The sequence below is a fragment of the Flagellimonas olearia genome, from assembly GCF_009184425.1.
GTDB lineage: Bacteria > Bacteroidota > Bacteroidia > Flavobacteriales > Flavobacteriaceae > Flagellimonas > Flagellimonas olearia.
Map to the genome: position 1 here is coordinate 1,644,741 of NZ_WELG01000002.1, position 115,343 is coordinate 1,760,083.

Sequence of the window (115,343 nt, forward strand, 5' to 3'; positions counted from 1 at the left end):
GGCATCGGTATTGTCAAGGTAGGCGCCCAAATCAATGGGTGTCGCGGTTGGGTCGTCCGAAAGGGAAAGATTGTTTCCTGTGAGGCTTAAGTCTTGTAGTTCGTTCGTATCACTCAAATCCTCATCCGCAGCAATATGGTTATTAATGGCGGTGGTGTTGGCGGTTATATTGGCGGTATTGGCAGTAATATCCGCACTCTCTTCCAGTGATGAAAGATTGGCAGAAAAACTGGTGGCGCCTTCGGTAACCGTTATTTGGTTGGTGGTGGTGTTAAAGGTTACTCCCGTAATATCATCATCCGCTAGATTGTCCACATAACTTTTTGTGGCGGCATCCTGCGGGGCTGTTGGGTTTTGTAGATTGGTAAGCCTAGCGGCATTCCCCATGCTTACATCCGCAGTAGGAGTGCCAAACCCGCTAAGGGGAATGGACAATTTGTCCAATTTAGCGTTGGTTATGGTACCGTTTTGTATTTTATCGTTGGTAATGGTCTCTACGGCAATATGGGAATTGAGAACGGAGAAATTGGTGATGTTGTCACTTCCAATCTTGTTGACCTCATAATTGTAATTGATGCCATCGGGCGTATCCTCTTGGGTAATGACCACTGTGCTGTCCCGTGACGTAACATTGTACAGGGCCAAAGTGCTTACCGTGAAAGAATTGTCCAGGGCTTCGCAGATATTGATCCATTCCGTTCCATTGTAGTAATGGAGGCAGTCTTCGTCGGTATTGTACACCAAGGCACCGGCCAAAGGGGTGATGCTGTTCATCTGGCCATTGTTGACTCTGGTGATGACCAAGGCACGGGTGCTGCTTTCCAATTCCAGTACCGAGGCGGGGTGCAAGGTTTGCGGATTGTTGCCAATTTTTACCTGACCACTAAGGGTGTTGATCATGAGTAGGCCAATGACCAAGTAGAGGATATGCGTTTTCACAGTATTCGTATTTGAGGTTTCCAAACGGAAACTACAAAACTAAACCTATGATCGGATTATGGGAACATTTCCCGTCAAAATACGAAGTTCAAGGGTGAACGGGCACCCTTTTTGTCCCAAAACCTGTGATAGAATTAACAAAAGTTTAGAACGGCTTTATTTTTTTATATCGTCTTCAAGGGTTTTCTTTAACTTGGGTTAAATATGTTTTATGAAAAATGCAATTGTCATCCTGTTCTCATTGCTCCTTTCCGGGCTGTCCATGGCGCAGGATAACCGCCAGATTTTGAGGGGAAAAGTACTTTACAGGAATACCAATGTGCCCAATGAGAATGTCATCAATTCCACCACGGGAATGGCCACCATCACCAATGAGGATGGTGAGTTTGCCATTTCGGTGCAGGCCGGGGACCAGTTGGTCTTCACGGCAATCAATTATCAGTTGGAAGTCATTACCATTACAGCTGAAATACTTCAGAACAATCGGTTGGTGGTGGAAGTGAACGAAAAAGTACGGGAGTTGGATGAGGTGGTCGTGACCCCTGAGGACCAAGAACGTTTCCTGGAAGTGAAAAATGATGACTTTAAGGAGTATAATTATGAGATAGACCGTAGTACCGAAGTAGAGAACGTTGCGGAGTCCAGAAGCGTTCGTGGTATGCGGGACGGATTGAACTTTGTGAACATCTTCAAGGCCCTGTTCAAGGCCCAACAGGCCGAAGGACAGCAAAGGGCACCGCTCAAGGTCAGTGAGGTGCTTAGGCATGTCTATGACGATGAGTTTTTTGTGGCCGACCTACGATTGCCCCAGGATAAGATAGATGACTTCTTGTTGTATTGTGATGATAAAATCCCATCGCAGACCCTGCTGCGCAAGGAAAATGAATTTCAACTTATCGATTTTTTGGTAACCCAGAGCAAGGCTTATTTGGCCACCATGGATGACGAATGAAAAGATTCCTTCTGGCACTCGGATGCCTTATGGCAATTTCGGTCCAAGCGCAAGACGGGCCTTCCAAATCCCTTTTGGGTAGGGTAACCAGCCAAGGGGGTGATGTGGCCGGGGTAGTGGTCCAGAACATCAATTCAGAACAGGCCGTGATCACCGATATGGATGGGAACTTTTCCATTACGGTGCAGCGGAACGATACCTTGGTGTTTTCCGCCGTTCAGTATCAAAGAAAGGTGCTTCCCATAACTGAAGTGCTCTACCAAACCAGTTTTGTCATGGTTCCCTTGGATGAGTTTGTGAATGAACTGAAGGAAGTAGTAGTAAGGCCGTATGACCTTTCCGGTGATCTAAATCAGGATTTGGATAAACTCACCTTGGAGAAAGACGTAAGCGCCGAAGCCTTGGGACTGCCCAATGCACACCAAAAAATACCCACCCAAAGTGAACGGAAATTACAGGAAGCATCAGCAGGGATGTATTCACTTAGTCAACCTTTAAAAGTAGGAATAAACCCGATAATTAATGCCATAACCGGTCGCACCAAGATGTTGAAGGAAAGGGTAAAGTTGGATGGGGCCTATGCGAGGACCCAAAGGGTCCAGGATTTTTATGTGGACTCGCTTTTTGTGGTCACGTTAAAGATTCCCATGGAAAAGATTGATGACTTTATGTATTTCTGTGAAGTAGATGAAGCTTTCCAAAAAACCGTAGATTCGCAGGATAAACTCAAAATCTGGGATTTTATGGTCCAAAAGAGCAGGATGTATCGGAAGAACAATGATCTAGACTAGATTTTCCCCCATCCTTTGGCATAGAAATTGACCTATACCATAACACAGATAAAGTTTTGAGTCTAATATTGCATATGATGAAAATGAGAATTACAAAAAGAGCGGTACTGCTTTTTACTGCCGTACTTCTTTTGTCCTTCACATCCGCACATAAATTTTACGTTAGCGTTACCAATGTGGTGTATTCCGAAACAGAGGATGCCCTACAGATCACCAGTCGCATTTTTATTGATGATATGGAGAAATTGTTGGAGGAGCGCTACGGCATCAAGGCCAAATTGTCCACTCCCAACGAAGCCAAGGTTTCGGATGAATACATTGAAAAATATTTTAGGGCCAAGTTTGTCCTGGAACTTGATGGAAAGCCAACTCCCTATACCTTTTTGGGCAAACGTTACGACAATGATGTGGTCATCTGCTATTTAGAGGTGGCCCAAGCCAATTTTGACGAGCTAAAAACACTTTCCGTACAAAATGAAATCCTTACCGATCTTTTCGATGAGCAACAAAATGTGGTCCATATCAAATGGAAGGGGCACAAAAAGAGTTTTGTGCTCATTAAGGAAAATAATAAAGGAATGTTAAACTTATAACGTATTGTTAAGAATTGGTTAAAATACGCTATTTTTCACCGTTTTAAAATCAAATTAAAAATGAACAAAGTCAAGTATTGTGTTGCTTCTTTCTTGTTTCTTTTTGGCGCCGTGACCCTATCGGCGCAGGAAGAAGGAGAGGTGAAGCAAGAGCGACAACCCGGTCATTATAACCAAAGTAAATTTAAACAGTTGTACGAGGAGTTTTCCACTCCAAATGGCTATAGGGCTGCATCTGGGGCACCGGGCCCAGATTATTACCAGCAGCAAGCCGACTATGTCATTGATGTGAAATTGGATGACAAAAATGCACGTATCCATGGCGAGGAGACCATTACCTATCACAACAATGCTCCCGAGGATTTGGAATTTCTATGGGTGCAGTTAGATCAAAACGTACGGGCCAAGGACTCAAAGTCTCCACTACGCAACGGTAATGGGGTAAACATCGCCTATACGGCCGGAAATTTTGCCGAAACCTATATCAATGAACCCTTTGATGGAGGTTTCAACATTGAGTATGTAAAGGACGCCAGTGGAAAACCGTTGTCCTATACCATCAATCAGACCATGATGCGGTTGAACATTCCACAACCCTTGAAAAGTGGGGAAAAAATTTCCTTCTCCATAAAATGGTGGTACAATGTGCCCGATCATACCATAAGCAGGGCACGTTCCGGTTACGAGTATTTTGAAAAGGATGGCAACCGTGCCTATGTCATAGCGCAGTTTTTTCCAAGAATGGCAGTCTACAGCGATGTGGAAGGCTGGCAGAACCATCAGTTCTGGGGAAGTGGGGAGTTTGCCTTGCCCTTTGGAAATTATGAGGTGAACATTACCGTACCCTCCGATCACGTTTTGGATGCCACGGGTGAATTGCAGAATCGCGATGAGGTGTTCTCCAAAGAAATGATGAAGCGTTATAAAGAAGCCAAAAAATCATACGATAAACCTGTGATCATTGTGAACCAGGCCGAGGCGGAAGCTGCTGAGAAAGGTTTTGCCACTGATACCAAGACCTGGAAGTTTAAGGCCACCAATGTCAGGGATTATGCTTTTGCCACATCCCGAAAATTCATTTGGGATATGCAGGCTGTAAAGATTGGCGGAAAGGACGTTATGGCCGTTTCCCTATATCCCAAGGAAGGAAACCCGCTTTGGGAAGATATGTCCACCAAAGCTGTGGTGCAGACCCTAAAGACTTATTCACAACATACGTTTGATTATCCCTATCATAAGGCCATTTCGGTACACGCCAAGAACCAAGGTATGGAGTATCCCATGATTTGTTGGAATTATGGTCGCCCCAATGAGGATGGTACCTACTCAGATAGGACCAAGTTTGGGATGATCAGTGTGATCATTCACGAAGTGGGCCATAACTTTTTCCCAATGATCGTAAATTCCGATGAACGTCAGTGGGGATGGATGGATGAAGGTCTGGATACCTTTATGCAGTATTTGGCCGAGCAGGAATTTGGAAGAAACAACCCAAGCGTCATTTCCCCTAACGAAAATTACCCATCACGAAGAGGAAATCCTGCCGATATTGTACCCTACATGAGTGGAGATCAGAGCACTATTTCCCCCATCATGTCCAATCCGGAGAACGTGTACCAATTGGGTCCCAATGCCTATGGCAAACCGGCTACGGCATTGAACATTTTAAGGGAGACCGTAATGGGCAGGGAGCTGTTCGATCATGCATTCAAGACCTATGCACAGCGTTGGATGTTCAAACATCCTACCCCAGAGGATTTCTTCCGTACCATGGAAGACGCTTCCGCAGTGGATTTGGATTGGTTCTGGAGAAGCTGGTTCTATACCACCGATTATGTTGATATAGGCGTAAAAGGTGTCAAGAAGTACTATGTGAGCAGCGAGCCTACAGCGGAAATGAAAAAGTACATGGCGGATAGGAATATTACCGAAGCCGATTTGCCGCCTTTGGTATATTTGGCCGAAGAAGATAGCGAGGACTTTATGCCCGAATTGAAAGGGAAGGCTCCCTCAGAAACTTCGCAGAACCTAAAAGAGTTTATGATGGACAACATGACCGAAGCCGATAGGGCGAAGGTCGAGGAGCCCAAATATTTCTACGAAATCACTTTTGATAAGCCGGGAGGCATACCCATGCCCTTGATCGTGGAGTATACCTATGCCGATGGTACCAAGGAAAATGTGACCTATCCCCCAGAAATTTGGAGAAAGAATGATACCGAAGTAAAAAGGGTCATTTCCTCACAAAAAGAATTGGTGGGGATCGTGGTAGATCCTAAATTGGAAACCGCGGACATTGATACCACCAATAATGCATGGCCCATGAAGGATGAAAAATCCGATTTTGACAAGTTCAAGGAGAACATCAAAGGAAAATAATACAAAACTCTTGAAAGAGCCTCGTGATTTCACGGGGCTTTTTTTATTTTCCCAACAACTTCTGATTATATTTGTTGCATGTATTTTCTATTCATTAGCGGAGGAGAGATTTTTTTCATCCTATTTATAGTGGTGATGGTCTTTGGTGCCGATAAAATCCCTGGAATAGCCAAGGGGCTTGGTAAGGGAATGCGTCAGCTGCGGGATGCTACGGACGACATTAAGCGTGAAATCCAGAAAAGTGCCGAAAGCCAAGGCATCGATACCGATTTTACCAAGGATATTAGGAATGAACTCAACGAGGTCAAGAAAAATGTGGATGAAGTAACGGGCTCCATCAAAAGGGGAACCAAGTAATCCATGTTGGAGCGGCTTCTGGAGTGGGATCGGGACACCTTTATCTATCTCAATGGGCTGGGTATTGAAAAATATGACGGCTTTTGGACCGTTGTCACCAATTTCTGGACTTGGACGCCACTCTTTATTCTCTTTATCTTTCTATTGTTCCTAAAATTTTCGAAGCGCGAAGCCTTTTATAAATTATTGACCGTTTTGGGGTTGGCGCTTTTTATCACGGCCATTACCCATTGGACCAAGATTTCCGTCGCTCGTTTGAGGCCGAACAACACTGAGGAAATCAATTTACTTATACGGATTCTAAAAAGCCCAACCGATTATAGTTTTTTCTCTGGGCATGCCTCAAGCTCATTTTCCCTGACCCTATTGGTATTTCTTTTTTTGAGGAAAAAAGTGAAATGGGCCTATTTGTTTTTTGTTTGGCCCATCCTTTTTACCATGAGCCGTATTTATGTGGGTGTGCATTATCCCATCGATATTATTGTGGGGATGTTGGTAGGATTGTTGTCAGGAGTGCTTTTTTATAGACTGTACCAAAGATTTATTTCACCCTACACAGGGTAAGTCCATCCCTGATGGGCAACAATACCGTTTCCACTCTGGGGTCGTTCTTCAGTTTTTCGTTATAGGCAAGAAGTGATGCCGTGGCCTTGTCGGATGGGTCAAGAGGTTCCACTACTTTTCCAGACCAAAGTACATTGTCCGAAAGAATGACACTGCCCGGTTTGGTTTTTTGTATAACGGCTTCAAAGTAAGCATCATACTCCACCTTAAAGGCATCTATGAAGATGAGGTCAAAAGTAAGGTCGAGTTTAGGGATGATATCGAGTGCATCACCCGTATGTTGTATGATTTGGGAAGCGTAATCACTCCTATCAAAATACCTGCGTTGCATATCGTGCAGTTCCTCATTGACTTCAATAGTGTGCAATTGACCATCTTTTTGAAGGCCCTCGGCCAAGCATAGCGCTGAATACCCCGTATAGGTTCCAATCTCCAAAATGTTTTTTGGTGCGATGATTTTGGAAAGTAAGCTCAACACCCGTCCCTGAAAATGCCCGGTGATCATGCGGGGGCGGACCACTTTCAAGTGGGTTTCCCGGGAGAGTTCCGCCAAAAGGGCCGGTTCGTCCTCGGAACTGTTGATCAGATAATTTTCAAGTGTGGAAGAAAGAAAATGCATGTTTTTATTTTTGCAAAAATAGAGAAAGAACTACATTGAAATACCAGTTTAGCAAAAGGAAACCATGTCAATGAAAAATATACAGATCAGGAATGCCCATTTGAAGGATTTGCCTTTGCTCTTGGAGTTTGAGCAGAAAATCATAAAAGCGGAACGCCCTTTTGATGTTACCCTCAAGGAAGACCCCATCAGTTATTATGACCTCAAGGCCATGATTTTGGATAAGGAAGCTTCCGTAGTGGTAGCCGAAGTGGATGAAAAGGTGGTGGCTTCGGGCTATGCCATTCCCAAAAGGGCAAGACATTATTTGGATCATGAATACTATGCCTATTTGGGTTTTATGTATACTGATGATGAGTACCGTGGTATGGGCATCAACGCTAAGATTGTGGAGAACTTAAAGTCTTGGTCCTTGGAGAAAGGATTCAAAGAAATCAGGCTAACCGTTTACAATGATAACCTGCCAGCCATTAAGGCTTATGAAAAAGTGGGTTTTAAAAAGCATATCATAGAAATGCGTTTGGAATGATCAATAAAAGTAAAATCGTATGACAAGTTGTATTTTTGAAACCGATTAAAAGCATGGTATGACCTTTAAGAACACCTTGGAATTTGCCCAACAATTGGATGCGGAGGATATGCTTTCCAACTATAGGAAAGAGTTTCATTATCCGCAGGTAAACGGGAAAGATGTCATTTATTTTACGGGAAATTCTTTGGGATTGCAGCCCAAGCGTTCACAGAAGTATGTGGATGAGGTAATGAAGGATTGGCGGGAGCTCGCCGTGGAAGGGCATTTTTATGCCGATAAACCCTGGTGGGACTATCACGAGCGGTTGGCCGAAGGCCTTTCCAAAGTAGTGGGAGCAAAGCCCGAAGAAGTTTCGGTCATGAATACCCTTACCGTGAACCTACATTTGTTGATGGTTTCCTTTTACCGGCCCACGGCAAAACGGTTCAAGATCATTTGTGAGGAAAAAGCCTTTCCGTCCGATCAGTATATGTTGCAAAGTCAGGTCCGTTTTCATGGGTTTGATCCCAATGAAGCTATCGTTGAGGTGAAAAAACGGAAGGGGGAGCATTCTTGGCGAACCGAGGATATCTTACAGACCATTGAAGAAGTGGGGGATGAACTCGCACTGGTACTGATGGGCGGGGTCAATTACTATAACGGGCAGGTATTGGACATGAAGGCCATAACACAGGCCGGAAAGTCCGCTGGTGCTTTTGTGGGATGGGACTTGGCGCACGGTGTAGGCAATGTGAAACTGGAACTGCACGATTGGGGCGCGGACTTCGCTGCTTGGTGCAGCTATAAATACATGAACAGTGGCCCAGGGAACGCTTCGGGGATTTTTGTTAACGAGCAGTATCTCGGTCAAAAGGATATTCCGCGCTTTGAAGGATGGTGGGGCACCAAAAAAGAAACCCGTTTCTTAATGGGGCCAGAGTTCGACCCGATTGCTTCTGCGGATGCATGGCAGTTGAGCAACCCGCCCATATTGTCATTGGCCCCATATTTGGCTTCCTTGGAACTTTTTGATGAGGTGGGTATGGACGCCCTGATTGAAAAGCAACAAAAAATAGTGGCCTATTTGGAGTTTGTCCTTCATGAGATTGATAAGCAGGTAGAAAGCTCTTTTGAAATCATTACCCCTAAGGATCGAGGCTGTCAGCTTTCCGTTTTTCTCCATGGCGAAGGCAGGTCTTTGTTTGATTATTTGATGAAGAATGGGGTGATCACGGATTGGCGGGAACCCAACGTGATCAGATTGGCACCTGCTCCTTTTTATTGCTCCTTTGCAGATATGTATAATTTTGGCCAGATTTTAAAGCAGGGTATCCTGCAAAAGTAGGTTGCCATATTTCCTTTTTAGATAGGTGGAAGGCGTAGTGCCCTGATACTTTTTAAACTGTCGGGAAAAATAGGAAGGGTCATTGAACCCGGATTGGTACATGACCTCGGTGATCAAAGTGTTGTTGGTATTGAAAAATTCCAAGGCTTTATTGATTCGGAACTCATTCACAAAGTCGATAAAGGTACGTTGGGTCATTTTTTTAAAGAATCTGCAGAACGAATTTGAGGTAAGGCCCAACTGGGTTGAAATTTCAACTAAGGAAATGGTGCCTGAATAGTGCTCGTTCACATATTCAAAGATTTCCTCCAATCTTTTGATGTCATCCTTTTTGAAGTTGTCCAAGGCAAAATTATCAAATAAAGGTTCATAAGAAGTCTCCCGGGACAAGTGGTTCAATATAGAGAGTAGGTTGATCAATTTGCCTTGATGGTCCAAATCCCCGAACCGTTCAAAATCGGGCCCAAGCCTATTGTGGACCTCTGGACCAAAGACCAAGCCCTGTTTCGATTTTCGAATTAGGGCATTGATTTTGCCCAACTCGGGAAAAATCTTGAGTTTCTCCTCCAGAAACTCTTTTTTGAATTGGATTACGATCTCTAGGTTGTCCACATGATCTCTATTGCCAAAATCGGCATGGGGAATGTTTCCTCCCAAAAAAACCAAAACACCGTTGGAGTAAGCTTTCTTTTGTGAACCAATGCGTAATATTCCTGAACCATTCTTTACATAAACCATTTCATATTCAGGGTGGACATGCCAACCTGCAGATGCACAATGGTTTTCATTGGCATAAGATTCAATTTTTAAGGAGGTGTCTACGGCAACATTGATGGATTCCAATATGGGCTTCATAAAGTAAAATTACCAAAAACTGTAAATATTATATTCATTTAGGAATAAATCATTTTAGTATTGGAATAATATGGGCAAGTCAAATAGAATTAGGATGCTTTAATTTGTAGGGACTATATCTTATGAAATCACTAGCGCTTATTTTTTCCAACCCTAGGTATTTTGCCCCGGCCTGGGTTTTTACCAGTCTTAATATTTGGTTTGGCACTTGGGCCATTTATATACCTACCGTAAAGGAAAAACTGGGTATAGATAAAGCTGATTTGGGTATTGCCCTTTTCTGTCTGTCCCTTGGGGTCTTCACCATTTTTCCCATGGCATCCAAGATTATTAACCGATTGGGTGTTGGAAAAGCCACTTGGGTAGGGGTACTCTGTACAAGCTGTGCGGCCATGTTGCCCTTGATGGCTCCCAGCTATCCGATTTTAATGGGAAGTCTTTTTGTTTTTGGGTCCTGCACTGGATTTACAGATATCTCCATGAACACCTTGGTGACCGAAATTGAGAAAGAGGATAAGAAAAATTTCATGTCTGCAGCCCATGGTTTCTTTAGTTTGGGTGGAATTTTGGTGGGCTTGGGGAGTTTTCTCATCCCAATTATTGGAAACCCTGTCCTTCACATGGGTCTTACGGTGACAGTGGTCTTGATAGTGAATTTGATTTTCTATAAAAACTACATCCACATTGTAGCTGCCCCAGTGGAAAAGGAGCCTTTCAGTCTAAAATTGTTCAAGCCTCTTTTGTTGTTGGGCATTATAGGCTTTGTTTCCATGGGAAGCGAAGGTGCCATCATAGATTGGAGCGGGCTTTACCTGAAAGAGGTCACATTGGCCCCAGAGATGCTAATCGGTTCAGGTTTTTTGGCCTTTTCCACGGCCATGACCCTCGGACGTTTTTTGGGAGATGGTATCAGTGCCCGGATAGGGTCGGTTAAGATTCTTGGTTTGGGTGCATTGGTGGCCATTGGTGGATATGCGCTGGTACTTTCAGGACAAACGATACCTGCCATTGTTGGTTTTGCTTTCAATGGTCTTGGGTTTTCAGTAATGGTTCCCGAACTGTTCAGGATTGGGGGCAATGTAAAAGGGGTAGATTCCGCACAAGGCGTTTCCTTTATTGCAGGGACAGGGTATTCGGGTTTCTTGGTAGGGCCTGTGATTTTAGGTTTTTTGGCAGAACAGGCCTCTTTGGTGCATAGCTTTTATGTGTTATTGGCCTGCGTGTTGCTGGTATTGGGGATTACATTCTTTCTCCATAAAACCCGAAAATAGGGAGTTCAATTACTGCACTTTCAATTGCGAGAAATAGAGATGGAAACTACCATCGGCCTTTTTGTGGCTCCTTGAAATTTGCATGCCATTGATTTCCGCATAATCTTCCCAAGTAGTAGTAAGCGAGGGCTCTTCCTGATTGGCTTTTCGATAGGTCCACTCTCGGATGATATAGTCGTCCTTGAAATAAAAATCATAAGCGTCTCCTGGGGTATATCCACCATCACTGGAGTACACAATGGTCAATTTTTGCATGTTTTCCCCACTTATGGGGGCTTTTTCGCTCATGGAATGTCCAAAAGAATAGTTGCCGGCATCCCATACAAGATTAAACGGAGCCAGTAGCCAGTATTTATCATTGATAAACCCTCCATTGGTTTTTTGGGCAATACTGTCCATGGACTTTCGATTGTAGGTCAAGGTGTCGGCCCCAGATATAGCGGTGACCTCATTCTCCTTGGTTTTCCAGACCCAACTGCGTTCAAAATGGGTACTGTCCCTATCCACATTGAACATAAAGTCAATTTGGTTCACCGATTTCCAATTGGCCAACCCATGCGCATCGGCAATCAACTCAGGAATGTTTTTTTCTGGGGTGGCTTCAACGGTGCTTGGCGTTTTGGGTTCGGTTTTGCAGCCTATGAAAATGGCCAAAACAAAAATGCTGAGTAGGGATAGGGTCTTCATGTCTGGTTTTTAATCAAATATACCATGTTTTTAACTTATCTTGCGCCCCATTTTTTGATAAGGATCGATTGGATAGGTCGACGTAAAACTAAATAACCTGGGTGTGACTTTTTTCAAAAAGCTGTTTCTAATACTTATAAGTAACCCCGACAAGGAATATTTGGAAACGGAAGACCATTATGCCCATCTATCTGATGAGGAATTAGTGAAGCGTATTGTGGCGAGCAACGACCCTTTGTTATTTGAGAGGTTGTACGATCGCTATGCAAAAATGGTATACAACAAATGCTATGGATTTGCCAACTCTGATGATGAGGCAGAAGACTTGACCCAGGATGTTTTTTTACAGCTCTTCATTAAATTGAAGATGTTTAAGGGAAAATCTAAATTTTCAACATGGTTATATTCCTTCACCTACAACTTTTGTGTCAATTACGTCAACCGGAACAAACAACGGAAGATAAGAGATCAATCCATTCCCGTGGAAGATACAGAATATAAACTTTCCGAAGAGGTCCCGGATGAAAGTCTCTATGAAATGAAGGCCGACAAGCTCAAGAAAGCCTTGGAGCTTATTGCGCCAGAGGATAAATCAATTATGCTGTTGAAATATCAGGACGGAGCATCTATCAAGGACCTTGTGGGTATTATGGAGATCGGGGAAAGTGCGGTAAAGATGCGGTTGAAGCGAGCAAAGGAAAAACTATTGGAAATCTATAACACCCTGCAATAGATGGCAAAGAAAGAAAGGAATCCGTTTAAGCAACTGGAGGCGTCCCTGAGGGAAGCCCCTCCGGGAATGAAGAAAAAGGTCATGAACGACATTGCTGCGGCGAAGTTGATCATGGACATGGCATCCCTTTTTTCCATTAATGTTGGAAGTGCTTTGCGAAAATTGTTCAGGACACTGGGAGAACACTAAGAAGAAGAATACTAAGAAGAACACTATAAAGCTATATGTATGGAAACACTAAGTAATTGGAAGAACGTTACTTTGGGCTCACTTTCTTCAATGGGGAAGAACATTGGTGCTGCCCTTCCCAAGATTGTGGGGGCCATTGCCATCCTTATTTTGGGATGGTTGATCATTAAGATTGTACTTTTTATTTTGGGCAAGATCTTAAAATTGGCCAAAATGGATGCCTTGAGTGAGCGTATCAATGAAATGGACCTTTTGGGCAATGGAAAGTTTAATATCGACATCGTCAAGATTACCCTTGGGTTTGTAAAGTGGTTGTTGCTGTTGGTCTTTTTTATTGTGGCCGCCGATATCCTGGATTGGGGAATCATCTCTACCGAAATTGGCAACTTGCTGCGTTATTTACCCAGATTGTTCACGGCTTTGGTATTGTTTACCATTGGGCTGTATTTGGGCAGCATAGTGAAAAATGCCATTAAAAATCTGTTCGAATCATTCGAGTTTGGAGGGGGTAAAATCATAAGTGGGCTTATGTTCTATGTAATTGTCATTTTCATGTCGATTACTGCTTTGAACCAAGCTGGGGTAGACACTACCATCATTACCAACAATATTACCTTGATCATGGGGTCTTTTCTATTGGCCTTTGCGCTAGGGCTTGGTCTTGGGTCTAGGGAAATTGTGGCTGATCTTTTACGGTCTTTCTACACCCGTAAAAACTATGCTGTTGGGGATAAGGTCGTTATTGGGGAGGACAGTGGCATTATTGAGGCCATTGAGAACAACAGTTTGACCTTAGTGACCAAGAAGGGAAAGTTTGTGATTCCGATTAAAGATGTGGTATCGCAAAAGGTGGAAATAAAGTCGTAAAACAGCAATTGGGACAAAGTAGTTTCATTTGAACCACAACTTCCTTGGAATTTGATTATTTTTGAAACTTTCAAGACATAAAAAATGAGTTCAAAAAAAGGAAAGGTTCAAGAATTGATTCAGGAAAAACTTCTGGAAGAGCGTAAAGTGTTTTTATGGGGCATGGTGGATGATGATTCGGCGAAACATGTCATAGACCGCTTGCTCTATCTGGATTTGCAGAACAATAAGGAAATCCAATTGATCATCAATAGCCCTGGAGGCTATGTGACCTCTGGTTTTGCCATTTACGATACCATCAAACAAATTAAAAGCCCTGTATCCACCGTATGTTCCGGTTTGGCGGCGTCCATGGGCTCCATTCTACTTTCGGTAGGAGAAAAGGGAAGAAGGTTCATTCAACCCCATGCCCGGGTAATGATCCACCAACCCAGTGGAGGTGCCAGGGGACAAGCTTCCAATATAGAGATCCAGGCCAAGGAAATTATAAAGACCAAGGAGTTGGGTGCCCAAATTTTGGCAGACAACTGTGGCCAATCATTCGAAAAAGTGATGAAAGATTTTGATCGCGATTATTGGATGGGCGCCGAAGAGTCCGTGGAGTACGGTATTGTGGATGGAATCCTAGAGTAGGACAAACATATCAAACGGAAAAAAGTCCTTCGCAACTTTTTGTGAAGGACTTTTTGCATATATATGGACGCCTAAGCGGAATATTCAATATATATACGGCAAGAGTGGTACCAAAAGTTTTTAAGGAAGTGTTAAAAATTGGTTTTGTTGTTTTAAGGTTGTCCACTGTATGGGATTATATGGTACCTCCCTTTTAAAGGAAAACGTGTTAAATTCCGTATTTTTGAAGTCTAACTACAATGGGCCCAGCGGGCATTTATGACACAGACTTCAAAAAATATAGCCATCATCGGTTCTGGATTGGTGGGTTCGCTTTTGGCTATTTACCTTCGAAAAAAAGGCCATTCCATAACAGTTTTTGATAGAAGACCGGATATTAGGACCATTGAGTTCTCAGGAAGGTCCATTAATCTGGCCATGAGTAATAGGGGCTGGCGATCCTTGCAGAAAGTGGGATTGGAAGATTCCATCAAGGAAATAGCCATTCCGTTGGACAAGCGGGCCATGCATGTGAATGATAAGCCGGTCTATTTCCAAAAGTATGGGAAAGATGGGGAGGCCATTTGGTCTATTTCCAGAGGTATCCTTAATAAACGTATGATTGATCTGGCCGAAGAGGCCGGTGCAGAGTTTCGGTTCAATGAGAAAGTATGGGATGTAAACCTCCCAGAAGCCAAGATCTATACCGGGGAATCGGAGAAGAGTGAATGGAAGGAATACCAGTACGACCTTATTTTTGGTTGTGATGGGGCCTTTTCACGGGTACGCCATAAAATGCAACGCCGCAGTAGGTTTGACTACTCCCAAGATTTTTTGGATGTGGGCTATAAGGAACTGACCATCCCGGCCAATGCGGATGGGACCCATAAACTGGATAAAAACTCCTTTCACATTTGGCCTAGGGGCAAGTTTATGCTTATAGCCATGCCCAATATTGATGGTAGTTTTACCTGTACCCTCTTTTTACCTTTCGAGGGAGAGGTGTCTTTTGAGAAGATTACGACACCGGAAGAAGCCAAGGCATTTTTCAAGGAATATTTTCCCAATGTAAAAAATGAGATTGAAAACCTGTCCCAGGACTTTTTCAAGAATCCTACCAGTGCCATGGTCACCATGAAGTGCTATCCGTGGACCTATTGGAACAAAGTGGCCTTGGTGGGGGATTCTGCCCATGCCATTGTGCCTTTTTACGGACAGGGCATGAACGCTGGTTTCGAGGATATTTATGAACTCAACGAGCTTATGGAGACCCATGGGGATGATTGGGACGTGATTTTCTCTGAATACCAAAAGACCCGGAAGCCCAACGCGGATGCCATCGCAGAGCTCAGTTACCGCAATTTTGTGGAGATGAGTAGCAAGACGGCCAATCCCAAATTTTTGTTGCAGAAAAAGATTGAAAAATGGTTTGCCTCAAAACATCCTGATAAATGGGTCCCGGTCTATAGCCGGGTAACCTTCTCGGACCGGCCTTATGCGGAGGCCTTGGCCATTGGGGATAGGCAAGAAGCCATTATGCGACAAGTAATGCAATTGCCCAGCATTGAAGAAAAATGGGACTCCAAAGAGGTGGAGGATAAAATACTGGACCTTTTGAGAGCGGTTTAGGGAATGGTATGTTGTGTTGGGAGAAGTTTAGAGCTCCAGTATGACACTAATGCCACGAATTTTTGATACCATGATGCTATGATTGTCTGGGATCATTTCGACCGAATGGGAGAAATCTATTTTTAAGAGATTTTCCAATCACTTTGCTCATTCCGAATAACACAAAAAAAGCCACCTTTTAGGTGGCTTATATTTTTATGCAGTGCAGTTGCTATAGTTTGGCAAAAAGCGCTTGCATTCTATCCTGCTCTTCTTCGGCCAACAAGGGGTCTACCAAGATTCGTCCACTGTGCTCATCGGTGATGATTTTCTTTCGGGAAGCAATCTCTACCTGCACCTGCGGTGGAATGGTAAAGAAAGACCCTCCAGAAGCACCACGTTCCACGGGAACCACGGCAAGACCGTTCTTAACGTTGTGTCGAATTCTTTTGTAGGCTTGGATCAAGCGGTCCTCGATTTTATCCTCGTATTCCTCGGATTTCTTCAATAGGGCTTTTTCCTCTTTTTCCGTTTCGGCCAAAATGGCGTCCAACTCACCTTTTTTGTGTTTTAGGTGACCTTCACGCTCGCTTAATTTTTCCTTGGTGTCGGCAACAACTTCCTTCTTCTGTTCAATTTGCGCCTTGAACTCCTTGATGTTCTTTTCGGCCAATTGGATTTCCAATTCCTGGAACTCCACTTCCTTGCTCAACGAGTTGAATTCACGGCTGTTGCGAACATTCTTCTGTTGCTCGGCATATTTTTTGATCAAGGTTTTGGCTTCCTCGATAAGGTTTTTCTTGGCAGTGATCTCAAAGTTGATGGTTTCCACATCGGTCTTGAGCTTGTCCATACGGGTTTTAAGGCCAAGGACCTCGTCTTCCAAGTCCTGTACTTCCAAAGGCAACTCGCCCCTTACATTGCGTATCTCGTCAACCCTGGAATCGATGAGCTGTAAATCATACAGTGCTCTCAACTTTTCTTCCACGGTGCTTTCTTTTTTGTTCGCCATAAATTATAAATACTTGATGGGATTCGTTATACTCTCCGATAAAGAGACTGCAAAATTAGGAATTTTTTTCGTAAGATAATCAACCAATAAATCTTTTGTAAACTGCTCAGTTTCAAAGTGCCCGATATCTGCGATGACAAGTTGCCCTTCAGCTTCATAAAATTGATGGTATTTTAGGTCCGAAGTAATAAAAACATCGGCCTTGGCCTTTTTGGCCGCACCTATGGCAAAAGCACCACTCCCGCCCAAAACGGCCACTTTTTTCACCTTCTTCCCCAGCAATTGTGAATGACGCACAACAGAGGCATTCATGGTCTTTTTCAACTGTTTTAAAAAGGCTTGCTCCTCCATTTCGGTTTTGAGCTCGCCCACCATGCCCATGCCCAAATCTTGGTTGGTGTTCTCCAAGGCCACAATTTCATAGGCCACTTCTTCATAGGGATGTGCCGCGAAAAGAGCCTTTAGAAGGTGGCTTTCCTTTTCAAAGGAATAAATTACGTTGATCTGCACCTCTTTTTCCAAATGTAGTTCCCCAACCTCTCCAACGCTGGGGTTGGCATTTTTTCCGGCTTTAAAACTGCCCATCCCTTCTGTACTGAAACTGCAATTGCTGTATTTGCCAATTTCTCCAGCTCCAGCTTTAAAAAGGGCTGATTTCACCATTTCGGCACTTTCCAATGGGGTATAAGTAGTCAATTTTCGGATGGAACCGGTTTTGGGGATAAGGATTTTAGGATTTTGAATGCCTAAAACCTCACAAATCTTGGCATTTACCCCCATAGGGCTGTTGTCCAAGGCTGTATGCATACTGTATATGGCAATGTTGTTGGTTATGGCTTTCATCACCACCCGTTCCACATAGGTGCGTCCTGTGAGCTTCTTTAATCCGCTAAAAATTATGGGGTGGAAACTAACGATGAGGTTGTGTTTTTTTTCGATGGCCTCGTCCACCACATTTTCCAAGGTGTCCAAGGTTACCAAGATCCCCTTCACGGGCATGTTGGGGTCTCCCACCAACAATCCTACATTGTCAAAACCCTCTGCATGGGGCAAAGGGGCCAGTTCCTCCAATATTTTTGTTATATCCTGTACGGTCATTTCACATTTGTTAAGTAGGCTAAAGATAAAATATTATATTTTCGTCCCATGGTGCAATTGCTGCGCAAAATAGCGTTTCCTTTTTCCTTGGTCTATGCCTTGGTGGTGCATGTTCGCAATTTTCTGTACAACATTGGGGTGTTTGTTTCCAAAACGTACAGCACTCCGACCCTTTGTGTGGGAAACTTGAGTGTGGGTGGCACCGGAAAAACCCCTATGATCGAATATCTAATCCGAATTTTGGAGGGTCATAAGGTGGCGGTGTTGAGTAGGGGGTACAAACGAACTTCCAAAGGGTTTTTGTTGGCAGATTCCAATAGTTCGGTTTTGGATCTAGGGGATGAGCCTTTCCAGATACATCAAAAATTTCCAAAGGTATCCGTTGCGGTTGATGCGGACAGAAGAAATGGTATGGCTCAGCTTGAATCCCGAGTAGAGCCCCAAGTGGTTTTGTTGGATGATGCCTTTCAGCACAGACGTGTAAAACCCAAATATTCCATTTTGCTTACGGCCCATGACAATTTGTTCGTGGACGATTGGTATTTGCCTACCGGTAATCTTAGAGATGGTAAACGGGAATACAAGCGAGCTGACATGATCATTGTCACCAAATGCCCCGAGGTGTTGTCCAAGGACGAGCGACATGCTATTTCAAAGAAATTAAGGCTGCTGCCCCATCAAAATGTGTTGTTTTCATCCTTGATGTATGATGATTACGTCAAACAAAAAAGTGGGGATAGCTTGGCCCTTGATGCTTTAAAGGGAAAGCGATTGGCATTGGTCACAGGGATAGCGTCTCCCGGACCGTTGGTGAAGTACCTCACGACTAAAGGACTACTTTTTGAACATTTTGAGTTTGGAGATCATCACCATTTTACGAATGATGAAATTAAAACGTTCAAGGATTTTGAACTGATTTTGACCACTGAAAAGGATTATGTACGACTGGAAGGGCGTGTGGAAAATTTATATTATTTGGAAGTGGCCCATAGTTTTGATTCCGAAGACAGGGCTTTGTTGGAAAAAGCGGTCAAAGGGTTGCTCTAGACCAAGCCTTCCATTTTGTTTTTGAAGATATTCTCCCCAATTTTTTGATAGAAGACCTCTGGTTTAAAAGGTTTGGTGACCACATCGTTGCAACCGGCCTGATAGAAACTGTCCAAGCTGTCGTCCAGTGAAATGGCCGTCAAGGCAATGATGGGTGTCCCTTGGTCGAACTTACGGATTTGACGGGTAGCTTCCTCTCCGCTGATTCCGGGCATATGGATATCCATTAAGATGGCATCATAGTCATTGGCCTTGGCCAGGTCAATGGCTTCGTTACCATTGTTGGCAATATCGCAGGTAATCTCTTTTTTGGTCAGCATTTTTTTGGTGATGACCTGATTGATTTTGTTGTCCTCAACGATCAGGATATGCAAACCTTTGAAATTAAACTCCTCTGGGTCAAGTTCAAAGGCAACGCTCTCCAATGCTTTCGAATCGCACTTCAGTTCCATTTCAAAGAAGAAGGAGCTTCCATGATCGATCTCACTCTCTAAATGGATGGTACTTCCAAATAGCCCAAGCAGACTTTTTACAATGGTGAGGCCAAGACCCGTGCCTCCATATTCCCTATTGATTTGGATGGAACCTTGTTCAAAACTGTCGAAAATATTTTTCTGTTGCTCCTCGGAGATTCCAATACCATTATCCCTTACCTCAAAATAGAGTCGTACTTGATCATCGTCTTTTTGCAATAGCTTGGCGATGACCTCTACCTTTCCATTTTTGGTGAACTTAAGCGCATTGCCCACCAAGTTCATAAAGACTTGGGACAGTTTTATGGGGTCTCCCAGCAGTTGTTGCGGAATGGCAGAGTCATAATCAAGGACAAGTTTGGTCTTGTTCTCATGGGCATTCTGTTGAAGGGACTCCACCACATCGGTAAGTACCTTTTGCAGTTTAAACTCAATGCTCAACGGCTCTAGTTTGTCCGCATCTATTTTGTTGATCTGGAGAATGTCATTGATGAAGTTCAATAAATACTCACCCGAAAACTTCAATGATTTTAAATGTTCTTTCTGATGGTCCGCAGGGTTTTCCTCCAACAAGAGGTGGGTTAGCCCTGTGACCGCGTACAAAGGTGTCCGCAGTTCATGGGTAACGGTTGAAAGAAAGTTGGTTTTGGCTTCCATGGCAGATACCGCTGCATCCCTGGCCAACTCCAGTTCCTTGTTCTTGGTGTAGAGAAGGTCGTTGGTCTTAAGCTTGATCTGGTTGTTCCTGAAAAGGGATACGGCAAGCAATGAGATGATGGTCAAAAAGGCCGAGGTAAGTATGGCGGTTATCTCCGAACGGTTTTTGGATTCACTGAGTTCCTCATTCTTTGCGGTAAGTTTGTTGATTTCGTTCATTTGGTGTTCAAACCTGATCTTATCAGCGGTTTTTGCATCCAATTTGACCTTTTCAATGGTAAAAACGGAATCTTTGATTTGTTCCAAGGCTTTATTGTACTTCAAAGCTTCATTGTAACGGCCTATGATTTCATAAATCGCTGAGAGTTCTTCATTGGCGGTCCGTATTTCTTTGGCGAAGCCATGTTTTTTGGCAAGTTCCAGTGCAGCTTTGGAATGGACAATGCCTTCATCCATATCGTTCAATTTAACACTGATCTTGGCCAATTGGAGATTGGCCCTGGTTGCCAAAAAGGCCCTCTCCTTATCATCGGAATTTACAATAAGGGCGTGAAGGTTCTTTATGGCGTTGTCATACTTTTCAATATTGGTAAAGATACTGGCCTCCAGAAGCAGAATATTGTTGCTTAGGTTCCTGTTGTTGCTCAGCATCCGTGATTCTTCCAATGATTTTAAGGATTGGAAGTTGTTGCCTTCATCAAATAGGAGGGCTGCATCCACATAAAGATGAAACGCCTGTCCATACGAATAGGAAATATCTTTTAAAAGGATACTGGCTCTGTCCCAATAGAAAATGGCCGTTTCCCTGTCCCCTTCTTCCAAGAACAATCGGGAATATTGATGGTAAGTATCCAACAATAATTTGGCATCTTCATTTTCCTCGGCAATTTTGGCGGCTTGATCTAGGGTTTCGAGTGCTTTATCTATTTTGTTTTCATGCCTGTAGGTCATGAATTCATCAAAAATAGTCTGTATGGTAGCGGTGGAATTGGTATCATTTTGACCAAAAGATAGTTGGGTGCATGCCAAAATGCACAGTAGAAATGGCAATTTACGGCCTATCCATTTGTGTAGTAAGCTCCTGATCAAACGTAATCTTTCTTTATAAGCAAAGCTATTAAATCAACAATTCTGGAACAATATCCAGTCTCATTGTCATACCATCCGATGATTTTCACCATTTTACCAATAACGGAAGTCATCAAAGAATCAAACGTACAAGAATGATAACTATTGTTTATATCAATGGAAACAATGGGGTCTTCGGTGTAAAAAAGGATGTTTTTAAGCTCATTTTCGGCATAACTCTTAAAGGTAGCATTAATTTCTTCAATGGAAGTCTCCTTTTTTACATTAAAGGTGATGTCGGTCAAAGAGCCATTGGGAACCGGTACCCGTATGCCACATCCGCCAATCACATCGGACAATTCCGGGAATATTTTGGTCAGTGCCTTGGCTGCTCCGGTGGTAGTGGGAATAATGGATTGTGCGGCCGCTCTGGCACGCCTCAAATCACGATGCGGGGCATCATGCAGGCTTTGGTCCGAAGTGTAGGAATGTATGGTGGTAATATATGCTTGTTCTATACCGCAAAGCTCGTTCATCACCTTGATCATGGGGGCGGCATTGTTGGTGGTACAAGATGCATTGGAAATGATATGGTCTTGGGCCTCAATATCGCCTTCATTTACCCCAAGGACCACCATTTTTATGGCATCATCTTCTGGGGGAACGGAAAGAATCACCTTTTTGGCCCCATTTTTCAGGTGAAAGGCCAATTGCTCCTCTTTTTTGAACTTTCCGGTCGCTTCTACCACAATGTCGACATTGTGGGCTGACCAATCAATATCTTGGGGATGGTTGTGGTTCAATACGGCCACTTTTTTGCCATTGACCATAAAACCATCTTTTTCTGGAGTGACATCAGCATGGAGTCTCCCATGGATGCTATCGTATTTTAAAAGATGAGCCAGGGTAGGGGCACTGGCCAGATCATTGATGGCCACCACTGAAATATGCGGATGGTCCTGTAGCAATCTAAATAAAGTTCTACCAATACGTCCGAAGCCGTTGATGCCGAGGGAAATCTGTTTCATGAAGGGCGATGTAGTAATAGGTTATGGTTAGTGAATGTGCTTATGGGCCTTGTAGGAAGACCGCACAAGAGCGCCACTTTCCACATGTCTAAAGCCCATTTCCAAGCCTATTTCCTCATATTTTTTGAATTGCTCCGGCAAAATGAACTGTTTTACGGGCAAATGTTTTTTTGAAGGTTGCAGGTATTGCCCTATGGTAACCACGTCCACATCCGCCTTTCTAAGGTCCTCCATGGTGGCAATAACTTCCTCTTCCTCTTCACCCAATCCCAGCATGATGCCGGATTTGGTTCGGTTGGCCCCATTTTTCTTCAAATACTCCAGAACTCCTAAGCTTCGTTCGTATTTGGCCTGTATCCGAACCTCACGGGTGAGTCTTTTAACGGTTTCCATGTTGTGGGAGATAACTTCGGGGGCTACCTCCAAAATCCTATCCAAATGGGTTTCAATTCCTTGAAAATCAGGAATAAGGGTCTCAAGTGTGGTCTCAGGGTTCATGCGTCGAACCGCTTTTACGGTTTCGGCCCAGATAATGGAACCCATATCCTTGAGGTCGTCCCGGTCCACAGAGGTGAGCACGGCATGTTTGATGTTCATGATCTTAATGGAACGGGCCACTTTTTCGGGTTCTGCCCAATCCACGGTTTCGGGTCTTCCGGTCTTTACGCCGCAAAATCCGCAGGAACGTGTACAAATATTCCCTAAAATCATAAAAGTAGCGGTACCCTCTCCCCAGCACTCACCCATGTTAGGGCAACTTCCCGAGGTGCAGATGGTATGGAGGTCATATTTGTCCACCAAACCCCGTAGCTGGGTATATTTTTTGCCCGTAGGGAGTTTTACCCTAAGCCATTTGGGTTTTCCTTTGGGAGGTAAAACGCTTTCTGCTACACTTGTGCTCATACCTAAAATTTGAACTACAAAGATACGAAACTGGAAAGGAAACTTTGACCGTTGGAAACGCTCACTTTTTTTTGATGATTTCGGCCAAAAGTTTTTTGGCTCGCAGGAGCTTTACCTTGATGTTATTCACCGGTTCGTTGAGTTCCTTGGCTATGGCGGCGTAACTCAACTCATTAAAGTATCTAAGATTGATCACTTTTTGATAATGCGGCTTCAGTTTTTTGATGTCCTGTAACAAGTTCGCCAAATTTTGTTCCGTGATCAGTTGGTCTTCCACGGTTGGGGAGTCGTCCAAAACCTTTTTTACCTCATCGCCTTGGGACTCCATTTCGTCCAAAAGGCTGCGTTTTCTCTTTCGGATAAGGTCTACATGCAAGTTTTTGGAAATGGTGATGAGCCATGTCTTGAATTCATAGGTCTCATCATAGGTGTTTATCTTGTCAAAAGCTCTGGAAAACGTACGAATAGTAATGTCCTCGGCGTCATTTTCATTTTTGGTGCGCAGTAATTGAAAACCGTAGACATCGTTCCAAAAGGTGTCCAAAAGTGCACTGAAAGCAATTTGGTTGCCTTCCTTTGCTTTTAGGATATTTTCTTTAATGGACTTTTCGGTCTTCTCCAAAAATGTGACTTTGTGTTGGCAGGATCAATAGATGATCATTGCGCTGGAACGGAGTCTTTTTTGCATTCTTGTTCATCGGGCATTTTTCCACAAAAACCACAGGCTTCACCTTCTTTGTTCAAAAAGGGGTTTTGACTGGCGCAGGTACCTGCGAACTTACCATCTTTTTTGCCCCATATTTTTATTGCGATTCCAGCAAATGCCAGTGCCAAAAGACCAATGGTCAATAATGCTAACTTCATGTTCCAACTTTTTTACAAAGGTACAAAATACGTATATACAAAGCTGAAATTGGGGAATACTTTAAGAAAACCGCCTAATAGTTGATATTGGCCACAATGTTTTCCACAGATGGGGAGGTATTGCCTCCTTTGGGCTCCACGGTAATGTAGCTTACAGCCTTGTCTGCGTAGGGAAGCGCCAATAACTTATCCTTCTCATCAAACTGTTTGATCACTCCCAGGTTTACCAATTCCCCGTTGACTTCGGCCCACATTTGGAAGCACTTGTTTTCCGGTAGGTTGGGCACATTGCTCACATTGATATAGGAAAGTTTTTTAACGGGGTTGATATAGGCAATGGCTTTAAGTTCCTTGCCTTCCCTTTTTCCATTAACGGCATATTTTTTAGTATCAGGGTTGTTAAGAACGATGAACTGGTTTCGCATGTCCTCCAGTTGGTTCTTCATGTTATCCTCCAGATACTTGATTTTGTTGGTGACCAAGGTATTTTCTTGCTGAAGGCTCTTGTTTTGGTTCCAAAAGAATACGGAAGAGCCCGCAAAAAGCATAATGGCAACACTGGCCGCAACAGCATACCTGTAGAATCTTCTGCGTACCATTTTTTCCTTCCTGGCACTGGTAACAATAATTTCTTTAAGCCCTTCAGGTGTTTTTCGGGCATACATTTTGGCGAAAGTCTCCAAATTGTCCTGAAGTTCGTTATAGGTTTCCCTTACTTCAGGATACATGGTGATGTACCTTTCAGCCTTTAAGGTCTCTTCTTTTGTGGTATCTCCCAAAAGATACTTTTCCAGTGTGTCGGAATCCAGAAATATTTTTACTTTTTCTTTCATGGCGTAAAATTTAGTAGGGGGAGCAGGGCCAATGCCGTACCGTAAATCTTTCCGAGTTCCCTAAGACCAATTTTTAGTCTAGACTTAATGGTTCCCAAGGGAATATCCAATTCTTCACTTGCCTCCTGTTGCGTCATTCCCTCAAAAAATAAGGCCTCTAAAACAATTCGGTATTTGGGCTCTAGCTTTTTAAGGTTATCTTGGATATCCAGATGTTCGGGGCTTATGCCACTCACTCCTAAGTTATATACGTCCGAAACGTCAATTTGGACTTCCTTGTCCGCTTTATTGTTTACACTTCTTAATTTATCAATGGCGGTGTTTCGGGTTATTCGGAACAACCAAGTAAAAAGTTTTGCTTTTGAGGCATCGTAGGAATCCGCTTTTTTCCAGATTTTAATAAAACTTTCCTGAAGAACATCCTGTGCCAATTCCTCGTCCCTTACCACCTTGTAGGCTACACCATAAAGAGTTTCCCCGTAATTTTCGTACAACAGGGATATGGCCTTATCGTCCCTTTCGGCCAAGAGTGAAACAATATGTCTTTCAATCAGTGTGCTCATCAACGATGGTTTATGGTAAAATTTTTAAGGGGCAAAAATCTAAAATAGGTTTTTCGTCGTATATACTACAGCGCTAAGTTAGAAAAAGCTTTTTTGGTTGGCGTTGAAAAGAAAATCAAAAAGGTTTCGGCCTTTACGATATACATAAATTTGGTTAGTTTGGTTTGGTATAACCCCTGTTTTTGATTTATCAATGCAGGGGTTATTTGATGATATTGACCTCTGGCTGAATCTTGATGTTGAATTTTTGGGCCACTTCTTTTTGGATCCGTTGGGACAAATTCAAAATATCGGTGCCAGTGGCATTTCCGTAGTTTACCAAAACAAGGGCTTGCTTTTCATGGACCCCGGCATCATCGAATCGTTTTCCTTTAAAGCCTGCTTGCTCAATAAGCCAACCTGCCGGAATCTTAAATTCTTCTTCACCCACCTCGTAATGCGGAGCGTCAGGATGTTTCTTGATGAACTTTTCAAAAGCCTTTTTTGATATGACCGGATTTTTAAAGAAACTCCCACTGTTTCCCAATACTGCGGGGTCTGGCAGTTTACTTTGCCTTATGGCAATGACCGCATCGGAGACATCCCTAATGGTGGGATAAACAATACCATTTTTTTTCAATTCAGCCTCAATGGCCCCATACCCTGTGTGCAGGACATGGTCTTTTTTGGTCAGTTTTAAATGTACCGAGGTAATAATGTATTGGTCCTTGGCCTCATTCTTGAAAATGGAATCCCGATACCCAAATTTGCAGGCTTCATTATCGAAACTTATCAGTTCCCCGGTTTTTATCTCCATGGCGGTACAACTCACAAAGACATCCTTGAGTTCTACACCATATGCACCAATGTTCTGTATGGGAGCGGTGCCTGTGTTGCCCGGAATCAGGGATAGGTTTTCCAGTCCACCATAGCCTTTTTCCAAGGTCCATTGCACCAATCCATGCCAGTTTTCACCGGCCATGACCTTTATTTCAACTTCATTTTGGTTTTCCTCAACAATGGTGATGCCCTTAAGGTTGATGTGTATCACAAGCGCATCGATATCCTTGGTAAGCAACATATTGCTTCCTCCGCTGATGATGAACTTTTTGGGATAGGATTTCAACTCCAATACTTTTTGGAGCTGTACCAAGCCGGTAATTTCAACAAAATAGCGGGCCTTCACATCAATACCAAAGGTATTGTAGGCCTTAAGGGATATGTTTTCCTGAATGTTCACCTAATTGTTGTACACTTTAAGGGCTTTGCCCAATATCTGGACCGCCTTTACAAGTTGGTCTTTTTCCAGCACATAGGCAATCCTTATTTGGTTTTTTCCCAATCCCGGGGTGGCATAGAATCCAGCCGCAGGGGCCACCATGACCGTATTGCCATCCATTTCAAATTTTTCTAGCAACCACTGCGCAAAATCATCGGCATCGGCAATGGGGAGTTCCACCACACAATAAAAGGCACCTTGTGGGACGGCCACTTTTACCCCTTCCAGTTTTCGAAGCTCTGAGATCAAGATATCACGTCGCGACGCGTATTCAACAATGACCTCATCAAAATAGGATTGCGGTGTCTCCAAGGCAGCTTCACTGGCTATTTGCGCAAATGTTGGTGGTGAAAGTCGGGCTTGGGCAAATTTAAGGGCGGTTTGGATCACCTCCTTGTTTTTGGATACCAAACAACCTATCCGGGCTCCACACATGCTGTAACGCTTGGAAACGGAATCGACCACAATGGCATGGTCTTCAAGACCTTCTTCCTGTAAAATGGAATGGTGTTGTCTGCCTTCATAGGCAAATTCCCGATATACCTCATCCGCTATGAGGAACAGGTTGTGTTTTTTTACCAATGCGGCCAGTTGCTGTATTTCTTCCTTACTGTACAAGTATCCCGTTGGGTTGCCAGGGTTACAGATGAGAATGGCCTTGGTTTTTTCCGAGATCAGTTTTTCAAAATCGGCAATAGGGGGGAGGGCAAAATTATTTTCCAAGGTGGAAACGATCGGTACTACTTTGACGCCCATGGCCGTTGCAAATCCGTTGTAATTGGCATAGAACGGTTCTGGGATAATGATTTCATCATTGGTGTCCATGATACTTCCCATGGCAAACGAAAGTGCTTCGGAACCTCCAGTGGTCACAATAATGTCCTTGGCGGTGACATGAATGTCTTTCTTGTCATAGTAAGCGGCAATTTTTTCCCGATAGACTTCGGAACCCTCCGTCATGCTATAGGCCAATACCTCCACGGTATGGTTGCGCACGGCATCCAGGGCCACTTTTGGAGTCTTAATGTCCGGTTGCCCAATGTTGAGGTGAATCACATGGGTTCCTCTTTTCTTGGCGGCCTCTGCATACGGGACCAATTTACGGATTGGGGAGGCGGGCATATGCCTCCCTTTTTCAGAGATACTTGGCATGTACTGATATTTTAAGCAAAAATGCTAAAACCCACACTCGTAAACAACAGATTGGACCATTATTTATGCGGTTATTGGAATGTTAAATACGACCGGTTGTCTTGGATAATTTTGTATATTCCATAAGGATAACCCTTTAGAAGTAAGGAAATTGAAAAAAGGACTATACTTTTTTGTGCTTCTTTTTGTTGTGGCGCCCCTTTTGGTTTCGGCCCAAAAGTTTAAAATGCCCAGACATAAGAAATTCCAGAAAGTTAAGTTTGAACTGATCAATAACCTTATCATAATCCCTGTGCAGATCAATGGATCCGATCTTACCTTTGTTTTGGATTCTGGGGTGAGCAAACCCATTCTTTTCAATCTTTCCGGTCAAGATTCCATTTCCATCAACAATGTTTCCGAAGTGACCATCAGGGGATTGGGAGATGGTGAACCTATGAAAGCATTGAGTTCCATGGGGAACGTGTTCAGTTTGGGGGATGCGGAGAATTATTCACAGGATCTATATGTGGTTTTGGATAAGGGAATCAATTTCTCACCTTCATTGGGTATTCCTGTGCATGGTATTTTGGGGTTTGAGCTCTTCAGGGATTTTGTTGTTGAAATCAATTATGGGGCAAAGTATATCAAGCTCCATAATCCTGAGCATTATGTACACAGGCAGGGCAAAAAAGCCCAAACCTTGCCATTATCCATTATAAAAAGAAAGGCCTACGTGGAAGGGACTGTTCTGATTAAGGATTCCGAGAACATTCCAGTAAAACTGCTTGTGGATACGGGAAGCAGCGATGCACTTTGGTTGTTCCATCAACCTGAAAAGGGCTTGGAAATCCCTGAGAAAAATTACGAGGATTATCTGGGAAGAGGGTTAAGCGGTGATATTTTTGGAAGACGAACCAAGGTAAATGGAGTAAAAATTGGGAATTTTGAACTTAAGGAAGCGAAGGCGGCTTTTCCCTATCGCGAGTTTTTTGGACTTATCGAGAATTTGGGGGATCGAAACGGCTCGGTTGGGGGTGAAATATTAAAACGCTTCAATTTTGTGTTTGATTATATGAACGGTGAGGTGACTATTAAGAAGAACGGAAACTTCCGTGAACCTTTCCAATACAATCTAGCTGGAATTGAACTTCAGCACAATGGATTGCGGTACATAGCGGAAAGCATAGCCGGTATGGATGGCGTAGTGCGGGATGAGAGCGATTCTTCCTTTGGTAATGTGCAAATCTTACTGGAAAACAAAACCCAACTAAGTCTAGTTCCTGAAATTATCGTTTCTGGTATACGGGCGGGAAGCCCTGCCGCAGAGGCTGGACTGCGTGAAGGTGATGTGATATTGGCGGTAAATGGTAGACGAATTCATCAGTATAAACTCCAAGAAGTGTTGAAAATGCTCAATGAAAAGGAGGGAAAGCGTGTTCGTGTGCTGATTGAACGTTACAATAAGGATCTGTTATTTTCTTTTGTCCTCAAAAAAGTCTTTGACGATTAAAAACAAAAAACCTCGAAAAATGACTTCTTCGAGGTTTGTAGTACTATAATTTTCTTTTTTCTATTTGGCTCCCTCAGCCTTTACCGTACCTTTTATCTTAAGAATTTTGGTAGGTGTGTCCGCATTGGAGGTTACCGTAATTGCTTTTCTAATGGGGCCAACCCTATTAGTATCATATTTTACTTGGATTTGACCGGTTTTACCGGGCAAAATGGGATCTTCAGGTTTTTTGGGAATGGTACATCCACAGCTAGATCGTACATTGCTGATTACCAATGGAACAGAACCTGTGTTGGTAAATTCAAACACACGAACCCCATCACTTCCTTTGGCAATTTCACCATAATCGATGGTCTCGCTCTTAAACTCGATTTTTGCTGTTCCTTCTTGGGCATAAATTCCTAGTGAAAGAAGACCAACAAACAACAGAAGTACAGTTTTTTTCATTTTTTTTGGTTTTGGGTGGATTTCAAATGTAACTGATTCGTCAGCTGCATCCAAAATTCTTTTGTTATGTAATAACGTTACTTATTTTTGTTTCGTATTTCAAGATTGGTCATCATTCAAGGAATAGCATAAAATTAACATGGTGCTTACCGTATATTTGAACCAATCCTTAGCCTTAATTACAAAAACTGTACCGAAAAATGGAGATTCCATCAAAATATGAGCCCAATAGGGTTGAAGCGAACTGGTATGACTACTGGATGAAACACGATTTCTTCAGTTCAAAACCAGATGAAAGAGAGCCCTACACCATAGTTATTCCCCCACCCAATGTTACTGGGGTGTTGCATATGGGGCATATGCTGAACAATACCCTGCAGGATGTTCTTATCCGAAGGGCAAGGCTTTTGGGGAAAAATGCCTGCTGGGTGCCCGGTATGGACCATGCTTCCATTGCCACGGAAGCTAAAGTTGTGGCAAAATTGAAAGAAGAAGGAATCAACAAGGCCAACCTTTCCAGGGAAGAATTCCTGAAGCATGCCTGGGATTGGACCAATGAGTATGGAGGAGTTATTCTTCAACAATTGAAGAAATTGGGCTGTTCCTGTGATTGGGACCGCACCAAGTTCACCATGGATGACGATATGTCAGCCTCCGTGATCAAAGTTTTTGTAGACCTGTACAATAAAGGTCTCATTTACAGAGGATATCGTATGGTGAATTGGGACCCGGAAGCCAAGACCACTTTATCCGATGAAGAGGTGATTTATGAAGAGCGACAGGGAAATCTATACTATTTGGTGTATGCCATTGAAGGTTCCGATGAAAAAGTAATCATTGCAACCACCCGGCCGGAGACCATTTTGGGGGATACCGCTATCTGTATCAACCCCAATGATGAAAGATACCACCATTTGAAAGGTAAAAAGGCCATTGTGCCCATCTGTAACCGGGTCATTCCCATTATTGAGGATGAATATGTGGATATTGAGTTCGGTACCGGGTGCCTAAAAGTGACCCCGGCCCACGATGAGAACGATAAAAATCTGGGGGACAAGCACAACTTGGATGTTGTTGACATCTTTAATGAAGATGCTACCTTGAATTCCTTCGGAATGCATTACGAGGGAAAAGACCGTTTTGTGGTGCGGAAAGAAATTTCCAAAGAACTGGAAGAAAAGGGCTTTTTGGTCAAGACCGAACAGCACTTGAACAAAGTAGGGACTTCGGAACGGACCAAAGCGGTAATTGAGCCCAGATTGTCCGATCAGTGGTTCCTGAAAATGGAGGAATTGGCAAAACCAGCCCTAGATGGCGTTTTGAAAACCAATGATATCAAGTTTTATCCCAAAAAATTTGAAAATACCTATCGCCATTGGATGGAAGGTATCCGCGATTGGAACATTTCCCGTCAATTGTGGTGGGGCCAACAGATACCAGCCTATTATTATGGGGATGGTCAGGATGATTTTGTGGTGGCCGAAAGCAGGGAAGAAGCCTTGAAAATGGCCAAATCCAAAAATCCAAAAATCCAGGAATCCGACTTACGCCAAGACCCCGATGTTCTGGATACCTGGTTTTCTTCTTGGTTATGGCCCATGAGTGTTTTTGGGGGTATTTTGGAACCTGACAATGAGGAGATCAACTACTATTACCCCACCAATGATTTGGTGACCGCACCTGACATTATATTCTTTTGGGTGGCCAGGATGATCATGTCCGGATACCATTACAAGGGCAAAAGGCCTTTTGAAAATGTTTATTTCACCGGACTTGTCCGAGACAAGCAGCGTAGAAAAATGTCCAAGCAATTGGGAAATTCTCCAGATGCCTTGAAACTTATTGAAGATTTTGGGGCCGATGGTGTCCGTGTGGGACTGTTGTTGAGCTCATCTGCAGGGAACGATATCATGTTTGATGAAGCCCTCTGCCAACAAGGCGCCAACTTTGCCAATAAAATCTGGAATGCGTTTCGTTTGATAAAAGGATGGGAGGTTGCAGATATAGAACAACCCGAAGCTTCAAAGATTGGAATAGCATGGTATACGTCCAAATTGAACCAGACGTTAGCGGAAATTGAAGATCATTTTTCCAAATATCGAATTTCAGATGCCTTGATGGCCATTTACAAATTGGTGTGGGACGATTTCTGTTCTTGGTTGCTCGAAATTGTTAAGCCGGCCTACCAACAACCTATTGACCAAACTACGTTTGATGCGGTTATCCATCTGTTTGAGGAGAACCTGAAACTACTGCACCCTTTTATGCCGTTCTTGACCGAGGAGGTATGGCAGCACATTGCAGAGCGAACCCCGGAGAATGCATTAATGGTGTCCAATTGGCCTGAGGTGGGTAGTACCGATACAGCATTGATTGCGGATTTTGAGTTTGCCACGGAAGTGATTTCAGGGGTGCGGACTATCCGAAAGGAAAAGAACATCCCCCAGAAGGATGCCTTGGAGTTGTTCATGCTCAATGCTGAAAAAATAAGTGATCAGATGGATGCCATCATCATGAAATTGGCGAATCTTTCAAAATTTGAAACTGTGGACTCCAGCTTGGAAGGTGCCTTGACCTTTAGGGTGAAAAGTAACGAATACTTTATCCCTATGAGTGGTGCAATTGACGTGGAGGCCGAAATAGAGAAAATCAATGAGGAGTTGAAATATACCCGAGGATTTCTACAATCGGTACAAAAGAAATTGGGGAACGAACGTTTTGTGAACAATGCCCCTGAACAGGTGGTGGCCATTGAACGTAAAAAAGCCGCCGATGCCGAGGCCAAGATCGAGACTTTGGAGAAAAGCTTGGCGAGTTTGGGAAATTCCTAAGTTTAGTAGGGACTTTTACGGTTTCCATCCCCAATTTGTCAATCGGTTGGGGATGAGTGTTTTACTTTTTCATATATTTAGTACTATGGAATCGTATGCCACTGCCTTGTTGTATGCCATACCTTTTTTTGTGGGGTTGGTACTTTTTGAAGTCCTTTATGGATATTTCGCCAAAAAGCAGATGCACAATGTCATGGACACCGTGAGCAGTCTTAGCTCCGGACTTACCAATGTGGTAAAAGATTCCCTGGGGTTGGGAGTCATTATTATCAGTTACCCGTTTTTATTGGAACATTTGGCCCTTACCGAGATCAAGACTACTTGGCTGGTTTGGGTAGTGGCTTTTGTTGTACTGGATTTTGCAGGGTATTGGAACCATAGGCTGAGCCATCATATCAACTTTTTTTGGAATCAGCATGTCATCCATCATAGCAGTGAGGAGTTCAATCTCGCCTGCGCCTTGCGGCAACCTATTTCCAATCTGTTGGGATATTACGCCCTTTTATTGATTCCTGCAGCCCTTTTGGGTGTTCCCAACGAGGTTATCGCCATTTTGGCCCCTATCCATCTGTTTGCCCAATTTTGGTACCACACCCAGTATGTGGGTAAGATGGGTTGGTTGGAGTATATTATTGTGACCCCATCGCAGCATAGGGTACACCATGCCATCAATAAGGAATATATAGACAAAAACCTTGGTCAGATTTTTTGTGTCTGGGATCGTATGTTCGGGACTTTTCAGGAAGAAATGGATGATGTGCCGCCACAATACGGGGTATTGAAACCTGCCCATACCTGGAATCCGGTCATCATCAATTTTCAGCATTTATGGCGATTGATAAAGGATGCATGGCGGACCAAGAACTATTGGGACAAGCTTAGGATTTGGTTTATGCCCACGGGGTGGCGTCCTTCAGATGTTAAGGAAAGGTATCCTGTGGAGATTATTGAGGATGTGTATAATTTTGAAAAATACAGACCAGAAGCTTCCAAGGCCTTAAAGGGGTATGCCATTTTCCAAATGGTGGCAACCACTGCCTTGATGCTTTTTATGTTCTACAACTATTCTGCAATAGGCTTTGACGGACTATTGCTATTCGGAGCTTTTGTCTTTGTGGGGGTCTATGGCTACACGACATTGATGGATCGTAAACACTACGCCATTTGGATCGAGGTGATTCGAAGTGTGTTGGGGTTGGCCCTTATTTATGGTACGCAGGATTGGTTTGGGATAAATGCCTACGCTTCTTTAGGGAGTCTTATGGTGGCGCTGTACTTTATCGTTACCATTTGTGGGGCGGTATACTTCACCTATGTTGAAAAAAGCTATTCTACTCCTTTGGTGTCCTAAAGTTTTTTTACTTCAGATTCCACTAGGGCGATATAGTTTTCCATAGCCTCTTTTACAGTGATGTTTTGTGCCTGAAAAAGGGCATTGGCCTTAAAGGCATTGATCAAAGGGGTTCTACTCCCAGGGTTATCAAAATTTTTGTTGGCTACCTTAAAGTAAGCGTACAATTTCAATAATAAGTCGGCAGGTATAGGTTCTGTGTACCCATTTACATAGGCCACTGCCTCATCAAAACGGGTATGTAGTTCCTCATCAATCATCTTGCTTGCGTATTGAGGCGATACACGTTTTGGCCCCGATTACTTTCTGTCCTAGTTTAACTGTAATGTTGCAGTCCAAAGGTAGTAGCAAGTCTACGCGGGAGCCAAACTTAATGAACCCGGCATCCTGTCCTTGGGTTACCTGCTCTCCTTCCTCAGCATAGTTTACGATACGTCTGGCCATGGCCCCGGCAATCTGTCGGTACCCTATTTCGCCCAATTTTGGGGTATGGAGTACCACGGTGGTGCGTTCGTTTTCAGTGCTGGATTTTGGGTGCCAGGCTACCAAATATTTACCGGGATGGTACTTGGAGTAGGTAATGGTACCGCTGGAAGGGTAACGGGTTACATGCACATTTACTGGTGACATGAAGATAGAGACCTGCCTCCGTTTTTCCTTAAAATATTCGGGTTCATCCACTTCCTCAATAACTACCACTTTGCCGTCCACTGGGGCTAAAATGTCATCAAAGTTTGGGGTGACCAAACGTTTTGGGTTTCTAAAAAACTGTAATATGGCAATGAGTAAGACAAGAGCTATTATCTGTATGGTTAACCGAAGCCATTCCACTCCAACATAAAACTGGGCGGTAAGAATTGCAGCGACCACGATAAAAAAAGTAACGATGATAATTTTTTGTCCCTCTTTATGAAACATAGGAAAAGATATTAAGTACTAAATATGCAAAAGGGGCTGCAAATACAAGACTGTCCAAACGATCCCAAATACCTCCGTGGCCCGGTAGAATGGCCCCGCTGTCCTTTACGCCTGCCACACGCTTGAACTTGGACTCCAAAAGGTCTCCCAGACTTCCTGCGACCACAATTACCGTGGCCAGGACCATCCACTGCACAACAGTTAGTTTAGTTTCGTAGAACGACAAAATGTAAGCTGCCGCCAGTGCAAAAATAAGACCTCCAATAGAACCTTCAATGGTTTTTTTTGGAGAAACTGAAGGAAATAGTTTGGTACGGCCCAAAGTGCGCCCTGTTAAATAGGCAAATGTGTCATTGACCCAAATCAAAATAAAGATTCCGGTAATGAGAAATTGGGCAAAATCATCTTCCTTGTAGGGTATCATGGTGAGAAAGATGCATCCACCGCCAATGTAGAGTACCGCGATGATGAACTTTTGTAATTCGGTAAATTTCCTGTCTTTTTTGGAAAAGAGGAACATGAGCAGGGCCATGTCCACCGTGATGGTCAGTAGCATTAAAATAGTGATCAAGGTACTGTCCTGGACCAAATAGATAAATGCCCACCATAATGCCAAATAGGCCACGAAAATATAATATCCCTTTAAGCGGACAATTCTCTTGAACTCGGCCAAGCAGGCCAGACCAAAAGCCATAAAGAGAAAATCAAAAGCATCAGAACTTAAAAAAACCGCCCCCAATAGAAACACCACGTAGATGATTCCCGTTATGGAACGCTTGAGGATTTCTTTCATGTAATCAGTAGTCTTCTAAAAGCAAAAGATAGACATTTTTTGAGGCACTTCCATAGGAAAGAAAATCATCTTTGTTTTCCGGGGTGGGTTGGAAGTGCTTGAGTGTGGTAATATTGTTTGGGATATTTTTGCCGTATTTTTCCTTAATAATCTTCAGTGCCTCGCTAATGGAATCCACCAATTGACTCGTAGTGCCGAAGACGATTAGATTGGAAGGGAGTTCGTCCAACTTCTTTTCCTTGATTTGGTTGGAACATACCAAGATAGATCCGTTGTGGGCCACCAAATGTTCGCAGGTAGTGAAGAAAATATCACTTTCCTGTCTGTTTTCGGTAAAGGCTATCTTTTCCGAAGAAAAGCGGGTTTCCAGCCGAGGGTCAAGACTGTAAAAAAGATGGTTTTGCCAATCGTTTTCGGAGATGATGCTCTTCAGGGCTTCGGATATTTCTGAAAAATCTTCACAGTAAATAAACTTGCCCCCATTTTTCTTGAAGTAGATGGTGAACTTTTCATCCACGGGAATTTTTAGATCGGGCATATGGTCCCCACGGGTTTCCACGGTTTCCTTTGAAACCTTTTTGCCTCCTCCAAAAAGTTTGCTAAAAACTCCCATTTATTTAGTTCGAATACATTCTACTTCAATAGTTGTCAATTGGTGTTACTTAACGGGTTCTGGTTCCAACTCCTCTTCTTCTTTTTCAAAGGGGCGTCTTCCAAAAATCTTTTCCAAATCGTCCTTAAAGATAACTTCTTTGTCCAAAAGTCTTTCTGCCAGTTCGGTAAGTTTGTCCTTGTTGTCTTGCAACAATTTAATGGCTCTTTGGTACTGCTCTTCAATCATTTTGGATATTTCCAAGTCAATTTTTTGGGCAGTTTCCTCACTGTACGGTTTGGTGAATCCATATTCGTTCTGGCCAGAGGAGTCGTAATAGGTGATATTTCCCAACTCATCATTAAGACCGTAAATGGTAACCATGGCCCTAGCTTGTTTGGTCACTTTCTCCAAATCGCTCAAAGCTCCAGTGGATATTTTGTTGAAGATAACCTTTTCAGCGGCCCTACCACCCATGGTAGCACACATTTCATCCAACATCTGCTCGGGACGCACAATGAGTCGCTCTTCTGGCAAATACCATGCGGCCCCTAAGGATTGTCCCCTTGGAACAATGGTTACTTTCACCAAAGGCGCTGCGTGTTCCAACATCCAGCTTACCGTTGCGTGGCCAGCTTCGTGGAAGGCAATGGTCTTTTTCTCTTCTGGAGTGATAATTTTGTTTTTCTTTTCCAATCCGCCCACAATTCGGTCCACGGCATCCAAGAAATCTTGTTTGGTAACCGCTTTTTTCTCTTTTCGAGCAGCGATCAGGGCAGCTTCGTTGCAGACGTTGGCAATATCGGCCCCTGAGAATCCTGGAGTTTGTTTTGCCAAGAAGTCCAAGTCCAAGGTCTCAGCCGTTTTAATGGGTCTAAGGTGTACCTCGAAGATTTCTTTACGCTCATTAAGGTCCGGAAGGTCAACATAAATCTGACGGTCAAAACGTCCGGCACGCATCAAAGCTTTGTCCAAGACATCGGCCCGGTTTGTGGCAGCCAGTACAATAACGTTGGTATTGGTGCCAAAACCATCCATTTCGGTCAAGAGCTGGTTCAGTGTATTTTCACGTTCGTCATTGGAGCCGGTGAAATTGTTCTTTCCACGCGCTCTACCAATGGCATCGATTTCATCAATAAAAATGATGGCTGGGGATTTGTCCTTCGCCTGTTTGAAGAGGTCACGGACACGTGACGCCCCAACACCCACGAACATTTCCACAAAGTCGGAACCGGATAGGGAGAAGAAGGGCACTTTGGCCTCTCCTGCAACCGCCTTGGCCAAAAGGGTCTTACCAGTCCCCGGAGGTCCTACCAAGAGAGCACCTTTCGGAATCTTGCCTCCCAGTGAGGTGTATTTGTCAGGATTTTTGAGGAATTCCACAATTTCCTGTACTTCTTCCTTGGCACCTTCCAATCCGGCCACATCCTTAAAGGAAGTTCGGGTATCTGTTTTTTCGTCGAAAAGCTTTGCTTTGGATTTCCCAATGTTGAAAATCTGTCCGCCAGCACCGCCGCTTGCACCACCTGACATCCTACGCATCAGGTAAATCCATATTCCTATGATCAATGCAAAGGGGAGTAGGGATAGCAGTAGTTCGCCCAATACGTTGGATTCCGTGTCGAACTCAACTATGGTATCGAGATTGTTTTCTTTCTTGATTTCGGTGATTTCGTTTTGGAAAATTTGCAGGTCACCGTAGTCCAATACATACTGGGGCACCAAGCCGGCCGATGGGAACAACGGTTTTTCCGCTACTCCTTTATGGACGTCTTTTTTAAGGGCTTCCTCCGTAAGGAAAACTTTTGCCTGACGGGTATTGGTAATGATGATGATCTTGGAGATATCACCGTTTCGCAAGTATTCCTGTAATTCGGACGTAGTGGTTTTTTCGGTATTGGAGAAACTGCTTCCGCCAAAAAATTGAAAGCCTATGATCAGTGCAATGACCACACCATAGATCCACCACGAACTGAAACGAGGTTTTTTAGGGGTATTTGAATTGTTTTCGTTTGCCATTTTTTTTTAAGAATTGTAGCTGCTCTCCACCATGGTGACTTTGGCATCTCCCCAAAGTCCTTCAATATCATAGAATTCCCTGATGTGTTTTTGAAATACATGCACCACAACATTCACATAGTCCATCAGTACCCATTCTGCGTTTTCAGAACCTTCAACATGCCATGGTTTGTCATGGATGGCTTTGCTAACGGTTTTTTGGATAGAGGAAACAATTGCGTTTACATGCGTGTTGGAAGTACCATTGCAGATGATGAAGTAGTCGCAGACCGTATTTTCGATTTCCCTAAGATCAAGTAGATTTATGTCAACACCTTTAACTTCTTCAATCCCGTGTAAAATCAAGGCAATCAGTTCATCTGCGCTGGTTTTCGTTTTCTGCATTCAAAAATTTTAGTTTTTACAAAGTTATATTTTTTTTGTTTTCTTAGCCTTAGATTTTAACATATCATAAAGGCGTACCACATTGGGAGAACAATCACGGATAATCAAACTTGATGCCACGGACTCCACAAATCAGTATTTAAAGGATTTGTTGCAGACCAAAAATGCTACGGATTTTACCGTGGTCGTTGCCAAAAAACAGCTTAAAGGGAGAGGGCAAATGGGGGCAACTTGGCAATCTGAAGGAGGTAAAAACCTAACATTCAGTGTTTTAAAGGGTTTTAATTCTTTTTCATCAGAACGTCAGTTTAATTTGAACATAGCAGTGTCCTTGGCCGTTTGTGATGTTCTGAACGCCATGGATCTTCCCAATGTCAGGGTGAAATGGCCCAACGACATTCTGTCAGGTTCATCAAAAATATGTGGCATTTTAATTGAAAATATTCTTAAAGGGCAGGGTATCCAACATTCCATTATCGGGATTGGTCTCAATGTAAATCAAACTTCTTTTGATAATTTGGGGAAAGTGGCATCCATGCATACCATTAGTGGACGTTTTTTTGACTTGGATGAGCTGTTGCATCTGATTTTGGAAAGCATACAAGGTCGTTTATCCGATATTGAAAACAAAACCATTGCCGAACTCCTTCCTGAGTACGAACAGCATTTATTCCGAAAAGACAAACCCTCCACGTTTAGCAATGGCCAAGGGGAGAGGTTTATGGGCTTTATCCGGGGTGTTTCGGAAACAGGAAAACTTGTCCTGGAGTTGGAGGACCATATTTTTAAAGAGTACGATCTAAAAGAAGTAACCTTGCTTTATTGACCTATTTTGTCCAAGTTGGAAGATAGGGTCTGCATGAAGTTGGTGATGGGCGATTTGATCATCATGGCCATCATGGCATTGAACTCGCCTTCAAAATTGAGGGCTACTTCACTTTCATGGTCACCCAATGCGGTAATATCACCAGTCAAGGTGAACGGTAATTTGTCGCTGGCAGCTCCCAAAACCACTTTTTCATGAGGGATTTGCTCCTTCAACCTTAGTGTGATTTCAGGCATGCCCTTAAGGGCAAACTTGAAGGTTTTCTCATCCAAGACCTCAAATTTGTCAATATTACTGGGCATCAAGGTCTCAAAATTTTTGATGTCGGAAAGAAAATCAAAAACTTCCTTGCCACTTTTGGCCACTTTCTTCTTAGGGACTTCAATGTGCATTTTCTGGCTTATTTCCATTGCTGTGGATCTATCCTCCACTGCAATAAGGTTTTTAATTGTGATTCTTTGATGTAGTGTGTTTCGGAGGCTTGTTCTATAAGGTGATCATAGTCGGACAGGGTGTGCAGTTCCACATCTTCCTTTTCAAAGTTATCCGTGGCTACGGGAAAACCATAGGTAAAAATGGCTACCATACCTTTTACATGGGCACCTTGTTCTTTCAAGGCCTTTACTGCATTGAGGCTGCTTTTTCCCGTACTGATCAAGTCTTCAATGACCACTACATTCTGACCGTGTTCCAGATATCCCTCAATTTGGTTTTGCCTTCCGTGGGATTTGGGTTCTGGTCTTACATAGATGAAAGGAAGGCCCAAGGCTTCGGCCACCAAAATGCCAATTCCAATGGCGCCTGTGGCCACACCGGCAATCACATCGGGTTTGCCATAGAGGTTTTCAACTTGTTTGGCCATCTCTTCCCGTACAAAATTCCGTATTTCAGGGTAGGAGAGCATGACCCTATTGTCGCAATAAATTGGGGATTTCCACCCAGAAGCCCATGTGAATGGATTTTCGGGTTCCAACTTAATTGCATTAATTTGTAACAGCAGCTCAGCTGTTTTTTTTGCGATTCCCTTATCTAAAACCATTGCGCAAATGTATGAAGTTTTTGTAAATGAATCTCCACTGATTTTAACAAACAAGCGTCCGGATAAATCCAATGGAAGCCTTTTTTCCATGGATGGGGATTCTATTTTGAAGGCTATAGAGAAACTGGCCAAAGGGAAGCTGGACAAAGCGTATCTCTATCATCCCGACGGGGACAAGATCTTAAAAATGTTTCGCCATAAAATCCCTGTGGTGGTGGCTGGTGGGGGATTTGTAGTTAACCCAAAAGGCAAGGTGCTCTTTATCTACAGAAATGGAAAATGGGATTTGCCCAAAGGCAAAGTGGATAAAGGGGAATCTATTGAAAATGCCGCCATTAGGGAGGTTGAGGAGGAAACAGGTGTTTCGGGATTGGCCATTGAGCGGTTTTTGCGAACCACCTACCATATTTTTAAGAGAAATGGGGAGTATCGTTTGAAGGAAACCCATTGGTTTGTAATGTCCACTTCGTTTACGGGCAAGTTGGTCGCTGAAAAATCGGAGGGCATATCCAAAGTAAAATGGAAAGGCCGAAGAAAGACCAAAAAGGCCTTGAAAAACTCCTACGCCAACATTGAAATCTTGTTTGAGGATTGGGAATGGGATTAGTCCCGGTCCAATATTTTTGAGGCTTCGCTGTTTTTTTCAATACGATATACCGGGTAGTTCAGATAGGCATCTTCCAAATATTTGGACTGTTGGAACAACCAATCCAATTGTGCATACCAATTTTCGGAAAATTCTTTATCCAATGCCTTTTTGGCCATAAAATTCTGTCGCAATACGGAGTCCCTCTCCAACATATCCTTGGCAACATCTTCAAAGACATAAGGGGAAAAACCCTCTTTTTGCTGGAGAACCGTATCAAAGAAGTTCCAATTGAAAAAAGAATCCACGCCTTGGGGTTCCAGGGTTTCCAAAATGTACCTGATTCCTGGTTGATGGGTGGGAATGACCACGTCACCCGCATTGAAATGGACTATTTTGGTACAACTGGCCACTTGGGTATTAAAATGGGGGTAATGTCCTTCGTAAGGATTTTTGCGAGTTTCATACTCCAAGATCTTATACCCGTTTACGGTAAGGGAGGTATCCTTGTCAAGTCTAAAATAATGGATGTTATTGGTTTGCAATCGGTCCATGACCTTTTGCCAGCTTTTTTTGACTACGTAGGCATCCGGTACGGCAATGGTATCTTTTGGGTAGTAGTAATTCTGATATACGGTTTCTTTGGTAAAGGGTTTGGTCCGATCGTATTTTAAACGGGGAAGTCCGGTTACCTCGCTCAAGAGACGCTCTGCTTCATACCCTTTGAATTGCAGTGTTGAAGTTTGCGTGGTATCTACCTGCCAAGAGAAATAATACTGCGAAAGTCCAAGGTTTTCCTCTTGGGTCTGTTTTCGCAGCTCCTTGATGGTGTCGTATTGCTTTTCCACCAGCTGCACCAGGCTTTCCATGAGTTGATAGGTGCCTTCCACACGTTGGTCGTAGGGTTTTAGCATATGGGTTTCCACCATAAGCCCAAGGGTGTTCCAAAGGGTGGTGTAGCCTGTGGAGTATCTGGGGTGGTCCATAAACTGGCTAAAACCCATTTCCGGCGGTACGTTGAAAACGTTCACATAAGGGGTGATGTCCCATTCCTTGTCCGCCAAGGATTTTTCCAGTCCGGGCATTAATTCTTTATGGAGGTACTGTCCTAAATGACTCCCCAATTTATTGTGCTGTGTGAACAAATGGGTCAAGGTGTATTGATAATCGGCCCCATTGCTTACGTGATTGTCCACAAAGACATCAGGTTTTACCCTATGGAATATACTGGCAAAACCTTGTGCGTTTTTGGTGTCCATTTTAATGAAGTCCCGGTTCAGGTCGTAGTTGCGGGCATTCCCCCGAAACCCGTATTCCTCGGGGCCGTTTTGGTTGGCCCTTGAGGTTGAATTTCGGTTGAGGGCACCCCCAATGTTGTAAACAGGTATGGTGACCAATACGGTGTTCTTTGGACTGGGCAACACTTTGGTGGCCAAGTCCCTGTACAATAACATGGTGGCGTCAATTCCATCGCTTTCTCCGGGATGAATACCATTATTGATAAGGATAATGGCTTTTTCCTTTCGGACATTCTCCAAGTTAAAATCCCCATCGGGGTTAAAGGTGACCATGTGCAGCGGATAACCACTATCGGTACTGCCTATCGTATGTATGTTGATCTGGGGAAAATCCCGGGCCAATCGCATATAAAATGCAATGGTTTCTTCGTAGGTGGCAGTTTCCTTGCCTTTTGAAGCTTCAAAAAAGGTTTGGTATGAAGTGGCCTCATCCTGTTTTTGGTTTTCACAGGACAGACAGGTGACAAGTAGGGCAAAAAAGACAATATACTTTTGTGCTATGCTAAATTCCTTATTGATCAACACCACTAAAAACACTGTTAGTAAACCTAAAAATACAGAATATTATGGTCACGAAGCCAAATCTATACTTTCCAGGTCCGAAATCTCTATTTTAAAAATAGGCTTGTTCTTGTAGTTGAGGCCATGTGGGCATCTATTTTTGAATTCGCTCCACTTTTGGTAATCCAAGGGATCTATGGATGAGGTGATCATGTTAATGGTAATATGCTCCTTGATATCCATTGAAATGAGCTCTTCCAAAAAATCCCACCCATCCATTATAGGCATGTTGATGTCCAGAAAAATCACTTCTGGAATGTCCTCTCCGTTTTCCAGCCGGTTTTTAAGGGCATCCACCGCTTCCTTTCCATTTTCAAATATTTGGATATCGTCACAGATACAGACGGGTTTTAGCATCTTTTTGATGCCAAAAACAGTTATGGGATCATCGTCCACAATAAACATACTGTTAACTTTCTTCATTAAAATACACATTGAATGTTGTACCCTTATCTACTTCACTTTTTGCGGTAATGCTACCACCCATGGCCTCAATTTGGTTTTTAATGATGTATAATCCAAGCCCACGGGCATCCTTGTTATTATGAAACGTTTTATATAGTCCAAATATTTTGCCACCGTACCGTTCCAGATCAATTCCAAGACCATTGTCTGAAACGCTGAACACCACATGCTTGTCGTGCTTCTTGGCATTGATGGTGATCACTGGATTTCTTTCGGAGCTCCTGTACTTGACTGCATTGGTCAGTAAATTGATGATAATGCTGTCTAAATAGGAGCAACAAGCAGAAACACAAAGGTCTTTGTCAACTTTGTTGATGATTTCTACCTGATTTTTTTCCAAGAGGGCCGACAAACTCTGCTGTACCTTGACAACGTTGTCATGTAGGTTAAGCGGACTCTTTTCAAGATTTACATTGGTATTGATGTCGATGACCTCGTTCAGGTTGTCCAAGGTTTCCAAAAGGCGATTCGAAGCTTGCGAAAGCATTTTCAGGATATGCTCCTTTTCCCTTTCATCATCCTCATTGATGAGGAACTCCAACAACATTGAGAAGTTGGCGGAATGGGACCTTAGATTATGAGAGACGATGTGCGCAAAATTGATTAGTTTTTTGTTCTGTACCGAGGTAATGTTGATAAGGTTCCTCAGTTGGTCCTCTTTTTTCTTGAGGGCCGTAATGTCCATACTGATGCCAATAAGCCCGTTGATTTTGCCTTCACCATCAAAAAGTGGGATTTTGGAAGTTAAGAAGTTGGTGTACTCCCCATCTTTTTTAATACTGATGGTTTCTTTTCCCAAAATAGGTTTTAGGGTGCGTATAACCTGAAGGTCTTCATCCCGTGATGTCTTTGCGACTTCAGGGTCATAGAGGTCAAAATCCGACTTACCGATCATTTCTTCGGGCTTTTTACCCAAATATTCGCATTCTGCCTTGTTGACCAAAATTTTCTTGGAATCCAAGTCCTTTACAAAAATGTTCAAAGGAATATTGTCAATCAAGGTGTGGAGCAATTGCTCATTTTCCCTGGTCTTTGTTTCGGCCATTACCTTATCGTGGATGTCTTGGAAGGTTCCAAACACCTTAACGATCTCGCCATCCTTTTTAATGGGTTTACCCGCAGCTTTGACCCATCGTTCTTCTCCTTTGGCTGTGATAATGGCCAATTTTTGGTTAAAAGGGGTTCCTTGGGTCATTATCTGATGGAACAACATCGAAATTTTATTTCGGGAGTAGCCCTGCTTGTAGAAGGCTATGGCTTCACTTACATCGGGTTGGTAGGATGAAGGTACCTGGTGGATTTTTTTGGTTTCTTCGCTCCAGTACAGCTGTTCGGTTTCCACATTGTATTCCCAATTCCCAACATTTAAGACCTCTGATTGAGCCTGTAACAGGTAATTCGCCCGTTCCAGTTCCAGTTCCTTTTCCACCAATCGTGTGATGTCATCGGTCTGGACTATGGTGCCCATTAAGTTTTCCGTTTCATCAAACCATGGGCAAAAGGTGCTCTCGAACCATTGCTCGGATTGATCTGTGGTTTTGTGGTGTCTTATGGTATGTGATGTACTGTCCTTTAAAGATGCTTGTAGGTCCATGTTTTCGACCATGCCCGAAAACAATTCAAAGATGTTGATGTCCATGCTGGCCTTGGCTTGGATATCAAAAATATCGAGCCATGAATCCGAGGCATCCATCAAAATACCTTTGGTGTCCGCAAAGGCGGTTGCCTTGGGCAACTGCTTTAGCAAATAATGTTGGGCAATTCGTTCAACTGCTTTCAAAGTACGGGGTCGTTAGGGGAACTTCTCGTAATTAAGAAATTTCTGACCAATTTAAAAGTATTGACATTTATCAATAATTATTTGTTGTGAAAACTTCCGAAACTGTTGTTTTCGGGAAAAAAAATAGGGTTTGAAAGTTTTTTTGTGGGAGTTGGATTAGGAAAATCCTCCTAAAACTGTAGGATTTAGTGATAAAGGATTGCTATTTTACCACCACGGTTTCGGGAACCAATCCGGTGTAGTCACCACCGTTTCTAATAACATCCCGGACTATGGATGAGCTTATGTAGGATTTTCCTGAAGAAGTCAATAAAAAGACCGTTTCTATCTCAGAAAGCTTTCTATTGGTATGGGCAATGGCCTTTTCAAATTCAAAATCTGCAGGATTGCGGAGTCCCCTCAATATAAAGTCCGCTCCAATTTTTTTGCAGAAGTCCACAGTAAGGCCCTCGTATGTGAGTACCTTGATCTTGGGCTCGTCCTTAAAGGCCTCTTTGATGAATTGGGTGCGTTCCTCCAAAGAGAACATGTACTTTTTTTCCGCATTGATCCCTATGGCAATGATCAACTCATCGAATAGGGTGATACCCCGTTTGATGATATCGTAATGTCCAAGGGTAAGTGGGTCAAAGGATCCTGGGAAAATAGCGCGCCTCATGATGGGAAAGTTTGCTTAAAAATACAGATTTTCTATCGCAATGCCTCTACAATGGCACTGTCAAATAATTGATCCAATGAAATACCGGCTGTCTTGGCCTGTTGGGGCAAGAGACTTTCTTCCGTGAGTCCGGGAGTGGTGTTTACCTCCAGAAGGTGGGGGACATCCCCGATAAAGATAAACTCGCTCCGGGTATAGCCCTTCATTCCCAAAGTTTTATAGATGAATTCGGCCAAGGCCCTGACATTGGCTTCCTGGGTTTCGGATATTCGGGCCGGGGTGATCTCTTGTGATTTTCCTTGGTATTTGGCCTCATAATCAAAAAAATCATTTTCTGAAATGATTTCCGTAATGGGGAGCACGGTAACGGCATTGTTATAGGTGATCACTCCCACAGAAACTTCGGTGCCGTCCAAAAAGGACTCAATGATTACCTCATCATCTTCCTTAAAAGCTGCGGATAACGCTTTGGTAAGCTCTTCCTTTTGGTACACTTTGGAGACTCCATAACTGCTTCCGGCCCTATTGGCCTTTACAAAACAGGGAAGTCCTACTTTTTCCACAATGGCATCTTCATCGATTTCCTGTCCGTGGTTCACGTAATATGAGGTAGCGCAATGCACGCCATAGGGTTTTAAGGTGCTCAACAGGTCCCGTTTGTTAAAGGTCAAAGCGGACTGATAGTGGTTGCATGAAGTCTGTGGAATCCCCAATAACTCAAAATAGGCTTGGAGCAGTCCATCCTCACCAGGTGTGCCATGAATCGCGTTGAAAACACAGTCGAATACGATTTTCTTCCCTTCAGGTTGAATGCTGAAATCAGCTTTGTCTACAGCAAATTCCTTGTTGGAATCATCCAGATATACCCACTTTTCCTTGGTGATCACAATCCGATAGGAATTGTATCGCTCTGTATCCAAATACTTGTGGACCACGTTACCGCTCTTAATGGAAATGGCGTGTTCACTGGAGTAACCGCCCATGATAATGGCAATGTTTTTTTTCATCAGCTTGTCGAATATCGCGATGCCAAAGTAAAGAAAAAAGCACTGGCTTTCCTATATTTGTCCACATAAGCATATCGCATGAAACATTTTTTTGGATTTTTAAAAAGCAAGACCTTTCTCATACAATTGGGCCTAGCGGTCGTGGCCACAGTGCTTTTGGTTTTTTTGGCGTTGCAATGGCTTAAAAGTACCACTAACCATGGCGAGTTTGTGGAGGTGCCCGATTTTTCCAAAATGTCGGTCATGGATATGCGAAAAGCTGTTGAAGAGGCCGGATTGCGATATCAAGTGTTGGACTCCTCCAACTACAATCCGGATTACCCAAGGTTTTCCATTCTGGATCAAGACCCTCCCGCGGGAAATAAGGTCAAATCCAACCGGAAAATATACTTCACCGTGAATCCATCAGGATATAAAAAGGTGAGTGTTCCGGATATCATCCAAGTCACCCAACGCAATGCCGCCTCCATGTTGAGGGCTGTGGGATTGGATGTGGAACGTGTTACCTATATTGACGAATTGGGCAAGGACATGGTCTACAATATGAAGTTCAAGGGGAAATACGTGAAACCCGGGGACAAGTTGCCCAAGACTTCCAAGGTTGAGCTCATCTGTGGCAATGGAACCATTCCCGGTAGTGCGCGTGTACAAGCAGATTCACAGTAGTCATGGACGATTTGGACAACCAAGAACTTTCACAGGAAGATCTCTTTGAACATCACAGGTTTGTGGCATCGAAGGGGCAGGAACCTCTTCGTGTGGACAAATTTTTAATGAATTTCATTGAAAATGCCACCCGAAACAAAATCCAACAAGCCGCCAAGCAAGGCCATATTTGGGTAAATGGCACCATTGTAAAGCAAAATTATAAGGTGAAGGCAGGGGATGAGGTCAAGGTGATGTTTGAGCACCCCCCGTATGAATTCCTATTGACCCCAGAAGATATTCCCTTGGATATTGTCTATGAAGACGACTCTCTGTTGGTGGTAAACAAACCAGCCGGCATGGTGGTACATCCCGGGCATGGCAACTATTCCGGTACCTTGATCAATGCCTTGGTCCATCACTTTGATAATTTGCCCAATAATAGTTCGGAACGTCCCGGACTGGTGCATCGTATTGACAAGGACACTTCTGGTTTATTGGTCATTGCCAAGACGGAATCGGCTATGACCCATTTGGCCCAACAGTTTTTTGAAAAGTCCAGTGAACGGGAGTATGTGGCTTTGGTATGGGGCAATGTGGAAGAGGATGAAGGCACCGTTGAAGGACATATTGGTCGCAACCCCAAAAACCGACTGCAGATGGTGGTTTTTCCGGAAGGGGATGAAGGCAAGGAGGCCGTGACCCATTACAAGGTACTGGAACGTTTGGGCTATGTTACCTTGATTTCCTGTAAATTGGAAACAGGTCGTACCCATCAGATACGGGTCCATATGAAATACATTGGCCATACACTTTTCAATGATGAGAGGTATGGGGGCGATAAGATTTTGAAAGGAACCACTTTTACCAAGTACAAACAGTTTGTGGAAAACGCCTTCAAGACCCTTCCTAGGCAGGCCCTTCATGCCAAGACCTTGGGTTTTGAGCATCCAAAGACCGGGGAGTTTATGCGTTTTGAATCCGAATTGCCCGAAGACATGGTCAATTGTATAGAGAAATGGCGCGGATATGCCAAGCACCATGAATCATAGGTTACCTCAATCTTAAGATTGATAAACCCCATGGCCGGAAGGCGAAAAAAAGGAAAATCCTCGTTATTTTTACGAAAAATTAATTTCCATGAAAATTGTTATTTCACCGGCCAAGTCGCTTGATTTTGAAACCACTTTGCCTACTTCCCAATATACCCAGCCCCAGTTTTTGGAACAATCCGAAAAGCTGAACGCTATTTTGAAAAAGAAAAAACCCAAGGCGTTATCGCAATTAATGTCCATTTCGGATAAGCTGGCCGAGTTGAACTGGGAACGCAATCAACAATTTTCACCTCCGTTCACCCCGGAGAATGCCAGACCTGCTGTATATGCCTTCAATGGCGATGTTTACCAAGGATTGGATGTTTATGCCCTTTCCGAGGACAAGCTGGATACACTGCAGGATACCTTACGGATTTTATCAGGGCTTTATGGCGTTTTAAGACCTTTGGACCTCATTCAACCTTACCGGTTGGAAATGGGAACCCAATTGAAAGTAGCTCGTAAAAAGAACCTGTACGAGTTCTGGAAAAAGGAACTTACCGATTACTTGAACAGCGAATTGGAAAATAATGAGCTGTTCATCAACCTGGCCAGTAACGAGTATTTTGGTGCGGTGGATGAAAAGAAACTCAAAGTACCGGTCATTACCCCAATCTTTAAAGATTGGAAAAACGATAAGCTAAAGGTCATTAGCTTTTTCGCAAAAAGAGCTCGGGGCTCCATGGTTCGGTATATTATCGACAGCGATGCAAAAACCTTGGAAGACCTCAAAGGTTTTGATTATGATGGCTATACGTTCAGTGCGGAGCACACCCTAAAGGAAAACGAGCCCGTATTTGTGAGATAAGGTTTGTGAGGCCTTGAAAAATTCCTTTTTTTTTGGATGGTCAATCTCCATGTGTTAAGTTTATGGAGCACATCTCCTAAATTGTGATACACCTAAATTTAATCCCAAGGTTTGGCATTTATCACGACCTTTGGGAATTCAATCAAATTAAATAGAAAAACACCGAAACTACATGCAGCAGTCCAAACGGTTAGAAGAATTTAAAAAATCGGTTACCAATAAGTTCAACATCTACAACAGCCTCTTTTTGAGCCTACCCTACAAGGATGTGGAAAATGTGGGGATGCTTATTCCGCTCCTGTTGGATCAATGCGAAAAGGGGTTGAAGGCAGGAAAGGATCCCCAAGAAATCTTGGAGGTCTTTTTTACCAATTTCGCTGGAATCAAGGATGAGCAGGAGCGATTGGATTTGATGTTCCGTATCATCCAATACGTGGAGCGACAGGTAGTATTGTACGATAGTGTTGAGGATTCTGCTTTTCCTGAGCTTCAGAAATACAGCAATTCGTTGACCATTAAGGATTATTTTGAGTTGGTCAATCGGACAAAGAATTGGGACAAGGCCTCCAAAAAACTATCCACCTTCAGTGCAAGGATCGTACTTACGGCCCACCCAACGCAGTTTTATACCCCAGCCGTTTTGGATATCATTGCGGAATTGCGGTCGCTAATAGACAACGACCGGATTTACGATATTGATGTGACCTTGCAGCAATTGGGTCTTACCTCTTTGGTGAATGCCAAGAAACCCACTCCTTTGGATGAGGCCAAAAACATCATATACATTTTACGAAATACCTATTACGATGCGGTTGGAGAGCTATACCAATATGTGAAGCGTAATATTAGGGACGCCGAATTTGAGAATTACAATATTATTAAACTGGGCTTTTGGCCCGGTGGTGACCGTGATGGAAACCCTTACGTGACCGCGGACATTACCCGCAAGGTTGCTGATGAGTTAAGGCTCACCCTAATGAAGTGTTATTACAATGAACTAAAGGATCTAAGAAAAAAGCTGACATTCAAAGGACTTCAAGAAGACATCAACCAGCTTAGTGAAAAGCTGTACAATGCCATGTTCAATGCCGATGTACACATTGGCTATGAAGAGATTATACAAAGTCTTTACAGTATCAGGGAAAAATTGGTGGCAGACTACCACGAACTGTATTTAGATCGTTTGGACCATTTGATAGATAAGGTACACATCTTCAAGACGCATTTTGCCACTTTGGACATCCGTCAGGATCATAGCAAACACAAATTGGTCATAGAAACCATCTTGAAACAGCAGGGCGCTATCAAGGACAATCTTGAAGAGCTTCGGGAAGAGGAATTGGTCCAGTGGTTGCTTCACAAAGACTTGCAGCTCAACCCCAACGATTACGATGAGGAGATAGTTAAGGATACCATTCTAAACATCCAACAGTTAAAGGATATCCAAAAGAAAAATGGTGAAGAAGGTTGCAATCGTTATATTATCAGTAACTCGGAGGATATTTTTGCCGTCTTGTTCGTGTTCGGTCTGTTCCGATGGAGCGGTTGGGATGAAAAGGACATCACTTTTGATATCATCCCCCTATTCGAGACCATGAAAGGAATGGAAGCTTCAGAAGAGGTGATGCAGACCTTGTTCCATATCCCAAAATATAGGGAGCACTTGGAGCGAAGAAATGAGACCCATACCATTATGTTGGGCTTTTCGGACGGTACCAAGGATGGAGGTTACCTTAAGGCCAATTGGTCCATACTCAAGACCAAGGAAACCTTGAGCAAGGTTTGTAAGAAGAATGGAATTAAAGCCATTTTCTTTGATGGTAGGGGAGGGCCACCAGCGCGTGGAGGAGGAAAGACCCATAGGTTCTATGCCGCCCAGACCAAGGATGTGGCCAACCATGAGATTCAACTTACCATTCAAGGGCAGACCATAACCAGTACCTATGGCACCAAAGAGCAGTTCAAACACAATTCAGAACAGTTGCTCACCGCCGGTCTCCGTAACAACCTTTTTGGAAAAGAACATACCATTACGGCGGCGCAGCGTAAATTGATAGAGGAACTTTCAGAATTGAGTTTCAGCAAATACGATGCATTGAAGCAGCATGAAAAGTTCATTCCGTATTTGGAGCACCGTAGTACTTTAAAATATTATACCAAGGCCAATATCGGTAGTAGACCGGGTAAGCGGGGCAATAAGAAACAGCTCACTTTATCCGATTTGCGTGCCATCTCTTTTGTAGGGTCTTGGAGCCAGTTGAAACAAAATGTCCCCGGATATTTTGGATTGGGAACAGCAATCCAACAATTAAAACAGGAGGGAAAACTTAACAAAATCAAGAAATTGTACAAGGAAGTGCCATTTTTTAGGGCGTTGATGCACAACAGTATGATGTCCTTGGCCAAAACCAATTTTGATTTGACCAGCTACATGAAAGAAGATCCTGAGTTTGGTGCATTTTGGGACATTCTGCACAGTGAGTTCCAGTTGTCGCAAAAAATGCTGCTTCAGATTTCAGGACAAAAGATTTTGATGGAGGACGAGGAAGTTTCCAGGGAATCCGTAAAGATCAGGGAAAAGATTGTACTGCCATTATTGGTCATCCAACAAAATGCCTTGTACCATATCACCCAAAACTCGGAATTCAAGGAGTTGTATGAAAAAATAGTGACGCGATCACTATACGGTAACATTAATGCCAGTAGGAACTCGGCCTAAGGGTTAGCCCTTTTTTGAGTTCAAAATATGGAATATTGAGTTCAAAGCCATTTCTGCATACACACCCATATGAGCCTTTCCTATTTCCGGAGGCCACCAAATTGATTGTGGGCACCTTACCACCGCCTCGATTTAGCACGGGTGAGTTAAAACCAGAGGATGTGGATTTCTGTTATGGCAGTTGCAATGGAATGTTGTGGCCCATTTTGGACCGTATTTTCAATTTGGGACTCAAGTATGAAACCACCGCAGAGGCTGTTGAACAGCGTAAAACCTTTTTGTTGGAACAGAGAATAGGGGTCTGTGATATTGTCCATAGTGCGGAACGGGAAAAAATAGATGCCTCGGATTTGGGGATGCAGAATGTGGTACTTCGCGATTTGTTAGGGTACTTGAAGGAATATCCTAATATTGATACTCTTTTGTTCACTGGTGGAAATAGCAAGAATGGCCCCGAATACTTTTTCAGGAGGCTATTGAAAGAACACAATTTGAAATTGAAAGTAATATCCAATGAGGTGCCAAGAATCCATGAATTGGAATTGGCTCTCACTCCAAGTTCATTGTCAGTTCGAGCGCAGTCGAGAACTATTAAGACGGTTTCCCTCACCGCACCTTCTGGGGCAGCCAATAGAGCTGTGGGCAGCTTACCTCTGTACCAACAACTCAAAAGCAAAAACCCGGAATTCAATACCGTTGATTTCAGGGTAATGCAGTACAGAAGTTTTTTTGAGCGCTAAATTCTCTTTTGAGCTTAAAATAAAGAGGAAAAATATCGGTTATTCCTTACAGGTCAATTGAAAAGGACCATTGGTCAATTGGGGAAGCATTTAATGAGTGTGTTTGCCTAATTTGATATGAATCAAAATATATAAAACCATGAAATTACCTACTAAGATTTTCGGACTTGTTTTTCTGATGACCTTATTTATGTCTTGTTCTACCCATAAATCGTATACCAAGAGCAGTACCGCACCCGGTCAAGTAAAAAAGCATACAGGTGCCAAAAGCGCCAAGGCATATGCTCCAGGTCAGCAAAAGAAAAAGAACAAGAAAGACCATTTTTAGAGAACGTGTACTCATCAAAAAAAAAGCCCCGAAAACCTACTTTTCAGGAATTCGGGGCTTTTTTTGGAGTTTACCTTAGTGTATTGTAGTGGTAAGTATCCCATAAAATGTTTTTATTCCATATGCCAGTTGCCCAATTTTTAAGTTCTCATTGGGACTGTGCTGGTTGTTGTCCGGGTTTACCATGGGAACAATGAAAGCGGGAATCTTCAATTCATTGATGAACGGGGCAATGGGTACAGTTCCTCCTGTGGTCCGGATTTGAATGACATCCTTTCCAAAAGTGTCCTTCAATGTATTTACTAAAAACTGGCCATAGGCGTTGTCCAAATCCGTTCGGAAGGCGTCTGTGACACTTTCTTCGGTTACCGTGACCACTTTTTCATGGGCCATTCGCTCTGCCTTGGTCGGTACATGGTCCAAAACCTGATAACCTTGTTGGGCAATATGGTCCTTCACCAATTTTTTAAGACGGTTGCCGTCACTTTCCACCACCAATCGAAGGTCAAGCTCCGCTGTGGCACTTTCCGGTACAATGGTACGGGCCTTTTCCCCGATCCAACCCGACCCCATCCCGCGGATGTTCAAAGAAGGATATTGTAGGGCTTCTTGGTAAAAGTTACCTACTTGTTCGGCAGATTTAAACTGTAGCTTATCCGAAATTTCCGCATCACTATCCGGTACACTCTTTAATATGGCCATGGTGGACTCATCTATGGAGATGCCATCATAATATCCGGGAATGGTTACTTTGCCATGGGCGTCTTTCATACTGGCGAGCAACTGGGCCAATTGAAACCCGGGATTTGGTGCATAATTTCCATAATGACCACTATGTTGCGGTTTTATTGGGCCATAAGTTGTTAGTGTAAGTGTGGTTATGCCACGACACCCGTAGACCACCGTAGGGTCTCCCGATGGGTGTACAGGGCCATCTGCAATGACCAAAAAATCGGCCTCCAAGAGTTCACGGTATTGCTTTACTGCCTTGGGCAATGGTTGACTGCTTTTTTCTTCCTCACCGTCCAAAATGACCTTAACGTTAAAAGGAATCTCAGTACCTTGTTTTTTAATCAGGTCGATAGTGTTCAACAACATCACAATCGGCGATTTGTCATCCGATGTGGAACGCCCAAAAAGTCGCCAATCATAGTTGATGTCATCATCCAATTCATCAAAAGAAACCGTTTTGAACCCATCCCCGTCGGGTGCCTTCAGCACGACTTCGTACGGATTGGGTTGGTTCCATTTGGAAGGGTCCACGGACTGCCCATCAAAATGCATATAGATGAGCATGGTGGGTTTGTTGTCCTCAACAGGCAAAGCCGCAAAGAACAAGGGCATGTTTTCCGTTTCCAGTACGGCGGTGTTGAAGCCACGCTCACTGAATTTTCGTTTGAGCCAAAGGACATTATCCTCAATATCATCGGCATTGAGGGCATCATTGGGAATGGAAATAAAGTCCCTTAGTTCCGTAATGGCTTGGGCCACTTGACTCTTTATGGCCACTTCATCTTGACCAAAGGTAGAAAGGGTACATATGGTGAAAAGGAAAAAAACAGCTTTTTTCATAGGAATTCTCGGGTTGTTTTTTGAACTCGAAAATTAACGAATTTGATTCACAAAATCACTTATATGATCCACTCCATTTTGGGTCAAATGTTTGATGAAGGCCGAACCAATGATTGCTCCTTTGGTGTTTTTGGTGGCCTGATCAAAGGTTTCCGCATTGCTGATGCCGAAGCCCACAATTTGGGGATTGTTCAGTTCCATGGCCCCAATACGGTCAAAATAGTGGGTCTGTTCGGTTCCAAAACCCGATTTGGCCCCAGTGGTACTGGCAGAACTGACCATATAAATAAATCCGTCCGAAGCCTTGTCAATGGCCCTGATCCTTTTTTCACTGGTCTGTGGGGTAATCAAAAACACATTGATCAATCCATATTTTTTAAAGATAGGTTCGTATTCCTCTTGGTAGACATCCAGTGGTAGGTCAGGTAAAATAAGCCCATCAATACCTATGTTCTGGCATTTTTGGCAAAAGTCCTCCACACCGTATTGAAAAACCGGATTGAAATAGCCCATGATGATCAAGGGGATGGAAACGGTTTCCCTGATATCCCTGAGTTGCTCAAAGAGCAATTCGGTATGCATGCCATTTTTAAGGGCAATGGTGGAACTTTCCTGAATGGTAGGTCCATCCGCCAAGGGATCGCTAAAGGGCAATCCAATTTCAATAAGGTCCACCCCGTTTTTCTCCAGATCTTGGATGATTTTTACGGTATCGTTCAACTGGGGATATCCCGCGGTAAAATAGATGGAAAGGATTTTTTTGTCCTCTTGCAGTTTTTGTTTGATTCTGTTCATGTTAAACTTTGTTTTTGTCATTCCGCACTTGATGCGGAATCCATTTTCAATCTAGCATTGGATTCCTGCTTTCGCAGAAATGACATCTATCCTTATAGGTTGAAATAATCAATGTAATTCTGGAGGTCCTTATCGCCTCGTCCAGATAGGTTTACCACCACAACATCATCTTCTTTGAACTTCCTGTCCTCAAAAATGGCGAGTGCGTGGGACGATTCAATTGCGGGAATGATGCCTTCCAATTCACAAAGTCCCAATCCTGCCTTCATGGCCTCATCATCTGTAATGGAAATAAATTCACCCCTTCCCGAAACATATAAATGGGCATGAAGAGGCCCAACACCCGGATAGTCCAGTCCAGCGGAAATGGAATACGGTTCGGTGATTTGTCCATCCGGTGTTTGCATCAGCAAGGTCTTACTGCCATGGATGATGCCCACTTTGCCAAGTGCTGAGGTAGCGGCACTCTCTCCCGAATGGATACCTTTCCCGGCGGCCTCAACGGCAATGATGCCCACCTCGGGTTCATCCAAGTAATGATAGAAAGCTCCCGCAGCATTACTTCCGCCACCTACACAGGCTACTACATAATCGGGATTTTTACGGCCTTCCTTTTCCAAAAGCTGGGATTTGATCTCTTCGGAAATTACCGATTGAAACCGGGCCACCATGTCTGGGTAGGGGTGGGGTCCCACCACCGAACCGATGATGTAATGGGTATCCACCGGATTGTTGATCCAATCCCGGATGGCCTCGTTGGTAGCATCCTTAAGGGTCCTGCTGCCTGATAGAGCGGGACGTACCTCGGCCCCCAGCATTTTCATACGGGCCACATTGGGCGCTTGTCGGGCAATATCGATTTCACCCATATATACCACACACTTGATTCCCATAAGGGCACAGACGGTGGCCGTTGCCACTCCATGCTGACCTGCACCGGTCTCGGCAATGATTCGGTTTTTGCCCAATTTTTTGGCCATCAAAATCTGACCAATGGTATTGTTTACCTTGTGTGCCCCTGTATGGCAAAGGTCTTCCCGTTTCAGGTAGATTTTGGTGTTGTATTTTTCGGAAAGGCGTTTGGCAAAATAGAGTGGGGTAGGCCGGCCCACATAATCCTTCAACAATTGATGGAATTCTTCCTGGAAGGAAGGTTCCGCCATGATTCGGAGATAGTTTTGCCGGAGTTCCTCGCAATTGGGGTAGAGCATTTCCGGGATGTAGGCACCCCCAAACTCACCGTAATAGCCCCTTTCATCAGCGTGATACGTCATTCGTTATTGGTTTTAAGTTGTAAATGGTCGTTGAGCGCTTCTTGGAACGCTTTCAATGACGGTATGTTTTTTAGTCCGGGTTGGGTCTCAAATCTACTGTTGACATCGATGGCGTAACAGTATGTTGAGGCCGGACTGTTCATGAATTCTTTCAATTTTTCAACGGATTCCAAACCAATGCCCCCACTTAAAAAGAAGGGTTGGGTAGATGGATAGTTTTCCAAGATAGACCAGTCAAAGGTGTAGCCGTTCCCACCGGGCAGTTTGCCCTTGGTGTCGAACAGGAAATAATCGCATACCCCTTCGTAATCTTTCAAAATGGAGAAATCAAAATTGTCCTTGATGGAAAAAACCTTGATGATTTCTATCCCGTCACCCCGAACTTGTTTCGGGGTCTCATCCTTATGTGATGCTGAAACCAGTTCAGCATGACGTAAAGCATCACAATAAGCAACACTTTCCTTGCCATGAAGTTGCACGGCATCCAATGAGTATTGTGTGATTTTTTCCAAAACTTCATCCACAGGTGCATCCACAAACACCCCCACTTTTTTGATGGATTTAGGCAAGTTTGGCAGTTCACCTTCAAAGGCGCGCGAGGAAGGTTCCCAAAAAATGAAGCCCAGATAATCGGGTTGCAATTGGGCTACCTCAAGAGGGTTTTGGTTCATGCCGCATACCTTTAGTTTCATAGTTTACTTTTTTTGTCATTCCGATATGAGCGAAGTGATTGAGGAATCTCAAATCAGATTTCTCACTTTGATTTGGACTGCGCTCAATCTGACAGTTCGAAATGACCTTATCTATTTAATTCATTTATAAATCCCTTTGCACTCTTTCCGGGATCATCCGTTTTCATAAAATTCTCCCCGATCAAAAAACCTTGGTAGCCATAGGTTCGCAGGTCCTTTATGGCTTCCACCGAACTTATGCCACTCTCCGAAACCTTTACAAAATCATCCGGGATTTGTTTCGAAAGGGATTTGCTGGTCTCCAAGCTTACTTCAAAGGTCTTTAGGTTCCGATTGTTTACTCCAAGCATATCCAAGCTGGGCATGATGGATTTTTGCAGTTCTTCTTCATTGTGTACTTCCAAGAGTATATCCAAGCCCAAACTTTTTGCCATTTCCGAAAAGGTTTTGATCTCTTCCCGGTCCAAAATGGCCGCAATCAATAAAATTACATCAGCACCATAGGCTTTGGCCTCCAAAATCTGGTATTCGTCAATAATGAACTCTTTGCGAAGTAGGGGCATGTTCACAGAAGCACGGGCCAAGATCAAATCGTCCAAGGAGCCTCCAAAATATTTGCCATCGGTCAAGACCGACATGCCGCATACACCTGCCGTTTCATACCCCATGGCCACATCCTGTACATTTAAACCTTGGTTGATGACCGATTTGGATGGGGAACGTCGTTTGTGTTCCGCAATGATGCCCGTGCTGCTGTTTCGCAAGGCAGCGGCCAAGGAGACGGGATTACGCTCCATCAGTACGGATTGTTCCAATTGTGAAGGGGTGATCAACGATTTTTTCAAATCGACCTCCTTGCGTTTATCGGCTACTATTTTGTCCAGTATATTCATTTCTTGTGTCATTCCGCACTTGATGCGGAATCTATTATTTTTTTATGGTTGGATTCCTGCTTCCGCAGGAATGGCAAGATTGAAAACTTTAATCTCTACTCAATTCCTGCAATTTTTTCAAAGCTTCCAATCCCTTACCACCCAACAGAGCTTCCTTGGCTTTTTCAAAGCCAGCTTTTGGGGTGATGCTTTCCACTGTGGCGATGGCCACTCCGGCATTGGCGCAGACTACATTATTCTGTGCTTCGGTGCCCTTACCATTCAATACATTCAAAAATATCTGTGCCGATGCCGCGATGTCCTCACCTCCGGTGATTTCTGATTGTGAAATTTTTTGCACTCCAAAGTCATTTGGACTGAGCATGGCCTCTGTATTGTTGGAAATGGTTTTGGTGTCTCCCGTCAAGGAAATCTCATCATACCCGTCCAAGGCATGGAGTACCGTGAATTTTTTATCGGTGTTCTGATAAAGGTAACCGTACATCCGTGCCAGTTCCAAATTGAACACACCCACCATTTGATTTTTTGGAAAAGCGGGATTCACCATGGGCCCCAACATATTGAAAAAGGTCTTTACGGCCAGTTCCCTTCGGATGGGGGCCACATTTTTCATCGCAGGGTGGAACAAGGGGGCATGTAGCACACAAATGCCAGCCTCTTCAATGGATTTCTTCAGGAAATCGGCCTCATTACTGAATTTGATGCCCAGGAATTCCATCACATTACTGCTCCCACATTTTGAGGAAACCCCATAGTTACCATGTTTGGTCACTTTTACTCCTGCTCCGGCTGTTACAAACGAAGCCAGTGTGGAGATGTTGAAGGTGTCCTTGCCATCACCACCCGTACCGCAAAGGTCGATGGGATCGTAATCGGATAGATCCACGGCGAGGCAAAGTTCCAAGAGGGCATCCCGGAAACCTTCCAGCTCTTCAATGGTGATGCTTCGCATCATATATACGGTAAGGAATGCCGCAATTTGAGAGGTGTTGTAATCGCCTTTGGCAATGTTCACCAAAATCTGTTTGGCCTCTTCCTTAGGCAGTATCTCGTGATTGATAAGTTTATTTAATGTCTCTTTCATCTTCTTTGCTTGTTATTCCTGCGAAGGCAGGAATCTGTTTTTTGAATTCATTTGGATTCCCACTTTCCTTCGACTGCGCTCAGGATGACAGTGGGAATGACATGAAATTCTAACTATTGAGCCAATTTTTTAGCATTTGTTTTCCTTCTGGGGTGAGTACGGACTCTGGGTGAAACTGAACGGCGGTCACATCGTATTTTTTATGGCGAAGCGACATGATCTGTCCGTTTTCATCCACCGATGTGGCTTCCAGTTCCTCCGGTAGATTGGAGTCCACCACCCAAGAATGGTATCTTCCCACTTGGAGTTCTTTGGGCAATCCTTTATAAATTGGGTCGTCTTGGGTCACCGTAATGGTGGTGGCCACTCCGTGGTACACCTGATCGAGGTTGATCAAGCTCCCTCCAAACACCTCACCTATGGCCTGTTGCCCCAGACACACCCCAAATATTCGTTTGGTGGGGGCGTAGGTCTTTATAATTTCCTTGAGCAGCCCGGCTTCATCTGGAATCCCGGGTCCAGGAGACAATACTATAAGGTCAAAGGGTTCCACTTCATCCAAAGTAAGCTGGTCGTTTCGTTTTACAGTAACCTCACAATCCAAATCTTCCAGATAATGCACCAAGTTATAGGTGAAGCTATCGTAGTTGTCTATCATTAAAATCTTTCTTCCCATGATCAGATGGTTTCTGCAATTTCAAGGGCTTTGTTCAATGCGCCCAATTTGTTATAGGTCTCTTGTAATTCGTCGTCAGGGTTGGAAGCAGCTACCAATCCTGCCCCAGCTTGGTAGTGCAGTTCATGGTTTTTGCTCAAAAAGGTGCGGATCATAATGGCATGGTTAAAATTGCCCTTGAAATCCATAAAGCCAATGGCTCCACCATAATAGGCCCGACTTGTTTTTTCATACTTTTCAATGAGTTGCATGGCCATATGCTTGGGTGCACCGCTCAAGGTTCCCGCAGGGAAGGTATCGGCCACCACTTTCATGGTGGTGATGTCCTGTTTTTTTTCCGCAGTGACCTTGGATACCAAATGGATCACATGCGAGAAATACTGTACCTCCCGATAGGTGTCCACATTTACGGTATTTCCATTGCGGCTAAGGTCGTTCCGGGCCAAGTCCACCAGCATCACGTGTTCACTGTTCTCCTTATCGTCCTGGGCCAATTGTTTGGCCAGTTCGGCATCTTTTTCATCGTTTCCGGTACGTTTGTAGGTGCCGGCAATGGGGTGGATTTCAGCTTTGCCATCCTTTACGATCAATTGTGCTTCGGGCGAGCTGCCAAATATCTTAAAATTGCCATAATCAAAATAGAAGAGGTAAGGGGAGGGGTTAATGGAGCGCAGTGCCCGGTATACATTGAATTCATCCCCTTTGAATTTTTGGGTGAACCTTCGGGACAATACCAATTGAAACACATCGCCCCGCTGACAATGCTTTTTGGCCAGTTCCACATGGGCTTTGTATTCCTCGTCCTTTAGGTTGGATTTGGGTTCGCCTTCCTTGGTGAAATTGTAGGAGGCGAAGTTCCGAACATTGAAAAGTTGTTCAATCTCATCCACATTGCTTTGGGTATTGTAGCAATGGGCAAAAAGATAGGCTTCGTTCTTAAAATGGTTTATCGCAATGATATTCTGATATACGGCGTAGTAAATATCCGGAATGCTGACAGAATCCTCCTTTTTCGAGATCTCCACATCCTCAAAATAGCGGACCGCATCATAGGCCATATAGCCAAAAAGACCATTGTATATAAACTTGAACCCATTTTGGGTCACCGAAAACTGCTGCCCGAAGTTGTGTATCACCTCAGTGACATCGGTTTCTGATGTGATAGGGGTCACTTCTTTTGAACCATCGGGAAACCGTTGGGTTATGGTTTCGTTTTCCACTTTAATGTAGGCAATGGGATTGCAGCAGATATACGAAAAACTGTTGTCGTTGGCATGGTAATCGCTACTTTCCAAAAGGATACTGTTGGGGAACTTGTCCCGAATCTTCAGGTAGACACTCACCGGGGTAATGGTGTCTGCCAGGATTTTTTTGTAATGGGTTTGAAGTTTATACATCTTAAACTGTTATAAATTAAAAAAGGCCTGTCGTGATGACAAGCCTCTTGTATGATTATAATGGGGACTTAGCTCACGACTTTCGAAGTAAGTTGATCCACCACCAAGTATTTGCGATTCTGTTATTCATTGCTTCAAATATAGAAAGGAAATTTTAACCAGCAAACAAAGATTTGTTTTAAAATTGGAAATCCCGTCCAAGATAATCTCAAACGGGATTTCCACACACTAAACAGGAGCTGATTACATCTGTAGATCAACTACCAAATCAAATTCGTCATAGATCAATTTGTCTTTGGCGGTGCCAATGATTCCCGATCCGTATTTTACATCGTATTTGGTCCTGTCAATTTTTAAAGTGGCAGTGGCCTTATCTCCGTAAATGGATACATCAAAGGTTACGGGCTTGGTAATGCCCTTAATGGTTAGATCACCGGTAACTTCATAGCTATTTTTTCCCGAGGATTTTACTTTGGTGAACACCAATTTTGATGTAGGGTTGCTGTCAGTGGCAAAGAAATCTGCAGAGCTCAAGTGCCCGTCCAGTTTGTTTTTGTAATCGCCTTCCAGGTCAGTTGTGTTGATGGAGGTCATGTCTACCACAAACTCACCACCAACCAATTTTTCGCCGTTGAATTCCAAGGCACCGGATTGCAATTTTACGGTCCCGGTATGGGAACCGGCAACTTTATAGGCTTTCCAGGTTACACTGCTTTCTTCGGCCTTAACGGTTTTGGTTTCCTTTTCAATGGGGTTTGCCATTGTGGAAGCACCGATGAATGTGGTCAATACCAAGCTTAAAACTGTCTTTTTCATGATTGTGTTTAAATTTTTGTTTTTAACTGTTACGATTATATATGGGTGAATAATTCCTCTTTTGATTTTCTGACCTTTGGCAGGTTTTGGGTTTGATCTTCTTCCGATCGGTAGCCAACGGCCAATACCACAGCTGCGTTGAGGTCTTTTTCGGTAAGCCCCAAGATTTTGTTGTATTCCTCTGCTTGGAAACCTTCCATGGGGCAAGTGTCTATTTTTAGTTCCGCTGCAGCCTGTAGAGCATTGCCCAAGGCAATGTATACCTGTTTTCCGGCCCAGCTGGCCTTCACATCCGTGGGTAGACCCACTAAGTTGGATTTCATCATCTCGGCATAACCATTTAGACCATCCAAGGGAATGTTCCTTGTATCGCTTAGGTTGGTGATGAAATCATCGACCAGTTCCTCGCCAAAATCCGTTGCATGTGCAAAAACGATAAGGTGTGATGCATCCGTGATCTGGGATTGGTTCCAAGAAACAGGTTTCAGTCTCTCCCGAACCTCAGGGTCGGAAATCACGAATACATGATAGGGTTGCAGTCCGTAGGAGGAAGCGCTCAAACGGGTGGCTTCCAATAGACTATTGAGGTCTTGATGCGATATTTTTTTGGTGGCATCAAATTTTTTGGTGGCGTAACGCCAGGTCCTATGTTCTAAAATGTTGCTCATCTGTATTTAAAATTTATCCAAAAGGAGGTTTAATTGTTCCAGTTCTTGTTTGGTAAAATGTTGAACGATATCATGCTCGGCTTCGGCCACTACTTTATCCATTTTGGAAAGTACTTCCGAACCACTTTTGGTGATCAGGATTTCAACCTTACGCCGATTGGATGGGCATACGCTGCGATCTACGTAGCCTTTGGCCAGTAACTTATCTACCAAACGGGTGGTATTGCTCATCTTGGTCACCATGCGCTCATTTAAGGTGGATAGGTTGGCGGGCTGCCCTTTCTGTCCCCTTAAAATCCGTAGGACGTTAAATTGTTGGAGCGAAACCTCAAAAGGTTTCAGGGCATTTCCCACCTGTTCATAGATTTTGTTGTGAATCAAGGTGATATGAATCAAGGTCCGTGTCTCCAGCGGCATCTTCTGCGAAGTCTTTATGATTTCCTCAACATTCATGTATAAACAATATTTGTATATACAAATGTATGTTGAATTTTTGTTTCTACCTTTGGTATGACCGATAAATTTTTGTTAAAACAAAATGAGGGACAGTGTCAACATGTAATTTTATAGGCTTAAAATGCAGGTAATGAGTAGCTTAAAGTTTTTAGGGGTGATGCTTTCGGGATTGATGATAGGATGTGGACATAAGACCGGAAATAACACGGAAGATAATGCTTTGGAAGCCCAAAAGCAGGAGCAAACAAAAGTAGTGCAGGAAGAACCCGTAAAATTTCCCGTTTACAACTTCAAGGATTTTGAGCCTCTTTTGCATCAAAGTGATGATAAAACCTATGTGGTGAATTTTTGGGCCACGTGGTGCAAACCCTGTATTGCCGAGATGCCTTATTTTGAGCGCATACATGCTGAGCAAAAGGATAACAATGTAGAAGTGTTGCTCGTGAGCTTGGATATGCCCGGGATGTGGAAATCCCGATTGGAACCTTTTGTGGAAGAAAAGGGAATGAAATCTAAAGTGGTCATTTTGGATGATCCCAAGCAAAATGAATGGATTCCCAAAGTCTCGGAAGATTGGGGTGGGGGAATACCCGCTACCTTAATATATAATAAGGACAAACGAACCTTTTACGAAAAGGGTTTCACCTACAAGGAATTGAATGAAGCTTTGGCCACATTTTTAAATTAAGTATCATAAAAGCTGATCAACTTTCAGAAGTGTAGGAAGAAGTCAGTCAAAAAAATATACGCATCTAATCCAGGGTAACGCTCTGGATTTTTATTTTTGCAGTATCTAAACCTATAGTAAAGATGGATTTATCACAAGAAGAGTGGACAGAGCAATTGGAGAATGATGACAACGCCGTTATTTTGGATGTCAGAACCCCTGAAGAAATTGAGGAAGGGTATATTCCAGATGCCCTTAAAATAGATATTTATTTGGGCCAGGAATTTATTGATGAACTGGAAAAATTGGACAAGTCCAAAAACTACTACGTGTACTGCAGATCGGGCAACCGAAGCGGGCAGGCGTGTGCCATCATGAACAGCATTGGCTTTGGGAACACCTATAACCTTGAGGGAGGTTTTATGAACTGGGAAGGCGAGATCGCCGAGTAGAACCCTATGCAGCTACAGGAGGTCATAGAGGAACTGGAGAGAAACCGCAAGGTTTTTAGGGAAACTATGGCCCATTTGCCCCAGCCACTTATCCATTGGAAACAAAAAACCGCGGATTGGTCCTTGTTGGAAATCATCTGCCATTTGGTGGATGAGGAAAAAGAAGATTTTAGGGCTCGCGTGGATCATACCCTACAGCACCCAGATGATCCCCTCGCCTCAATTGACCCCGTAGGATGGGTAACCAAGCGGGATTATGGTGGGCAGGACTTCCAGAATAAAGTGGAACAATTTGACAAGGAGCGGCAAATATCCATCGCATGGTTAAAGACCGCTACCGACCTCAATTGGGAGAATTCCCTGTACCATCCTGAGTTGGGGACCATGTCTGCCCGTTCCTTTTTATATAATTGGTTGGCGCACGATTACCATCATATTCGTCAAATCAATCGTATCAAGTATCAATTTTTAAAGCAAAATTCAGGGGATTCCTTGACGTATGCTGGAAATTGGTAGGCATTTTCCTATATTGCTCCCATGAAGGAAGACTTGCTCCATTTTATATGGGGGCAAAAAAAGCTTCATGGAAGACAACTTACCTCAACTGCCAACGAAGCCATACACATTAAGGCCCCTGGAGTCCCAAATCAGTATGCAGGTCCGGATTTTTTCAATGCCAGCGTGGAAATCGGTTCGCAAGCCTGGGTGGGCAATGTGGAAATCCATCTGAAATCATCGGATTGGTATGCCCATCATCATGAGATTGATCCCAACTACGATAATGTTATCCTACATGTGGTTTGGGAAGATGATATTTCGGTATTTCGAAAGGATGGTTCACAGATATGCACCTTGGAACTCAAGAAGTATGTATCCGAAGCACTTTTAAGCGGGTATCAAAACCTAATGGAAAATGCAAGACCCAAATTCATCAATTGTGAAAAGGATTTGGGGGGAATCGATGCCTTTTTGGTGCAGAATTGGCTTCACCGGCTTTACATTGAACGGTTGGAGCAGAAATCCAATTTCATTTTTAAACTCTTGGAAGAATCCAACAATGATTGGGAAGGCGCATTGTTTACCCTATTGGCCAAAAACTTTGGCACCAAAGTCAACGGGGAGTATTTTTTTCAACAGGCCCAAAAATTGGATTTCTCCATGGTTAGGAAGACCAGTGATGAGGTGGAACAATTGGAAAGTTTGCTATTGGGGCACTTTGGACTTTTGGAAGGAATTGATTGTATGGACCAATACTATATTCGACTTAAAAGGGAATATCAGTATCTGGCCAGAAAATTTGAGTTGTCCCCGGTATTGTCCCGACCGGAATTCTATGGCCTTCGACCGCCTAATTTTCCAACGATACGGGTGTCGCAATTGGCTCATTTGTACGCAAAACAATCCAATGTGTTTGCCCATCTCATGGAATTGGAACAACTGGAAGACTTTTACCAAGCCTTTGATATAGGGGTCGGATCCTATTGGAAAAACCATTTCACCTTTGGAAAACTATCCAAGGAAAGTCCCAAGAAGCTCACCAAAAGTTTTATTGATCTGCTTATCCTCAATACCGTTGTTCCTTTAAAGTTTTGTTATGCAAAGCATCTTGGAAAAGATATCAATGAAGATCTTATTGCCCTGGTCCTGCAGATGCCTACAGAAAAGAATGCCATCATGGATGGGTTTGGCAACTTGGGGTACCCAGCCAAAAATGCATTGGAAAGTCAGGCCAAAATTCAGCTTTACACCCGGTACTGTTCCAAAAATAAATGCCTTCAATGCGCTTTGGGCGTACATTTATTGAATAGAAATACATAATTTTAGCCATGGCTTTATTTTACGACACGCTATACTATTTCCAAAAAAGAGGTTTTGAGGTCTGCAGACGTATTGCCGAACGTTTGGGCATACGTGCCCGGGTGGTGCGTACCACTTTTATCTACCTAACCTTTGTTACCTTGGGATTCGGATTTGCCCTCTACCTGTTCATAGCATTTTGGCTAAAGATCAAGGATTTGGTCTACACCAAGAGAACCTCAGTTTTTGATCTGTAACCTATGATACGACTTCTGCGTTCCAAAATAGTATTGGCCCTGTCCTTAATGGTGCTGGTGCTGTTGTTTGGAATGATTGGGTATAGGTTTTTGTCGGATTATACCTGGGTAGAGGCGCTGTACATGACCATAATCACGGTCACTACGGTAGGTTTCTCCGAAGTAAGGCCCTTGGATGCCGAGGCAAAGATTTTTACCGTATTTTTAATTGTGACCAGTGTCTTCATTTTTGCTTTTGCCATATCGGTGGTCACGGAATATATTTTGGGAAAAAGCTCTTTGGAGCTGTTAAAAAAGAAGAAAGTGAAAAAACAAATAGACAGTCTTTCCAATCATGTGGTGGTCTGCGGTTTTGGTAGAAATGGCATGCAGGCTGCCGAAAAGTTGATGGCCTATAGTAAGCCCTTTGTGGTTATAGAACGGGACAAGGAGATCATAGACAAGTATGAAGACGAGATTTTATTTGTGGAAGGGGATGCCAATGAAGATGAGACCTTATTGCAAGCAGGTATAGAAAAGGCGCAATATTTGATCACCGCCGTACCGGATGATGCGGCCAATTTGTTCATTGTGTTGTCGGCCCGCCAATTAAATCGATCCCTGTTCATTATAAGCAGGGCTTCGCAAGTGACCTCCTTGAAAAAATTGCAGTTTGCAGGGGCGGATAAGGTAATAATGCCCGATAAGATAGGAGGGGACCATATGGCATCGCTGGTGGTCATGCCCGATTTGATCACCTTTATGGATAAGCTTTCCGTGGAAGGGGAACATACCACCAATCTGGAAGAGGTGGAAATAGAGGAGTTTACCAACCAAATGGACTGTAATTCCATCCGGGATTTGGACCTGAGGCGAAAAACAGGTTGCACCATTATAGGGTATATAGATCCCCAAGGAGAGTACATCATCAACCCTGAAGCCGATCTGGTGCTTCAGCCCAAAAGCAAGGTAATTGTGTTGGGTAGGCCGGAGCAAATACGAAAACTCAACCAAATGTTTCAGATAGGATAGTTAAAAGATCATTAAATTTTTCTGCGTAAAAATTTTTTAGGATATTGCCCACTTTACATCAAATCAAATAATCAAAAACTCATTTATGAAGTATAAACTTCTTAGTATTTGCTCAATTTTTCTACCATTTATGGCCATGGCCCAAGAAGCAGGGGAAATGGGAATAGACGAAAAAATTGATAAAGTTTTTGGAGACCTCACAGGTTGGTTCGTTAACTTCATTTTTTACCAAATACCTTTTTCTGAAAATATTAAGATCTATTGGGTCTTGTTCCCTTTGATCCTGGGAGCCGGTTTCTTTACCTTTTATTTCAGGTTCATCAACTTCACGGGAGTCTGGACTGCCATTAAAGTGGTGATGGGCAAGTATGAGGATATAGAAAAGTACGGTGCCAAGGAATTGTATGGTGAAGAAGGAATCGCTGCCGGGGTTGACATGAACAAGGTGGAAAGCTTGGACAAGCACTTGGCAGACAATAAGGATGAAATTGTAGTGGATGGGGATATTATAGATACCATTAGGGATGAGAGTTCCAATGGGGAAGTATCCCATTTCCAAGCACTGACGGCGGCCTTGTCCGCAACCGTGGGACTAGGGAACATTGCCGGTGTTGCGGTAGCGGTATCCATAGGTGGGGCCGGAGCAACATTTTGGATGATCGTTGCTGGAGTTTTGGGGATGGCCTCAAAATTTGTGGAATGTACACTTGGGGTAAAGTATAGGGATGTTGGGCCGGATGGTACCATTTTCGGTGGTCCCATGTACTACCTGAACAAAGGTTTGAAGAACAAGACCCTCGGAAAAATATTGGCAGGTGCCTTTGCGGTGATGTGTATCGGAGGCTCTTTTGGTGGAGGAAACATGTTCCAGGTAAATCAAGCCGTTCAACTTTTTGAAAATATGACGGGAGGAACAGAATCCTTCCTATATGGTTACCGTTGGGCCTTTGGTGTTATAATGGCCATTTTGGTGGGTATTGTAATTATAGGAGGTATAAAATCGATCGCAAAGGTTACCGATAAGATCGTACCTTTTATGGTGATCATCTACGTGGGTGCTTCCTTATTTGTATTGGTGGCCAAGTTTGACATGATCGGTTGGGCCTTCAATGAGATTATCCAAGGCGCTTTTGCCCCCGAAGGAATTGTGGGTGGAGCCGTAGGGGTCATGATCCAAGGTTTCCGTAGGGCGGCATTCTCCAATGAGGCCGGTGTAGGTTCGGCATCCATTGCGCATTCCGCGGTGAGGACCAAATATCCAGCTTCCGAGGGGTTGGTGGCCTTGTTAGAGCCTTTTATTGATACCGTATTGGTATGTACCATGACCGCTTTGGTCTTGATCATTACTGGAAACGTAGACCCAGGCAATGCAGGTTTGAATGATGCCGATGCCATCTTGTTGACTTCAGGTGCATTTGAGTCTGTGATAAGCTGGTTCCCATATCTGTTGACCGTTGCGGTTATCTTGTTTGCCTTTAGTACCCAAATTTCTTGGTCTTACTATGGATATCAAGCATGGGCCTATCTTTTTGGCCGTACCAAACGAACAGAGTATACCTATAAAATTATCTTTTGTTTGTTCGTAATTGTTGGTGCGTCCGCAAGTTTAGGGTCTGTTATCGGTTTCTCCGATGCGATGATCTTTGGAATGATGGTGCCCAATATGGTAGGGATTGTTATCCTAGCGCCTAAAGTCAAGGCAGAACTCAAGAAATATATGGATGCCATTAGATTAAAGGCAAAGGCCATAACGGAAGACTAATCCAATTTGGAATGATAAAAGGATCCCACTTCAGGTTCAACAAGCAAGAACGAAGTGGGATCTTTTTTTTATTGCTGATCATCTTCATTTTTCAAGGGATATATTTTTACGTAAAAGCGAAACCTTTTGACGGAAATCCACAAGTAAAGGTCGATGCGATAATGCAGGCCCATTTGGATAGTTTAAAGGGACTGGCCCAGATGGATGCCGGAAAAATTTTCCCATTCAATCCCAATTACATTACAGATCATAAAGGGTATGCCTTGGGGATGTCACTGGAGGAGTTGGATCGGCTTTTTGACTACAGGGATGAAAATAAATATATAAACTCGGCCGAAGAGTTCCAAAAGGTAACCCAGGTTTCAGATTCCCTTCTGAACCAAATAGCACCCTACTTTAAGTTTCCGGCTTGGGCCAAGACAGTGTCTGTCATCCAAAAGAAATCGAATCAGAACAGCAGTGAAATCTATAAGGTTGGGGATTTGAATCAGGCCACCGCCGAAGAATTGATGCGCGTCAATGGGGTAGGTCCTACCTTGTCCAAAAGAATCGTAAAGTTCAGAGATCGTTTGGGGGGCTTCGTGGTGAACGAGCAACTGTATGATGTTTATGGTCTGGAACCGGAGGTGGTCCAAAGAACATTGAAGCTTTTTCAAGTACTTCAACCACCTACCATCAAAAAAATCAATATCAACCAAGCTACAGCGGAAGAACTATCGCAATTGGTATATATCAATCAAGATATGGCCCTTGAAATTGTACTGCATCGAAAAAGGAACGGACCGTTTTCTTCCTTGGACGAGTTAGTTGGCGTTGGGGAGTTTCCAACCGATAGGATTGAGAGAATTAAGCTATATTTGACCCTATAAAATTGCACGAATGGTTACGGATACCCTATATACAATGAACTTTGATTATTCAGAGACCCAAAAGATGGTCGCCCAGTCTGCCCGGGAATTTGCCCAGCAGCATATACTTCCCCATGTTATGGAATGGGATGAGGCCCAAACTTTCCCTGTTGAGGTTTTTAAGAAAGCTGGTGAAATGGGATTTATGGGCATATTGGTGCCCGAGGAGCTTGGAGGTTCTGGATTGGGGTATCATGAGTACATTGCCATTTTGGAAGAGATTTCCAAAGTGGATCCCGCAATAGGTTTATCCGTAGCGGCCCATAACTCCCTTTGTACCAATCATATTTTGAGTTTTGGGAGTGAAGAACAAAAACAACGTTGGATTCCCAAGTTGGCCACCGCCGAATGGTTGGGTGCCTGGGGACTTACAGAGCACAATACCGGCTCCGATGCGGGGGGGATGAACACTACCGCTGTGCGGGATGGGGATTCTTGGGTCTTAAACGGAGCGAAAAACTTTATCACCCATGGAAAAAGCGGGGATATCGCTGTGGTCATTGTCCGGACGGGTGAGAAAGGTGATAGTCATGGTATGACTGCTTTTGTGGTCGAAAAAGGAACACCTGGATTTACCAGTGGAAAAAAGGAAGATAAATTGGGCATGCGGGCCAGTGAGACCGCCGAATTGATTTTTTCGGACTGTAGGATTCCGGATGACAATCGCTTGGGAGAAGTGGGAGAAGGATTTATCCAATCCATGAAAGTATTGGATGGAGGCCGAATCTCCATTGGCGCCCTGTCTTTGGGTGTGGCCAAGGGAGCTTATGAGGCAGCCTTGAAATATTCCAAGGAACGGATACAGTTTGGAAAACCCATTAGCGAGTTCCAGGGCATATCGTTCAAGTTGGCCGATATGGCCACGGAGATTGAGGCTTCAGAACTATTGCTGCACAAAGCCGCTTTCTTGAAAAATGAAGGTCGTCCTATGACCAAACTTGGGGCCATGTGTAAAATGTATGCATCGGAAGTGTGTGTAAAAGTCGCCAACGAAGCGGTCCAAATCCATGGGGGGTATGGATATACCAAAGATTTCCCTGTTGAGAAATTTTATCGGGATTCCAAGCTTTGTACCATTGGGGAAGGTACCACTGAAATCCAAAAAGTGGTGATTTCCAGAAATATTCTCAAGTAATTTGTTTGGTAAATAGGATTTAGGTGTATATTTGCACTCCAAAATTCTAAAAGAAAGGAGGTTGTAGCCCATGTTAATTATACCAGTAAAAGAAGGAGAAAACATCGATAGAGCTTTAAAGCGTTTCAAGCGTAAGTTTGATAAGACCGGGACCATGCGTCAGTTGAGAAGCAGACAGCAGTTCACAAAACCTTCCGTACAGCGTAGAGCTGAGATCCAGAAAGCACAGTACATTCAAGGCTTGAGGGACCAAGAGGAAGTATAGGCTCTTGAATAGAACATATACAGCATCCCGTTTCATTTTTGAAACGGGATTTTTTGTTTTTATATGGGTCGGGAAATGGATTTGGCTACCTTTGGGATATGTCCGTTTCCGCATTCATATCCTACCTTCGGTTGGAAAAAAACTATTCTGAACATACGGTAAAGGCCTATGAGCGGGATATTGTATTATTCTCCAAGTTTTGCAAGGAAAACTATCAAATGGAATCCGTTGCTTCCATGGATTATCCCATCATCCGAAATTGGATCGTGTCCCTTTCCAATACAGGGCTGTCCAACCGAACCATCAACAGAAAAATATCTTCACTGCGGGCCTACTACAAATTCTTGCTGAAAGTAGGGGAAATAGAAAGTAGCCCATTGGCAAAGCATAGGGCGCTCAAAACGGAAAAGAAGGTGGAAGTTCCCTTTTCGGAGCCCGAAATGGAAAGAATCCTGTCCGAAATACCTTTTGAGGACAGTTTTGAGGGTTCTCGGGACAAACTCATCATAGAGTTGTTGTACACCACGGGAATGCGAAGAGCGGAGCTGGTGCATCTTAAATTGTCCGATATTGACCATTTCAAAGGAACCTTGAGGGTTTTGGGAAAGAGGAACAAAGAGCGTATTCTTCCTCTTTTGCCTGCAACTGAGGTGATGGTTCGCGAGTATATAGAGCATCGTTCCAGATTGGATAAGGTCGTGGACGAAGCATTTGTTTTTTTGACCAAGGGTGGCCTTAAAATTTATGAAACACTTGTTTATCGTATCATAAATAAGTATTTTAGTTTAGTGTCCCCCAAGGTAAAAAAGAGCCCACATATTTTGAGGCATACCTTCGCAACACACTTGCTGAACAGGGGGGCAGACTTGAATTCGGTCAAGGAATTGTTGGGTCATTCAAGTTTGGCATCCACTCAAGTGTATACGCACAACAGCATTGCCGAACTTAAGAAGGTTCACCAGAAGGCCCACCCTAGAAACAAGAAATAGAATTCTTGTATTGTTTAACTTCACTGTCGCTTGACAGTATTAAAACTACATCTTATGAAAGTAAACGCACAATCGGTAAATTTTGTAGCGGATGGTAAGCTTTTGGACTTTATCCAAAAACGGATGGACAAATTGGAATTGTTCTATGACAAGGTCATTGATTCGGATGTTTTCTTAAAAGTTGAAAACACTAGTGCCAAAGAGAATAAGATAGTGGAAATCATGGTATCTGTCCCTGGGGATAAGATGATGGTTAAAAAGCAATGTAAGTCCTTTGAGGAGGCGGTCGATTCGGCCTGTGGTTCCTTGGAAAGACAGCTGGTAAGACGAAAGGAAAAATTAAGGGCGAAAGTTTGATCAAAATTTTTTCAATTTTATTTTGAATAAAAAAATAAATCTCTACATTTGCAGTCCGTTAGAAATAGCGGACTTTTTTATGTTCAAAAAAGCGGTAAAAATGCCGATATAGCTCAGCTGGCTAGAGCAGCTGATTTGTAATCAGCAGGTCGTGGGTTCGAGTCCCTCTATCGGCTCGTAAGATACTGAAAAATAAGGCGGGGGGATACTCAAGCGGCCAACGAGGACAGACTGTAAATCTGTTGGTTTTCACCTTCGCAGGTTCGAATCCTGCTCCCCCCACAATGTTGTTTGCGAACAACAGGACGTGGAAAGTTTTTTGAAATGTTGATATTGTTTGGGTGTAAGTCCCAAAAAAAATGCGGGAGTAGCTCAGTTGGTAGAGCGTCAGCCTTCCAAGCTGAATGTCGCCGGTTCGAACCCGGTCTCCCGCTCTAAACCGATTTTGGAACAATAGGTTTCAAAATGGTGTAGGTTGAAGTTTAACATGCTGGACTTGCAACTTTAAACGCTAAACCTGAAAACGCAATAGGCCGGTGTAGCTCAGGGGTAGAGCGTTTCCTTGGTAAGGAAGAGGTCAGGGGTTCAAATCCCCTCATTGGCTCAAAACGATTTGTACACTAATATAAACTAAGATTAAAATCATTTAAAATGGCAAAGGAAACTTTTGATCGTTCCAAACCCCACTTAAATATTGGTACCATTGGTCACGTGGATCACGGTAAAACTACCTTGACTGCTGCCATCACTACCGTATTGGCTAACGCGGGATTGTCAGAGCTTAGAAGCTTTGATTCTATTGATAACGCTCCCGAGGAAAAAGAGAGAGGTATTACTATCAACACTTCTCACGTAGAATATCAAACTGAAAACCGTCACTACGCGCACGTTGACTGTCCTGGTCACGCGGATTACGTAAAGAACATGGTTACCGGTGCTGCCCAGATGGACGGTGCTATTTTGGTTGTTGCCGCTACTGATGGTCCTATGCCACAGACTCGTGAGCACATCCTTTTGGGTCGTCAGGTAGGTATTCCTCGTATCGTTGTTTTCTTGAACAAAGTTGACATGGTTGATGATGAGGAGCTTTTGGAGCTTGTTGAGATGGAAGTAAGAGAATTGCTTTCTTTCTACGAGTATGATGGTGACAATGGTCCCGTTATCGCTGGTTCTGCACTTGGTGCATTGAACGGTGAGCAAAAATGGGTTGACACTGTTATGGAGTTGATGAAGGCTGTTGATGAGTGGATCGAGCTTCCTGAAAGAGATGTTGACAAGCCTTTCTTGATGCCTATCGAAGATGTATTTACCATTACTGGTCGTGGTACCGTTGCAACTGGTCGTATCGAAACAGGTGTGGCCAACACTGGTGATGCTGTTGATATCATTGGTATGGGTGCTGAGAAATTGTCTTCCACTATCACTGGTGTTGAGATGTTCCGTAAGATTTTGGATAGAGGTGAAGCTGGTGATAACGTAGGTCTTCTTTTGAGAGGTATCGAGAAATCCGATATCAAAAGAGGTATGGTAATCTGTAAGCCAGGTTCTGTTAAGCCACACGCTAAATTCAAAGCTGAGGTTTATATCCTTAAAAAAGAAGAAGGTGGTCGTCACACTCCATTCCACAACAACTACCGTCCTCAGTTCTACGTTCGTACAACTGACGTGACAGGTAACATCAACCTTCCTGATGGAGTTGAAATGGTAATGCCTGGTGATAACTTGACAATCACTGTTGATTTGATTCAGCCAATCGCCTTGAACGTAGGTCTACGTTTCGCTATCCGTGAAGGTGGTAGAACAGTAGGTGCTGGTCAGGTTACTGAAATTTTAGATTAAACATTTCATAATAAAATTGCACTAAAGGGTGTCCCGGGTTCCTGGGATACCTTTCAGTGTAATTATAAACGGGTGTAGCTCAGTTGGTAGAGCACTGGTCTCCAAAACCAGGTGTCGGGAGTTCGAGTCTCTCCTCCCGTGCAAGAAAATACACGTAATACTATGTTGACTTACATTAAGGAATCCTTTGAGGAATTAAAAAATAATGTTACCTGGTTGGACAGGGACAAAGCTTCCAATTTAATGGTTGTAGTAGCTGTTTTTTCAATCCTGTTTGCTTTGGCGACATGGGGTGTGGATTCGCTTTTCAGTAAGTTGGTTGGATTGTATTTTGAACAAATAATAGGTTAGGTCGGTATGTCTGAGGTTCTGGAGAAAAAATGGTACGTAGTACGAGCTGTCAGTGGTCAAGAGAATAAAATCAAAGGCTACATTGAAAGTGAGGTAGAGCGCGCCGGTTTCGGAGATTATCTCGAGGAGGTCCTTGTGCCTACCGAGAAGGTCGTACAGATCAGAAACGGAAAGAAGATCAACAAAGAAAGGGTTTACTTTCCTGGATATATCATGATCAAAGCCAATCTAGGAGGGGAAATGGTTCATATTATCCGTTCCATTACCAATGTGATTGGTTTCTTGGGTGAAGTTAAGGGAGGTGATCCCGTGCCTTTGCGCAAGTCTGAGGTAAACCGTATGCTAGGAAAAGTGGATGAGCTTGCTGTCAATACAGACAATGTGGCCATTCCATTTGTGTTGGGTGAAACGGTTAAGGTAATTGACGGACCTTTCAATGGATTCAATGGAACCGTTGAAAAAGTCAATGAAGAAAAGCGTAAGCTTGAGGTTATGGTGAAAATTTTCGGAAGAAAGACACCTTTGGAGCTCAGCTATATGCAAGTTGAAAAGGTTTAGAATCAAGACGGGGAGAAGCAAGATAAAAGACGATGATTGTCTTGGCTCTTGAGTCCAAAAGTCTTGAGTCCAAAAGAAAAGAATTAAATAGAGCTGTTACATATATAAAGCTGTGTTGCTTCCAATTGACACAACTTTAAATTTAATTAGAAACAATGGCAAAAGAAGTAGATAAGGTAGTTAAATTACAAGTTAGGGGAGGTGCTGCGAATCCGTCGCCACCGGTTGGACCCGCCTTAGGTGCTGCTGGTGTTAACATCATGGAGTTCTGTAAGCAGTTTAATGCGCGTACACAGGACAAGCAAGGTAAAGTTTTACCGGTTGTTATCACCGTTTACAAAGACAAATCTTTCGAGTTTGTTGTAAAGACACCACCTGCGGCAGTTCAATTGATGGAAGCAGCTAAGATTAAAAAAGGATCGGGAGAACCTAACAGGGTAAAGAATGGTTCCGTGACTTGGGATCAAGTTAGGACCATTGCGGAAGACAAAATGGCGGATTTGAACGCATTCACCATCGAGTCTGCAATGAGTATGGTTGCAGGTACGGCAAGATCTATGGGTCTTAAAGTAGCCGGAGCCAAACCTTTTTAAAATCTTAAAGCAGTATTTAAATGGCAAGATTGACTAAAAAGCAAAAAGAGGCCCAAGCCAAAATAGATAGAAATAAACTCTATTCTTTGGAAGAGGGATCAGCTTTAGTAAAAGAAATAACCAATGTAAAATTTGATGCCTCTGTTGATATTGCAGTTCGTTTGGGTGTAGATCCACGAAAAGCAAATCAAATGGTGCGTGGCGTTGTTACCCTTCCCCACGGAACGGGTAAAGACGTTAAAGTTTTGGCATTGGTGACTCCAGACAAAGAGGCAGAGGCTAAGGAAGCCGGTGCTGATTTTGTTGGGTTGGATGAATATTTGGATAAGATAAAAGGCGGTTGGACCGATGTTGATGTGATCATCACCATGCCAAGCGTAATGGGTAAATTGGGTCCATTGGGTCGTGTTTTGGGGCCTAGGGGATTAATGCCCAATCCAAAGACCGGTACCGTAACCATGGATGTGGCAAAGGCTGTATCCGATGTTAAGGCCGGTAAGATAGATTTCAAAGTGGACAAGACAGGAATTGTACACGCTGCAATTGGTAAAGCTTCTTTCTCTGCAGATAAAATTGCAGGAAACGCAAAGGAATTGATTGATACCTTGGTGAAGCTTAAACCATCTGCTGCAAAAGGTGTGTACATGAAAAGTATCTACTTGTCCAGTACCATGAGTCCAAGTATCCAATTGGATCCCAAAGCAGTTTAATTAACTGGTAGTTCAATATTTTAACTATGACAAGAGAAGAAAAAGCAACAGTAATAGAAGATTTGACTGCACAGTTAGCTGAAAACGCCAATATTTATTTGGCCGATATTTCAGGATTGGATGCCGTTGCCACTTCTAACCTTAGAAGGGCATGTTTTAAGGCCAATATTAAACTTGCAGTGGTCAAGAACACCTTGCTTGCAAAAGCAATGGAAGCTTCTGATAAGGAATTCGGTGAACTTCCCGAAGTGTTGAAGGGCAATACATCAATGATGTTGTCCGAAACTGGAAATGCACCTGCGAAACTTATCAAGGACTTTAGAAAAAAATCAGATAGACCTTTATTGAAAGGGGCCTTTATTGCAGAGGCTATCTATATCGGTGACGAAAACTTGGAGGCGCTTGTAAACATCAAGTCCAAGGAAGAAGTCATCGGGGATATCATCGGATTGTTGCAATCACCAGCCAAGAATGTTATTTCTGGACTTAAATCTGGTGGTGGTAAATTGGCCGGTATCCTTAAGACATTATCTGAGAAAGAATAATTCGCGCACAATAAACTAAGTATATTTTTAAAAATTTTTATTAAACGATAGAAAAATGGCAGATTTAAAAGATTTTGCAGAACAGTTGGTAAACCTTACAGTAAAAGAGGTAAATGAGTTGGCCGACATATTGAAAGAAGAATACGGTATTGAGCCTGCTGCTGCTGCAGTAGCTGTAGCTGCTGGTGGTGGTGCTGGTGCTGGTGAAGATGCTGCTGAGGAAAAAACTGAATTCGATGTAATCCTTAAAGCCGCTGGTGGTTCTAAATTGGCAGTTGTTAAATTGGTGAAAGAATTGACAGGTCTTGGTCTTAAAGAGGCTAAAGACATCGTTGACAGTGCACCTAAAGCTGTTAAGGAAGGAATTTCCAAAGATGAAGCAGAAGGTATCAAAAATTCATTGGAAGAAGCTGGAGCAGAAGTTGAGCTTAAATAACAGCGTATACCATAAAGGTTCGGTTAAGGTCTTTCCATTTTTTGGTTAGACCTTAGCCTATTTTAATAAGGAGTGTATAAAGCCGTACACAGACCCCTATAGTATTCACGATCAAAATTTGTCCATAGATGTTCACAAACACTATTGAAAGAGTTAATTTCGCATCCGCTAAGAACATACCGGATTACCCGGATTTCTTGGACATTCAGATAAAATCGTTTCAGGATTTCTTCCAATTAGAAACTAAATCTGACGAAAGAGGGAACGAAGGTCTCTACAACACCTTCATGGAGAATTTTCCAATCACCGATACCAGAAACCAGTTTGTACTGGAATTTTTGGATTACTTCATAGATCCACCCAGATATTCCATCCAAGAATGTATTGAGCGTGGACTTACCTATAGCGTTCCTCTTAAGGCACGTCTAAAACTGTACTGTACCGATCCAGAGCATGAGGACTTTGAGACCATTGTACAGGATGTGTACTTGGGTACCATCCCTTACATGACTCCAAGTGGAACCTTTGTGATCAACGGTGCGGAACGTGTTGTTGTTTCCCAGTTGCATAGATCCCCAGGAGTTTTCTTTGGACAGTCTTTCCACGCAAACGGAACAAAATTGTATTCAGCCAGGGTAATCCCATTCAAAGGATCTTGGATTGAATTTGCTACCGACATCAATGCGGTGATGTACGCCTACATTGATCGGAAGAAAAAATTGCCGGTAACCACTCTTTTCCGTGCCATTGGTTTTGAAAGGGATAAGGATATCTTGGAAATCTTTGACCTATCGGAAGAAGTTAAGGTGTCAAAAGCCGGACTTAAAAAAGTATTGGGCCGTAAATTGGCCGCAAGGGTATTGAACACATGGCATGAGGATTTCGTGGACGAGGATACCGGTGAAGTGGTTTCCATTGAACGTAACGAGATTGTTTTGGATCGTGATACCGTTTTGGAAAAGGAGCATATCGATGAAATCATTGATGCCGATGTGAAGACCATCCTACTTCACAAGGAAAACAATGCGCAGTCGGATTACGCCATTATCCACAACACCTTGCAAAAAGATCCTACCAACTCTGAAAAAGAAGCGGTAGAACACATCTATAGACAATTGCGTAATGCCGAGCCGCCAGATGAAGAGACCGCTCGTGGTATTATCGACAAATTGTTCTTCTCCGACCAACGTTACTCTTTGGGTGAGGTAGGTCGTTACAGAATGAACAAGAAATTGGGCTTGGACATTGGTATGGACAAAGAGGTTCTTACCAAGGAAGATATCATTACCATCATCAAGTATTTGATCGAGTTGATCAATTCCAAAGCCGAGATTGATGATATCGATCACTTGTCCAATCGTCGTGTACGTACCGTTGGTGAGCAGTTGTCCCAGCAGTTTGGAGTAGGTTTGGCACGTATGGCACGTACCATCCGTGAGCGTATGAACGTTCGTGACAACGAGGTGTTTACCCCAATCGATTTGATCAATGCCAAGACCTTGTCTTCCGTGATCAACTCGTTCTTCGGGACCAACCAGTTGTCTCAGTTCATGGACCAGACCAACCCATTGGCTGAAATTACACACAAAAGAAGATTGTCCGCATTGGGACCAGGTGGTCTTTCCCGTGAAAGAGCCGGTTTCGAGGTGCGTGACGTTCACTATACCCACTACGGTAGATTGTGTCCCATTGAAACCCCTGAAGGACCGAACATTGGTTTGATCTCCTCACTTTCCGTATTTGCGAAAGTGAACAGCATGGGCTTCTTGGAGACCCCGTATCGTAAAGTTGCCGATGGAAAAGTAGACGTGAAAGATCATATTTACTTGAGTGCAGAGGAAGAAGAAGGAATGAAAATTGCCCAGGCAAACATTCCTTTGAAAGATGATGGCACTATTGACAGGGATAAGGTAATTGCCCGTGAAGAAGGGGATTTCCCAGTGGTAGATCCTGCTGAGATCCAATACACGGACGTTGCCCCCAACCAGATTGCATCCATCTCTGCTTCCTTGATTCCGTTCTTGGAGCACGATGATGCGAACCGTGCGTTGATGGGCTCCAACATGATGCGCCAGGCCGTACCATTGTTGCGTCCTGATTCACCTATCGTGGGTACAGGTCTTGAAAGACAAGTAGCTACCGACTCCAGGGTATTGATCAATGCCGAAGGCAATGGAACCGTGGAGTATGTGGATGCCCAAAAAGTCACTATCAAATACGATAGAACCGATGAAGAGCGCTTGGTAAGCTTCGAAGAAGACTCCAAGACCTACGAATTGGTGAAATTTAGAAAGACCAACCAAGGGACCAGCATCAACTTGAAGCCGATCGTGAAGAAAGGTGACAAGGTGAAAAAAGGTCAAGTACTTTGTGAAGGATATGCTACCGAAAAAGGTGAATTGGCCTTGGGTAGAAACATGAAAGTAGCCTTCATGCCTTGGAAAGGATATAACTTTGAGGATGCGATCGTAATCTCTGAAAAAGTGGTTCGTGAGGATATCTTTACCTCCATCCACATTGATGAGTACGCTCTTGAGGTTAGGGATACCAAATTGGGTGCAGAGGAATTGACCAACGATATTCCAAACGTATCCGAGGAAGCTACCAAGGACTTGGACGAGTACGGTATGATCCGTATCGGTGCCGAGGTAAAACCTGGTGACATCCTTATTGGTAAGATCACTCCAAAAGGAGAATCAGACCCAACTCCAGAGGAAAAACTATTGCGTGCCATCTTTGGTGACAAGGCCGGTGACGTAAAAGATGCTTCCTTGAAAGCTTCACCATCTTTGAGAGGTGTGGTTATCGATAAGAAATTGTTCTCTCGTTCCATCAAGGACAAGCGCAAGCGTTCCGAGGACAAAGAAGCCATCTCAAGATTGGAGATGGATTACGAGGTTAAATTCCAACAACTGAAAGATGTATTGATCGAGAAATTATTTGGCTTGATCAATGGTAAAACATCACAAGGTGTTATCAACGATTTGGGTGAAGAAGTACTTCCAAAAGGAAAGAAATACACCATTAAAATGTTGAACGCTGTTGATGATTTTGCCCACTTGGTTGGAGGTAGCTGGACAACAGACGAGGATACCAATGCCTTGGTGGCCGATTTGTTGCACAACTACAAAATCAAATTGAACGACATTCAAGGTAACCTAAGAAGGGACAAGTTTACCATCTCCGTTGGGGATGAGCTTCCTGCAGGTATCATGAAGTTGGCCAAGGTCTACATCGCCAAAAAACGTAAGTTGAAGGTAGGTGATAAAATGGCGGGTCGTCACGGTAACAAAGGTATTGTTGCCCGTATCGTTCGTCAGGAAGACATGCCATTCTTGGAAGATGGATCTCCAGTGGACATTGTATTGAACCCATTGGGTGTACCTTCAAGGATGAACATTGGTCAGATTTATGAAACCGTATTGGGTTGGGCCGGATTGAAATTGGGCAAAAAGTTTGCTACGCCAATTTTTGATGGAGCTACCTTGGATGAGATCAATGCCTTTACTGATGAGGCCGGTGTACCACGTTTTGGACATACACACCTTTATGACGGTGGAACAGGTCAGCGTTTTGACCAGGCTGCTACCGTTGGGGTGATCTATATGTTGAAATTGGGTCACATGGTAGACGACAAGATGCACGCACGTTCCATTGGACCATACTCGTTGATCACACAACAACCATTGGGTGGTAAGGCCCAGTTTGGTGGTCAGCGTTTTGGAGAGATGGAGGTATGGGCATTGGAAGCCTACGGTGCTTCGTCTACCCTAAGGGAAATCTTGACCGTTAAGTCGGATGACGTTATCGGAAGGGCCAAGACCTATGAATCCATTGTGAAAGGCGAGACCATGCCAGAACCTGGATTGCCAGAATCTTTCAACGTATTGATGCACGAACTTAAAGGTTTGGGCTTGGATATCCGTTTGGAAGAGTAGAACACTATATTACATTAATTATATCATCACCATATTGTTATGGCTAGAATAAAAGACAATAACGCACCAAAAAGGTTCAATAAGATTTCCATAGGATTGGCCTCTCCAGAGTCCATTTTGGCCGAGTCCCGTGGCGAAGTATTGAAGCCTGAAACCATTAACTATAGAACGCACAAGCCCGAGCGTGATGGATTGTTCTGCGAGCGTATCTTTGGTCCTGTAAAGGATTATGAGTGTGCCTGTGGAAAGTATAAGCGTATCCGTTACCGTGGAATCGTTTGTGATCGTTGTGGTGTTGAAGTAACCGAGAAAAAAGTACGTAGGGACCGTGTAGGACACATCAATCTAGTGGTTCCCGTAGCACACATCTGGTACTTCCGTTCATTGCCAAATAAAATCGGATACCTTTTGGGATTGCCTTCCAAAAAGTTGGATATGATCATTTACTATGAAAGGTATGTGGTTATCCAGCCTGGGGTGGCAAAAGGTCCGGAAGGAGAGGAAATCCACAAAATGGATTTCTTGACCGAAGAGGAATATTTGAACATCTTGGAGTCCATTCCTAGTGAGAACCAGTACTTGGAAGATACGGACCCCAATAAGTTCATCGCCAAAATGGGTGCCGAATGTTTGATCGACCTATTGTCCAGAATCGATTTGGAGCAATTGTCCTACGAACTTCGTCACAAGGCAAACACCGAAACATCAAAACAACGTAAGACCGAGGCCTTGAAACGTCTTCAAGTAGTTGAGGCTTTACGTGAATCACAGGACAACCGAGAAAACAACCCTGAGTGGATGATCATGAAGGTCATTCCCGTGATCCCACCAGAATTGCGCCCATTGGTGCCATTGGATGGTGGTCGTTTTGCCACTTCGGATTTGAACGATCTATACCGTAGGGTGATCATCCGTAACAACCGTCTAAAGCGATTGATGGAGATCAAGGCCCCTGAGGTAATCTTGCGAAATGAGAAACGTATGCTTCAAGAAGCTGTGGATTCCCTTTTCGACAACACAAGAAAAGCCTCTGCGGTAAAAACAGAATCAAACAGACCATTGAAATCCCTTTCAGATTCGTTGAAAGGTAAGCAAGGTCGTTTCCGTCAAAACCTTTTGGGTAAACGTGTGGATTACTCCGCTCGTTCCGTAATTGTTGTTGGACCGGAATTGAAATTGTACGAATGTGGTCTACCAAAAGATATGGCGGCCGAGCTGTACAAGCCTTTTGTTATCCGTAAGTTGATAGAAAGAGGTATTGTAAAGACGGTAAAGTCTGCCAAGAAGATCATAGACAAGAAAGAGCCTGTGGTTTGGGATATTCTGGAAAATGTCCTTAAAGGACATCCAGTCCTATTGAACCGGGCCCCCACATTGCACCGATTGGGTATCCAAGCGTTCCAGCCTAAACTTATTGAAGGTAAGGCGATTCGTTTGCACCCCTTGGCGTGTACCGCGTTCAACGCGGATTTCGATGGGGATCAGATGGCGGTTCACTTGCCATTGGGGCCAGAGGCCATTTTGGAGGCCCAATTGTTGATGTTGGCTTCCCAAAATATCTTGAACCCTGCGAATGGTTCGCCAATCACGGTACCATCACAGGATATGGTTTTGGGATTGTACTATATGACCAAAGAAAAGAAGTCCACTCCGGAGGAACCTGTTTTGGGTGAAGGATTGACCTTCTATTCCGCTGAAGAAGTGGAAATTGCCTTTAATGAGAAGAAAGTAGCGTTGAACGCTGGCATTAAGGTAAGGACCAAAGATTTTAATGAAGCGGGAGAATTGGTCAACCAAATCATTAAAACCACTGTAGGTCGTGTATTGTTCAATTCAGAAGTACCAGAACAAGCAGGATTCATCAACCAAGTATTGAACAAGAAGGCCCTAAGGAACATTATTGGGGATATTCTTGCCGTGACCGATGTACCTACAACGGCCGAATTCTTGGATAAGATCAAGTCCATGGGATATGATTTCGCTTTCAAGGGAGGTTTGTCCTTCAGTTTGGGAGATATCATCATCCCTGCCGAAAAGCAAGATATGATCAACGAAGCCAACGAGCAGGTTGATGGTATTATGATGAACTATAACATGGGTCTTATCACCAACAATGAGCGATATAACCAGGTTATTGATGTTTGGACTTCCACCAACGCCATGTTGACCGAATTGGCCATGAAGCGAATTCGTGAAGACAAGCAAGGATTCAACTCGGTGTATATGATGTTGGATTCCGGTGCAAGGGGTTCCAAAGAGCAGATTCGTCAGTTGACCGGTATGCGTGGATTGATGGCCAAGCCTAAAAAATCTACTGCTGGTGGTGGAGAGATTATCGAAAACCCGATTCTTTCCAACTTTAAGGAAGGTCTATCGATCTTGGAATACTTTATCTCTACCCACGGTGCGCGTAAAGGTCTTGCGGATACCGCTTTGAAAACTGCGGATGCGGGATACTTGACCCGTCGTTTGGTGGATGTTTCACAAGATGTGATCATCAACATAGAAGATTGTGGTACACTTCGTGGAATTGAAGTGGAAGCATTGAAGAAGAATGAAGAAATCGTGGAGACCCTTGGAGAGCGAATCTTAGGTAGGGTATCTCTTCACGATGTATACAATCCATTGACAGAGGAATTGGTTCTTAAAGCAGGCCAGGATATCACCGAGGCCGATGTGAAGAGGGTAGAAGCTGCTCCGATTGAAAAAATCGAAGTAAGGTCACCATTGACCTGTGAGGCTCCTCAAGGAATCTGTGCCAAATGTTACGGTAGAAACCTAGCGACCAATAAAATGGTTCAGCGTGGTGAAGCTGTTGGTGTTGTTGCCGCACAATCCATTGGGGAACCAGGTACACAGTTGACGCTACGTACCTTCCACGTGGGTGGTATTGCAGGAAACATTTCCGAGGATAACAAGTTGGAAGCCAAGTTTGATGGTGTAGCGGAAATTGAAGATTTGCGGGTTGTTGAAGGTGAAAATGCCGAAGGAAACAAAACCAATATTGTAATTTCCAGAACATCGGAGATCAAGATCATTGATGCCAAGACGGGAATTACCTTGAGTACCAATAACATTCCTTACGGTTCCCAATTGTTCGTGAAGAACGGAGGCAAGATCAGTAAAGGAGAATTGATTTGCCAGTGGGACCCATATAACGGTGTAATTGTATCTGAATTCACCGGGCAGATTGCTTATGAGAATATTGAGCAAGGGGTAACCTATCAAGTGGAAATTGACGAACAGACCGGTTTCCAGGAAAAGGTAATCTCCGAATCAAGGAACAAGAAATTGATTCCTACCTTGTTGATCAAGGATGGAAAAGGAGAAACCCTTCGTTCCTACAACCTACCGGTTGGTTCCCATATTATGGTAGATGATGGTGAGAAGATCAAGGAAGGTAAGATCTTGGTGAAAATCCCACGTAAATCTGCCAAGGCAGGGGATATCACAGGAGGTCTTCCAAGGGTAACCGAGTTGTTCGAAGCACGTAACCCATCCAACCCTGCCGTTGTATCCGAGATTGATGGTGTGGTTTCTTTTGGTAAGATCAAGAGAGGTAACCGCGAAATCATCATCGAATCCAAAACAGGTGAGATCAAGAAGTACTTGGTTAAACTTTCCAACCAAATCTTGGTTCAGGAAAATGACTATGTACGTGCAGGTATGCCATTGTCCGATGGGTCTATTACCCCAGAGGATATCTTGGCCATCAAAGGACCATCAGCTGTACAACAATACTTGGTGAACGAAGTTCAGGAAGTATATCGCTTGCAAGGTGTAAAAATCAACGATAAGCACTTTGAGGTTGTGGTACGACAAATGATGCGTAAGGTACAGATCCAGGATTCCGGGGATACTACGTTCTTGGAGAACCAATTGGTACACAAGGATGACTTCATCAACGAAAATGATGAAATCTTTGGCAAGAAAGTGGTCGAGGATGCTGGGGATTCAGAAAGATTGAAGCCAGGTCAGATCGTAACGGCACGTCAGCTAAGGGATGAGAACTCTATTCTAAGAAGAGAGGACAAGACCTTGGTTACGGCAAGAGATGCTGTTGCGGCCACGGCTACACCAATTCTTCAAGGAATCACACGAGCGTCGTTGCAGACCAAGTCCTTTATCTCTGCCGCATCGTTCCAGGAGACTACCAAAGTGTTGAACGAAGCCGCTGTAAGTGGTAAAGTGGATTCTTTGGAAGGATTGAAGGAAAATGTGATTGTAGGTCATAAGATTCCGGCCGGTACCGGTATGAGGGATTACGATAGTATTATCGTAGGCTCCAAGGAGGAATATGATGAAATCATGGCCCGAAAAGAGGAATTTAAATTCTAAATACAAACAAACCCTGACCCTAGCGTCAGGGTTTTCTTTTTCCATTTTTGAAAGATAATCGCATGGCTGAAAAAGAACAGAAACAAAAACAGATCAATATAGAGTTGGATGAGAAAACCGCTGAAGGTATTTATTCCAACTTGGCCATAATCAATCACTCCGTGTCAGAGTTCGTGGTGGATTTTATTAGTATGATGCCGGGAGCACCCAAAGCAAAGGTGAAGAGCAGAATAGTGCTGACGCCCCAACACGCCAAAAAGTTCTTGAAGGCGTTGAACGACAATGTAGCCCGTTTTGAACAGGCACATGGCCCTATAAAAGACTATGAGCAGCCCCCAATTCCTTTGAATTTTGGACCCACGGGAGAAGCATAAAAAAAGCCCTGATCTAAAAATCAGGGCTTTTTTTATGGGCTATACTATCTCAACCATCCTTTTTGGATTCCCATTTTGGAAAAGAAGATGAGATAGAGTCCGATGATTACCACGATGATGGGCATGGTGTAGGTGGAAGGTCCAAAGGCCTCCACGGCGTTCGAGACAAAAAGCCAATGAATAAACTGTGCCACTGCCGTAACCAAGGAAATAATGAAAAGAGGCTTTGCCCATTTTTTTAGGAGCAAAAGTCCAATAGATCCAATGGTTCCGGAAAAAACGGCGAGGGCAAAGGCTGCTGTGGCCCAGGCAGGGATACCTTCAAAAACCTCGCGTTGGGCTTGGTTGATACTTTCTAAAATGGCTTGTTGGTTAAAAGCTTGGTTCAAGTAGTTGAAGACACCCGATAGATTCCATAAAAGGGCGATACCGCTCACTAACCAGAACCAGATAGGTGGTTTTACTGTGGTTGTCATAATGGTTTTTTTATTGGATTGCGTTATGCAATGTACTAAAAATTAACACATTATGATTTTGGGTGTTGATTTTTTACCAGGCTCTCCAGTTTAGTGGTTGGACACTTGGTCTTATTCAAATTCCGAGGTGAAGTGTAGTTTCACCGTAGGATATTTTTGTTGGGTCATTTGGAGTGAAAAAGGGGAGTCGGCCAAGAAGACCAATTGACCGCGTTTATCCGTGGCCAAGAACTTTTGTTTTACCCTTTTGAATTCTTCAAACTCTGTATTGTTTTTGTCCTCGGGCTCTACCCAACAGGCTTTATGTACGGGGAAATTTTCATAGGTACATTTCGCACCGTACTCATGCTCCAATCGGTATTGGATAACCTCATATTGAAGTGCACCTACTGTTCCAATAATCTTTCTGCCATTCATTTCCAAAGTGAACAACTGGGCCACTCCTTCGTCCATAAGCTGGTCTATGCCCTTGTACAACTGTTTGGCCTTCATAGGGTCTGCATTGTTGATGTACCTGAAATGTTCCGGGGAAAAACTTGGGATACCTTTGTAATGTAGTTTTTCTCCACTGGTCAAGGTGTCCCCTATCTTAAAATTCCCGGTATCATGAAGACCAACAATGTCCCCGGGATAGGAAATATCAACAATCTCTTTTTTCTCGGCAAAAAAAGCATTGGGACTGGAAAATTTCAATTTTTTATCGTGGCGCACGTGCAAATAGGGTGTGTTGCGCTCAAATGTTCCCGATACCACTTTAATGAACGCCAACCGATCTCGGTGTTTGGGGTCCATATTGGCATGAATTTTAAACACAAATCCAGAAAAATCCTTTTCATTGGCTTTTACTAGGCGTTCTTCGGCCATTTTGGCCCTTGGTGGTGGGGCAATATCCACAAAACAGTCCAAAAGTTCCCGAACTCCAAAGTTATTCAGGGCAGAACCGAAAAAGACGGGCTGAAGCTCTCCTTTTAGGTAAGCCTCCTTGTCAAAATCCGGATATACACCATGAACAAGCTCCAAATTGTCACGAAGATTCTCGGCAGAATCGGTCCCTATGATTTTTTCCAGTTCAGGGCTGTCAAGGTCATCAAAAGCAATGGTTTCTTCAATGTTCTTTTTGCTGTTTCCGCTAAAAAGATTGATGTTTTTCTCATAAATATTGTAGATGCCCTTAAAATCATAGCCCATCCCAATCGGAAAACTCAAGGGGGTAACGGACAATCCCAACTTTTGTTCAACTTCATCCAGTAGGTCAAAAGCATCTTTTCCCTCACGATCCAGTTTATTGATGAACACGATCATGGGAATGTTGCGCATACGGCAGACCTCAACTAATTTTTCGGTCTGTTCCTCGACCCCCTTGGCAACATCTATGACCACGATCACGCTATCAACAGCGGTCAAAGTTCTAAAAGTATCCTCCGCAAAATCCTTATGTCCGGGAGTATCCAAAATGTTGATTTTCTTTCCGTTGTATAAAAAAGCCAATACGGAAGTAGCAACGGAGATACCTCTTTGACGCTCAATTTCCATAAAGTCACTGGTGGCGGATTTTTTGATTTTATTGCTTTTAACCGCTCCAGCCTCTTGAATGGCACCACCGAACAGAAGCAATTTTTCAGTCAAGGTGGTTTTACCCGCATCGGGGTGGGAGATAATACCAAATGTTCTACGGCGTGCTATTTCCTTTTCAAAGTCCATCAACAAAATTTTGCGCAAAAATAGGGTAATTATAGCTTATAGCATGCATTTAAAGGGAGATAGGCATTGTTGATATTTTGGGAAAAAAAGGAGGTGCTGGACATGCCTCAATAGAAAAAAGTAAAGTAATTTTCGCCCCGCTTTGGTTTTGCTAAGGTTTCAGTATGAATTTATATTGAAACCGGCAGTTACAGTGCAAGTGGTAAATAATGATGAGGAATAAGCCTTTTGTCGAGAAAAATAGGCGGTGAGCGTGAAATGCATTATTTATGTGACCAAATTGTGTTTGTGCGTGTCGGAAAGACCGAAACCAAATAGTAAAATAAGAAAGCCCCAATTTTCTTACACTTACGAGAACTACGAGCCATGGTGATCAGTTGACCAAAACTTATCATTTATGGAGAACATTACGTTTTTAAAACTTTGGAATACTATAGTTCGCTATTTTACGGCCACAGTTTTTTTCTTGGTTGTTGGGCTAGTTTCCTCCTTTGGGATGACCCCTAACCACATATCTGCCTCTGGAAATACGGACACGATTTCCAATACCCATATAGCCCTACCCTCATCTTGGAATGGACTGGAATGGTTAAATCCGTTTTATGAAATATCTGTGGACCCGGATTGCGATGGTGATGGGGTAACTTGTAAACAGGAAGAACAGGATGGTACGGACCCCAATGATCCCTGTGATTTTGTTTTGGAACATCAAGATTGTACACCCTCAACGGCATGGAAGAATTCAGATTGTGATGGAGATGGCGTGACCAACCAAAAAGAAAAGGAAGACGGCACCGATCCATTAAATCCCTGCGACCTTATATTGGAGCACCAAAACTGTTCTGCTTCCAATGAATGGAAGAACATGGACTGTGATGGGGATGGGGTGACCAATGAAAAAGAGAAAGAAGATGGTACAGACCCCTTTGACCCCTGTGATCTTATATTGGAGCATCAAAACTGCTCTGCTTCCAATGAATGGAAGAACATGGACTGTGATGGAGATGGGGTGACCAATGAAAAAGAGAAAGAGGATGGTACAGATCCCTTTGATCCCTGTGATCTTATATTGGAGCACCAAAACTGTTCTCCTTCCGACGAATGGAAGAACATGGACTGCGATGGTGATGGGGTGACCAATGAAAAAGAGAAAGAGGATGGCACGGATCCATTTGATCCTTGCGACCTTATATTGGAGCATCAAAACTGTTCCCCTTCCGATGAATGGAAGAACATGGACTGTGACGGTGATGGGGTGACCAATGAAAAAGAGAAAGAGGATGGTACAGATCCCTTTGATCCTTGTGATTTTATTCCGGAACATCAAAATTGTACTCCGTCGGAAGAATGGAAGAACATGGATTGCGATGGTGATGGCGTGACCAACGAGGATGAGAAAGAAGATGGTACCGACCCCTTGGACCCTTGTGATTATAACCCTGATCATATCACCTTGCCACAAAGTGGGGATTATTTAACCGCTGACTGTGACGGTGATGGAGTGACGAACGAAGATGAAGAGGAAGACGGAACGGACCCTAACGATGCATGTGATTTTGTATTGGATAGCCAGACCGTGGACCCAAGCTCTACATGGAATGCTTCTGATTGTGATGGAGATGGCGTGACCAACGAGGATGAGAAAGAAGATGGCACAGACCCATTGGACCCTTGTGATTATAATCCAGAAAGCATCACTTTGGAGCCATCTGCAGAATGGAAAGAACTGGATTGCGATGGGGATGGAAACCCGAACGATAAGGATCCCAATCCTTTGGAAGCTACGGCTGTTGATGATTCTGGATCAACCCCAGCCTTGACGGAAGTGGCCATAAATATTTTGGAGAATGATGATTATCTCCCTAACAATGATGACAATAATGTTGGTGTTACCAATTTGTCCAGAATTGGAGGAACTGCGACCGGAGTTGTTTCCTTTGACGCCGACACTGGAATTATGACCTATACCCCTACGGAGTTGGAATCCAATTCTACGGTTACAGTGGTGTATCAAGTATGTAATGTATTGCCGGACCCAAATGTTTGTGCTTCGGCTACCGTTACCATTGAAGTGGGTGCCAACACCATTGATGCTGTGGATGACTCCTATACTGGAAGCACTTCTGGGGGGGACATCGTTGACAGTGATGTATTGTCCAACGATACCTTGAACGGGGAGCCTGTTACCTTGGCAGAGGTTACTTTGACCTCGACCCCTACGGACGAACTTACCATCAATGATGATGGCAGCGTGAGCGTGAACCCTGGTACGGCCGAGGGAATTTATACCATCACCTATACCATCTGTGAAATTGCCAATGTGGAAAACTGCGATACGGCCATGGTCACTGTGGAAGTCGTGGAAGGCATGGCCAACGTCATCGATGCCGTGGATGATTCTTATACTGGAAATGGGGACATTGTTGATAGTGATGTACTTTCCAACGATACCTTGAACGGAGAGTCGGTTACCTTGGAGGATGTCATTTTGACCTCGACCCCTACGGACGAACTTACCATCAATCCCGATGGTAGTGTCACCGTTAACCCCGGTACAGCCGAGGGGATTTATACCATCACCTATACCATCTGTGAGATTGCCAATGTGGAAAACTGCGATACGGCCATGGTCACTGTGGAAGTCGTGGAAGGCATGGCCAACGTCATCGATGCCGTGGATGATTCTTATACCGGAAATGGGGACATTGTTGATAGTGATGTACTTTCCAACGATACCTTGAACGGAGAGTCGGTTACCTTGGAGGATGTCATTTTGACCTCGGATCCAACGGATGAGCTCACCATCAATGATGATGGCAGCGTGAGCGTGAACCCTGGTACGGCCGAGGGAATTTATACCATCACCTATACCATCTGTGAGATTGCCAATGTGGAAAACTGCGATATGGCTACAGTTACTGTGGAGGTAACTGAAGGTATGGTCAACGTTATTGATGCCGTGGATGATTTTTATACTGAAGGAACAGAAGGGGGCGCTATTCCAAATGCCAATGTATTGTTGAACGATAGGCTTGATGGGGGGGAAGTTACCTTGTCAAATGTTATTTTGACTTCAGATCCAACAAACTCACTCACGATCAATGATGATGGTACCATAACTGTTGATTCAGGAATTACAGAAGGGGAGTATACCATAGAATATACCATTTGCGAGAGAGACAACCCTGAAAATTGTGACACGGCAACGGTCACGGTAATCATAGAGGAAATAGAAGTGAACCAGATGGTGACGCCAAACGGAGACTTAAAAAATGATTTCCTATTTATCCGTGGGGTGAGCAAGATAAAGTCGAGCACATTGCAGATTTTCAATAGATGGGGTGTAGCGGTCTATGAAGGCAAAAACTATGATAATGTGAGGAATGTTTTTGACGGTCGTTCCAGAGGAAGGTCCTCATTGAGTGTGAACGACTATCTTCCGGCCGGGGTATATTTTTATATCTTTAATTATGAAACCGAAAAAGGAAGTTTCACGGACACCGATTACATTTATATAAGCAGGTAACAATAGTGATAGAATGATAAAGAAACATTTTTTAGTTCCGTTTGTTGTATTGGGAATGATGTCCATGGGGCTGTTTGCCCAGCAAGATGCGCAGTATACACAATACATGTTCAATACCTTGAGCGTAAATCCCGCTTATGCAGGATCTAGGGGGCAATTGAGTTTTGCCGGACTATACCGTTCGCAATGGGTAGGTCTGGACGGTGCCCCCGAAACGTTTACCCTTAATCTCCATTCCCCTATCCGAAATAGCAGACTGGGTTATGGGGTTTCCATTGTCAATGACAATATTGGGGATGGTGTGGTACAGGAAACCTATTTGGACGCCGTGATTTCATATACCATTGAAGTGGCCCGGGATGCAAAACTTTCCTTTGGATTAAAGGCAGGTGGAAACATGCTAAGTCTGGATTTCAACGGGCTTCGGAACTTTGATCAGGAAGTGGTCAGCCAGGACAATATCGACAATAAGTTCAATCCCAATTTTGGATTGGGACTGTATTATCACACCGATAAATTCTATGCCGGGGTATCAGCTCCCAACATTTTGGAGAGCGAGTATTTTGACAACGATAATGATGATAACTCGGTGAACTTTTTGTCCGCGGAGCGAATCAATTTCTATTTTATAACAGGCTATGTTTTTGATGTGGGGGCCGATTTACAATTTAAGCCCGCACTGCTTACGAAAGCAGTGGGTGGTGCCCCTTTACAGGTAGATTTGTCTGCCAACTTTCTGTATGCCGAGAAGTTCAGTTTTGGAGCAGCCTATCGTTTGGATGCGGCAGTAAGTGCTTTGGCAGGATTTCAGGTCACAGATCAGATAATGGTGGGCTTGGCCTATGATAGGGAGGTGACCGAATTGGGAGGAACCCAGTTCAATGATGGTTCATTTGAGATTTTCTTGAGATTGGAATTGCTCAAATCGTTCCAAAGAACCGTTTCACCAAGATTCTTTTAAATAGGTTAGGATGCTAAAAAGAATACTTATACTTCTCATTGTGGTTTCAGGATGTGTCACAAACATGATGGCACAAGACAGTATTCCCGATAAACAGCAGGCCAAACGAAAGGCCAAGGCAGACCAACGTTATGAAGAATATTCATTTAGTCCGGCCATTGATATTTACAAAAAGGTACTGGATAAGGGATACGTATCCTCAGATTTGCTAAAGCGTCTTGGAAACGCCTATTATTTTAATGCCAAGTATGAGGAAGCCGCCAATATCTATCAAAAATTGGACGAGACCTACCCTGATGAGATGGAGGTGGACTATATCTTCAGATATGCCCAGAGTTTAAAATCTTTGGGAAATTATGACGGAGCCACAAAATTGATGGAAAGGTTCAAGACCATGACCGCTGTTAATATTGATTTTGATGAGGATTATCTGGCCAAGATTGAGAAAAATTCAGGAAGATACACGGTAAAACCTTTTGATTATAATAGCAAGTACTCGGATTTCGCGGCTTCTTATTATGAGAAGGGACTCATTTTCGCCTCGGATAGGGATACGGGTAACCTGGCTCGATATAGGCATACATGGAATTCAAAGGATTTCTTGGATTTATACAAGGTCAATGCCGATAGTGTTTCCAATGACAGGGTGGTAAAGCTTGAAGGGGATGTGAACACCCGGCTTCATGAATCCACTTCGGTAGTGAACAAGGATGGGACCATTATGTACTTTACCCGAAATAACTTTTTTGATGGGAAAAAGAAAAAAGATGAAGAGGGTATCATCCGTTTAAAGATCTACAGTGCAGAGCGGGTCAATGGGGTTTGGACGAACATCACCGAACTTCCGTTCAACAATGATTCCTATTCTGTGGCCCATCCTATGTTGAGCCCAGATGGTAAAAAACTCTATTTTGTTTCCGACATGCCGGGAAGTGTTGGACAATCGGATATTTTCATGACAGAAATTATTGGTGATGGCACCTATGGGCCAATCATCAACCTAGGGAAAAACATCAATACCATTGGGAGGGAAACCTTTCCGTTCATAACAAAGGACGGGGTGTTGTATTTCTCATCGGATGGACATCAAGGTTTGGGTGGACTTGACGTCTTTGCCACAAAAATCACCTATAACGATTATGATCAACCAGTGGTCAACGTGGGGAGACCCATTAACAGCCCTCTGGACGATTTCTCTTTTATTTTCAATTCAGAGGATAAGACAGGCTATTTTTCTTCCAATAGGGAAGGGGGCATGGGAGAAGACGATATCTATGGTTTTGTGGAGAACGAACCTTTGGTTTTGGACTGCATACAAGAGGTGTCGGGAACCGTTCGAGATCGTATATCCAATGAAGTGTTGGCAGGTGCCACGGTAAAGGTCATTGATGAGGAAAATAGGGAGGTATCGTCCACAATAACCGATTCCAAAGGCAATTATGTTTTGCAGTTGGATTGCTCCAAAGGGAATTTTGTAAGGGCATCCCGAGACGGATATGTACCCGCTGAAGAATATTTTAATAAGTCGGATGGAAAGCCCAGAATTATTGACTTTTATCTGGAACGTGATGTGGTAACGGGTGGATTTGGTGATGATTTGGCCAAACTACTTCAGTTGAGCACCATCTATTTTGATTTGAACAAGTTCAATATCCGTCCCGATGCGGAGATTGAAATTCAGAAAGTGATTGTGGCCATGGAAAAATATCCAAGCTTAAAAATCAAGGTCAATTCTCATACCGATAGCCGTGGAAACGATGCCTATAACCTTTGGTTATCGCAAAAAAGAGCAGAGTCAACAGTCAAATACATGATTTCCAAAGGAATATCTGCAGATAGGTTACAGGGAGAAGGTTTTGGTGAGTCCAGACTGGTAAATGAATGTTTCAATGGAGTTCAATGCTCCAAGGAACAGCACCAACTGAACCGTAGATCCGAGTTCATCATATTTGAATGATACTAGCTTAACCGCATTCCAAGTTTCAATATCATAAAAACTTCCCTTATTAATCAAGGGAAGTTTTTTTTTGAAGGCCATCTTATTCGGGCGCGGGTACTTTCTCCCTATGTAAGGAAGTCATGACCCTGTTTTTAGGTTTGTTCCTTTTTCCTTTACTCCTTTCTTCTTTTAAGAACATGAAAGAGGTTTCTTACAATTTTGTTAACATTTTCAAGGTGTCTTTTTGAAGGCTTGGCAAACCATTGATATTGCTGGTTTTATCGATAAACAGCCTTTGAAAATAGCAGGGAATTTACGCAATCACCTCAAAAAAATAAGACTATACCGTTGGATTCATGGTATACACAACAAATATTTTCACCCCCTATTAGTAAAGGTAATTTTGTAGCATGTAATAGAATTCAGGTGTTGGATTGAATAGGAAAACACTGGAAATCGAACAACAAATCACAAAAACACAATACGACCCTCAACTAATAATAACCCCATGAAAAAGAGCGTATTATTCTTATTCTTGCTGCTTGTTACAGGAATTGCCTTTTCTCAAACCACGGTTACTTTACAAGACCAATGCGATTGTGAAGTATTATCTGGAACCGATGTCTCCAGTCCAGGAGCGCTTGTTCCCAGTGGTGCGGATACAGGTGACATTTATGTGAATACCAATACTGGAACCATTTATTTTTGGGATGGGAATTCGTGGGAACTCACAGCTACGGATGACCAGCAACTTACCGGTTTCACTTTTAACGATGCGACCAATACGTTGACATTGACATTGGAAAATGGGGGGAGTGTCAATGTTGATTTAAGCAGTTTGAGTGATAGTTTTACGGATACCAATACTACAATTGTTTCTTTTGGGATTGATGGAACCAACACCAATTTGGTGATAACAGATTCTGATACCAATACTTATGCTGTCTCACTGGCAGATATTGCAGCCTTGATTGATACAGACAACCAGACCTTATCGGAGGTACTTTCCGAGGGCAACAGTGCCGGCACATCCATCACGAACGTGACGGACCCAACGAACGCACAGGACGCCGCCACGAAGAACTATGTGGACTCACAGATCACGGCCAACGCTGCCGATGGTTCCGAGACCATCGTGAACGCCGGAACTGACATCAGCGTGAGCGGGAGCGGCACCAGCGGTGACCCCTACATTGTGAACAGCACCTTCACCGAAGTGGACGGCAGTGTTACCAACGAGGTGAACACCCGTTTCGAGGTGAGCGGGGCGAACCTTGAGATAGAGGATGGCAACGGAACCCTCCAGGTACCCTTGGCGAATTTGGGCAGTGACGACCAGACCTTATCGGAGGTACTCTCCGAGGGCAACAGTGCCGGCACTTCCATCACCAATGTGACGGACCCGACCAATGCACAGGACGCCGCCACGAAGAACTATGTGGACTCACAGATCACGGCCAACGCGGCCGATGGTTCGGAGACCATCGTCAACGCAGGTACGGACATCAGCGTGAGCGGAAGCGGCACCAGCGGTGACCCTTACATTGTGAACAGCACCTTCACTGAGGTTGACGGTAGCATCACCAACGAGGTGAACACCCGTTTCGAGGTGAGCGGAGCGAACCTTGAGATAGAGGATGGCAACGGTACCCTCCAGGTACCCTTGGCGAACTTGGGCAGTGACGACCAGACCTTATCGGAGGTACTCTCCGAGGGCAACAGCGCGGGTACTTCCATCACCAATGTGACGGACCCGACCAACGCCCAGGATGCCGCCACGAAGAACTATGTGGACTCACAGATCACGGCCAACGCGGCCGATGGTTCGGAGACCATCGTCAACGGAGGCACGGACATCAGCGTGAGCGGAAGCGGCACCAGCGGCGACCCTTATGTGGTGAACAGTACCTTCACCGAAGTGGACGGGAGCATCACCAACGAGGTGAACACCCGTTTCGAGGTGAGCGGAGCGAACCTTGAGATAGAGGATGGCAACGGTACCCTCCAGGTGCCATTGGCGGACATAGGCAGTGACGACCAGACCTTATCGGAGGTACTTTCCGAGGGCAACAGCGCGGGAACCTCGATTACCAATGTTACGGACCCGACCAATGCACAGGACGCCGCCACGAAGAACTATGTGGACTCACAGATCACGGCCAATGCGGCCGATGGTTCGGAGACCATCGTGAATGCCGGAACGGACATCAGCGTGAGCGGGAGCGGTACCAGTGGTGACCCCTATATCGTGAACAGCACCTTCACCGAAGTGGACGGCAGTGTTACCAACGAGGTGAACACCCGTTTCGAGGTGAGCGGAGCGAACCTTGAGATAGAGGATGGCAACGGTACCCTCCAGGTACCCTTGGCGAACTTGGGCAGTGACGACCAGACCTTATCGGAGGTACTCTCCGAGGGCAACAGCGCCGGTACATCCATCACCAATGTGACGGACCCGACCAATGCACAGGACGCCGCCACGAAGAACTATGTTGACTCACAGATCACGGCCAACGCGGCCGATGGTTCGGAGACCATCGTCAACGCCGGCACGGACATCAGCGTGAGCGGAAGCGGCACCAGCGGTGACCCCTATGTAGTGAACAGCACCTTTGCGGAGGTTGACGGTAGCATCACCAACGAGATACAGGATTTGGCCAGCGTACTAGGCGAGGGCAACAGCGCGGGAACCTCGATTACCAATGTTACGGACCCGACCAATGCACAGGACGCCGCCACGAAGAACTATGTGGACTCACAGATCACGGCCAACGCGGCCGATGGTTCGGAGACCATCGTCAACGCCGGCACGGACATCAGCGTGAGCGGAAGCGGCACCAGCGGCGACCCCTATATCGTGAACAGCACCTTCACCGAAGTGGACGGGAGCATCACCAACGAGGTGAACACCCGTTTCGAGGTGAGCGGAGCGAACCTTGAGATAGAGGACAGTAATGGAACCCTTCAGGTAGCTTTGGCAGATATCAATATTGATCAAACTGCTTCAGATGTTGATTTGGACACATCGGTTGATTCAGATGGTGATGGTAGTTCAGAGACCACGGTTGAGGGAGCCATTCAGGCAATGTCGCCCATTGTATCCAAAGCGGCTCGGATTTTTTATCCACCTTCTATCGCAGTTGATGCTTCAACAAACGGAATCGGTAGAACAATAAACCTATATGATCAATATGTTGCACAGTTTGGTACTCCTGCAGTGGCAAGTTTAGGGGCTCCTGCGGCAATACCTACCTATGCTGCAACGGATCTATATTATTATGTGACCTATGCAGATCCAGCTGTGTTTGACAATATGAGTATTGATGCCAGTGGTGAACTTACCTATGATATTGTTGGCCAACCATCAGACTATAATGCATTGATCAACGTGGTGTTTGTTGTAAAATAAGAATGATAAAGACGCTAGAAGATTTGAAATCCATCACCTTACATAAGTCTTTATTTCTTGGGTTGTTCATCCTGTTTTTGGGAGTGAATTTTGCCAACGCCCAGTTTTTGCTTCAGGCTCCAAATACGGGTGATGAAAATAACTACCAATGGTTTGAAGCTTCCGATTTGGGTACAGTTCTCGGAACAAATTCTTTTTACGAAGCCACACAGCCAGGGGTATATTTCGCTACTTATGATGGTACCCTTTGCGGTTCCAATGCCACGGGATATTTTATTTTAACCGATTGTGAAGCACCGAACAACGAAGTTACGTTGGATATTTCTGCCAGTGTGCCTTCGGGAGCCACAGTGAGTTGGAGTCCGTTTTTAAGTGGGGATCAAACCCGACCAATGGTCACAAGCACACAAAGTGTGGTGCGCTACACGGCTACTATCACCAAGGTGGGGAACAGTATTGAGTTGCCTCGGTTTACCGTGGTTTGTATGAGCCAGGCGGCCACATTGGTGGATGACCTGATTGTGGTCAATGAAGATGAATCTGTTGAGGTGCCTATCTTTGACAATGATTCTGATTTGCCTTCAACAGGAACGCTCACTACTACGAACCCAGCCAATGGCTCGGTCAACATTGACGACAATGGAACACCCAATAACCCATCGGATGATAGGGTAACCTATATTCCAGCACCTGATTTTAATGGAACCGACTCGTTTGACTATACCGTCTGCAACACTTTTGGAGATTGTAGTACCGCTACGGTGACCGTTGATGTACTTCCAATCGTGGATACCAATGATGATTCAGTTTCCACGGATCAAGGAGTGGATATTGTTATTTTGTGGAAAGGCAATGATAATGACATCCCCAATATCGGAACCATTACAGCTACAGATCCATCCAACGGAACCATACTATTGAATGATAATGGTACCGTGAACAATCCTTCGGATGACAATATTACCTACATACCCAATGCAGGGTATACAGGAACAGATTCCTTTGAATATACGGTCTGTGATGACAATGGACATTGTGATACGGCCACCATTACTGTGATTGTAAACACTTCTGGAATTGACCTAGATAGTGATGGAGACGGTATTGTGGACAGTTTTGAGGATCTCAATGCGGATAATGATAATGATCCATCCACCAATCCAACGGATACGGATGGGGACGGCATTCCAGATTATTTGGATATAGATAGTGATAATGATGGCATTCCGGATAATATTGAAGCACAACCTGCTTTGGGATATATCCCTCCAAGTATGGTTGATGCCAATGGAAATGGATTGGATGATGCCTATGAGAATGATGGAAACATTGGTTTGATTCCCTTGGATTCAGATAATGACGGTATTCCGGATTATGTGGATACGGATAGTGATGATGATAATGTGCCTGATATTATTGAAGGCCATGATATGAACCAAGATGGTATTGCCGATATAGAGCTTATAGGTTCAGATAAGGACAATGATGGTCTTGACGATGCCTTTGAAGGCAGTACGGTCATCGATTTGGATGTCAATGATGAGATTGACGACCCTAGCACCGACCTTTTGGATACTGATTCTGATGGTATTCCTGACTTTAGGGACTCTGACGACGATGACGATGGTATCGAGACCATTGACGAAGACCTAAATATGGATGGCAACTATGCCAATGACGATTCCGATGAGGATGGTATACCCAACTACTTGGACCCTGATTTGGGTGAAACTACGGCCGAAACCATTGATGTGATCAATGTTATCACACCCAATGGGGATGGAATACACGACGTATTGGCCATCAACGGTATTGAGGATTATCCAAACAACACGGTCAGGATCTATAACCGTTGGGGAGTAATGGTCTTCCAGACCAAAGCCTACAATACCACTGGAAATGTTTTTGATGGAACTTCCCAAGGTAGGGTAACAGTAGATCAAGACAATAAGCTTCCTGTGGGGACCTATTTCTACGTTATCGATTATCAAGATCAAGGTGGAAATATGAAGCAAATCTCAGGATACATATACATTAACAGATAAACATGGTTACTGTGGAGGTAAAACATCTATTGAAGAACATAAAAGGACTACTGGCCTTACTTTTCTTAGGGATTGTGGGAACTACCCATGCCCAACAAGATGCACAGTATACCCAGTATATGTACAATACAGTGAGTGTAAATCCGGCCTATGCAGGTTCGCGTGGACATTTGAGCATTGCGGCATTGTATAGGAACCAATGGTTGGGACTGGATGGAGCTCCTGAAACACAGACCTTGAATATCCATACGCCCATGGGCTATAGAGGGGTTGGACTGGGAATTTCTGTGGTAAACGATAAGATAGGCCCTACTTCCGAAACGTATTTCGATGTGGACTTTTCGTATACCATACAAACCTCTTTTGACGCTAAACTGAGTTTTGGTCTGAAAGCCAGTGCCCATATGTTGGATATTCGTTATTCCGAATTGGATGAGTTTGAAATAGACCCGCAGCTGCAGTCCCAGCAGGACATACAAAACAAGTTTTCTCCCAATATCGGTGCGGGGGTATATTACCATACCGATAGATTCTATGCAGGCATTTCGGCCCCTAGGATTTTGGAGACCACCCATTTTGATACCTCTTCCGTATCCACGGCAAAGGAACAGATCAATTTATACGTCATTACCGGTTATGTTTGGGATTTGAACCCTTTCTTGAAATTCAAACCTACCCTTTTGACCAAAATGGTACAGGGAGCCCCTTTGCAGGTAGACGTTTCGGCCAATTTTATGCTGAATGAGCGGTTCATTGGAGGCGTGGCCTACCGATGGGATGCGGCCTTCAGCGGGTTGTTTGGTTTTATGGTTTCCGATCAATTGATGCTTGGGTTGGCCTATGACCGTGAAATAACCGAATTGGGTGCCGCTACCTTCAATGATGGTTCCTTTGAGGTTATCCTACGTTACGATTTCCTTAGAAATGTCGGTAACCTAAAATCCCCACGTTTCTTTTAGGAACAATTTAAAACCCTTGGCTCCATAAATTCCTCCAAAGGTCATATTTTTACCTCATGGAAGAGGAAAAAGTGATATTGGTGAACGAGGCGGATGAGCCCATTGGTCTCATGCCCAAAATGGAGGCCCATGAAAAGGCATTGTTGCATAGGGCTTTTTCGGTTTTTGTGATGAACGATAAAGGAGAGACCATGCTCCAACAACGGGCACAGGATAAATACCATTCCCCTTTGTTATGGACCAATACCTGTTGCAGTCACCAGCGTGATGGCGAAAGCAATATTGAGGCCGGAAAGCGCAGGCTCATGGAAGAGATGGGATTTCAAACGGAACTTACGGAACTGTTTTCTTTTATATACAAGGCCCCATTTGATAATGGCCTTACCGAACATGAATACGATCATGTAATGATCGGGTCGTATAACGATTCCCCCAATATTAACCCAGAGGAAGTGGCCGATTGGAAATGGATGTTTCCGGCCGATATCAAAAAAGATATCGCCGCCAATCCCAATGAATATACGGAGTGGTTCAAGATTATATTTGAACGCTTCTATGATTATATCATGAAAAATACCCCGGCCAAATGAAAGTAAAAGTGAGCAGAAAGGCCAATTTTAATGCGGCCCACCGGTTGCACAGACCAGATTGGGATGCAGAGAAAAACCAAGCCGTTTATGGAAAATGCAACAACCCCCGTTACCATGGGCATAATTATGACCTTATTGTAAGTGTTACGGGTGAAATTGATCAAGAAACAGGTTTTGTGATGGATCTAAAAGTGCTCAAGGACTTGATCAAGGAGCATGTAGAAGAGGCTCTGGACCACAAAAACCTTAATGCAGATGTTCCCGAGTTCAAGGAACTCAACCCAACTGCAGAAAATATTGCCGTGGTCATTTGGAGCAAACTTAGGCCACATATAGACCAGGCCAATGAATTGGAAGTGGTACTCTATGAGACACCGCGCAATTTTGTAACGTATTCAGGATAAAATGGATTTATACCCTTTAAAGTTCAAGCCCATTCTCAAAGAACGTCTTTGGGGAGGAACAAAACTAAAAGATGTACTCAATAAACCCATCGAAAGTGATATTACTGGCGAAAGCTGGGAACTTTCCGGAGTAAGTGGAGATATTTCCGAAGTGGCCAACGGGGCTATTGAGGGAACCTCGCTTCAAGAACTGATATCCCTTCAAGGAGAAAGCCTTTTGGGAAAAAGTGTGGTGGAACGGTTTGGGAATGAATTTCCCATTTTGATAAAATTCATCGATGCCAAACAAGATTTGTCCATTCAATTGCATCCCAATGATGCCTTGGCCAAGAAAAGGCATAATTCCTTTGGAAAAACAGAGATGTGGTACATAATGGATGCCAATCCCGGTTCCCAGTTGATCGTGGGTTTCAACAAGGATGTTGAAAAAAACGAATATATCGAAAGCTTGGAATCTGGTACCCTTTTGGATTTGATGAATTATGAAGAGGTAAAGGAAGGAGATACTTATTTTATCAATACCGGAAAGATACACGCCATAGGCGCTGGGGTGTTGTTGGCCGAAATTCAGCAAACTTCAGATGTTACCTATAGGGTCTATGACTTTGACCGAAAGGACAAGGATGGCAACCTAAGGGAACTCCATACCAGTTTGGCCGTTGATGCCATTGATTACGAGCGTAAGAACGATTTCAAGGTAGATTACCCAAAGGGTAAGGATGAAACCAATACCATGGTGGACTGTCCTTATTTTAAAACCAACTTTTTGGAGTTGACCCAACCTCTAAAACTGGATGTATCCCTAAGGGATTCATTTACCATATACATGTGTGTGGGTGGAGCGGCACAGATTACCAATGATTGGGGCACTGCATCCATTCAAAAAGGAGAGACGGTATTGGTCGCAGCCTCCAGTTCAACGATTGATATAGATACCCGTAACGCCAAACTTTTGGAAGTTACCATTTAATAGTACCTTTATAAAAAACACTGGTATGCCAAGTATACGTGATTTAAAAAAGGATGTCAACTTTGTCTTGGGAGACATCATAGAAGCGGTCTACATTTGGGAGGCAGGCTCTGATAACAAGGAATCCGAAGAGGGAACCGTCATCATTGACAAGGCCATTGAAGCTTTTGACGAGCTCATGGACAAAATCAACCAAAAAAATGTTGATGACCAAAAGGCTCATTTTAGGAGCGTGCGGGCCCAACTCGAGGAAAAGGCCACACAATTGGTCAATGACTTGAACAATCTTGCCGGGTAAGTTAGTCTTGCTTGCTTAGAAAGTCTTGGAATGCCATTCCGTATTTGGATGAGGCTACTTCCGGCGTAAGGGCGTTGTATACGGAATCCAAATATTTTGGATTGGCGTCGCTGGCCTCGGACATCATAATGTATGGGGTGGCGTAAGAATCTCCGTTGTTCAAACCAAAGTTAAGGGCATATCGGTAACGTCTTACCAGATTGATATCCGCCAAATTCTGTAGGGAATCCAAGGCGGTGGAATCTTCCTGAAACTCCGGCAATGTGGCCTGTTGCGCCAATGCAATGTCCCTGATGTTGAATTTGGATATCATTTCATTGAACTCCAGGTATTTTTCATGGGACTTGGAACCAGATATCTCCGGGGCCATATCAAAGGTCTTCCAAGTGGTGTTGATAATAATCTGTCCGGGCTCTCCAAAAAAGGTAATACGATCGTTGAGGTCGTTATTGTCCTGTTTTTTCAAGTAGAGGTAAAAAATATCCGGGCTTTCCAATTCCTCTGAAAAACTGAATGTTCCATCTCCTTCAACTTCCAGGGAATCCAAGACCATAAGGGTAGAATCCTTGAACTGCTGTAGGTATAGGGTTCCTTTTTTCAATCCTTTTACGTTTCCAGAAACGGTCATGGTGTTTTCTGTACTTTTTTCACAAGACAGAACCAACATTCCCAATGACAATACAAACAATAACCTCTTCATCAATAAAAATTTTGCAGGGCAAATATCAAATAAACTTCTGAAATATTTAAACTTTGGCGGCGACTTCCATCAACAAAGCGCATAAATAAGCGCCAGCCGTACCCACAACATACCCAAAAACGGACAAAAGAATCCCCACAGAGGTCAATGAAGGATGAAATTCCGCAGCGACTACGGGAGCGGAGGCCGCACCTCCCACGTTGGCCTGACTGCCCACTGCGAGAAAAAAGTAGGGAGCTTTGATGAGTTTGGCCACCAAGATCAAAAGTCCGGCATGAATGGTGATCCATATCAAGCCTATCGCAATAAGTCCTGGATTTTCCAAAACTTTGCCCAAGTCCATTTTCATACCAATGGTGGCCACCAGAATATAGATGAACATACCGCCTATCTTGCTGGCCCCGGCACCTTCGTAGTTTTTGGCCTTGGTAAAAGAAAGCCCAATACCAATGGCGGTGGCAAATACTACCATCCATAAAAACTGGGAACCTAAGGAGGATAGAATTTTTTGTTTGTTTCGGATGACTTCAAAATTGTCTTCCAGAAAACCGGCAAAATGGTTGCCCAAAAAATGGGCAATGCCCACTCCGGCAAATGCGTAGAACAGCATCATGATTAAATCGGGAAGTGAAGTAACCCTAGTAATCTTTTCGGTATAGGTGGATACTTTTTCCTTCAATTCCTCAATGGAAGAATTATCTGCTTTGAACCAGCGGTCTATCTGCTTGGTCTTGCCAATGCCCAATAGGAGCACTGCCATCCAAAGGTTGGCCACAACAATATCGATCAATACCATACCCCCATAGTTTTCTTGGTTGTATTGGAACACTTCCAGCATGGCCGCTTGATTGGCACCACCCCCGATCCAGCTTCCGGCTATGGTGGCCAGACCACGCCATACAGCATCAAAACCACTGCCGCCGACCGTTTCAGGGGAAAATATGGAAACAATCAATATGGCCACGGGACCACCAATGATGATTCCGGCCGTACCGGTCAAGAACATAATAAGGGCCTTTGATCCCAGATTGGCAATGGCCTTGAGGTCTATGCTCAAAGTCATTAAGATCAAGGCTGCCGGCAGGAGGTATCTACTGGCGATATAATAGGTCTGTGAGGAGGATTCATCCACAATGCCCAAACTTGCCAAGATGGCCGGAAGCAAATAACACATGAGTACCGTGGGTACAATGGAGTAGAATTTTTTCCAAAAACCGGTGTTGAGGGAGGAGGTGTAAAAAACAAAACCTAGGCAGAGACAGAGGAGTCCAAAAATGACCGTATCCTCCGTAAAGGGTAGTTGATCCATAGAATTTCAATAGTGATAGCCCCAAATATAGGAAAATCAAAAATGGTTGTGATAGGGTTACTTCACCTGATTCTAGATCAAATGTTCAGCCAATAGGTCAGCTTTAAATTAATGGACCGACTTCTGGGCATGAAGGAATTTACAAAATAGTTGTCATTATAGACTAGAAAAAGGTCCGACAGGGGTGCAAAGCGCCATTGCAGACGCGAATTGAAACCTAGATTGTCCCTTTGGTTGCTGTATTGGATCAAGGTAGACCAGAAAATGGATTTGTTGAAGGTGATGTTGATTCGGGGGCTTACCAACCAAATATCGGCACTTTCATACGGATCGGGGAGTTTTATGCTGTCGTAATTCAGTCCTAGGACAAGAAAGACCTTGGGTTGTAATCGTAGGCTCATATCTCCTTCAAATGAGAATCGGGTGCCATTGAAAAAATCGCCATAACCGGGTTCAAGGGCATAGGAGAAAACCTTTCGGCGATCGCTCTGGAATTCCACTTCATAACTGGTATAATAATAGCCTTGATCGGCCGGAAGCTCCACACCACCATCGGTCCCAGTGGGGTCAAAAGGCTCTGTAAGGAAGGTGAATCGGTTAAAAAGACGTGCCGATAACTCTTCCTGGGTTTTGAATTGTGCTTGCCATCCTGAAAATATAAAGTAATCGGTATTCTGATAATCCAGTGTGGGTTTCCACTCCATGTTGGGGTTGAAAGTAAAACCATGGAAATTTAACTTTCCTTTCTTTGGCCAAAAATTTACCTCTACAAAAGGTTTGGCCACCACCACATCTTGTCTTCGGATAAACCCAAGATCGGAGCGGAAATCCTCACCAATGAAATTACCATTCAGTCCAACATTGAGGTAACGGGAATTGTAGTTGAGGTTTATTCCACCAGCTGCGTCCCGGGAACCTATTTCATGGGCAAAGGATTTGTGGTAGAAGAATTTTCCGGTCCACGTATTGTCCGCTGAGGCCAGATTATAGTCCAATCCCAAAACCCGGTTGTATCGGTCCGTTTCCTCCAAAAAATCATAGTCGTCAAAAGTTTGCCGGTTCACAAAAATGAAACTGAGGTTGGAACGGGAGAACATTCTTTGTTGAAGGGCGAGTACCGTATTGTTGTTACTGGCAATATGGTTGGCCTCATCCTTTTCGGTCTGTATGGTCAAAAAACCCAATCGCAGGTTTTCGTTAAGCTTACCGCTGAGTCGAAGCCCACCAATGATTCCGTTCTCTATGGTCTCTTCTTCCAGGTTTTCGGCTATACCAATTCTTCTTGAAAAGAATGGGTTGGCATCCTCTTCACTACCAAAGGACCCAAAAAGGTCACTGTTGTCAATAAAGAACTGCCTTCTTTCTGGGAGCGAAATTTCAAAACGGGTAAGGTTGGTCACAAAATTGTCCACCTCCACGTTGGAGAAGTCGGGGTTCACCGTAATGTCCAAATTCATTCCGTTGCCAATGGATACCTTCGCATCCCCACCAAAATTCAAGGCGCTGAGGTCATTATCGTTCTCGTAATCCTTGCCCACAATCCCATTGACATAAGGAATGATGGCCATAGGGGTACGGGATTTTCCCAAGGGCTTTTCAAAGACCATATCCCCCATAAAGGCCAAACTATAGATCAATTGATTTTGGGGGATTTCCATCCAGGTACTGGTTTCATTGGTCTGCATATCAAATCGGTAGCTGTTGAACCGCCATTTGGTCTCGCCTTGTTTAAACTTGAAAGAGGTAAGCGGAATGGCCAGTTCGCATACGTAATACCCATCATACAATCGGGTTTCACCTTGCCATTTCACATCCCAAGAAGTGGTGAATCCACTTGGGCCGGACCCTCCATTCGAAATTAAGGCCTCCCTCCGAACCCCATAGGGGTTCATACCAAAAAGAAAGGCATTGGTGCCATCGTTGAACGTATCGAACAGTAAACTGATATTGTCATTCCCCCCGGCCCTATAATCCCTTTCCAAGGAGGGAATCACATAGTTGTCTCCTTCGGTGTTGAGCTTTATGCCAATAAAAAGGGTAGTGGCATTGTACAGCATTTTAATGTCGGTCTGCTGGGCGGCCAAGGTGGAATCCGTGGGGAAATATTGTTGAAAATCATGGGCGCTTTCCGCAATTTCCCAAACCGATTCATCCAAAACACCATCTACCTGTATGGGGTCACTGATGAATTTAACGGTAAAGCTTTTGGATCGGGATTGCGCAAAAAATAGCAAAGGAAGTAGTGTTGTAGCAAGTACAAGACGGAATTTTAGCATTGTTTTGAGTCTAGTCGGTGCCCCAAATTTAAGTGTTAGGTTCGTTAAAAAAATCCCAAAGTTTTGTTATAAGTGCACTCATTGATAGTAGGTTATAAAAATTGGTGTTTACTTGTCACGATTTTTAGTTTTAGAGTTCCCTACTTTTGGACAAACCTTGAATAATGCGAAAAGCCATACTTCTTTTTTTACTTATACCCCTATGCTCCTTTGGTAATTTTTGGGGCAAGACAGGCCACCGGGTTACGGGACATATTGCACAAAATCATTTGACAGGAAAGGCCAAGAGGGCCTTGAACGACCTTTTGGATGGACATAGTTTGGCCTTTGTTTCCAACTATGCCGATGAAATCAAGGCGGATCGTTCCTATTCCAAATTTTCGGCATGGCACTATGTAAACTATCCCTTGGGTATGAAATATGTGGATTCAGAAAAAAGCAAGTACGGGGATATTGTCACCGCTATTGAAGAATGCACCAAGGTGGTCAAGAACAAGAATAATAGCAGGGCCGACCGGGTTTTTCATTTAAAAATGCTCGTTCACCTTATTGGAGATCTACATCAACCCATGCATGCCAGTAGGGCAGAGGACAAGGGAGGCAACGATATCCAAGTGCAGTGGTTTGGCCAAGGAAGCAACCTACATAGGGTATGGGACAAGGATTTGATCGTATCCTACGGAATGACCTATACCGAAATGGCCACCGAGCTGGACCGAGGGGTTTCCCGTAAAGAGCGCAAAAGGATTCAAGAGGGAACCATTTACGATTGGGTGGATGAGTCCCATGAAATATGTGCCACGCTTTACGAATCTGCCGAGGTTGGCGAAAAACTCGGCTATCGGTATACCTATGACCACAACGATATCTTGTTTGAACAACTGCAAAAAGGAGGGCTAAGATTGGCCAAGGTTTTGAACGACCTCTTCAGCTAAGCAAGATTATTTATTGCAAAACGGTTTTGAGCTGGTTTCGATACTCGGATGGATTTTGTCCGGTAAAGGCCTTGAACGACTTATTGAAATGCGAAAAGTTGTTGAAGCCACTGTCATAACACACCTGCGTAATGCTGATGGGCTGTTCGGCCAATAGTTTGGAGGCATGCACCAAACGGTATTCGTTCACGAACTGGGTAAAGGTCTTGTTGGTGATTTTTTTAAAATATCGGCAAAAAGAAGGGACCGTCATACTTACCAAGTCTGCAATTTCACCTAGGCTGATATCCTCTTTAAAATTGGTCTTTACGTGATTGAAGACAATATTGATGCGGTCGTTGTCCTTGACCTCCGTTTCCATGGAAAAGCCTTCCCCGTTGAGTACCTTGATTTCGTCCGAGGTGGCCAATACATTCAAAATGTTTAAAATGGAAAGCAAGCGTTGAAAATCGGTCTGGTATTCCAGAATTTCCATTTTCTCACCCACTTTGATCTTGGTCTTTCCCGAAAAGGCAATACCGCCCTTGGCCACTTCGAACAGTTTTTGGATGTTCTTCATTTCCGGGATGCTGAAAAAGTCGCTTCCCAAAAAATCGGCCTTCATCTGTATCAGCGTCTCACTTTTATTGCCGGTCAGCTTATCGGTAAAACCACAATGGGGCAAATTAGATCCAATTAGGATAAGATCCCCATTTCTAAAATAGGAAACATGGCTGCCTATTTGCCTTTTCCCAGAACCTCCGTTAATATAGACCAGCTCCAGTTCGGGGTGGTAATGCCAGCCAATGTTCTTATTCTCATGCCGCTCACTGAATTTCTGATACAGGAATGAGTGTCCGAAACTGGGTGCAATTGCCTCAAAAGCAGGTTTTTGAATCATTTTGGCCGTATTCTTTTTCACAATGTAAAATTATAGTGGTCCATAAAACGGTGTCTCCACAAAATTAACCAAAATGTATGGTATTTTACCATTAACCTAATTTTAAGTATAATCATAGGGTAAAATTGTACATATACTGGAAAAGATGGTAGTGTTTTTGAGGGATATCCTGTGATAGCTTTGTAGTGTAATCCAAAAAACAAAATGTTATGAAAACAGTAGAAAGATATATCGTAGCGGTGATGTTCCTTTTTGCAACTACCATTGGACTTGCCAATGCATCCAATATTTCTTTGGATAAGAAAGGAAATGCCAAAAGTGAGGTGGAATTGAAGTTGGTGAATGTGAAGGTAGAGCCCGTTTTTGTGAAAAAGGGAGGGAAATTGATGATGAACCTTTTGAACCTATCACAGGAAAAAGTTACGGTTAAAGTATATGACAGTCAGAAAAGGTTGGTTTATAATGAAACCATAGATGGAAAAGTGGTTGTTGAAAAAGCATTCAACTTTGAAAAAGCCTTTGAAGATAAATACACCGTGGTTGTGGTCGATAAGTTGGGAACTTACACAGAGACCATGGTTGTAAAATAGTTTGTTTAGTTAATTTTTATGTGCATGGGGGCCGTTTGGCCCCTTTTTTTTATAGAAATTTTTTAAGTCGTTCCCTTTTGTGCAAGGGGAGGGAATCATTGGAGATGGCCAATTTTAGAATAGATTGGTCTTTTTCTTTGTCGTACAAAAGTCTATAGAATTGCTGGGTGGTCAATGGGTTGCTAGACTCCTCCACTAAATCCATGGTGTCACCGGAACTTACTTTTCCCACTTCCAAAATCCGAACATAGGTCCCTGGCCATCCATGGTCTATAAATTGTTTCAGGATTTGTTGGGAGCCAAACTTCAAACCGAGCTTAAAACAAGGTTCCCTGGGCTGGGTTATTTGGACCAGCGCAGTCCCCAATCTGTAAATGTTGCCTACCCTAATTTGGGATTCATCCAGTCCTTTAATGGTCAGGTTTTCACCGAACATGCCCCAATTCCAATCCAAATGAGGGTATTTTTCCTTCCAATACGGATATTGTTCGGCCGAAAACAAATAACAGGCCTTGTAGAAACCCCCATGCACCTTGGGGTCTCCAATGGTATCCCCCGATACATTTTCGGTTTCCAAAAGTAAGGGAGTGTCCACAGGGGATTTATAGATACCCGTGGTGATCAGCTTGCCGTTCCAAGAAATTTCAGTGGGTTTTCCTAAGTTGGTAGAGATGATTTGCATGCCTACAAGGTAAAAAAAACCACCGCAATCTGCGATGGTTTTTCATCGTGTTTTAGCTTGGATCTATACTATTTTTCCAACCGCTTGGCGACAGCAAATCCTGCCAACAACCCAACTCCTGCCATAAAGAAAATGGTTCCGGGATAGGCTACATCCTCATTTACTCCCAAGTTGTACACCAGAAAGGCGGCCATGAAAATGGCTATGCCAATACCTATAAAAAGTAGGGCCACATTGATTAGGATGATTTTCCAAAAAGGAACTTTGCCCTCCCGTTTTCCCTGAAAAAAGATGCTGGCATCGGCTCCCTTTTCTATCAAAGCCATTCGCTCTTTGTTCCGGGTTGAATAATACAGATAGGCAATCGCGAAGACTGCTCCAAAAATTACGGGTAAGATGATTACTTCAGATCCCATGATTGTTCGTTTTTAATGATTATACTTTTTTGGTTTTTAGCTTATGACGGGATTTATATGACGTAGGTTACAGGGTTCCATAAAAAAAGTGGAAATGATGTAACCAAAACCATGGGTTGAACGTCCAATCTTCAATGTTGACCGCCAAAGAAAGAAAATTGATCCGAAGCATCCGCAAGGGGAATACCCGTGCATTTTCTGAATTGGTCAATAGATATAAGGATTTGGTCTATACCTTGGCGCTTCGTATGTTGGGCAACAGGGAAGAGGCCGAAGAGGTGTCACAGGATACCTTTATTAAGGTATTCCATTCGTTGGAGCGGTTTAAAGGTGATTCCAAGATATCGACATGGATCTATAGAATTGCCTACAATGCCTGTTTGGACCGGATACGGTTGCGGAAGAGCAGGACGTTTTTGGATGTTGGCGAAATGGAAGATTTTGTCTTTACGGAAATGGATACGGCCTTGGACAAAATGGTCAGGGAAGAACGGGGAAGGCTTGTGGGGCAATGTCTGGCAAAGTTGCCCAGCGAGGACGCAGGGCTTTTGACCTTGTTTTATTTTGAGGAGAAAAGTCTTTTGGAAATTGAGAATATATTGAATGTTCCGGTAAATTCGTTAAAGGTGCGATTGTTCCGGGCAAGGAAGAAGTTGGCAGCGGTATTGGAAGCCCACCTAAAACAAGAAATACTTCAAAACAATGGATGAGCAACAAAAAAAGGAACTGGAAACATTTGTAGACAAGGTCATGGGGGAAACTTCCTTGGAGTCGCCCTCACCGGATTTTACCGAAAAGCTCATGGCAAAGATTGAGGCGCAATCCCAACAGCAGGTGTTTGTAGCCCAACCCCTTTTGCCCAGAAAACTCCTCACAGTTCTGTTTTTGGGTTTTGTGGCTGGGTTTGTTTATCTGCTCATGACCTATGGTCTTGATCCCAATCAAGGGTGGTTCAAAAACATACATTGGAATTTGGATTTCTCCAATACATGGCGTTGGATGGAGGGATATACCGCTTCCAAAGTGACCCTATATGCCGTCTTGCTCTTCGGAGTGTTGTTTTTTGTCCAGATACCTTGGCTAAAACGCTATTTGGACCAACACGGGACCTTAAGCTGATATATAAACATAGGCCCAGTACATCAATACAAATTGTAGTGGAATCCTGAGAACTAAAATCCATTTGGGAATTCCCGCAGCCTCCTTTTTTCCGGAAAGCATGTAAAAGTGTACCGTTAGAAATACGATCAGCATGGCAATGATTCCGAAGGCACTCAGGTTTCTGGTCACCTGAAAACATAGGCCCAGGCCCAAAATCATCTCGGCCACACCACTCAAGAACACCAAAAATTTGGGATAGGGAAGATAGCGGGGCATAATGCGCAAATATATCTTGGGAAATATAAAATGGGCCAACCCTGCAACCAAGTACAGTACGGCCATTGCATAAAGGTGCCAAGGGGTTTCCATGTCCTAAAAATAAGAAAACGGATACCAAAAAGGGAAATTGTCAGTTCGAGCGCAGTCGAGAACTCTTTTTTAGGATGTAGAGGAATTACATCTCGACTGCGCTCGATGTGACAGTAGTGTTGTAGGTAGGTGTTTATTTAATCATCTCATAGCTACGGCTAATGAACTTGGTGAGCTCTTCGCCTTTTAGCAATCCTTTGCTCAACCGGGCCAAATCCAACGATTGGTTGATCAAACGTTCCCTCTTTTTATCGGTTTTGGTATTCAATATCTCGCTTACCAACTCATGGTTGGTGTTCACGATGAGGTTGTACATATCGGGCATGTTCCCCATGCCAAAAATTCCACCACCTCCGGTTCGCTGCATTTCCTTCATACGGCGCATAAATTCCGGTTCAGTGATGATGAAGGGGGAAGCATTGCTGTCCATGGCCTCCAATTGAATGGTATACCCTTTATCGGCACTGATGACTTTCTCCAGATTTTCCTTTAATCGCTCTTTTTCTTCATCGGATAATTTGGAAATGGCCGAATCCTCTTTTTTGACCAGGTTGTCAATATGGTCAGAATCCACACGGACAAAGGATAGATTTTCTTTGGAGCTCTCCAGTTTCTGCATCAAATGCGAAACAATAGGGGAGTCCATCAACAAAATGTCGTAGCCTTTTGCCTTGGCGGCTTCAATGTAGCTGTGCTGTGCTTCCATATCCGAAGCATAGAGTACCACCAATTTGCCGTCCTTATCGGTCTGGTTGTCCTTGATCTTGGCTTCCAATTCCTCAAAAGTGTAAAACTTGCCATCCACCGTAGGGTATAGGGCAAACTTATCGGCTTTTTCAAAGAATTTGTCTTCGGAAAGCATCCCATATTCAATGACGATTTTGATGTCGTTCCATTTTTGTTCAAAATCCTCCCGGTTGTTCTTGAACAGGGAACTCAACTTATCGGCGACCTTTCTGGTGATGTAGGAAGAGATTTTCTTTACGGCACCATCGGCCTGCAGATAAGATCGTGATACGTTCAAGGGAATGTCAGGGGAATCAATGACCCCGCGTAACATGGTCAGGAATTCAGGAACGATACCTTCCACATTATCCGTAACGAACACTTGGTTCTGGTACAATTGTATCCGGTCTTTCTGGATGTTGAGGTCATTCGTCAACTTGGGAAAATACAGGATCCCGGTCAGGTTAAAGGGGTAGTCCACATTCAGGTGGATGTGAAACAAAGGCTCTTCAAACTGCATGGGATAGAGTTCCCTATAAAAATTCTTGTAATCCTCGTCCTTAAGGTCGGTAGGTTGCTTGGTCCACGCCGGAGTGGGATTGTTGATGATATCATCCACCTCTTTTGTTGGAGCCGGCTCGTCCTCTTTGGCACCTTCGGGTTTGGGAAGTGTTTCCGTACGGGTTCCAAATTTAATCGGAATGGGCATGAACTTGTTGTACTTGGTCAGCAGTTCACGGATTTTGGCATCTTCCAAAAATTCGGTTGAATCCTCCGCAATATGAAGGATGATTTCCGTGCCCCTGTCTTTTTTCTTCGCCTCTTTTAGGGTGAATTCGGGGGAACCATCGCAGACCCAATGTACTGCCGGTTCGTCCTTAAAGCTCTTGGTGATGATCTCTACCTTTTCCGCAACCATAAAGGCCGAATAGAAACCAAGACCAAAGTGACCTATGATTCCCGTATCCTTGCCGGCATCTTTATATTTGTCCAAAAATTCCTCCGCACCGGAAAAAGCCACTTCGTTGATGTACTTTTTCACTTCATCCTCGGTCATCCCGACCCCTTGGTCCAAAATGTGGATGCGTTTGTTGTCCTTGTCCACCTTGACCTCGATAATGGGATTTCCATATTCCACCTTGGCCTCGCCAATGGAAGTTAAGTGCTTTAGCTTTAGGGTTGCATCCGTTGCATTTGAAATAAGCTCCCTCAAAAAGATTTCATGATCACTGTACAGAAACTTCTTGATCAAGGGAAAGATGTTCTC

112 protein-coding genes and 5 tRNA genes (1 of these 117 only partly in view) are annotated in these 115,343 nt (G+C 43.7%); 67 read left to right on the forward strand and 50 right to left on the reverse strand.

The genetic code is table 11. The annotated features are described in order from the left end of the window. A partial coding sequence (locus F8C76_RS16750) for a phage tail-like protein (protein WP_500683483.1) occupies positions 1 to 939 on the reverse strand: 939 nt, incomplete at its 3' end. Between the two features lie 211 nt (positions 940 to 1,150). Between F8C76_RS16750 and F8C76_RS16755 the strand changes: the two genes are divergently transcribed. The 6 genes from F8C76_RS16755 (at position 1,151) to F8C76_RS16780 (ending at position 6,575) form a co-directional block, all read left to right on the forward strand. Continuing rightward, positions 1,151 to 1,891, forward strand: a complete 741-nt coding sequence (locus tag F8C76_RS16755) for a BamP family beta-assembly machinery protein (RefSeq protein ID WP_152132740.1) — start codon at positions 1,151 to 1,153, stop codon at positions 1,889 to 1,891. Continuing rightward, positions 1,888 to 2,682 carry a BamP family beta-assembly machinery protein gene (locus tag F8C76_RS16760; protein ID WP_152132741.1) on the forward strand — a complete coding sequence of 265 codons (795 nt, stop codon included), beginning with the start codon at positions 1,888 to 1,890 and terminating at the stop codon, positions 2,680 to 2,682. Before F8C76_RS16755 ends, F8C76_RS16760 begins: the two co-directional genes overlap by 4 nt. Positions 2,683 to 2,765: 83 nt before the next feature. Further along, the gene (locus F8C76_RS16765; RefSeq protein WP_249042444.1) at positions 2,766 to 3,275 is read left to right on the forward strand and encodes a DUF6702 family protein; all 510 of its coding nucleotides are present in this window, start codon (positions 2,766 to 2,768) and stop codon (positions 3,273 to 3,275) included. Positions 3,276 to 3,335: 60 nt separating this feature from the next. Then, complete coding sequence (locus F8C76_RS16770) at positions 3,336 to 5,654, forward strand: M1 family metallopeptidase (RefSeq protein WP_152132743.1); 2,319 nt, start codon at positions 3,336 to 3,338, stop codon at positions 5,652 to 5,654. A 78-nt stretch (positions 5,655 to 5,732) separates the two neighbouring features. Then, on the forward strand, positions 5,733 to 6,011 hold the full coding sequence (locus F8C76_RS16775; protein ID WP_116217461.1) for a Sec-independent protein translocase subunit TatA/TatB: 279 nt from the start codon (positions 5,733 to 5,735) through the stop codon (positions 6,009 to 6,011). 3 nt (positions 6,012 to 6,014) lie between these two features. Then, the gene (locus F8C76_RS16780; RefSeq protein ID WP_152132744.1) at positions 6,015 to 6,575 is read left to right on the forward strand and encodes a phosphatase PAP2 family protein; all 561 of its coding nucleotides are present in this window, start codon (positions 6,015 to 6,017) and stop codon (positions 6,573 to 6,575) included. Here the strand turns inward: F8C76_RS16780 and F8C76_RS16785 are convergent. Next, a complete protein-coding gene (locus F8C76_RS16785) occupies positions 6,553 to 7,194 on the reverse strand; it encodes an O-methyltransferase (protein ID WP_152132745.1) in 642 nt (213 codons plus the stop codon). The two genes, F8C76_RS16780 and F8C76_RS16785, sit on opposite strands and share 23 nt — an antisense overlap. Before the next feature lie 70 nt (positions 7,195 to 7,264). Between F8C76_RS16785 and F8C76_RS16790 the strand changes: the two genes are divergently transcribed. Together F8C76_RS16790 and kynU are read left to right on the forward strand one after the other, a co-directional pair. Next, positions 7,265 to 7,723 carry a GNAT family N-acetyltransferase gene (locus tag F8C76_RS16790; RefSeq protein WP_152132746.1) on the forward strand — a complete coding sequence of 153 codons (459 nt, stop codon included), beginning with the start codon at positions 7,265 to 7,267 and terminating at the stop codon, positions 7,721 to 7,723. 58 nt (positions 7,724 to 7,781) lie between these two features. After that, on the forward strand, positions 7,782 to 9,050 hold the full coding sequence (kynU, locus tag F8C76_RS16795) for a kynureninase (protein ID WP_152132747.1): 1,269 nt from the start codon (positions 7,782 to 7,784) through the stop codon (positions 9,048 to 9,050). Here kynU and F8C76_RS16800 read toward each other — a convergent pair. Continuing rightward, positions 9,024 to 9,905, reverse strand: a complete 882-nt coding sequence (locus tag F8C76_RS16800; RefSeq protein ID WP_152132748.1) for an AraC family transcriptional regulator — start codon at positions 9,903 to 9,905, stop codon at positions 9,024 to 9,026. The genes kynU and F8C76_RS16800 overlap by 27 nt on opposite strands. 122 nt (positions 9,906 to 10,027) lie before the next feature. On the opposite strand from F8C76_RS16800, the gene F8C76_RS16805 reads away from it, so the two are divergent. Next, positions 10,028 to 11,176 carry an MFS transporter gene (locus F8C76_RS16805; RefSeq protein WP_152132749.1) on the forward strand — a complete coding sequence of 383 codons (1,149 nt, stop codon included), beginning with the start codon at positions 10,028 to 10,030 and terminating at the stop codon, positions 11,174 to 11,176. A 9-nt stretch (positions 11,177 to 11,185) separates the two neighbouring features. On the opposite strand, the gene F8C76_RS16810 is transcribed toward F8C76_RS16805, so the two are convergent. Continuing rightward, positions 11,186 to 11,863: a hypothetical protein gene (locus tag F8C76_RS16810; RefSeq protein WP_152132750.1), complete on the reverse strand. Its 678-nt coding sequence runs from the start codon at positions 11,861 to 11,863 to the stop codon at positions 11,186 to 11,188. 103 nt (positions 11,864 to 11,966) lie between these two features. Between F8C76_RS16810 and F8C76_RS16815 the strand changes: the two genes are divergently transcribed. The 5 genes from F8C76_RS16815 to F8C76_RS16835 all read left to right on the forward strand — a co-directional run bounded on the left by F8C76_RS16815 (position 11,967) and on the right by F8C76_RS16835 (position 15,893). Next, positions 11,967 to 12,596 carry an RNA polymerase sigma factor gene (locus tag F8C76_RS16815; RefSeq protein ID WP_129656067.1) on the forward strand — a complete coding sequence of 210 codons (630 nt, stop codon included), beginning with the start codon at positions 11,967 to 11,969 and terminating at the stop codon, positions 12,594 to 12,596. After that, a complete protein-coding gene (locus F8C76_RS16820; RefSeq protein ID WP_116217470.1) occupies positions 12,597 to 12,785 on the forward strand; it encodes a hypothetical protein in 189 nt (62 codons plus the stop codon). A gap of 39 nt (positions 12,786 to 12,824) precedes the next feature. Next, complete coding sequence (locus tag F8C76_RS16825; RefSeq protein ID WP_152132751.1) at positions 12,825 to 13,652, forward strand: mechanosensitive ion channel family protein; 828 nt, start codon at positions 12,825 to 12,827, stop codon at positions 13,650 to 13,652. A gap of 84 nt (positions 13,653 to 13,736) precedes the next feature. Then, positions 13,737 to 14,285: a ClpP family protease gene (locus F8C76_RS16830; RefSeq protein ID WP_129656070.1), complete on the forward strand. Its 549-nt coding sequence runs from the start codon at positions 13,737 to 13,739 to the stop codon at positions 14,283 to 14,285. A 258-nt stretch (positions 14,286 to 14,543) separates the two neighbouring features. Beyond that, complete coding sequence (locus F8C76_RS16835) at positions 14,544 to 15,893, forward strand: FAD-dependent oxidoreductase (protein WP_152132752.1); 1,350 nt, start codon at positions 14,544 to 14,546, stop codon at positions 15,891 to 15,893. A gap of 211 nt (positions 15,894 to 16,104) precedes the next feature. Here the strand turns inward: F8C76_RS16835 and F8C76_RS16840 are convergent, their stop codons facing one another. Next, positions 16,105 to 16,884, reverse strand: a complete 780-nt coding sequence (locus F8C76_RS16840) for a zinc ribbon domain-containing protein (RefSeq protein ID WP_129656072.1) — start codon at positions 16,882 to 16,884, stop codon at positions 16,105 to 16,107. A gap of 3 nt (positions 16,885 to 16,887) precedes the next feature. Further along, positions 16,888 to 17,982 carry a Nif3-like dinuclear metal center hexameric protein gene (locus F8C76_RS16845; RefSeq protein WP_152132753.1) on the reverse strand — a complete coding sequence of 365 codons (1,095 nt, stop codon included), beginning with the start codon at positions 17,980 to 17,982 and terminating at the stop codon, positions 16,888 to 16,890. Between the two features lie 48 nt (positions 17,983 to 18,030). Between F8C76_RS16845 and lpxK the strand changes: the two genes are divergently transcribed. Then, positions 18,031 to 19,029 carry a tetraacyldisaccharide 4'-kinase gene (lpxK, locus tag F8C76_RS16850; RefSeq protein ID WP_152132754.1) on the forward strand — a complete coding sequence of 333 codons (999 nt, stop codon included), beginning with the start codon at positions 18,031 to 18,033 and terminating at the stop codon, positions 19,027 to 19,029. Here the strand turns inward: lpxK and F8C76_RS16855 are convergent. The 9 genes from F8C76_RS16855 to F8C76_RS16895 form a co-directional block, all read right to left on the reverse strand. Then, on the reverse strand, positions 19,026 to 21,188 hold the full coding sequence (locus tag F8C76_RS16855) for a response regulator (protein WP_249042445.1): 2,163 nt from the start codon (positions 21,186 to 21,188) through the stop codon (positions 19,026 to 19,028). The two genes, lpxK and F8C76_RS16855, sit on opposite strands and share 4 nt — an antisense overlap. Before the next feature lie 56 nt (positions 21,189 to 21,244). Further along, positions 21,245 to 22,255, reverse strand: coding sequence for a type I glyceraldehyde-3-phosphate dehydrogenase (gap, locus tag F8C76_RS16860; protein WP_152132756.1), 1,011 nt, complete (start codon positions 22,253 to 22,255; stop codon positions 21,245 to 21,247). Between the two features lie 27 nt (positions 22,256 to 22,282). Next, positions 22,283 to 23,158, reverse strand: a complete 876-nt coding sequence (lipA, locus tag F8C76_RS16865; RefSeq protein WP_152132757.1) for a lipoyl synthase — start codon at positions 23,156 to 23,158, stop codon at positions 22,283 to 22,285. Between the two features lie 61 nt (positions 23,159 to 23,219). Then, positions 23,220 to 23,780, reverse strand: a complete 561-nt coding sequence (locus F8C76_RS16870) for an RNA polymerase sigma factor (protein WP_129656078.1) — start codon at positions 23,778 to 23,780, stop codon at positions 23,220 to 23,222. A gap of 35 nt (positions 23,781 to 23,815) precedes the next feature. Further along, on the reverse strand, positions 23,816 to 24,022 hold the full coding sequence (locus F8C76_RS16875; RefSeq protein WP_116217481.1) for a membrane or secreted protein: 207 nt from the start codon (positions 24,020 to 24,022) through the stop codon (positions 23,816 to 23,818). Between the two features lie 74 nt (positions 24,023 to 24,096). Further along, the gene (locus F8C76_RS16880) at positions 24,097 to 24,855 is read right to left on the reverse strand and encodes an anti-sigma factor (protein ID WP_129656079.1); all 759 of its coding nucleotides are present in this window, start codon (positions 24,853 to 24,855) and stop codon (positions 24,097 to 24,099) included. Then, a complete protein-coding gene (locus F8C76_RS16885) occupies positions 24,852 to 25,418 on the reverse strand; it encodes an RNA polymerase sigma factor (RefSeq protein WP_129656080.1) in 567 nt (188 codons plus the stop codon). Before F8C76_RS16885 ends, F8C76_RS16880 begins: the two co-directional genes overlap by 4 nt. 202 nt (positions 25,419 to 25,620) lie before the next feature. Then, a complete protein-coding gene (gene murB / locus F8C76_RS16890) occupies positions 25,621 to 26,637 on the reverse strand; it encodes a UDP-N-acetylmuramate dehydrogenase (RefSeq protein ID WP_152132758.1) in 1,017 nt (338 codons plus the stop codon). After that, positions 26,638 to 27,828: a pyridoxal phosphate-dependent aminotransferase gene (locus F8C76_RS16895; protein ID WP_152132759.1), complete on the reverse strand. Its 1,191-nt coding sequence runs from the start codon at positions 27,826 to 27,828 to the stop codon at positions 26,638 to 26,640. It lies immediately after the preceding gene. A 151-nt stretch (positions 27,829 to 27,979) separates the two neighbouring features. On the opposite strand from F8C76_RS16895, the gene F8C76_RS16900 reads away from it, so the two are divergent. Further along, positions 27,980 to 29,320, forward strand: coding sequence for a PDZ domain-containing protein (locus F8C76_RS16900; protein ID WP_249042446.1), 1,341 nt, complete (start codon positions 27,980 to 27,982; stop codon positions 29,318 to 29,320). Positions 29,321 to 29,380: 60 nt separating this feature from the next. Here the strand turns inward: F8C76_RS16900 and F8C76_RS16905 are convergent, their stop codons facing one another. Beyond that, positions 29,381 to 29,767: a DUF1573 domain-containing protein gene (locus F8C76_RS16905; RefSeq protein ID WP_129656084.1), complete on the reverse strand. Its 387-nt coding sequence runs from the start codon at positions 29,765 to 29,767 to the stop codon at positions 29,381 to 29,383. Between the two features lie 200 nt (positions 29,768 to 29,967). Here F8C76_RS16905 and F8C76_RS16910 point away from each other — a divergent pair, with 200 nt between their 5' ends. Both F8C76_RS16910 and F8C76_RS16915 read left to right on the forward strand, forming a co-directional pair. Continuing rightward, complete coding sequence (locus F8C76_RS16910; RefSeq protein ID WP_152132760.1) at positions 29,968 to 32,598, forward strand: valine--tRNA ligase; 2,631 nt, start codon at positions 29,968 to 29,970, stop codon at positions 32,596 to 32,598. An 85-nt stretch (positions 32,599 to 32,683) separates the two neighbouring features. Continuing rightward, positions 32,684 to 33,949: a sterol desaturase family protein gene (locus tag F8C76_RS16915; RefSeq protein ID WP_152132762.1), complete on the forward strand. Its 1,266-nt coding sequence runs from the start codon at positions 32,684 to 32,686 to the stop codon at positions 33,947 to 33,949. Here the strand turns inward: F8C76_RS16915 and F8C76_RS16920 are convergent. The 6 genes from F8C76_RS16920 to rsfS are packed head-to-tail and all read right to left on the reverse strand — an operon-like array spanning position 33,946 to position 38,655. Continuing rightward, positions 33,946 to 34,209, reverse strand: coding sequence for an acyl-CoA-binding protein (locus F8C76_RS16920; RefSeq protein WP_152132763.1), 264 nt, complete (start codon positions 34,207 to 34,209; stop codon positions 33,946 to 33,948). The two genes, F8C76_RS16915 and F8C76_RS16920, sit on opposite strands and share 4 nt — an antisense overlap. Continuing rightward, positions 34,202 to 34,867, reverse strand: coding sequence for a phosphatidylserine decarboxylase family protein (locus tag F8C76_RS16925; RefSeq protein ID WP_152132764.1), 666 nt, complete (start codon positions 34,865 to 34,867; stop codon positions 34,202 to 34,204). Before F8C76_RS16925 ends, F8C76_RS16920 begins: the two co-directional genes overlap by 8 nt. Further along, positions 34,857 to 35,660, reverse strand: coding sequence for a phosphatidate cytidylyltransferase (locus tag F8C76_RS16930; protein WP_152132766.1), 804 nt, complete (start codon positions 35,658 to 35,660; stop codon positions 34,857 to 34,859). Before F8C76_RS16930 ends, F8C76_RS16925 begins: the two co-directional genes overlap by 11 nt. Positions 35,661 to 35,664: 4 nt before the next feature. Further along, on the reverse strand, positions 35,665 to 36,273 hold the full coding sequence (locus F8C76_RS16935; protein WP_129656090.1) for an LUD domain-containing protein: 609 nt from the start codon (positions 36,271 to 36,273) through the stop codon (positions 35,665 to 35,667). A 45-nt stretch (positions 36,274 to 36,318) separates the two neighbouring features. After that, on the reverse strand, positions 36,319 to 38,271 hold the full coding sequence (gene ftsH / locus F8C76_RS16940) for an ATP-dependent zinc metalloprotease FtsH (RefSeq protein WP_129656091.1): 1,953 nt from the start codon (positions 38,269 to 38,271) through the stop codon (positions 36,319 to 36,321). Between the two features lie 6 nt (positions 38,272 to 38,277). Then, positions 38,278 to 38,655 (reverse strand): ribosome silencing factor, encoded by a 378-nt coding sequence (gene rsfS, locus F8C76_RS16945; RefSeq protein ID WP_116217494.1) that lies wholly within the window; start codon positions 38,653 to 38,655, stop codon positions 38,278 to 38,280. Between the two features lie 82 nt (positions 38,656 to 38,737). On the opposite strand from rsfS, the gene F8C76_RS16950 reads away from it, so the two are divergent. Continuing rightward, positions 38,738 to 39,481 (forward strand): biotin--[acetyl-CoA-carboxylase] ligase, encoded by a 744-nt coding sequence (locus tag F8C76_RS16950; RefSeq protein ID WP_152132767.1) that lies wholly within the window; start codon positions 38,738 to 38,740, stop codon positions 39,479 to 39,481. On the opposite strand, the gene F8C76_RS16955 is transcribed toward F8C76_RS16950, so the two are convergent. Together F8C76_RS16955 and pyrE are read right to left on the reverse strand one after the other, a co-directional pair. Then, the gene (locus F8C76_RS16955) at positions 39,475 to 39,873 is read right to left on the reverse strand and encodes an SRPBCC family protein (protein ID WP_152132921.1); all 399 of its coding nucleotides are present in this window, start codon (positions 39,871 to 39,873) and stop codon (positions 39,475 to 39,477) included. The two genes, F8C76_RS16950 and F8C76_RS16955, sit on opposite strands and share 7 nt — an antisense overlap. Positions 39,874 to 39,881: 8 nt before the next feature. After that, on the reverse strand, positions 39,882 to 40,520 hold the full coding sequence (gene pyrE, locus F8C76_RS16960; protein WP_152132768.1) for an orotate phosphoribosyltransferase: 639 nt from the start codon (positions 40,518 to 40,520) through the stop codon (positions 39,882 to 39,884). A gap of 7 nt (positions 40,521 to 40,527) precedes the next feature. Between pyrE and F8C76_RS16965 the strand changes: the two genes are divergently transcribed. Continuing rightward, positions 40,528 to 41,127 carry an NUDIX hydrolase gene (locus tag F8C76_RS16965; protein WP_129656094.1) on the forward strand — a complete coding sequence of 200 codons (600 nt, stop codon included), beginning with the start codon at positions 40,528 to 40,530 and terminating at the stop codon, positions 41,125 to 41,127. Here F8C76_RS16965 and F8C76_RS16970 read toward each other — a convergent pair. The 5 genes from F8C76_RS16970 to F8C76_RS16990 all read right to left on the reverse strand — a co-directional run bounded on the left by F8C76_RS16970 (position 41,124) and on the right by F8C76_RS16990 (position 46,875). After that, positions 41,124 to 42,932 carry a M14 family metallopeptidase gene (locus F8C76_RS16970; protein WP_249042447.1) on the reverse strand — a complete coding sequence of 603 codons (1,809 nt, stop codon included), beginning with the start codon at positions 42,930 to 42,932 and terminating at the stop codon, positions 41,124 to 41,126. The two genes, F8C76_RS16965 and F8C76_RS16970, sit on opposite strands and share 4 nt — an antisense overlap. Before the next feature lie 42 nt (positions 42,933 to 42,974). After that, positions 42,975 to 43,388 carry a response regulator gene (locus F8C76_RS16975; protein ID WP_242502217.1) on the reverse strand — a complete coding sequence of 138 codons (414 nt, stop codon included), beginning with the start codon at positions 43,386 to 43,388 and terminating at the stop codon, positions 42,975 to 42,977. Further along, the gene (locus tag F8C76_RS16980) at positions 43,375 to 45,210 is read right to left on the reverse strand and encodes a PAS domain-containing sensor histidine kinase (RefSeq protein WP_249042448.1); all 1,836 of its coding nucleotides are present in this window, start codon (positions 45,208 to 45,210) and stop codon (positions 43,375 to 43,377) included. Before F8C76_RS16980 ends, F8C76_RS16975 begins: the two co-directional genes overlap by 14 nt. Before the next feature lie 202 nt (positions 45,211 to 45,412). After that, complete coding sequence (gene coaD / locus F8C76_RS16985; protein WP_129656096.1) at positions 45,413 to 45,868, reverse strand: pantetheine-phosphate adenylyltransferase; 456 nt, start codon at positions 45,866 to 45,868, stop codon at positions 45,413 to 45,415. A gap of 32 nt (positions 45,869 to 45,900) precedes the next feature. Continuing rightward, positions 45,901 to 46,875: a D-alanine--D-alanine ligase gene (locus F8C76_RS16990; RefSeq protein ID WP_152132770.1), complete on the reverse strand. Its 975-nt coding sequence runs from the start codon at positions 46,873 to 46,875 to the stop codon at positions 45,901 to 45,903. A gap of 78 nt (positions 46,876 to 46,953) precedes the next feature. On the opposite strand from F8C76_RS16990, the gene F8C76_RS16995 reads away from it, so the two are divergent. The 6 genes from F8C76_RS16995 (at position 46,954) to F8C76_RS17020 (ending at position 53,209) form a co-directional block, all read left to right on the forward strand. Beyond that, a complete protein-coding gene (locus F8C76_RS16995; RefSeq protein WP_116217501.1) occupies positions 46,954 to 47,541 on the forward strand; it encodes a PASTA domain-containing protein in 588 nt (195 codons plus the stop codon). Positions 47,542 to 47,543: 2 nt separating this feature from the next. Then, a complete protein-coding gene (locus F8C76_RS17000) occupies positions 47,544 to 48,572 on the forward strand; it encodes an RluA family pseudouridine synthase (protein WP_152132771.1) in 1,029 nt (342 codons plus the stop codon). An 88-nt stretch (positions 48,573 to 48,660) separates the two neighbouring features. Further along, positions 48,661 to 49,422 carry a peroxide stress protein YaaA gene (yaaA, locus tag F8C76_RS17005; protein ID WP_152132772.1) on the forward strand — a complete coding sequence of 254 codons (762 nt, stop codon included), beginning with the start codon at positions 48,661 to 48,663 and terminating at the stop codon, positions 49,420 to 49,422. A gap of 172 nt (positions 49,423 to 49,594) precedes the next feature. Further along, positions 49,595 to 52,141 carry a phosphoenolpyruvate carboxylase gene (locus F8C76_RS17010; RefSeq protein WP_152132773.1) on the forward strand — a complete coding sequence of 849 codons (2,547 nt, stop codon included), beginning with the start codon at positions 49,595 to 49,597 and terminating at the stop codon, positions 52,139 to 52,141. Between the two features lie 35 nt (positions 52,142 to 52,176). Next, entirely contained in the window at positions 52,177 to 52,881 is a 705-nt protein-coding gene (locus tag F8C76_RS17015) for a uracil-DNA glycosylase family protein (RefSeq protein WP_152132774.1), read from the forward strand. 139 nt (positions 52,882 to 53,020) lie between these two features. Beyond that, complete coding sequence (locus F8C76_RS17020; RefSeq protein WP_152132775.1) at positions 53,021 to 53,209, forward strand: hypothetical protein; 189 nt, start codon at positions 53,021 to 53,023, stop codon at positions 53,207 to 53,209. Positions 53,210 to 53,284: 75 nt separating this feature from the next. Here the strand turns inward: F8C76_RS17020 and F8C76_RS17025 are convergent, their stop codons facing one another. The 11 genes from F8C76_RS17025 to F8C76_RS17075 form a co-directional block, all read right to left on the reverse strand. After that, positions 53,285 to 54,781, reverse strand: a complete 1,497-nt coding sequence (locus tag F8C76_RS17025; RefSeq protein WP_152132776.1) for a M20/M25/M40 family metallo-hydrolase — start codon at positions 54,779 to 54,781, stop codon at positions 53,285 to 53,287. A gap of 33 nt (positions 54,782 to 54,814) precedes the next feature. After that, positions 54,815 to 55,576, reverse strand: coding sequence for a tryptophan synthase subunit alpha (gene trpA / locus F8C76_RS17030; protein ID WP_152132777.1), 762 nt, complete (start codon positions 55,574 to 55,576; stop codon positions 54,815 to 54,817). A 92-nt stretch (positions 55,577 to 55,668) separates the two neighbouring features. Next, on the reverse strand, positions 55,669 to 56,850 hold the full coding sequence (gene trpB / locus F8C76_RS17035; RefSeq protein WP_152132778.1) for a tryptophan synthase subunit beta: 1,182 nt from the start codon (positions 56,848 to 56,850) through the stop codon (positions 55,669 to 55,671). Further along, the gene (locus F8C76_RS17040; protein WP_152132779.1) at positions 56,847 to 57,542 is read right to left on the reverse strand and encodes a phosphoribosylanthranilate isomerase; all 696 of its coding nucleotides are present in this window, start codon (positions 57,540 to 57,542) and stop codon (positions 56,847 to 56,849) included. The genes trpB and F8C76_RS17040 overlap by 4 nt, the downstream gene beginning before the upstream one ends. 107 nt (positions 57,543 to 57,649) lie before the next feature. Continuing rightward, positions 57,650 to 58,435: an indole-3-glycerol phosphate synthase TrpC gene (gene trpC, locus F8C76_RS17045; RefSeq protein WP_152132780.1), complete on the reverse strand. Its 786-nt coding sequence runs from the start codon at positions 58,433 to 58,435 to the stop codon at positions 57,650 to 57,652. An 88-nt stretch (positions 58,436 to 58,523) separates the two neighbouring features. Beyond that, positions 58,524 to 59,519, reverse strand: a complete 996-nt coding sequence (gene trpD / locus F8C76_RS17050) for an anthranilate phosphoribosyltransferase (protein ID WP_152132781.1) — start codon at positions 59,517 to 59,519, stop codon at positions 58,524 to 58,526. A 109-nt stretch (positions 59,520 to 59,628) separates the two neighbouring features. Continuing rightward, a complete protein-coding gene (locus tag F8C76_RS17055) occupies positions 59,629 to 60,195 on the reverse strand; it encodes an anthranilate synthase component II (RefSeq protein WP_129656109.1) in 567 nt (188 codons plus the stop codon). A gap of 2 nt (positions 60,196 to 60,197) precedes the next feature. Beyond that, positions 60,198 to 61,592, reverse strand: coding sequence for an anthranilate synthase component I family protein (locus F8C76_RS17060; RefSeq protein ID WP_152132782.1), 1,395 nt, complete (start codon positions 61,590 to 61,592; stop codon positions 60,198 to 60,200). A 243-nt stretch (positions 61,593 to 61,835) separates the two neighbouring features. Then, entirely contained in the window at positions 61,836 to 62,408 is a 573-nt protein-coding gene (locus F8C76_RS17065; protein WP_129656111.1) for a YceI family protein, read from the reverse strand. 35 nt (positions 62,409 to 62,443) lie between these two features. Beyond that, positions 62,444 to 63,076, reverse strand: a complete 633-nt coding sequence (locus F8C76_RS17070; RefSeq protein WP_152132783.1) for an NAD(P)H-dependent oxidoreductase — start codon at positions 63,074 to 63,076, stop codon at positions 62,444 to 62,446. Between the two features lie 6 nt (positions 63,077 to 63,082). Further along, positions 63,083 to 63,529, reverse strand: a complete 447-nt coding sequence (locus F8C76_RS17075) for a MarR family winged helix-turn-helix transcriptional regulator (protein ID WP_152132784.1) — start codon at positions 63,527 to 63,529, stop codon at positions 63,083 to 63,085. Positions 63,530 to 63,662: 133 nt separating this feature from the next. On the opposite strand from F8C76_RS17075, the gene F8C76_RS17080 reads away from it, so the two are divergent. From F8C76_RS17080 to F8C76_RS17210, 27 genes are all read left to right on the forward strand, one after another. Further along, positions 63,663 to 64,220, forward strand: coding sequence for a TlpA disulfide reductase family protein (locus F8C76_RS17080; RefSeq protein ID WP_152132785.1), 558 nt, complete (start codon positions 63,663 to 63,665; stop codon positions 64,218 to 64,220). 122 nt (positions 64,221 to 64,342) lie between these two features. After that, positions 64,343 to 64,651, forward strand: a complete 309-nt coding sequence (locus tag F8C76_RS17085) for a rhodanese-like domain-containing protein (protein WP_129656115.1) — start codon at positions 64,343 to 64,345, stop codon at positions 64,649 to 64,651. A gap of 6 nt (positions 64,652 to 64,657) precedes the next feature. Further along, positions 64,658 to 65,167 (forward strand): DinB family protein, encoded by a 510-nt coding sequence (locus F8C76_RS17090; RefSeq protein ID WP_152132786.1) that lies wholly within the window; start codon positions 64,658 to 64,660, stop codon positions 65,165 to 65,167. A 21-nt stretch (positions 65,168 to 65,188) separates the two neighbouring features. Continuing rightward, a complete protein-coding gene (locus F8C76_RS17095; RefSeq protein WP_152132787.1) occupies positions 65,189 to 66,469 on the forward strand; it encodes a DUF2851 family protein in 1,281 nt (426 codons plus the stop codon). An 8-nt stretch (positions 66,470 to 66,477) separates the two neighbouring features. Continuing rightward, entirely contained in the window at positions 66,478 to 66,705 is a 228-nt protein-coding gene (locus tag F8C76_RS17100; RefSeq protein WP_116217522.1) for a PspC domain-containing protein, read from the forward strand. Positions 66,706 to 66,708: 3 nt separating this feature from the next. Beyond that, the gene (locus F8C76_RS17105) at positions 66,709 to 67,716 is read left to right on the forward strand and encodes a potassium channel family protein (RefSeq protein ID WP_129656118.1); all 1,008 of its coding nucleotides are present in this window, start codon (positions 66,709 to 66,711) and stop codon (positions 67,714 to 67,716) included. Positions 67,717 to 67,801: 85 nt separating this feature from the next. After that, positions 67,802 to 69,478: an alanine/glycine:cation symporter family protein gene (locus tag F8C76_RS17110; RefSeq protein WP_152132788.1), complete on the forward strand. Its 1,677-nt coding sequence runs from the start codon at positions 67,802 to 67,804 to the stop codon at positions 69,476 to 69,478. A gap of 11 nt (positions 69,479 to 69,489) precedes the next feature. Beyond that, positions 69,490 to 70,347 (forward strand): helix-hairpin-helix domain-containing protein, encoded by an 858-nt coding sequence (locus F8C76_RS17115; RefSeq protein WP_152132789.1) that lies wholly within the window; start codon positions 69,490 to 69,492, stop codon positions 70,345 to 70,347. Positions 70,348 to 70,381: 34 nt separating this feature from the next. Next, entirely contained in the window at positions 70,382 to 71,521 is a 1,140-nt protein-coding gene (locus F8C76_RS17120) for an acyl-CoA dehydrogenase family protein (protein ID WP_152132924.1), read from the forward strand. A gap of 70 nt (positions 71,522 to 71,591) precedes the next feature. After that, entirely contained in the window at positions 71,592 to 71,786 is a 195-nt protein-coding gene (gene rpsU / locus F8C76_RS17125) for a 30S ribosomal protein S21 (protein ID WP_119642038.1), read from the forward strand. A gap of 98 nt (positions 71,787 to 71,884) precedes the next feature. After that, positions 71,885 to 72,775 (forward strand): tyrosine-type recombinase/integrase, encoded by an 891-nt coding sequence (locus tag F8C76_RS17130; protein ID WP_152132790.1) that lies wholly within the window; start codon positions 71,885 to 71,887, stop codon positions 72,773 to 72,775. Positions 72,776 to 72,829: 54 nt separating this feature from the next. Beyond that, entirely contained in the window at positions 72,830 to 73,132 is a 303-nt protein-coding gene (hpf, locus tag F8C76_RS17135) for a ribosome hibernation-promoting factor, HPF/YfiA family (RefSeq protein ID WP_129656122.1), read from the forward strand. A gap of 102 nt (positions 73,133 to 73,234) precedes the next feature. Next, positions 73,235 to 73,308 (forward strand) — tRNA-Thr (locus F8C76_RS17140). Between the two features lie 23 nt (positions 73,309 to 73,331). Next, positions 73,332 to 73,414 (forward strand) — tRNA-Tyr (locus F8C76_RS17145). A 79-nt stretch (positions 73,415 to 73,493) separates the two neighbouring features. Beyond that, positions 73,494 to 73,566 (forward strand) — tRNA-Gly (locus F8C76_RS17150). 98 nt (positions 73,567 to 73,664) lie between these two features. Then, positions 73,665 to 73,736 (forward strand) — tRNA-Thr (locus F8C76_RS17155). Between the two features lie 47 nt (positions 73,737 to 73,783). After that, positions 73,784 to 74,971, forward strand: a complete 1,188-nt coding sequence (tuf, locus tag F8C76_RS17160; RefSeq protein WP_129656123.1) for an elongation factor Tu — start codon at positions 73,784 to 73,786, stop codon at positions 74,969 to 74,971. 68 nt (positions 74,972 to 75,039) lie between these two features. Beyond that, positions 75,040 to 75,112 (forward strand) — tRNA-Trp (locus tag F8C76_RS17165). Between the two features lie 21 nt (positions 75,113 to 75,133). Then, on the forward strand, positions 75,134 to 75,322 hold the full coding sequence (secE, locus tag F8C76_RS17170; RefSeq protein ID WP_116217529.1) for a preprotein translocase subunit SecE: 189 nt from the start codon (positions 75,134 to 75,136) through the stop codon (positions 75,320 to 75,322). A gap of 6 nt (positions 75,323 to 75,328) precedes the next feature. Continuing rightward, positions 75,329 to 75,880 carry a transcription termination/antitermination protein NusG gene (gene nusG / locus F8C76_RS17175; protein WP_116217530.1) on the forward strand — a complete coding sequence of 184 codons (552 nt, stop codon included), beginning with the start codon at positions 75,329 to 75,331 and terminating at the stop codon, positions 75,878 to 75,880. A gap of 155 nt (positions 75,881 to 76,035) precedes the next feature. Then, positions 76,036 to 76,473, forward strand: coding sequence for a 50S ribosomal protein L11 (gene rplK / locus F8C76_RS17180; protein WP_116217531.1), 438 nt, complete (start codon positions 76,036 to 76,038; stop codon positions 76,471 to 76,473). A gap of 20 nt (positions 76,474 to 76,493) precedes the next feature. After that, positions 76,494 to 77,183: a 50S ribosomal protein L1 gene (gene rplA / locus F8C76_RS17185; RefSeq protein WP_152132791.1), complete on the forward strand. Its 690-nt coding sequence runs from the start codon at positions 76,494 to 76,496 to the stop codon at positions 77,181 to 77,183. A gap of 26 nt (positions 77,184 to 77,209) precedes the next feature. Continuing rightward, positions 77,210 to 77,728: a 50S ribosomal protein L10 gene (rplJ, locus tag F8C76_RS17190; RefSeq protein ID WP_129656125.1), complete on the forward strand. Its 519-nt coding sequence runs from the start codon at positions 77,210 to 77,212 to the stop codon at positions 77,726 to 77,728. 55 nt (positions 77,729 to 77,783) lie between these two features. Beyond that, on the forward strand, positions 77,784 to 78,164 hold the full coding sequence (rplL, locus tag F8C76_RS17195; RefSeq protein WP_129656126.1) for a 50S ribosomal protein L7/L12: 381 nt from the start codon (positions 77,784 to 77,786) through the stop codon (positions 78,162 to 78,164). A gap of 128 nt (positions 78,165 to 78,292) precedes the next feature. Then, a complete protein-coding gene (gene rpoB / locus F8C76_RS17200; protein WP_116217535.1) occupies positions 78,293 to 82,102 on the forward strand; it encodes a DNA-directed RNA polymerase subunit beta in 3,810 nt (1,269 codons plus the stop codon). 39 nt (positions 82,103 to 82,141) lie between these two features. Beyond that, on the forward strand, positions 82,142 to 86,440 hold the full coding sequence (gene rpoC / locus F8C76_RS17205; RefSeq protein WP_152132792.1) for a DNA-directed RNA polymerase subunit beta': 4,299 nt from the start codon (positions 82,142 to 82,144) through the stop codon (positions 86,438 to 86,440). 62 nt (positions 86,441 to 86,502) lie between these two features. Then, positions 86,503 to 86,814, forward strand: coding sequence for a DUF3467 domain-containing protein (locus F8C76_RS17210; RefSeq protein WP_129656128.1), 312 nt, complete (start codon positions 86,503 to 86,505; stop codon positions 86,812 to 86,814). 44 nt (positions 86,815 to 86,858) lie between these two features. Here the strand turns inward: F8C76_RS17210 and F8C76_RS17215 are convergent, their stop codons facing one another. Both F8C76_RS17215 and F8C76_RS17220 read right to left on the reverse strand, forming a co-directional pair. Further along, positions 86,859 to 87,290: a hypothetical protein gene (locus F8C76_RS17215; protein WP_152132793.1), complete on the reverse strand. Its 432-nt coding sequence runs from the start codon at positions 87,288 to 87,290 to the stop codon at positions 86,859 to 86,861. 111 nt (positions 87,291 to 87,401) lie between these two features. Next, the gene (locus F8C76_RS17220; RefSeq protein ID WP_129656130.1) at positions 87,402 to 88,991 is read right to left on the reverse strand and encodes a peptide chain release factor 3; all 1,590 of its coding nucleotides are present in this window, start codon (positions 88,989 to 88,991) and stop codon (positions 87,402 to 87,404) included. A gap of 397 nt (positions 88,992 to 89,388) precedes the next feature. On the opposite strand from F8C76_RS17220, the gene F8C76_RS17225 reads away from it, so the two are divergent. The 10 genes from F8C76_RS17225 (at position 89,389) to F8C76_RS17270 (ending at position 104,092) form a co-directional block, all read left to right on the forward strand. After that, positions 89,389 to 92,517 carry a gliding motility-associated C-terminal domain-containing protein gene (locus F8C76_RS17225; protein WP_152132794.1) on the forward strand — a complete coding sequence of 1,043 codons (3,129 nt, stop codon included), beginning with the start codon at positions 89,389 to 89,391 and terminating at the stop codon, positions 92,515 to 92,517. A gap of 13 nt (positions 92,518 to 92,530) precedes the next feature. Continuing rightward, complete coding sequence (locus tag F8C76_RS17230; protein WP_116217540.1) at positions 92,531 to 93,478, forward strand: PorP/SprF family type IX secretion system membrane protein; 948 nt, start codon at positions 92,531 to 92,533, stop codon at positions 93,476 to 93,478. Between the two features lie 10 nt (positions 93,479 to 93,488). Next, entirely contained in the window at positions 93,489 to 95,435 is a 1,947-nt protein-coding gene (locus F8C76_RS17235; RefSeq protein ID WP_152132795.1) for an OmpA family protein, read from the forward strand. Positions 95,436 to 95,925: 490 nt separating this feature from the next. Continuing rightward, positions 95,926 to 98,826 carry a beta strand repeat-containing protein gene (locus F8C76_RS17240; protein WP_152132796.1) on the forward strand — a complete coding sequence of 967 codons (2,901 nt, stop codon included), beginning with the start codon at positions 95,926 to 95,928 and terminating at the stop codon, positions 98,824 to 98,826. A 2-nt stretch (positions 98,827 to 98,828) separates the two neighbouring features. Next, the gene (locus F8C76_RS17245; RefSeq protein WP_249042449.1) at positions 98,829 to 100,871 is read left to right on the forward strand and encodes a T9SS type B sorting domain-containing protein; all 2,043 of its coding nucleotides are present in this window, start codon (positions 98,829 to 98,831) and stop codon (positions 100,869 to 100,871) included. Between the two features lie 2 nt (positions 100,872 to 100,873). Beyond that, complete coding sequence (locus F8C76_RS17250) at positions 100,874 to 101,830, forward strand: PorP/SprF family type IX secretion system membrane protein (protein WP_152132797.1); 957 nt, start codon at positions 100,874 to 100,876, stop codon at positions 101,828 to 101,830. A 56-nt stretch (positions 101,831 to 101,886) separates the two neighbouring features. Continuing rightward, positions 101,887 to 102,420 carry an isopentenyl-diphosphate Delta-isomerase gene (gene idi, locus F8C76_RS17255; protein WP_152132798.1) on the forward strand — a complete coding sequence of 178 codons (534 nt, stop codon included), beginning with the start codon at positions 101,887 to 101,889 and terminating at the stop codon, positions 102,418 to 102,420. After that, positions 102,417 to 102,824 (forward strand): 6-pyruvoyl trahydropterin synthase family protein, encoded by a 408-nt coding sequence (locus F8C76_RS17260; RefSeq protein WP_152132799.1) that lies wholly within the window; start codon positions 102,417 to 102,419, stop codon positions 102,822 to 102,824. Before idi ends, F8C76_RS17260 begins: the two co-directional genes overlap by 4 nt. A gap of 1 nt (position 102,825) precedes the next feature. Beyond that, entirely contained in the window at positions 102,826 to 103,794 is a 969-nt protein-coding gene (locus F8C76_RS17265; protein WP_152132800.1) for a type I phosphomannose isomerase catalytic subunit, read from the forward strand. A gap of 25 nt (positions 103,795 to 103,819) precedes the next feature. After that, the gene (locus tag F8C76_RS17270; protein ID WP_129656140.1) at positions 103,820 to 104,092 is read left to right on the forward strand and encodes a hypothetical protein; all 273 of its coding nucleotides are present in this window, start codon (positions 103,820 to 103,822) and stop codon (positions 104,090 to 104,092) included. Position 104,093: 1 nt separating this feature from the next. Here the strand turns inward: F8C76_RS17270 and F8C76_RS17275 are convergent, their stop codons facing one another. From F8C76_RS17275 to F8C76_RS17285, 3 genes are all read right to left on the reverse strand, one after another. Beyond that, a complete protein-coding gene (locus F8C76_RS17275; protein ID WP_170284053.1) occupies positions 104,094 to 104,792 on the reverse strand; it encodes a DUF4369 domain-containing protein in 699 nt (232 codons plus the stop codon). Positions 104,793 to 104,838: 46 nt separating this feature from the next. After that, positions 104,839 to 106,101 (reverse strand): DUF819 family protein, encoded by a 1,263-nt coding sequence (locus F8C76_RS17280; protein WP_152132802.1) that lies wholly within the window; start codon positions 106,099 to 106,101, stop codon positions 104,839 to 104,841. A 77-nt stretch (positions 106,102 to 106,178) separates the two neighbouring features. Then, complete coding sequence (locus tag F8C76_RS17285) at positions 106,179 to 108,377, reverse strand: DUF5916 domain-containing protein (protein WP_152132803.1); 2,199 nt, start codon at positions 108,375 to 108,377, stop codon at positions 106,179 to 106,181. 164 nt (positions 108,378 to 108,541) lie between these two features. Between F8C76_RS17285 and F8C76_RS17290 the strand changes: the two genes are divergently transcribed. Further along, on the forward strand, positions 108,542 to 109,312 hold the full coding sequence (locus F8C76_RS17290) for a S1/P1 nuclease (protein ID WP_152132804.1): 771 nt from the start codon (positions 108,542 to 108,544) through the stop codon (positions 109,310 to 109,312). A 10-nt stretch (positions 109,313 to 109,322) separates the two neighbouring features. Here F8C76_RS17290 and F8C76_RS17295 read toward each other — a convergent pair whose 3' ends face one another. Continuing rightward, positions 109,323 to 110,192 (reverse strand): AraC family transcriptional regulator, encoded by an 870-nt coding sequence (locus tag F8C76_RS17295; RefSeq protein ID WP_152132926.1) that lies wholly within the window; start codon positions 110,190 to 110,192, stop codon positions 109,323 to 109,325. Positions 110,193 to 110,401: 209 nt separating this feature from the next. Here F8C76_RS17295 and F8C76_RS17300 point away from each other — a divergent pair, with 209 nt between their 5' ends. Next, positions 110,402 to 110,782: a hypothetical protein gene (locus F8C76_RS17300; RefSeq protein WP_152132805.1), complete on the forward strand. Its 381-nt coding sequence runs from the start codon at positions 110,402 to 110,404 to the stop codon at positions 110,780 to 110,782. Between the two features lie 49 nt (positions 110,783 to 110,831). Here the strand turns inward: F8C76_RS17300 and F8C76_RS17305 are convergent, their stop codons facing one another. Both F8C76_RS17305 and F8C76_RS17310 read right to left on the reverse strand, forming a co-directional pair. Further along, positions 110,832 to 111,464 carry an MOSC domain-containing protein gene (locus F8C76_RS17305; protein WP_152132806.1) on the reverse strand — a complete coding sequence of 211 codons (633 nt, stop codon included), beginning with the start codon at positions 111,462 to 111,464 and terminating at the stop codon, positions 110,832 to 110,834. 68 nt (positions 111,465 to 111,532) lie between these two features. Further along, positions 111,533 to 111,880 carry a DUF6249 domain-containing protein gene (locus F8C76_RS17310; protein WP_129656146.1) on the reverse strand — a complete coding sequence of 116 codons (348 nt, stop codon included), beginning with the start codon at positions 111,878 to 111,880 and terminating at the stop codon, positions 111,533 to 111,535. Positions 111,881 to 112,014: 134 nt separating this feature from the next. On the opposite strand from F8C76_RS17310, the gene F8C76_RS17315 reads away from it, so the two are divergent. Together F8C76_RS17315 and F8C76_RS17320 are read left to right on the forward strand one after the other, a co-directional pair. After that, positions 112,015 to 112,590 carry an RNA polymerase sigma factor gene (locus F8C76_RS17315; protein ID WP_152132927.1) on the forward strand — a complete coding sequence of 192 codons (576 nt, stop codon included), beginning with the start codon at positions 112,015 to 112,017 and terminating at the stop codon, positions 112,588 to 112,590. Then, positions 112,583 to 112,999 (forward strand): hypothetical protein, encoded by a 417-nt coding sequence (locus F8C76_RS17320; RefSeq protein ID WP_152132807.1) that lies wholly within the window; start codon positions 112,583 to 112,585, stop codon positions 112,997 to 112,999. Before F8C76_RS17315 ends, F8C76_RS17320 begins: the two co-directional genes overlap by 8 nt. On the opposite strand, the gene F8C76_RS17325 is transcribed toward F8C76_RS17320, so the two are convergent. Both F8C76_RS17325 and htpG read right to left on the reverse strand, forming a co-directional pair. Continuing rightward, positions 112,991 to 113,350 (reverse strand): DoxX family protein, encoded by a 360-nt coding sequence (locus F8C76_RS17325; RefSeq protein WP_152132808.1) that lies wholly within the window; start codon positions 113,348 to 113,350, stop codon positions 112,991 to 112,993. The genes F8C76_RS17320 and F8C76_RS17325 overlap by 9 nt on opposite strands. Positions 113,351 to 113,483: 133 nt before the next feature. Continuing rightward, positions 113,484 to 115,343, reverse strand: partial view of a molecular chaperone HtpG gene (gene htpG, locus F8C76_RS17330; protein ID WP_152132809.1) — the 3' portion only. 30 nt of this gene lie beyond the right edge of the window; the window shows 1,860 of its 1,890 coding nt (coding positions 31-1,890); its start codon lies off the right edge, out of view; its stop codon occupies positions 113,484 to 113,486.

What these genes read in the sequence shown, in the direction of transcription:
- ftsH (WP_129656091.1), bottom strand. Translation starts at nt 38,271, where the DNA reads ATGGCAAACGAAAACAATTCAAATACCCCTAAAAAACCTCGTTTCAGT.
- F8C76_RS17210 (WP_129656128.1), top strand. Translation starts at nt 86,503, where the DNA reads ATGGCTGAAAAAGAACAGAAACAAAAACAGATCAATATAGAGTTGGAT.
- F8C76_RS17115 (WP_152132789.1), top strand. Translation starts at nt 69,490, where the DNA reads ATGATAAAAGGATCCCACTTCAGGTTCAACAAGCAAGAACGAAGTGGG.
- F8C76_RS17075 (WP_152132784.1), bottom strand. Translation starts at nt 63,529, where the DNA reads ATGAATGTTGAGGAAATCATAAAGACTTCGCAGAAGATGCCGCTGGAG.
- trpC (WP_152132780.1), bottom strand. Translation starts at nt 58,435, where the DNA reads ATGAATATACTGGACAAAATAGTAGCCGATAAACGCAAGGAGGTCGAT.
- rpoC (WP_152132792.1), top strand. Translation starts at nt 82,142, where the DNA reads ATGGCTAGAATAAAAGACAATAACGCACCAAAAAGGTTCAATAAGATT.
- F8C76_RS17240 (WP_152132796.1), top strand. Translation starts at nt 95,926, where the DNA reads ATGAAAAAGAGCGTATTATTCTTATTCTTGCTGCTTGTTACAGGAATT.
- trpA (WP_152132777.1), bottom strand. Translation starts at nt 55,576, where the DNA reads ATGAACAGAATCAAACAAAAACTGCAAGAGGACAAAAAAATCCTTTCC.
- F8C76_RS17265 (WP_152132800.1), top strand. Translation starts at nt 102,826, where the DNA reads ATGGATTTATACCCTTTAAAGTTCAAGCCCATTCTCAAAGAACGTCTT.
- F8C76_RS16760 (WP_152132741.1), top strand. Translation starts at nt 1,888, where the DNA reads ATGAAAAGATTCCTTCTGGCACTCGGATGCCTTATGGCAATTTCGGTC.
- F8C76_RS17310 (WP_129656146.1), bottom strand. Translation starts at nt 111,880, where the DNA reads ATGGGATCTGAAGTAATCATCTTACCCGTAATTTTTGGAGCAGTCTTC.
- F8C76_RS16905 (WP_129656084.1), bottom strand. Translation starts at nt 29,767, where the DNA reads ATGAAAAAAACTGTACTTCTGTTGTTTGTTGGTCTTCTTTCACTAGGA.
- F8C76_RS17315 (WP_152132927.1), top strand. Translation starts at nt 112,015, where the DNA reads ATGTTGACCGCCAAAGAAAGAAAATTGATCCGAAGCATCCGCAAGGGG.
- F8C76_RS17300 (WP_152132805.1), top strand. Translation starts at nt 110,402, where the DNA reads ATGAAAACAGTAGAAAGATATATCGTAGCGGTGATGTTCCTTTTTGCA.
- F8C76_RS16840 (WP_129656072.1), bottom strand. Translation starts at nt 16,884, where the DNA reads ATGGCGAACAAAAAAGAAAGCACCGTGGAAGAAAAGTTGAGAGCACTG.
- rplL (WP_129656126.1), top strand. Translation starts at nt 77,784, where the DNA reads ATGGCAGATTTAAAAGATTTTGCAGAACAGTTGGTAAACCTTACAGTA.
- secE (WP_116217529.1), top strand. Translation starts at nt 75,134, where the DNA reads ATGTTGACTTACATTAAGGAATCCTTTGAGGAATTAAAAAATAATGTT.
- F8C76_RS16810 (WP_152132750.1), bottom strand. Translation starts at nt 11,863, where the DNA reads ATGAAGACCCTATCCCTACTCAGCATTTTTGTTTTGGCCATTTTCATA.
- F8C76_RS17095 (WP_152132787.1), top strand. Translation starts at nt 65,189, where the DNA reads ATGAAGGAAGACTTGCTCCATTTTATATGGGGGCAAAAAAAGCTTCAT.
- F8C76_RS17260 (WP_152132799.1), top strand. Translation starts at nt 102,417, where the DNA reads ATGAAAGTAAAAGTGAGCAGAAAGGCCAATTTTAATGCGGCCCACCGG.
- F8C76_RS17280 (WP_152132802.1), bottom strand. Translation starts at nt 106,101, where the DNA reads ATGGATCAACTACCCTTTACGGAGGATACGGTCATTTTTGGACTCCTC.
- F8C76_RS17040 (WP_152132779.1), bottom strand. Translation starts at nt 57,542, where the DNA reads ATGAAACTAAAGGTATGCGGCATGAACCAAAACCCTCTTGAGGTAGCC.
- F8C76_RS16845 (WP_152132753.1), bottom strand. Translation starts at nt 17,982, where the DNA reads ATGACCGTACAGGATATAACAAAAATATTGGAGGAACTGGCCCCTTTG.
- F8C76_RS16915 (WP_152132762.1), top strand. Translation starts at nt 32,684, where the DNA reads ATGGAATCGTATGCCACTGCCTTGTTGTATGCCATACCTTTTTTTGTG.
- rsfS (WP_116217494.1), bottom strand. Translation starts at nt 38,655, where the DNA reads ATGCAGAAAACGAAAACCAGCGCAGATGAACTGATTGCCTTGATTTTA.
- F8C76_RS16835 (WP_152132752.1), top strand. Translation starts at nt 14,544, where the DNA reads ATGACACAGACTTCAAAAAATATAGCCATCATCGGTTCTGGATTGGTG.
- F8C76_RS16755 (WP_152132740.1), top strand. Translation starts at nt 1,151, where the DNA reads ATGAAAAATGCAATTGTCATCCTGTTCTCATTGCTCCTTTCCGGGCTG.
- F8C76_RS17020 (WP_152132775.1), top strand. Translation starts at nt 53,021, where the DNA reads ATGAAATTACCTACTAAGATTTTCGGACTTGTTTTTCTGATGACCTTA.
- F8C76_RS17275 (WP_170284053.1), bottom strand. Translation starts at nt 104,792, where the DNA reads ATGAAGAGGTTATTGTTTGTATTGTCATTGGGAATGTTGGTTCTGTCT.
- coaD (WP_129656096.1), bottom strand. Translation starts at nt 45,868, where the DNA reads ATGAGGCGCGCTATTTTCCCAGGATCCTTTGACCCACTTACCCTTGGA.
- F8C76_RS17130 (WP_152132790.1), top strand. Translation starts at nt 71,885, where the DNA reads ATGTCCGTTTCCGCATTCATATCCTACCTTCGGTTGGAAAAAAACTAT.
- F8C76_RS17305 (WP_152132806.1), bottom strand. Translation starts at nt 111,464, where the DNA reads ATGCAAATCATCTCTACCAACTTAGGAAAACCCACTGAAATTTCTTGG.
- F8C76_RS16990 (WP_152132770.1), bottom strand. Translation starts at nt 46,875, where the DNA reads ATGAAAAAAAACATTGCCATTATCATGGGCGGTTACTCCAGTGAACAC.
- F8C76_RS16765 (WP_249042444.1), top strand. Translation starts at nt 2,766, where the DNA reads ATGAGAATTACAAAAAGAGCGGTACTGCTTTTTACTGCCGTACTTCTT.
- F8C76_RS17325 (WP_152132808.1), bottom strand. Translation starts at nt 113,350, where the DNA reads ATGGAAACCCCTTGGCACCTTTATGCAATGGCCGTACTGTACTTGGTT.
- F8C76_RS17120 (WP_152132924.1), top strand. Translation starts at nt 70,382, where the DNA reads ATGAACTTTGATTATTCAGAGACCCAAAAGATGGTCGCCCAGTCTGCC.
- F8C76_RS16805 (WP_152132749.1), top strand. Translation starts at nt 10,028, where the DNA reads ATGAAATCACTAGCGCTTATTTTTTCCAACCCTAGGTATTTTGCCCCG.
- yaaA (WP_152132772.1), top strand. Translation starts at nt 48,661, where the DNA reads ATGAAAATTGTTATTTCACCGGCCAAGTCGCTTGATTTTGAAACCACT.
- F8C76_RS16910 (WP_152132760.1), top strand. Translation starts at nt 29,968, where the DNA reads ATGGAGATTCCATCAAAATATGAGCCCAATAGGGTTGAAGCGAACTGG.
- F8C76_RS16895 (WP_152132759.1), bottom strand. Translation starts at nt 27,828, where the DNA reads ATGCCAAGTATCTCTGAAAAAGGGAGGCATATGCCCGCCTCCCCAATC.
- F8C76_RS17010 (WP_152132773.1), top strand. Translation starts at nt 49,595, where the DNA reads ATGCAGCAGTCCAAACGGTTAGAAGAATTTAAAAAATCGGTTACCAAT.
- tuf (WP_129656123.1), top strand. Translation starts at nt 73,784, where the DNA reads ATGGCAAAGGAAACTTTTGATCGTTCCAAACCCCACTTAAATATTGGT.
- F8C76_RS17290 (WP_152132804.1), top strand. Translation starts at nt 108,542, where the DNA reads ATGCGAAAAGCCATACTTCTTTTTTTACTTATACCCCTATGCTCCTTT.
- F8C76_RS17110 (WP_152132788.1), top strand. Translation starts at nt 67,802, where the DNA reads ATGAAGTATAAACTTCTTAGTATTTGCTCAATTTTTCTACCATTTATG.
- F8C76_RS17230 (WP_116217540.1), top strand. Translation starts at nt 92,531, where the DNA reads ATGATAAAGAAACATTTTTTAGTTCCGTTTGTTGTATTGGGAATGATG.
- F8C76_RS16775 (WP_116217461.1), top strand. Translation starts at nt 5,733, where the DNA reads ATGTATTTTCTATTCATTAGCGGAGGAGAGATTTTTTTCATCCTATTT.
- F8C76_RS16930 (WP_152132766.1), bottom strand. Translation starts at nt 35,660, where the DNA reads ATGAAAGAAATCCTCAAGCGTTCCATAACGGGAATCATCTACGTGGTG.
- idi (WP_152132798.1), top strand. Translation starts at nt 101,887, where the DNA reads ATGGAAGAGGAAAAAGTGATATTGGTGAACGAGGCGGATGAGCCCATT.
- F8C76_RS17055 (WP_129656109.1), bottom strand. Translation starts at nt 60,195, where the DNA reads ATGGGAAGAAAGATTTTAATGATAGACAACTACGATAGCTTCACCTAT.
- lpxK (WP_152132754.1), top strand. Translation starts at nt 18,031, where the DNA reads ATGGTGCAATTGCTGCGCAAAATAGCGTTTCCTTTTTCCTTGGTCTAT.
- trpD (WP_152132781.1), bottom strand. Translation starts at nt 59,519, where the DNA reads ATGAAAGAGACATTAAATAAACTTATCAATCACGAGATACTGCCTAAG.
- F8C76_RS17225 (WP_152132794.1), top strand. Translation starts at nt 89,389, where the DNA reads ATGGAGAACATTACGTTTTTAAAACTTTGGAATACTATAGTTCGCTAT.
- F8C76_RS17065 (WP_129656111.1), bottom strand. Translation starts at nt 62,408, where the DNA reads ATGAAAAAGACAGTTTTAAGCTTGGTATTGACCACATTCATCGGTGCT.
- F8C76_RS17090 (WP_152132786.1), top strand. Translation starts at nt 64,658, where the DNA reads ATGCAGCTACAGGAGGTCATAGAGGAACTGGAGAGAAACCGCAAGGTT.
- F8C76_RS17220 (WP_129656130.1), bottom strand. Translation starts at nt 88,991, where the DNA reads ATGGACTTTGAAAAGGAAATAGCACGCCGTAGAACATTTGGTATTATC.
- gap (WP_152132756.1), bottom strand. Translation starts at nt 22,255, where the DNA reads ATGAAACAGATTTCCCTCGGCATCAACGGCTTCGGACGTATTGGTAGA.
- F8C76_RS16875 (WP_116217481.1), bottom strand. Translation starts at nt 24,022, where the DNA reads ATGAAGTTAGCATTATTGACCATTGGTCTTTTGGCACTGGCATTTGCT.
- F8C76_RS16975 (WP_242502217.1), bottom strand. Translation starts at nt 43,388, where the DNA reads ATGAAGAAAGTTAACAGTATGTTTATTGTGGACGATGATCCCATAACT.
- F8C76_RS16820 (WP_116217470.1), top strand. Translation starts at nt 12,597, where the DNA reads ATGGCAAAGAAAGAAAGGAATCCGTTTAAGCAACTGGAGGCGTCCCTG.
- rpoB (WP_116217535.1), top strand. Translation starts at nt 78,293, where the DNA reads ATGTTCACAAACACTATTGAAAGAGTTAATTTCGCATCCGCTAAGAAC.
- nusG (WP_116217530.1), top strand. Translation starts at nt 75,329, where the DNA reads ATGTCTGAGGTTCTGGAGAAAAAATGGTACGTAGTACGAGCTGTCAGT.
- F8C76_RS16825 (WP_152132751.1), top strand. Translation starts at nt 12,825, where the DNA reads ATGGAAACACTAAGTAATTGGAAGAACGTTACTTTGGGCTCACTTTCT.
- pyrE (WP_152132768.1), bottom strand. Translation starts at nt 40,520, where the DNA reads ATGGTTTTAGATAAGGGAATCGCAAAAAAAACAGCTGAGCTGCTGTTA.
- F8C76_RS17235 (WP_152132795.1), top strand. Translation starts at nt 93,489, where the DNA reads ATGCTAAAAAGAATACTTATACTTCTCATTGTGGTTTCAGGATGTGTC.
- F8C76_RS16935 (WP_129656090.1), bottom strand. Translation starts at nt 36,273, where the DNA reads ATGGGAGTTTTTAGCAAACTTTTTGGAGGAGGCAAAAAGGTTTCAAAG.
- F8C76_RS16770 (WP_152132743.1), top strand. Translation starts at nt 3,336, where the DNA reads ATGAACAAAGTCAAGTATTGTGTTGCTTCTTTCTTGTTTCTTTTTGGC.
- trpB (WP_152132778.1), bottom strand. Translation starts at nt 56,850, where the DNA reads ATGACGTATCACGCTGATGAAAGGGGCTATTACGGTGAGTTTGGGGGT.
- rplA (WP_152132791.1), top strand. Translation starts at nt 76,494, where the DNA reads ATGGCAAGATTGACTAAAAAGCAAAAAGAGGCCCAAGCCAAAATAGAT.
- F8C76_RS17285 (WP_152132803.1), bottom strand. Translation starts at nt 108,377, where the DNA reads ATGCTAAAATTCCGTCTTGTACTTGCTACAACACTACTTCCTTTGCTA.
- F8C76_RS16925 (WP_152132764.1), bottom strand. Translation starts at nt 34,867, where the DNA reads ATGTTTCATAAAGAGGGACAAAAAATTATCATCGTTACTTTTTTTATC.
- F8C76_RS16880 (WP_129656079.1), bottom strand. Translation starts at nt 24,855, where the DNA reads ATGAAAGAAAAAGTAAAAATATTTCTGGATTCCGACACACTGGAAAAG.
- F8C76_RS16965 (WP_129656094.1), top strand. Translation starts at nt 40,528, where the DNA reads ATGTATGAAGTTTTTGTAAATGAATCTCCACTGATTTTAACAAACAAG.
- F8C76_RS17085 (WP_129656115.1), top strand. Translation starts at nt 64,343, where the DNA reads ATGGATTTATCACAAGAAGAGTGGACAGAGCAATTGGAGAATGATGAC.
- F8C76_RS17060 (WP_152132782.1), bottom strand. Translation starts at nt 61,592, where the DNA reads ATGTATAAACTTCAAACCCATTACAAAAAAATCCTGGCAGACACCATT.
- F8C76_RS17270 (WP_129656140.1), top strand. Translation starts at nt 103,820, where the DNA reads ATGCCAAGTATACGTGATTTAAAAAAGGATGTCAACTTTGTCTTGGGA.
- rplK (WP_116217531.1), top strand. Translation starts at nt 76,036, where the DNA reads ATGGCAAAAGAAGTAGATAAGGTAGTTAAATTACAAGTTAGGGGAGGT.
- kynU (WP_152132747.1), top strand. Translation starts at nt 7,782, where the DNA reads ATGACCTTTAAGAACACCTTGGAATTTGCCCAACAATTGGATGCGGAG.
- F8C76_RS17000 (WP_152132771.1), top strand. Translation starts at nt 47,544, where the DNA reads ATGGACGATTTGGACAACCAAGAACTTTCACAGGAAGATCTCTTTGAA.
- F8C76_RS16800 (WP_152132748.1), bottom strand. Translation starts at nt 9,905, where the DNA reads ATGAAGCCCATATTGGAATCCATCAATGTTGCCGTAGACACCTCCTTA.
- F8C76_RS16955 (WP_152132921.1), bottom strand. Translation starts at nt 39,873, where the DNA reads ATGCACATTGAAGTCCCTAAGAAGAAAGTGGCCAAAAGTGGCAAGGAA.
- F8C76_RS17070 (WP_152132783.1), bottom strand. Translation starts at nt 63,076, where the DNA reads ATGAGCAACATTTTAGAACATAGGACCTGGCGTTACGCCACCAAAAAA.
- lipA (WP_152132757.1), bottom strand. Translation starts at nt 23,158, where the DNA reads ATGAGCACAAGTGTAGCAGAAAGCGTTTTACCTCCCAAAGGAAAACCC.
- F8C76_RS17105 (WP_129656118.1), top strand. Translation starts at nt 66,709, where the DNA reads ATGATACGACTTCTGCGTTCCAAAATAGTATTGGCCCTGTCCTTAATG.
- rpsU (WP_119642038.1), top strand. Translation starts at nt 71,592, where the DNA reads ATGTTAATTATACCAGTAAAAGAAGGAGAAAACATCGATAGAGCTTTA.
- F8C76_RS17080 (WP_152132785.1), top strand. Translation starts at nt 63,663, where the DNA reads ATGAGTAGCTTAAAGTTTTTAGGGGTGATGCTTTCGGGATTGATGATA.
- F8C76_RS16920 (WP_152132763.1), bottom strand. Translation starts at nt 34,209, where the DNA reads ATGATTGATGAGGAACTACATACCCGTTTTGATGAGGCAGTGGCCTAT.
- F8C76_RS17295 (WP_152132926.1), bottom strand. Translation starts at nt 110,192, where the DNA reads ATGATTCAAAAACCTGCTTTTGAGGCAATTGCACCCAGTTTCGGACAC.
- F8C76_RS16885 (WP_129656080.1), bottom strand. Translation starts at nt 25,418, where the DNA reads ATGAGCACACTGATTGAAAGACATATTGTTTCACTCTTGGCCGAAAGG.
- hpf (WP_129656122.1), top strand. Translation starts at nt 72,830, where the DNA reads ATGAAAGTAAACGCACAATCGGTAAATTTTGTAGCGGATGGTAAGCTT.
- F8C76_RS17025 (WP_152132776.1), bottom strand. Translation starts at nt 54,781, where the DNA reads ATGAAAAAAGCTGTTTTTTTCCTTTTCACCATATGTACCCTTTCTACC.
- F8C76_RS17320 (WP_152132807.1), top strand. Translation starts at nt 112,583, where the DNA reads ATGGATGAGCAACAAAAAAAGGAACTGGAAACATTTGTAGACAAGGTC.
- F8C76_RS17250 (WP_152132797.1), top strand. Translation starts at nt 100,874, where the DNA reads ATGGTTACTGTGGAGGTAAAACATCTATTGAAGAACATAAAAGGACTA.
- F8C76_RS16780 (WP_152132744.1), top strand. Translation starts at nt 6,015, where the DNA reads ATGTTGGAGCGGCTTCTGGAGTGGGATCGGGACACCTTTATCTATCTC.
- F8C76_RS17215 (WP_152132793.1), bottom strand. Translation starts at nt 87,290, where the DNA reads ATGACAACCACAGTAAAACCACCTATCTGGTTCTGGTTAGTGAGCGGT.
- F8C76_RS16995 (WP_116217501.1), top strand. Translation starts at nt 46,954, where the DNA reads ATGAAACATTTTTTTGGATTTTTAAAAAGCAAGACCTTTCTCATACAA.
- rplJ (WP_129656125.1), top strand. Translation starts at nt 77,210, where the DNA reads ATGACAAGAGAAGAAAAAGCAACAGTAATAGAAGATTTGACTGCACAG.
- F8C76_RS16790 (WP_152132746.1), top strand. Translation starts at nt 7,265, where the DNA reads ATGAAAAATATACAGATCAGGAATGCCCATTTGAAGGATTTGCCTTTG.
- F8C76_RS17100 (WP_116217522.1), top strand. Translation starts at nt 66,478, where the DNA reads ATGGCTTTATTTTACGACACGCTATACTATTTCCAAAAAAGAGGTTTT.
- F8C76_RS16830 (WP_129656070.1), top strand. Translation starts at nt 13,737, where the DNA reads ATGAGTTCAAAAAAAGGAAAGGTTCAAGAATTGATTCAGGAAAAACTT.
- F8C76_RS17245 (WP_249042449.1), top strand. Translation starts at nt 98,829, where the DNA reads ATGATAAAGACGCTAGAAGATTTGAAATCCATCACCTTACATAAGTCT.
- F8C76_RS16785 (WP_152132745.1), bottom strand. Translation starts at nt 7,194, where the DNA reads ATGCATTTTCTTTCTTCCACACTTGAAAATTATCTGATCAACAGTTCC.